The organism is Enterobacter sp. EC_64 (assembly GCF_019584165.1).
Classification (GTDB): domain Bacteria; phylum Pseudomonadota; class Gammaproteobacteria; order Enterobacterales; family Enterobacteriaceae; genus Enterobacter; species Enterobacter roggenkampii.
The window spans coordinates 113,422-219,372 of the sequence record NZ_VDAS01000004.1; the positions used below are offsets into that span (position 1 = coordinate 113,422).

The 105,951-nt window shown below is 57.4% G+C and carries 96 protein-coding genes, 1 tRNA gene and 1 other annotated feature (1 of these 98 only partly in view); of the genes, 53 read left to right on the forward strand and 44 right to left on the reverse strand.

Translation table 11 applies throughout. The features are described from left to right. Positions 1–29: the 3' portion of a LacI family DNA-binding transcriptional regulator gene (locus FHC52_RS04685; RefSeq protein ID WP_126288736.1), read on the forward strand. 1,042 nt of this gene lie to the left of the window's left edge; only the last 29 of its 1,071 coding nucleotides appear in the window; its start codon lies off the left edge, out of view; it ends in the stop codon at positions 27–29. A gap of 103 nt (positions 30–132) precedes the next feature. Further along, positions 133–3,222, forward strand: a complete 3,090-nt coding sequence (locus tag FHC52_RS04690; RefSeq protein WP_126288738.1) for a beta-galactosidase — start codon at positions 133–135, stop codon at positions 3,220–3,222. A 39-nt stretch (positions 3,223–3,261) separates the two neighbouring features. Here the strand turns inward: FHC52_RS04690 and FHC52_RS04695 are convergent, their stop codons facing one another. Beyond that, positions 3,262–4,089, reverse strand: a complete 828-nt coding sequence (locus FHC52_RS04695) for a nickel/cobalt efflux protein RcnA (protein ID WP_128299554.1) — start codon at positions 4,087–4,089, stop codon at positions 3,262–3,264. A gap of 132 nt (positions 4,090–4,221) precedes the next feature. Between FHC52_RS04695 and FHC52_RS04700 the strand changes: the two genes are divergently transcribed. Then, a complete protein-coding gene (locus FHC52_RS04700) occupies positions 4,222–4,494 on the forward strand; it encodes a metal-sensing transcriptional repressor (protein WP_008499280.1) in 273 nt (90 codons plus the stop codon). Here the strand turns inward: FHC52_RS04700 and FHC52_RS04705 are convergent. Continuing rightward, positions 4,487–6,052 carry an EAL domain-containing protein gene (locus FHC52_RS04705; protein ID WP_126288740.1) on the reverse strand — a complete coding sequence of 522 codons (1,566 nt, stop codon included), beginning with the start codon at positions 6,050–6,052 and terminating at the stop codon, positions 4,487–4,489. The two genes, FHC52_RS04700 and FHC52_RS04705, sit on opposite strands and share 8 nt — an antisense overlap. A 219-nt stretch (positions 6,053–6,271) precedes the next feature. Here FHC52_RS04705 and FHC52_RS04710 point away from each other — a divergent pair, with 219 nt between their 5' ends. Continuing rightward, entirely contained in the window at positions 6,272–6,532 is a 261-nt protein-coding gene (locus tag FHC52_RS04710) for a type B 50S ribosomal protein L31 (protein WP_006176933.1), read from the forward strand. A gap of 2 nt (positions 6,533–6,534) precedes the next feature. Further along, positions 6,535–6,675 carry a type B 50S ribosomal protein L36 gene (gene ykgO, locus FHC52_RS04715; RefSeq protein ID WP_003859006.1) on the forward strand — a complete coding sequence of 47 codons (141 nt, stop codon included), beginning with the start codon at positions 6,535–6,537 and terminating at the stop codon, positions 6,673–6,675. Here the strand turns inward: ykgO and FHC52_RS04720 are convergent. Next, the gene (locus FHC52_RS04720; RefSeq protein ID WP_126288742.1) at positions 6,672–7,382 is read right to left on the reverse strand and encodes a GNAT family N-acetyltransferase; all 711 of its coding nucleotides are present in this window, start codon (positions 7,380–7,382) and stop codon (positions 6,672–6,674) included. The genes ykgO and FHC52_RS04720 overlap by 4 nt on opposite strands. A 101-nt stretch (positions 7,383–7,483) precedes the next feature. On the opposite strand from FHC52_RS04720, the gene FHC52_RS04725 reads away from it, so the two are divergent. Then, positions 7,484–8,944, forward strand: a complete 1,461-nt coding sequence (locus FHC52_RS04725; RefSeq protein WP_220419930.1) for a PLP-dependent aminotransferase family protein — start codon at positions 7,484–7,486, stop codon at positions 8,942–8,944. Here the strand turns inward: FHC52_RS04725 and FHC52_RS04730 are convergent. From FHC52_RS04730 to acrA, 6 genes are all read right to left on the reverse strand, one after another. Continuing rightward, on the reverse strand, positions 8,916–9,383 hold the full coding sequence (locus FHC52_RS04730) for a YlaC family protein (RefSeq protein WP_008499285.1): 468 nt from the start codon (positions 9,381–9,383) through the stop codon (positions 8,916–8,918). The two genes, FHC52_RS04725 and FHC52_RS04730, sit on opposite strands and share 29 nt — an antisense overlap. A gap of 117 nt (positions 9,384–9,500) precedes the next feature. Next, positions 9,501–10,052, reverse strand: a complete 552-nt coding sequence (maa, locus tag FHC52_RS04735; RefSeq protein ID WP_008499286.1) for a maltose O-acetyltransferase — start codon at positions 10,050–10,052, stop codon at positions 9,501–9,503. A gap of 206 nt (positions 10,053–10,258) precedes the next feature. After that, entirely contained in the window at positions 10,259–10,477 is a 219-nt protein-coding gene (locus FHC52_RS04740) for an HHA domain-containing protein (RefSeq protein ID WP_008499287.1), read from the reverse strand. 27 nt (positions 10,478–10,504) lie between these two features. Beyond that, complete coding sequence (tomB, locus tag FHC52_RS04745) at positions 10,505–10,879, reverse strand: Hha toxicity modulator TomB (RefSeq protein WP_008499288.1); 375 nt, start codon at positions 10,877–10,879, stop codon at positions 10,505–10,507. A 509-nt stretch (positions 10,880–11,388) separates the two neighbouring features. Further along, positions 11,389–14,535, reverse strand: a complete 3,147-nt coding sequence (acrB, locus tag FHC52_RS04750) for a multidrug efflux RND transporter permease subunit AcrB (protein WP_008499289.1) — start codon at positions 14,533–14,535, stop codon at positions 11,389–11,391. A gap of 22 nt (positions 14,536–14,557) precedes the next feature. Then, entirely contained in the window at positions 14,558–15,751 is a 1,194-nt protein-coding gene (gene acrA / locus FHC52_RS04755; RefSeq protein ID WP_021241633.1) for a multidrug efflux RND transporter periplasmic adaptor subunit AcrA, read from the reverse strand. Between the two features lie 140 nt (positions 15,752–15,891). Here acrA and acrR point away from each other — a divergent pair, with 140 nt between their 5' ends. Further along, entirely contained in the window at positions 15,892–16,545 is a 654-nt protein-coding gene (gene acrR / locus FHC52_RS04760; protein WP_008499291.1) for a multidrug efflux transporter transcriptional repressor AcrR, read from the forward strand. A 113-nt stretch (positions 16,546–16,658) separates the two neighbouring features. Continuing rightward, on the forward strand, positions 16,659–20,006 hold the full coding sequence (gene mscK / locus FHC52_RS04765; RefSeq protein WP_126288746.1) for a mechanosensitive channel MscK: 3,348 nt from the start codon (positions 16,659–16,661) through the stop codon (positions 20,004–20,006). Here the strand turns inward: mscK and rsmS are convergent. Both rsmS and priC read right to left on the reverse strand, forming a co-directional pair. Beyond that, positions 20,003–20,185 (reverse strand): pleiotropic regulatory protein RsmS, encoded by a 183-nt coding sequence (gene rsmS / locus FHC52_RS04770; RefSeq protein ID WP_063620991.1) that lies wholly within the window; start codon positions 20,183–20,185, stop codon positions 20,003–20,005. The two genes, mscK and rsmS, sit on opposite strands and share 4 nt — an antisense overlap. A 14-nt stretch (positions 20,186–20,199) precedes the next feature. Next, positions 20,200–20,727, reverse strand: a complete 528-nt coding sequence (priC, locus tag FHC52_RS04775; protein WP_126288748.1) for a primosomal replication protein N'' — start codon at positions 20,725–20,727, stop codon at positions 20,200–20,202. A 50-nt stretch (positions 20,728–20,777) separates the two neighbouring features. On the opposite strand from priC, the gene FHC52_RS04780 reads away from it, so the two are divergent. From FHC52_RS04780 to FHC52_RS04820, 9 genes are all read left to right on the forward strand, one after another. Continuing rightward, positions 20,778–21,155 carry a DUF454 family protein gene (locus tag FHC52_RS04780; protein ID WP_013095896.1) on the forward strand — a complete coding sequence of 126 codons (378 nt, stop codon included), beginning with the start codon at positions 20,778–20,780 and terminating at the stop codon, positions 21,153–21,155. A 151-nt stretch (positions 21,156–21,306) separates the two neighbouring features. Beyond that, positions 21,307–21,858, forward strand: coding sequence for an adenine phosphoribosyltransferase (apt, locus tag FHC52_RS04785; RefSeq protein WP_000127359.1), 552 nt, complete (start codon positions 21,307–21,309; stop codon positions 21,856–21,858). Positions 21,859–21,946: 88 nt separating this feature from the next. After that, on the forward strand, positions 21,947–23,875 hold the full coding sequence (gene dnaX / locus FHC52_RS04790; RefSeq protein ID WP_045407956.1) for a DNA polymerase III subunit gamma/tau: 1,929 nt from the start codon (positions 21,947–21,949) through the stop codon (positions 23,873–23,875). Beyond that, positions 23,205–23,269 (forward strand) — a sequence feature (DnaX frameshifting element). Its footprint overlaps the gene before it by 65 nt. A gap of 54 nt (positions 23,876–23,929) precedes the next feature. Continuing rightward, positions 23,930–24,262, forward strand: coding sequence for a YbaB/EbfC family nucleoid-associated protein (locus FHC52_RS04795; protein WP_003858972.1), 333 nt, complete (start codon positions 23,930–23,932; stop codon positions 24,260–24,262). Beyond that, complete coding sequence (gene recR / locus FHC52_RS04800) at positions 24,262–24,867, forward strand: recombination mediator RecR (RefSeq protein WP_008499298.1); 606 nt, start codon at positions 24,262–24,264, stop codon at positions 24,865–24,867. Before FHC52_RS04795 ends, recR begins: the two co-directional genes overlap by 1 nt. A gap of 110 nt (positions 24,868–24,977) precedes the next feature. After that, the gene (htpG, locus tag FHC52_RS04805) at positions 24,978–26,852 is read left to right on the forward strand and encodes a molecular chaperone HtpG (RefSeq protein WP_126306095.1); all 1,875 of its coding nucleotides are present in this window, start codon (positions 24,978–24,980) and stop codon (positions 26,850–26,852) included. Positions 26,853–27,047: 195 nt separating this feature from the next. Then, positions 27,048–27,692 carry an adenylate kinase gene (gene adk / locus FHC52_RS04810; RefSeq protein ID WP_006809841.1) on the forward strand — a complete coding sequence of 215 codons (645 nt, stop codon included), beginning with the start codon at positions 27,048–27,050 and terminating at the stop codon, positions 27,690–27,692. 124 nt (positions 27,693–27,816) lie between these two features. Next, the gene (hemH, locus tag FHC52_RS04815) at positions 27,817–28,779 is read left to right on the forward strand and encodes a ferrochelatase (protein WP_023343508.1); all 963 of its coding nucleotides are present in this window, start codon (positions 27,817–27,819) and stop codon (positions 28,777–28,779) included. 62 nt (positions 28,780–28,841) lie between these two features. Next, positions 28,842–30,146 carry an inosine/guanosine kinase gene (locus FHC52_RS04820; RefSeq protein WP_021241626.1) on the forward strand — a complete coding sequence of 435 codons (1,305 nt, stop codon included), beginning with the start codon at positions 28,842–28,844 and terminating at the stop codon, positions 30,144–30,146. Between the two features lie 93 nt (positions 30,147–30,239). Here the strand turns inward: FHC52_RS04820 and ybaL are convergent, their stop codons facing one another. Further along, positions 30,240–31,916, reverse strand: coding sequence for a YbaL family putative K(+) efflux transporter (gene ybaL / locus FHC52_RS04825; RefSeq protein ID WP_008499303.1), 1,677 nt, complete (start codon positions 31,914–31,916; stop codon positions 30,240–30,242). Positions 31,917–32,148: 232 nt separating this feature from the next. Continuing rightward, positions 32,149–33,357, reverse strand: coding sequence for an MFS transporter (locus tag FHC52_RS04830; protein ID WP_045407951.1), 1,209 nt, complete (start codon positions 33,355–33,357; stop codon positions 32,149–32,151). A 169-nt stretch (positions 33,358–33,526) separates the two neighbouring features. Here FHC52_RS04830 and ushA point away from each other — a divergent pair, with 169 nt between their 5' ends. Then, on the forward strand, positions 33,527–35,179 hold the full coding sequence (ushA, locus tag FHC52_RS04835) for a bifunctional UDP-sugar hydrolase/5'-nucleotidase UshA (protein ID WP_220419931.1): 1,653 nt from the start codon (positions 33,527–33,529) through the stop codon (positions 35,177–35,179). Between the two features lie 90 nt (positions 35,180–35,269). On the opposite strand, the gene ybaK is transcribed toward ushA, so the two are convergent. From ybaK to copA, 3 genes are all read right to left on the reverse strand, one after another. Continuing rightward, positions 35,270–35,749 carry a Cys-tRNA(Pro)/Cys-tRNA(Cys) deacylase YbaK gene (ybaK, locus tag FHC52_RS04840; protein WP_008499307.1) on the reverse strand — a complete coding sequence of 160 codons (480 nt, stop codon included), beginning with the start codon at positions 35,747–35,749 and terminating at the stop codon, positions 35,270–35,272. A 198-nt stretch (positions 35,750–35,947) separates the two neighbouring features. Further along, positions 35,948–36,742 (reverse strand): TraB/GumN family protein, encoded by a 795-nt coding sequence (locus FHC52_RS04845; protein ID WP_126288752.1) that lies wholly within the window; start codon positions 36,740–36,742, stop codon positions 35,948–35,950. Positions 36,743–36,792: 50 nt separating this feature from the next. Beyond that, positions 36,793–39,291 carry a copper-exporting P-type ATPase CopA gene (copA, locus tag FHC52_RS04850; RefSeq protein WP_220419932.1) on the reverse strand — a complete coding sequence of 833 codons (2,499 nt, stop codon included), beginning with the start codon at positions 39,289–39,291 and terminating at the stop codon, positions 36,793–36,795. Positions 39,292–39,399: 108 nt separating this feature from the next. Here copA and cueR point away from each other — a divergent pair, with 108 nt between their 5' ends. Next, positions 39,400–39,810, forward strand: a complete 411-nt coding sequence (gene cueR / locus FHC52_RS04855) for a Cu(I)-responsive transcriptional regulator (RefSeq protein WP_021241620.1) — start codon at positions 39,400–39,402, stop codon at positions 39,808–39,810. On the opposite strand, the gene FHC52_RS04860 is transcribed toward cueR, so the two are convergent. Genes FHC52_RS04860 through FHC52_RS04870 form a run of 3 tightly spaced genes read right to left on the reverse strand, consistent with a single transcriptional unit; the run spans position 39,807 to position 42,066 of the window. Then, positions 39,807–40,259 carry an NfeD family protein gene (locus tag FHC52_RS04860; RefSeq protein ID WP_032656590.1) on the reverse strand — a complete coding sequence of 151 codons (453 nt, stop codon included), beginning with the start codon at positions 40,257–40,259 and terminating at the stop codon, positions 39,807–39,809. The two genes, cueR and FHC52_RS04860, sit on opposite strands and share 4 nt — an antisense overlap. Then, positions 40,256–41,170, reverse strand: coding sequence for an SPFH domain-containing protein (locus FHC52_RS04865; protein WP_008499312.1), 915 nt, complete (start codon positions 41,168–41,170; stop codon positions 40,256–40,258). Before FHC52_RS04865 ends, FHC52_RS04860 begins: the two co-directional genes overlap by 4 nt. Positions 41,171–41,214: 44 nt before the next feature. After that, positions 41,215–42,066 carry a hypothetical protein gene (locus FHC52_RS04870; RefSeq protein WP_032656592.1) on the reverse strand — a complete coding sequence of 284 codons (852 nt, stop codon included), beginning with the start codon at positions 42,064–42,066 and terminating at the stop codon, positions 41,215–41,217. Between the two features lie 143 nt (positions 42,067–42,209). Here FHC52_RS04870 and fetA point away from each other — a divergent pair, with 143 nt between their 5' ends. Further along, positions 42,210–42,881, forward strand: coding sequence for an iron efflux ABC transporter ATP-binding subunit FetA (gene fetA / locus FHC52_RS04875; RefSeq protein ID WP_032656594.1), 672 nt, complete (start codon positions 42,210–42,212; stop codon positions 42,879–42,881). Next, positions 42,874–43,656 (forward strand): iron efflux ABC transporter permease subunit FetB, encoded by a 783-nt coding sequence (gene fetB, locus FHC52_RS04880; protein ID WP_023293126.1) that lies wholly within the window; start codon positions 42,874–42,876, stop codon positions 43,654–43,656. The genes fetA and fetB overlap by 8 nt, the downstream gene beginning before the upstream one ends. A gap of 49 nt (positions 43,657–43,705) precedes the next feature. Here fetB and FHC52_RS04885 read toward each other — a convergent pair whose 3' ends face one another. Genes FHC52_RS04885 through tesA form a run of 3 tightly spaced genes read right to left on the reverse strand, consistent with a single transcriptional unit; the run spans position 43,706 to position 46,044 of the window. Continuing rightward, positions 43,706–44,560, reverse strand: a complete 855-nt coding sequence (locus tag FHC52_RS04885; protein WP_023293125.1) for a co-chaperone YbbN — start codon at positions 44,558–44,560, stop codon at positions 43,706–43,708. A 58-nt stretch (positions 44,561–44,618) separates the two neighbouring features. Then, positions 44,619–45,389 carry an SDR family oxidoreductase gene (locus FHC52_RS04890; protein ID WP_220419933.1) on the reverse strand — a complete coding sequence of 257 codons (771 nt, stop codon included), beginning with the start codon at positions 45,387–45,389 and terminating at the stop codon, positions 44,619–44,621. Between the two features lie 28 nt (positions 45,390–45,417). Next, complete coding sequence (tesA, locus tag FHC52_RS04895; RefSeq protein ID WP_122008371.1) at positions 45,418–46,044, reverse strand: multifunctional acyl-CoA thioesterase I/protease I/lysophospholipase L1; 627 nt, start codon at positions 46,042–46,044, stop codon at positions 45,418–45,420. Between tesA and ybbA the strand changes: the two genes are divergently transcribed. The 3 genes from ybbA (at position 46,012) to FHC52_RS04910 (ending at position 50,438) form a co-directional block, all read left to right on the forward strand. After that, positions 46,012–46,698 carry a putative ABC transporter ATP-binding protein YbbA gene (gene ybbA, locus FHC52_RS04900; RefSeq protein WP_008499319.1) on the forward strand — a complete coding sequence of 229 codons (687 nt, stop codon included), beginning with the start codon at positions 46,012–46,014 and terminating at the stop codon, positions 46,696–46,698. The two genes, tesA and ybbA, sit on opposite strands and share 33 nt — an antisense overlap. After that, entirely contained in the window at positions 46,695–49,109 is a 2,415-nt protein-coding gene (gene ybbP, locus FHC52_RS04905) for a putative ABC transporter permease subunit YbbP (protein ID WP_220419934.1), read from the forward strand. Before ybbA ends, ybbP begins: the two co-directional genes overlap by 4 nt. A gap of 183 nt (positions 49,110–49,292) precedes the next feature. Further along, positions 49,293–50,438, forward strand: a complete 1,146-nt coding sequence (locus FHC52_RS04910) for a porin (RefSeq protein WP_008499321.1) — start codon at positions 49,293–49,295, stop codon at positions 50,436–50,438. An 87-nt stretch (positions 50,439–50,525) separates the two neighbouring features. Here FHC52_RS04910 and mnmH read toward each other — a convergent pair whose 3' ends face one another. The 6 genes from mnmH to ppiB all read right to left on the reverse strand — a co-directional run bounded on the left by mnmH (position 50,526) and on the right by ppiB (position 54,992). Next, positions 50,526–51,596 (reverse strand): tRNA 2-selenouridine(34) synthase MnmH, encoded by a 1,071-nt coding sequence (gene mnmH / locus FHC52_RS04915; protein WP_220419935.1) that lies wholly within the window; start codon positions 51,594–51,596, stop codon positions 50,526–50,528. A gap of 85 nt (positions 51,597–51,681) precedes the next feature. Beyond that, on the reverse strand, positions 51,682–52,749 hold the full coding sequence (gene purK / locus FHC52_RS04920) for a 5-(carboxyamino)imidazole ribonucleotide synthase (protein WP_220419936.1): 1,068 nt from the start codon (positions 52,747–52,749) through the stop codon (positions 51,682–51,684). Continuing rightward, complete coding sequence (gene purE / locus FHC52_RS04925) at positions 52,746–53,255, reverse strand: 5-(carboxyamino)imidazole ribonucleotide mutase (protein ID WP_023616863.1); 510 nt, start codon at positions 53,253–53,255, stop codon at positions 52,746–52,748. Before purE ends, purK begins: the two co-directional genes overlap by 4 nt. A 171-nt stretch (positions 53,256–53,426) precedes the next feature. Further along, positions 53,427–53,636, reverse strand: coding sequence for a YdgH/BhsA/McbA-like domain containing protein (locus tag FHC52_RS04930; protein WP_008499325.1), 210 nt, complete (start codon positions 53,634–53,636; stop codon positions 53,427–53,429). A gap of 135 nt (positions 53,637–53,771) precedes the next feature. Further along, on the reverse strand, positions 53,772–54,494 hold the full coding sequence (gene lpxH, locus FHC52_RS04935) for a UDP-2,3-diacylglucosamine diphosphatase (RefSeq protein WP_220419937.1): 723 nt from the start codon (positions 54,492–54,494) through the stop codon (positions 53,772–53,774). Between the two features lie 3 nt (positions 54,495–54,497). Then, complete coding sequence (gene ppiB, locus FHC52_RS04940; protein WP_008499327.1) at positions 54,498–54,992, reverse strand: peptidylprolyl isomerase B; 495 nt, start codon at positions 54,990–54,992, stop codon at positions 54,498–54,500. A 174-nt stretch (positions 54,993–55,166) separates the two neighbouring features. On the opposite strand from ppiB, the gene cysS reads away from it, so the two are divergent. After that, positions 55,167–56,552 carry a cysteine--tRNA ligase gene (gene cysS / locus FHC52_RS04945; protein WP_023293119.1) on the forward strand — a complete coding sequence of 462 codons (1,386 nt, stop codon included), beginning with the start codon at positions 55,167–55,169 and terminating at the stop codon, positions 56,550–56,552. Positions 56,553–56,639: 87 nt separating this feature from the next. Here the strand turns inward: cysS and FHC52_RS04950 are convergent, their stop codons facing one another. From FHC52_RS04950 to folD, 5 genes are all read right to left on the reverse strand, one after another. Continuing rightward, positions 56,640–57,161, reverse strand: coding sequence for a metal-dependent hydrolase (locus FHC52_RS04950; protein WP_220419938.1), 522 nt, complete (start codon positions 57,159–57,161; stop codon positions 56,640–56,642). 73 nt (positions 57,162–57,234) lie between these two features. After that, positions 57,235–58,251: a Mal regulon transcriptional regulator MalI gene (malI, locus tag FHC52_RS04955; protein WP_021241606.1), complete on the reverse strand. Its 1,017-nt coding sequence runs from the start codon at positions 58,249–58,251 to the stop codon at positions 57,235–57,237. 83 nt (positions 58,252–58,334) lie between these two features. Then, positions 58,335–59,834, reverse strand: a complete 1,500-nt coding sequence (locus tag FHC52_RS04960; RefSeq protein WP_008499331.1) for a PTS transporter subunit EIIC — start codon at positions 59,832–59,834, stop codon at positions 58,335–58,337. 283 nt (positions 59,835–60,117) lie between these two features. Beyond that, complete coding sequence (ybcJ, locus tag FHC52_RS04965) at positions 60,118–60,330, reverse strand: ribosome-associated protein YbcJ (RefSeq protein ID WP_004143016.1); 213 nt, start codon at positions 60,328–60,330, stop codon at positions 60,118–60,120. Between the two features lies 1 nt (position 60,331). Then, entirely contained in the window at positions 60,332–61,198 is an 867-nt protein-coding gene (folD, locus tag FHC52_RS04970; protein WP_008499332.1) for a bifunctional methylenetetrahydrofolate dehydrogenase/methenyltetrahydrofolate cyclohydrolase FolD, read from the reverse strand. Positions 61,199–61,507: 309 nt separating this feature from the next. On the opposite strand from folD, the gene fimA reads away from it, so the two are divergent. From fimA to sfmF, 6 genes are all read left to right on the forward strand, one after another. Further along, entirely contained in the window at positions 61,508–62,071 is a 564-nt protein-coding gene (fimA, locus tag FHC52_RS04975) for a type 1 fimbrial major subunit FimA (RefSeq protein WP_008499333.1), read from the forward strand. Between the two features lie 68 nt (positions 62,072–62,139). Next, positions 62,140–62,685 carry a type 1 fimbrial protein subunit FimI gene (gene fimI / locus FHC52_RS04980; RefSeq protein ID WP_008499334.1) on the forward strand — a complete coding sequence of 182 codons (546 nt, stop codon included), beginning with the start codon at positions 62,140–62,142 and terminating at the stop codon, positions 62,683–62,685. Positions 62,686–62,719: 34 nt separating this feature from the next. Beyond that, positions 62,720–63,412: a type 1 fimbria chaperone FimC gene (fimC, locus tag FHC52_RS04985; protein WP_058673597.1), complete on the forward strand. Its 693-nt coding sequence runs from the start codon at positions 62,720–62,722 to the stop codon at positions 63,410–63,412. A gap of 14 nt (positions 63,413–63,426) precedes the next feature. Further along, on the forward strand, positions 63,427–65,988 hold the full coding sequence (locus FHC52_RS04990) for a fimbrial biogenesis usher protein (RefSeq protein WP_126288592.1): 2,562 nt from the start codon (positions 63,427–63,429) through the stop codon (positions 65,986–65,988). Continuing rightward, on the forward strand, positions 65,981–66,988 hold the full coding sequence (gene fimH, locus FHC52_RS04995; RefSeq protein ID WP_126288590.1) for a type 1 fimbria D-mannose specific adhesin FimH: 1,008 nt from the start codon (positions 65,981–65,983) through the stop codon (positions 66,986–66,988). Before FHC52_RS04990 ends, fimH begins: the two co-directional genes overlap by 8 nt. A gap of 9 nt (positions 66,989–66,997) precedes the next feature. Then, on the forward strand, positions 66,998–67,519 hold the full coding sequence (gene sfmF, locus FHC52_RS05000) for a fimbria assembly protein (RefSeq protein WP_008499338.1): 522 nt from the start codon (positions 66,998–67,000) through the stop codon (positions 67,517–67,519). 51 nt (positions 67,520–67,570) lie between these two features. Here sfmF and fimZ read toward each other — a convergent pair whose 3' ends face one another. The 3 genes from fimZ to FHC52_RS05015 all read right to left on the reverse strand — a co-directional run bounded on the left by fimZ (position 67,571) and on the right by FHC52_RS05015 (position 70,455). Next, positions 67,571–68,203, reverse strand: coding sequence for a fimbria biosynthesis transcriptional regulator FimZ (gene fimZ, locus FHC52_RS05005; protein WP_220419939.1), 633 nt, complete (start codon positions 68,201–68,203; stop codon positions 67,571–67,573). Between the two features lie 800 nt (positions 68,204–69,003). Continuing rightward, complete coding sequence (locus FHC52_RS05010) at positions 69,004–69,732, reverse strand: response regulator transcription factor (RefSeq protein WP_008499340.1); 729 nt, start codon at positions 69,730–69,732, stop codon at positions 69,004–69,006. 24 nt (positions 69,733–69,756) lie between these two features. Continuing rightward, positions 69,757–70,455: an EAL domain-containing protein gene (locus tag FHC52_RS05015; protein ID WP_008499341.1), complete on the reverse strand. Its 699-nt coding sequence runs from the start codon at positions 70,453–70,455 to the stop codon at positions 69,757–69,759. A gap of 278 nt (positions 70,456–70,733) precedes the next feature. On the opposite strand from FHC52_RS05015, the gene FHC52_RS05020 reads away from it, so the two are divergent. From FHC52_RS05020 to FHC52_RS05080, 13 genes are all read left to right on the forward strand, one after another. Further along, a tRNA-Arg gene (locus tag FHC52_RS05020) sits at positions 70,734–70,810 on the forward strand. Between the two features lie 102 nt (positions 70,811–70,912). After that, positions 70,913–71,743 (forward strand): CPBP family intramembrane glutamic endopeptidase, encoded by an 831-nt coding sequence (locus FHC52_RS05025; RefSeq protein WP_032656056.1) that lies wholly within the window; start codon positions 70,913–70,915, stop codon positions 71,741–71,743. A 358-nt stretch (positions 71,744–72,101) separates the two neighbouring features. Further along, positions 72,102–73,118 (forward strand): iron ABC transporter substrate-binding protein, encoded by a 1,017-nt coding sequence (locus FHC52_RS05030; protein ID WP_126288588.1) that lies wholly within the window; start codon positions 72,102–72,104, stop codon positions 73,116–73,118. A gap of 24 nt (positions 73,119–73,142) precedes the next feature. Continuing rightward, positions 73,143–74,717: an iron ABC transporter permease gene (locus FHC52_RS05035; RefSeq protein ID WP_063436268.1), complete on the forward strand. Its 1,575-nt coding sequence runs from the start codon at positions 73,143–73,145 to the stop codon at positions 74,715–74,717. A gap of 1 nt (position 74,718) precedes the next feature. Then, positions 74,719–75,750 carry an ABC transporter ATP-binding protein gene (locus FHC52_RS05040; RefSeq protein WP_023343527.1) on the forward strand — a complete coding sequence of 344 codons (1,032 nt, stop codon included), beginning with the start codon at positions 74,719–74,721 and terminating at the stop codon, positions 75,748–75,750. 149 nt (positions 75,751–75,899) lie between these two features. Then, positions 75,900–76,175 carry a DUF1471 family periplasmic protein YahO gene (gene yahO / locus FHC52_RS05045; protein ID WP_021241596.1) on the forward strand — a complete coding sequence of 92 codons (276 nt, stop codon included), beginning with the start codon at positions 75,900–75,902 and terminating at the stop codon, positions 76,173–76,175. A 185-nt stretch (positions 76,176–76,360) separates the two neighbouring features. Next, positions 76,361–78,544, forward strand: a complete 2,184-nt coding sequence (locus FHC52_RS05050; RefSeq protein ID WP_126288586.1) for a TonB-dependent siderophore receptor — start codon at positions 76,361–76,363, stop codon at positions 78,542–78,544. Between the two features lie 126 nt (positions 78,545–78,670). Further along, complete coding sequence (locus FHC52_RS05055) at positions 78,671–80,644, forward strand: PhoX family phosphatase (RefSeq protein ID WP_128299248.1); 1,974 nt, start codon at positions 78,671–78,673, stop codon at positions 80,642–80,644. Between the two features lie 103 nt (positions 80,645–80,747). Continuing rightward, entirely contained in the window at positions 80,748–82,136 is a 1,389-nt protein-coding gene (gene pheP, locus FHC52_RS05060; protein WP_220419940.1) for a phenylalanine transporter, read from the forward strand. A 244-nt stretch (positions 82,137–82,380) separates the two neighbouring features. Continuing rightward, positions 82,381–83,616 (forward strand): MFS transporter, encoded by a 1,236-nt coding sequence (locus FHC52_RS05065; protein WP_126288581.1) that lies wholly within the window; start codon positions 82,381–82,383, stop codon positions 83,614–83,616. 15 nt (positions 83,617–83,631) lie between these two features. Beyond that, the gene (locus tag FHC52_RS05070) at positions 83,632–84,657 is read left to right on the forward strand and encodes a sugar phosphate isomerase/epimerase (RefSeq protein ID WP_126288579.1); all 1,026 of its coding nucleotides are present in this window, start codon (positions 83,632–83,634) and stop codon (positions 84,655–84,657) included. Next, the gene (locus FHC52_RS05075; protein ID WP_165557024.1) at positions 84,650–85,792 is read left to right on the forward strand and encodes a Gfo/Idh/MocA family protein; all 1,143 of its coding nucleotides are present in this window, start codon (positions 84,650–84,652) and stop codon (positions 85,790–85,792) included. Before FHC52_RS05070 ends, FHC52_RS05075 begins: the two co-directional genes overlap by 8 nt. A gap of 75 nt (positions 85,793–85,867) precedes the next feature. Further along, positions 85,868–86,839 (forward strand): LacI family DNA-binding transcriptional regulator, encoded by a 972-nt coding sequence (locus FHC52_RS05080; RefSeq protein WP_220419941.1) that lies wholly within the window; start codon positions 85,868–85,870, stop codon positions 86,837–86,839. Here the strand turns inward: FHC52_RS05080 and FHC52_RS05085 are convergent, their stop codons facing one another. Both FHC52_RS05085 and FHC52_RS05090 read right to left on the reverse strand, forming a co-directional pair. Then, positions 86,840–88,084 carry a mechanosensitive ion channel family protein gene (locus FHC52_RS05085; RefSeq protein ID WP_021241588.1) on the reverse strand — a complete coding sequence of 415 codons (1,245 nt, stop codon included), beginning with the start codon at positions 88,082–88,084 and terminating at the stop codon, positions 86,840–86,842. A 65-nt stretch (positions 88,085–88,149) separates the two neighbouring features. Continuing rightward, entirely contained in the window at positions 88,150–89,586 is a 1,437-nt protein-coding gene (locus FHC52_RS05090; protein ID WP_126288575.1) for an MFS transporter, read from the reverse strand. Between the two features lie 107 nt (positions 89,587–89,693). Between FHC52_RS05090 and FHC52_RS05095 the strand changes: the two genes are divergently transcribed. Then, positions 89,694–90,563 (forward strand): helix-turn-helix transcriptional regulator, encoded by an 870-nt coding sequence (locus FHC52_RS05095; RefSeq protein ID WP_008499383.1) that lies wholly within the window; start codon positions 89,694–89,696, stop codon positions 90,561–90,563. A gap of 149 nt (positions 90,564–90,712) precedes the next feature. Beyond that, a complete protein-coding gene (locus tag FHC52_RS05100; protein ID WP_032663988.1) occupies positions 90,713–91,315 on the forward strand; it encodes a hypothetical protein in 603 nt (200 codons plus the stop codon). A 27-nt stretch (positions 91,316–91,342) separates the two neighbouring features. On the opposite strand, the gene nfsB is transcribed toward FHC52_RS05100, so the two are convergent. From nfsB to FHC52_RS05115, 3 genes are all read right to left on the reverse strand, one after another. Next, a complete protein-coding gene (gene nfsB, locus FHC52_RS05105) occupies positions 91,343–91,996 on the reverse strand; it encodes an oxygen-insensitive NAD(P)H nitroreductase (RefSeq protein WP_021241586.1) in 654 nt (217 codons plus the stop codon). A 120-nt stretch (positions 91,997–92,116) separates the two neighbouring features. Further along, positions 92,117–92,485 (reverse strand): MmcQ/YjbR family DNA-binding protein, encoded by a 369-nt coding sequence (locus FHC52_RS05110; RefSeq protein WP_023293103.1) that lies wholly within the window; start codon positions 92,483–92,485, stop codon positions 92,117–92,119. Continuing rightward, entirely contained in the window at positions 92,475–93,065 is a 591-nt protein-coding gene (locus FHC52_RS05115; protein WP_008499387.1) for a TetR/AcrR family transcriptional regulator, read from the reverse strand. The genes FHC52_RS05110 and FHC52_RS05115 overlap by 11 nt, the downstream gene beginning before the upstream one ends. A gap of 190 nt (positions 93,066–93,255) precedes the next feature. Here FHC52_RS05115 and FHC52_RS05120 point away from each other — a divergent pair, with 190 nt between their 5' ends. Together FHC52_RS05120 and FHC52_RS05125 are read left to right on the forward strand one after the other, a co-directional pair. Next, positions 93,256–94,359, forward strand: a complete 1,104-nt coding sequence (locus FHC52_RS05120) for an MBL fold metallo-hydrolase (RefSeq protein WP_220419942.1) — start codon at positions 93,256–93,258, stop codon at positions 94,357–94,359. Between the two features lie 32 nt (positions 94,360–94,391). After that, entirely contained in the window at positions 94,392–94,733 is a 342-nt protein-coding gene (locus FHC52_RS05125; protein WP_010428317.1) for a RamA family antibiotic efflux transcriptional regulator, read from the forward strand. Positions 94,734–94,787: 54 nt separating this feature from the next. Here FHC52_RS05125 and FHC52_RS05130 read toward each other — a convergent pair whose 3' ends face one another. Further along, on the reverse strand, positions 94,788–95,036 hold the full coding sequence (locus FHC52_RS05130; protein WP_013097677.1) for a DUF1158 domain-containing protein: 249 nt from the start codon (positions 95,034–95,036) through the stop codon (positions 94,788–94,790). A 488-nt stretch (positions 95,037–95,524) separates the two neighbouring features. Here FHC52_RS05130 and FHC52_RS05135 point away from each other — a divergent pair, with 488 nt between their 5' ends. The 3 genes from FHC52_RS05135 (at position 95,525) to FHC52_RS05145 (ending at position 102,543) form a co-directional block, all read left to right on the forward strand. Then, entirely contained in the window at positions 95,525–98,233 is a 2,709-nt protein-coding gene (locus FHC52_RS05135) for a cation-transporting P-type ATPase (protein ID WP_220419943.1), read from the forward strand. 83 nt (positions 98,234–98,316) lie between these two features. Then, the gene (locus FHC52_RS05140) at positions 98,317–99,378 is read left to right on the forward strand and encodes an efflux RND transporter periplasmic adaptor subunit (RefSeq protein WP_126288567.1); all 1,062 of its coding nucleotides are present in this window, start codon (positions 98,317–98,319) and stop codon (positions 99,376–99,378) included. A gap of 9 nt (positions 99,379–99,387) precedes the next feature. Next, the gene (locus FHC52_RS05145; protein WP_126288565.1) at positions 99,388–102,543 is read left to right on the forward strand and encodes an efflux RND transporter permease subunit; all 3,156 of its coding nucleotides are present in this window, start codon (positions 99,388–99,390) and stop codon (positions 102,541–102,543) included. Here FHC52_RS05145 and FHC52_RS05150 read toward each other — a convergent pair. Then, positions 102,473–103,594 (reverse strand): YbdK family carboxylate-amine ligase, encoded by a 1,122-nt coding sequence (locus tag FHC52_RS05150; protein WP_021242649.1) that lies wholly within the window; start codon positions 103,592–103,594, stop codon positions 102,473–102,475. The two genes, FHC52_RS05145 and FHC52_RS05150, sit on opposite strands and share 71 nt — an antisense overlap. A gap of 104 nt (positions 103,595–103,698) precedes the next feature. Here FHC52_RS05150 and FHC52_RS05155 point away from each other — a divergent pair, with 104 nt between their 5' ends. Both FHC52_RS05155 and FHC52_RS05160 read left to right on the forward strand, forming a co-directional pair. Further along, on the forward strand, positions 103,699–104,589 hold the full coding sequence (locus tag FHC52_RS05155) for an oxidoreductase (protein WP_084833129.1): 891 nt from the start codon (positions 103,699–103,701) through the stop codon (positions 104,587–104,589). 173 nt (positions 104,590–104,762) lie between these two features. Continuing rightward, the gene (locus tag FHC52_RS05160; RefSeq protein WP_023326846.1) at positions 104,763–105,146 is read left to right on the forward strand and encodes a SecDF P1 head subdomain-containing protein; all 384 of its coding nucleotides are present in this window, start codon (positions 104,763–104,765) and stop codon (positions 105,144–105,146) included. Positions 105,147–105,327: 181 nt separating this feature from the next. Here FHC52_RS05160 and FHC52_RS05165 read toward each other — a convergent pair whose 3' ends face one another. Beyond that, complete coding sequence (locus FHC52_RS05165) at positions 105,328–105,720, reverse strand: hypothetical protein (RefSeq protein WP_126288562.1); 393 nt, start codon at positions 105,718–105,720, stop codon at positions 105,328–105,330. Between the last annotated feature and the right edge of the window lie 231 nt (positions 105,721–105,951).

Below are 105,951 nucleotides of genomic sequence, written 5' to 3' on the forward strand. Positions count from 1 at the left end.
TCCTGGCCGAGCAGCTTGTCCGCAAATAAGACTTTTGTGATCGGACTCGCTACCCTGCGATTGAATGCTTTACCGTCGCAGAATGCCAGGGCATGTTAACCAAAATTGTGAGCGCTTCGCAAAGAGGTTACTATGTCCAACACATCCTCGCTGACCCTCAGCGACATCCTGGCCCGTCGGGACTGGGAAAACCCCGGCGTTACCCAGTGGAACCGCCTGCCCGCACACGCGCCGTTAGACAGCTGGCGTAATGAATCTTCCGCCAGAGATGACGCTGGATCTATCAGCAGGCGCTCTCTTAACGGGATGTGGCGATTTAGCTATTTTTCTTCACCCGAGCAGGTTCCTGAGGCATGGGGCAGCGAAGATTGCGCGGATGCCGTCGCGATGCCCGTGCCGTCGAACTGGCAGATGCAGGGGTTCGACACGCCTATCTACACCAATGTCACCTATCCCATCCCCGTTAACCCACCTTTTGTGCCGCAGGAAAACCCGACAGGTTGTTACTCGCTCACATTTGACGTGGATGACGCCTGGCTTCAGCGCGGGCAAACCCGAATTATTTTTGATGGCGTGAACTCGGCGTTCCATCTGTGGTGTAACGGGCAGTGGATAGGCTATTCCCAGGACAGTCGATTGCCCGCCGAGTTTGACCTCTCGGCGGCATTACGCCCCGGGCAGAACCGCCTGGCGGTCATGGTCTTGCGCTGGTGCGACGGCAGCTATCTGGAAGATCAGGACATGTGGCGCATGAGCGGCATTTTCCGCGATGTCTCCCTGCTGCATAAGCCGGAGACGCACATTGCGGATTATCACGTGGTCACCGATCTGAATGCGGAGCTGGACCGCGCGGTGCTGAAAGTCGACGTCGCGCTGGCAGGCACTGACTACCCGGAATGCGAGGTGGCGATCACGCTGTGGCGCAACGGTGAACGCTGTGGCAGTACTACCCAACGGCCCGGATCTGCCATTGTGGACGAGCGCGGCAACTGGGCCGAGCGGTTAACGGCGGCGATCCCGGTTACAGCCCCCGCGTTATGGAGCGCAGAAACCCCGGAACTCTATCGTCTGACGATCGCGCTTTTGGATGCGCAGGGCAGCGTGCTGGAGACGGAAGCGTGCGATGTCGGCTTCCGCCGCGTTGACATCAGCAACGGCCTGCTGAAGCTCAACGGTAAACCGCTGCTGATCCGCGGGGTTAACCGGCACGAGCATCATCCGGAAAATGGCCAGGTGATGGACGAAGCGACGATGCGCCGCGATATCGAGATCATGAAGCAGCACAACTTCAACGCCGTGCGCTGCTCGCACTACCCGAACCATCCGCTGTGGTACCGGCTCTGCGATCGCTACGGGCTGTACGTCGTTGACGAGGCCAATATCGAAACCCATGGCATGGTGCCGATGAGCCGTCTTGCTGACGATCCGCGCTGGCTGCCCGCCATGAGCGAGCGCGTGACCCGCATGGTGCAGCGCGATCGTAATCATCCCTCAATTATCATCTGGTCGCTGGGCAATGAGTCCGGGCACGGTGCAAACCACGACGCACTGTACCGCTGGGTGAAATCCATGGATCCGACGCGTCCGGTGCAGTATGAAGGCGGCGGCGCGAACACTGCGGCGACCGATATTGTCTGTCCGATGTATGCCCGGGTCGATCAGGATCAACCCTTCCCGGCGGTGCCTAAATGGTCAATCAAGAAATGGATCGGCATGCCGGATGAAACGCGTCCGCTGATCCTCTGCGAATACGCCCACGCGATGGGAAACAGCTTCGGCGGATTCGCGAAATACTGGCAGGCGTTTCGCAGCCATCCTCGCCTGCAGGGGGGATTTGTCTGGGACTGGGTCGATCAGGCCCTGACGAAACAGGACGAAGAGGGCAATACGTTCTGGGCATACGGCGGGGACTTTGGCGATAAGCCAAACGACCGACAGTTCTGCCTCAACGGCCTGGTCTTCCCCGATCGTACGCCGCACCCGGCGCTGTTCGAGGCGCAGCGCGCGCAGCAGTTCTTCAGCTTTACGCGGGTCAGCACCTCTCCGCTGGTGATTGAGGTGCAAAGCGGGTACCTGTTCCGCCATACCGATAACGAAGTGCTGAGCTGGACGGTTGCCCGGGATGGGAAGGTTCTGGCTTCGGGCGAGGTGACGCTGGCGATAGCCCCTGAAGGTGTTCAGCGTCTGGAGATCGCTCTGCCGGAATTGAAAGCCGAGCCGGGGGAAGTCTGGCTGAATGTTGAAGTGCGCCAGCCGCGGGCAACGCCGTGGTCACCGGCTGACCATCGCTGCGCGTGGGAGCAGTGGCTGCTTCCGTCTCCGCTGTTTGTCGCACCGCCAGCCTCTGCGGGCGAGCCGCCGGTTTTAACGCAAAACGACCGCATCCTGGCGATCGCGCATGGTCAACAGCGCTGGCAATTCGATCGCGCAACCGGAAACCTGGCTCAATGGTGGCGAAATGGCGTGGAAACGCTGATGTCGCCTCTGACGGATAACGTCAGCCGTGCGCCGCTGGACAATGATATTGGGGTGAGTGAAGCGACGAAGATCGATCCGAATGCCTGGGTTGAGCGCTGGAAAGCGGCGGGCATGTACGATCTCACCTCGCGCGTTCTGTACTGTGAGGCAGCGCAGCACGCAGACGAGGTGGTGGTCAAAACCCAGCACGTCCTTGCGTATCGCGGCAACGCGCTGTTTCTGAGTCGTAAAACCTGGCGGGTGGACGATCGGGGAGTACTCCACGGCGATATTCAGGTGGATATTGCGTCTGATATCCCGGAACCCGCGCGCGTTGGCCTGAGCGTTCATCTCGCCGAAACGCCGGAAAACGTGTCCTGGCTGGGGCTGGGGCCGCATGAAAACTACCCGGACAGAAAGCTGGCGGCACAGCAGGGGCGCTGGACATTCCCCCTGGCGGAGATGCATACGCCGTATATCTTCCCGACGGAAAATGGTTTGCGCTGTGATACGCGGGAGCTGGCGCTGGGAACGCATCAGCTGAACGGCCGGTTCCATTTCTCGGTGAGCCGCTACGGCCAGCAGCAGCTGCGGGAGACAACCCATCACCATCTGCTGCGCGAAGAGCCGGGATGCTGGCTCAATCTCGATGCGTTCCATATGGGCGTGGGCGGCGACGACTCCTGGAGCCCCAGCGTCTCGCCGGAATTCCTCCTGCAGACACGCCAGCTTCGCTATACCTTCAGCTGGCAGCAGAACCCTTAACTGACCCTGGAGATGCGGCCACAGAGTGTGGCCGCAGGCTTACGCCAGAATGCCGCTCAGGCCATGCAGGCTCATATAAATCCCTACCACGGTAATCAGCGCAGCGGAGATCCACGGTGCTTTACGGGAGAATTCGCTAAACCCGGGCCAGCGTTTGGTCGCGTGCTTGAGGCTCAAGGCGGCAATCGCGCCGGAAGCGACAAGCGTTAACGCCAGACCAATGCTAAAGCTGAACACCAGCGTCGCGCCGAGGGCGAAATGCTTCAGCTGCAGGCAGATCAGCAGAACGGTAATGGACGCCGGGCAGGGGATAAGCCCGCCGGTCAGGCCAAACATCACGATCTGTCCGGTGGTGACGTTTTGGCCGCTGAAGCGCCGGTTAATATCCTGCGCGTGCGCGCGCTGGTGGGCGTCCTGCCACTCTGCTTCAACCAGCGGGTGTTCGTGGTGGTGATGTTCATGATGATGGTCATGGTCATGGTCATGGTGGTGGTGATGATCATGGTCGTGATGATGATCGTGTGGCTGGCTCTCTTTCCAGGTTCGCCACGCCATCCACAGGGCGATCGCAACGATCAATACCCCTGAGATCAGCTGGAACCAGGGTTCAGACGTATGCGCATCCCATCCCCGACCAAACCATAAACCCGCCATGGCGATAATCCAGACTACTGCCGTATGCGAAAGCGTGGCTGCCAGGCCGAGCAGGACCGCCTGTTTCAGCGTGCCGCGGATAGCCACGATAAAGGCGGCCATCATGGTTTTTGAGTGACCCGGCTCCAGGCCATGTAGTGCACCGAGCAGGATAGCGCTGGGAACAAACAGCCAGGCATTACCCTGCTGCAGAAGTGAGGCGAAATCGTTCATTGAAATTTCCGGAATGGAAGCGTGCGCAAATAGTACTCCCCCCCAGTAGTTTAATACTACCCCCCAGTAGAAAAATACTCAGGGGGAGTAGAGCGTGATATGCTCTAAAAGCCAAAACTGAGGGAGACAGAGATGTCACATACCGTTCGCGACAAGAAGATGTTACTGACTCGCCTGAAGAAAATTCAGGGGCAGAGCACCGCGCTCGAAAAAATGCTCAACAGCGAACACGAATGCGCCGAGGTGTTACAGCAGCTGGCGGCGATCCGTGGAGCGGTCAACGGCATGATGATGCAGGTGATTGAAGGGCACCTTACCGATCACGTGGTGAAAGAGCCCGAAGAGGCGCAGCGTGAAGCCGATCTTGGCGTAGTGCTGCAGGTGATGAAATCCTACCTTAAGTAGCGTGCGTGCCGAGGTTATTCTCTGCCCAAAGAATAAATTCCGTCTTTGGTAGCGCTTTGCTGTAGTACCAGCCCTGTCCGTACTGCACGCCGTGCTGGTGCAGCCAGGCGAGCTGCCCGGCGGTCTCGACGCCCTCCGCCACCATCGCCAGCTTCAGCGACTTCGCCATTTCAATAATGTGCGGCGTCACGTTTTTATACTCCAGCGCATCCACGAACGATTTATCAATTTTTAGCGTGTCGACATCCAGATCCTGCAGATAGCTCAGGCTGGAATAACCCGTACCAAAATCATCAATATAGACAGGGTGCCCCGAACGGCGGAATGCGGCGATAGCCGGCGCGCTGATTTTGGGATCGGCAAAGCCGCGCTCGGTGACCTCAAGGGCGATTTGGCCTGGGTGGACCTTCCATTTGTTCAGCAAGTGACTCAGCAGCGGCGGCAGCGTGCCGGAGGTCAAATCGGCGGGCGCGAGGTTGATGGAGATATGCTGATCGGGGTGAAGATGCAGCCAGCTGCCCATATCCTCGAACACCTTTTCGATAACGAGCTGCGTCAGCTGGGAGATAAGCCCGGTTTGTTCAGCAAGAGGGATAAAAATATCAGGCGAGAGGCTGCTTCCGTCCGGCTGCGGCCATCGCGTCAGCGCCTCTGCGCCGACAATTTTTCCGCTACAGAGCGCCACGATGGGCTGATAGTGAACCACAAAATCGCGGCTGTTAATGGCGTCGAGCAGGCGGTTGCGCGGCGACTGGATGCGACGCAGTATTCGCAGGACAAAGAGCGCGGCAAGCAGGCTTATCAGGATGCCGAAGGGCAGCCACAAAAGCAGCTGCCGGTGCCAGGTTTCAGCCAGCGGTTTGAGCGTAGCCCATGCAACGACGGTAAACCCCAGTTCAGGGACGGGCTTCATAACGTACATTGAACCGTCGTACTGTATGCTGGTCATCTCCTGACCCATGATCGTGTCACGGATATGCGGATCGAGCGTATTGCTGCTGGCAAAGATGCGGCGTGTGGTATTTCCTACCAGGGCAGCATCAATCGCTATCTCGCCGAAGGGGATCACATCCACAAGCGAGGCCGGATCGACCAGAACAAGATAGTGACCTTGCCCCAGTACGGCCATGTAGCGATGAAACCCCAGATCGTTTTGCGTGGTCAGCCATGCGCTGTAACCATCTTCGGTAACGCGCATCGGCGGGGGGAAAGGGGCGGCATGGCTGGTTTGTTCAAGAGAGGAGCAGAGTGGCCTGAGGTTGTCGATATAAATCACTTCCTGCACATATCGCCACGAGAAAGCGACCCGTCGCATCTCCCTTAACTGCGGGGGGCTGCACGGCACACCCTCAAAGGCCTGCAGATGATTGAGCGCTTCCTTCGCCTGATCCACGACCTTGTCGGTACGTATCAGCACGCGTGAGGCATAGTTATCCAGCGCATCGACAAATTTATCTTCCGCCTGACGATGAGCCAGCCAGATGCTCAGGCAAATGGGGACCAGCACGGAAAAGATAAGTATGCCAGTCACCAGACTGACCAGATGTCGGGTTTTCATGCTGTCGTTTCCTTCCTCGTATACCCGTTCCTGAGCACTGAGTTCCCTGCCTGAAGAGAAAGATTTTACCGCGAAATGATATAGTTATAGCACGTGGGGGGCGTGGTTTTCATTTTATCTCAGGTAAACCAGAAAATATCGTCAGAAGGAAGGGGTTGTTTTTTTAACCTGGCCTGGATATTATTTTGTTATGTTATAACAAAACACAAAGGATTTACGATGAAACCAAACATCCATCCAGCGTATCGCACCGTGGTTTTCCACGACACCAGCGCGAATGAATACTTCAAAGTCGGCTCAACCATTAAGACCGACCGCGAAATTGAACTCGACGGTGAAACGTATCCGTACATCACCATCGAGGTTTCTTCAAAATCGCACCCGTTTTATACCGGTAAGCAGAAAACGTTCTCCACGGACGGCAGCGCAGCGCGCTTCCGCAAGCGTTTTGGCGGTTTTCTCAATGCGAAGCGGGGCTAACCATGCAGGTACTTAACTCATTGCGCAGTGCAAAACAGCGTCACCCGGATTGCCAGATAGTCAAACGCAAGGGACGCCTGTACGTGATTTGCAAATCCAATCCGCGCTTTAAGGCGGTGCAGGGCCGTAAAAAAAGACGCTAAACGCGCGTTTCTCGCCAGCTTTCCAGGGATCTTTTCTGTTTGCCATCGGCAGTAAAATTGTCGGTGGCAAGCCAGCTTTCAAAGGCGTTTGCCAGCGCCGGCCACTCTTTGTCGAGAATCGAAAACCAGTCGGTATCCCGGTTATGACCTTTTATGACCAGCGCCTGACGAAAACGCCCCTCAAACTGAAAACCCAGACGCAGTGCCGCTTTGCGGGAAGGCTCGTTCAGACTATTGCACTTCCACTCATAACGCCGGTAGCCCAGGGTATCGAACACATACCGCATCAGCAGATATTGCGCCTCTGTTGACATGGCCGTGCGGCTTAAAAGAGGCGAGAAGTGAACGTGCCCCACCTCCACAACCCCGTTTTTAGGATCGATCCGCATCAGGGACAGCGTCCCGACCGGAGACCGGGTCTGGTTATCGATAACGGTAAAGTGTATGGGATCGGATAACTCGCTTACGCTCGCCACCCATTCGGCAAATTCCTCTGCGGTAGCGTCGGGTTCACGCAGCAGCCACGTCCAGCTGCGCGTATCTTCAGCGAGGGAATAGGCGGAAAACAGCGCGTTGGCATGCTCCACGCGCAGCGGTTCAAGCCGACAATAGCGTCCCTGAAGCACGACCCGGGACGGGTGCTGACGAGGCTGCCAGTCGCTAAGCGCTTCGCCTACGGGCTGTCCGAACTGATTGAATGTCTTCATCTTAATTTCCGTGACGTTGAAAAGAGTTCCAGACTAGTGAATTGCTGGTTCCTTAAAAAGAACCACTGCGCTATGTTTTGATGGTGCCACGAGGAGGTGAGATGAATATACCGGGTGATGAATTTTATACCTTGCTCAATGCTGCCCTGCAAAAACGTGGGGAAGAGACGCGCCAGCGCGCGCTTTATCTTGCTTTACGGGAGGCCATACTGTGCGGAAGGCTACTGTCCGGCAGCCAGCTTCCCGGTTCGCGAACGCTGGCTCAGCAGCTCTCCCTTTCCCGCAATACCGTCAATGCGGCGCTGGACCAGCTCACTCTGGAAGGGTATTTGCAGCGTAACCGCCAGGGAACGCGGGTGGCACAGCTCGCTCACCGCTCTGTCGCCCGGACATTGCCGGACCCTGCCATCAGGCTCGCCCGGCGGGTCGGCCTGCTGCCAGCGCCCGTGCCCCGGGACACGCCGGTGCTGGCGTTTACCCCGGGAACCCCGGCTATCAACTATTTTCCGCTACCGCTGTGGCGGCGATTGTACGATCGCGTGATGCGCGACGAGGGAAGTGCTCTGCTAGGGTATGGCGACCCGGCCGGTGAACCGTCGCTGCGGGCAGCGATTGCCCGACACCTCGCCCTGTCCCGCGGTATCGACTGCGACGCCAGCCAGATAGTGATAACGGAAGGGGCGCTTGAGGGGGTTAACCTGTGCACCATGCTGTTGAGTGAGCCTGGCGATGTCGCGTGGGTGGAAAACCCCGGCTATAGCGGGGCAAAGAGCGCGTTTGTTAAAACAGGCCTGACCATGACGGGAATCCCTGTTGATGACGAGGGAATGTGCTGGGAAGGACGGGATGCGCCTGCTCCCTCGCTGATTTTTACCTCGCCTTCGCACCAGTTCCCCTACGGAAGCGTGCTCAGCGCCCGGCGACGTCTGGCGCTGCTGGAACTGGCCCGGCAGCAGAACGCGTGGATCATTGAAGACGATTACGACAGCGAATTCCGTTATGCCGGTGAGCCTGTGCCCGCGATGCTGGGGATGGTCAACAACGCGCCCGTGGTTTATCTGGGAACGTTCAGTAAAACGCTGTTTCCGTCGCTCAGAATGGGGTTAATGGTCTTGCCGTCAGCGCTGGCGAAAGCGGCTCGCCCGGCCGTCGGCTCGCTGTTGCGGGGCGGGCATCGTGCCGAACAGCGTACGCTGGCGCTGTTCATTGAAGAAGGCCACTATGCCCGTCATCTTGCCGCCATGCGTCGGCTCTATCGTAAGCGATACCGCCAGCTGCGGGAGGTGCTGGGGGCAGAGCTTCACACGCCGCACCGTATACTGGCCGGTGAAGGCGGGATGCATCTGACGCTGGCGATAGACGATATTGACGACCAGAAGCTGGTGGCGCAGGCGAGGGCGTTTCAGCTGGCACCCGCTGCACTGAGCGGGTATTACCTGGAGGCGAAGCAGGGGCAAACCGGTCTGGTTTTAGGTTACGGCAACACCTCTGCTTCGCAGTTTGCGCCGGGGATCCGGCGTCTGCAGGCGTTAATTACGCAGCAGCAGGGCGCGAAAGGGTAAAGACATCATAGAAAGAGAGCTGGCCTTTGGTGGAGACCATTTTCTGCAGCTTCTCTTTTTGCGCTGTTTCAACGGCCGGAGAGTGCATGATGCTGTCGATCAGCTCCGTGGGCACGAAACGTGTGTTATACCATTCACCGTTGTAGCAGACCCGGAAATCGAGAACGTCGATATCTTCGTAACGGTAGCGCGGATTCACGTCGAAAAAGAAAAAGGCGTTAAAGACCACAAACAGCACAACCAGCAGCCAGACGGAGTCCACCAGCGTTTCGGACTTCAGCATCACAATCAGCGTCGCCAGCCAGGCGGCATACATGGCGACAAACAGTCCAGGATGTTTGCGAATAAAGCTAATGCTAAAGCGCGGGCGATTGTCGCGCTTTTCGCGGAGGTTAAGATCGTCGATGGTGGCGGTAAGCAGGCGCTGTATCTCGGTCATTTTTTGCCTTCATAAGAGTTGACAATACAGGGTGTCTGCCAATTTTAGGGGAGCCATCGGGCTGAAAAAAGTAACAGTCAGGCGCTAAAAGACCATAACAGTTGGCTCCCCGCTCCCTTATAAAGTTTTGATGATTTTTGCCGGATTGCCGCCCACGACGACGTTAGCCGGGACGTCTTTTGTTACCACGGCGCCGGAGGCCACCACCACATTATCACCGATCGTGACGCCGGGGTTAATGACCGCCCGGCCACCAATCCAGACATTATTCCCAATGTTAACCGGTTTCCCAAACTCCACGCCGCTGTTCCGTTCCTCTGCATCCAGCGGGTGGGTGGCCGTATAAATGTGCACACCCGGCGCGAGCATGCAGTTATCGCCGATGCGAACAGGGCAGACATCCAGCATCACGCAGTCGAAGTTCGCGTAAAAGTTTTTGCCCAGATAAATATTGTATCCGTAGTCGCAGCGGAAGCTTGGTTCTATATAAGCGCCTTCGCTTTGCCCCAGAAGTTCCGCCAGGATGTTCTGGCGTTCTGTTTTTTCATCGGGCGCGGTGTGGTTATAGCGGTAAACCAGATGGCGGGCCCGCAGTCGGTCGGCCCGTAACGTCTCATCGCCGGGGCGATAATGTTCACCGGCAATCATCTTCTGTTTTTCTACGCTCATAGGAAACCTCTCTGGAAATGATTACCGCAGGGTAATCGGAACAGGTCGAGAGGGGAACGTTCCCGAAAAGCCGATGTGACTGTCGTCACAACATTGTTGCTGATGAACACGTTTTACACGGAGACCTGGCCTGGGCACAGGGAACATAACGGGATAGGTAAAAAACTCAGAACGTGGCGTAGAACTCTACAGACACCCTTCAAAGATTAACGGACAAATTTCCATACAGAAGTAGGGATTTTGTCATACAACTTATTCATGGTCAGCTCAGCAAGACGATGGTCAGCGGCTGAATAAAATACGGCCAGTTCATTATCAGAAAGCTCGTATTTATTCTTTTCAATCACGCGTTCGAGGGTGTCAATTGACTGACAACGTCGTAAGCGCATCAAATAATCGATTTTAGTGAGTGGTTTATCAGACATAAATTCACCTTAGTAATTGTAATAATTTTAACAGGAAAGGCTAACCGGGTTAGCTCTGCTCACGTTGACGAAACAGCGGAATAGCCGGTTTCCCGATTTACGCCATTTTTGCAAATCCTGGGCGTTAATGCCGTAACTACTGAACAACATAAAGGTGTCGTCCAGGTATTCATCAATTTGCTCAATGAGCTTATTATCTTCATTGTACTTAATTTTATAATTAAGTGCGAAGGTTGCGATATGCTCTATCAGCTCATTCAACTGTAAATTGATGGCAGACGTTGGGTCGTTTACCCAGCCATGGTTGCTTTCATCAAGGTTGGCAAGGCAGTCATGGTACAAGGATTCGCAGAGAAATTTCAACTGCGCGATATCATGCCTTTTTGGCGAGTACTCGTCCATAGCGCATCCCCTTCTGAGTGATTTCTTACTCACCGAACATCATTGTCGGGATGGATACAACTGACTTAGCTACATGAGTGCTGTGTTCCTGATAACCTAACTATAAGCCACTCCTTCCTGGATTTCATCGCGCTATTACGAAAAATTACAAATAAAACCGTAGACTGCGAGCATGTACGCAATGTTCCACCCTGGACACCCCTTTTTTATCCAAATTAACGCGCTGTTTTATCGCTTCCTTACGTTTCATTGGCTTAGCAAAAATGGCGAGAAAAGTTCAGATTCGAACTTCACGTTGTCAGAACTTCTTATTAGGAATATTCCTAATAGCTTAAGCGGGGAAATGAAATTAAAAAAATCCTGAATTCACCGATTAAGTTATCAGTTAATTATGATATGTCTAATTAAGATGGCAGAAAATAAATTGAATCACAATAAGCGTAATTTATGATTTTTTCTGAAAATGAAAAAGGCCGCTAATGCGGCCTTTTTATCATGTGAAACCGGTATCAGTGAGGTTCTACCGAATGCGCGTGTTCAACATCTTCATTCTTACGGCTGAAGCGGCGGCGAACCACCACGAAGAACACCGGTACGAAGAAGATAGCGAGTACGGTTGCGGTGATCATACCCCCCATAACGCCCGTACCGACCGCGTTCTGCGCACCGGAGCCCGCACCGGAGCTGATAACCAGCGGCAGTACGCCGAGGATAAACGCCAGTGACGTCATCAGGATTGGGCGCAGACGCATACGAACAGCCTCAAGCGTCGCCTCAATAAGACCTTTGCCTTCTTTCTCCATCAGATCTTTGGCGAATTCAACGATAAGTATCGCGTTCTTCGCCGACAAGCCAATGGTTGTCAGCAGGCCTACCTGGAAGTACACGTCGTTGGTCAGTCCGCGGAACGTTGCCGCAAGCAGCGCACCGATAACCCCGAGCGGTACCACCAGCATAACGGAGAACGGAATTGACCAGCTCTCATACAGCGCTGCCAGACACAGGAAGACGACGATCAGTGAAATCGCGTACAGGGCAGGGGCCTGGTTACCGGACAGACGTTCCTGATAGGACATCCCGGTCCAGTCGTAGCCAACACCCGAAGGCAGTTTGCTCGCCAGCTCTTCCATCAGGTTCATGGCTTCACCGGTGCTTCGGCCCGGCGCAGCCTGACCCAGGATCTCCATTGATGGCAAACCGTTATAGCGTTCCAGACGCGGCGAACCGTATTCCCAGCGTGACGTTGAGAATGCCGAGAACGGTACCATCTGACCATTGCTGCCGCGCACGAACCAGCTGTTGATATCGTTTGGCAACATACGGTACTGCGCCTCGGACATCACGTACACTTTCTTCACGCGACCGCGGTCGATGAAGTCGTTAACGTAGCTACCGCCCCAGGCGGCGCCCAGCGTGGTATTGATGTCACTGATGGACACGCCCAGCGCCTGAGCTTTCTCCTGGTCGATGTCGATTTTGTACTGCGGCGTATCTTCCAGGCCGTTTGGACGCACGCCGACCAGCAGGTCAGGGTGCTTAGCCACTTCGCCAAACAGCTGGTTACGCGCCTGCGTCAGTTTTTCGTGACCCAGACCGCCCTGGTCAATCAGCTGGAAGTCGAAGCCGGTCGCGGTACCCAGTTCAACAATCGCCGGCAGGTTGAAGGCGAACACCATCGCATCTTTAATCTGCGAGAAGGTGCCCATCGCACGGCCGGTAATGGCTTCAACCTTGTTCTCTTTGCCCGGACGTTCAGACCAGTCTTTCAGAGAAACGAAGGCGATACCGGTGTTCTGACCACGACCCGCAAAGCCAAAGCCGTTAACCGCAAACACGGATTCAACGTTGTCTTTCTCTTTGGTGAGGTAGTAGTCCGTCACTTCGTCCAGCACTTTCTGGGTACGCTCTTGCGACGCACCCGCAGGAAGCTGTGCCATCGTCAGGAACACGCCCTGGTCTTCATCCGGCAGGAACGAGCTTGGCAGACGAACGAACAGAATCGCCATCCCCGCCACGATGATGATATAGAGCAGCAGGTAACGACCGGTGCTGCGCAGGATGTTGCCCACGCTGTCGGTGTAGTGATGCGTGCTCTTATCAAACATGCGGTTAAACCAGCCGAAGAACCCTTTATGCTCGCCATGACCGCCTTTCTGAATCGGCTTCAGCATGGTGGCACACAGCGCAGGGGTCAGGATCAATGCGACCAGTACCGACAGCGCCATCGCGGAAACGATGGTGATCGAGAACTGACGGTAAATCGCACCGGTAGAGCCGCCGAAGAAGGCCATCGGGATAAATACCGCAGACAGTACCATCGCGATACCCACCAGCGCGCCCTGGATCTGGCCCATTGATTTACGGGTAGCTTCCTTCGGCGGCAGACCTTCTTCCGCCATCACGCGCTCGACGTTCTCTACCACGACGATGGCGTCATCCACCAGCAGGCCGATGGCAAGCACCATCCCGAACATCGTCAGGGTGTTTATCGAGAAGCCAAAGGCCGCGAGGATGGCAAAGGTCCCCAGCAGAACGACCGGAACGGCGATGGTTGGGATCAGCGTCGCGCGGAAGTTTTGCAGGAACAGATACATGACCAGGAACACCAGGATGATCGCTTCTGCCAGCGTTTTAACCACTTCGTGAATCGAAATTTTAACGAATGGCGTGGTGTCGTACGGATAAACGATCTTCAGGCCTGACGGGAAGTACGGTTCCATTTTCTTCAGTTCTGCACGGATCGCCGTGGCGGTATCCAGGGCGTTCGCGCCTGTCGCCAGTTTGATACCCAGACCGGAAGCCGGTTTACCGTTGAACTTCGCGATGATGTCGTAGTTCTCGCCGCCCAGCTCGACTTTCGCCACGTCGCGCAGGCGAACCTGCGAGCCGTCCTGATTCACTTTCAGCAGAATTTTGCTGAACTCATCCGCGGAGGTCAGACGGGTTTGCGCGATGATCGAGGCGTTAAGCTGCTGGCCCTTCACCGGCGGCGTACCGCCTAACTGACCGGCTGCCACCTGGGCGTTCTGCGCTTTAATGGCGTTAATCACGTCAACCGGCGTCAGCTGGAAGTTGTTCAGCTTGTTCGGATCCATCCAGATACGCATTGCGTACTGAGAACCGAACAGCTGCACGTCACCCACACCGGACGTACGGCTGATGGCGTCCTTCATGTTGGCGCCCACGTAGTCGGAAATATCCTCCTGCGTCATGGTGCCGTTGGTGTTGATAACGCCGACAACCATCAGGAAGCTACTGGACGATTTCTCGACGCTCACGCCCTGCTGTTGTACTTCCTGCGGCAGCAGCGGCATCGCCAGCTGCAGTTTGTTCTGCACCTGAACCTGCGCAATGTCAGCATCCGTACCTGACTCGAAGGTCAGGGTGATCTGAACTGTACCGGTAGAGTCACTGTTTGAGGACATGTACATCAGGTTATCGATACCGTTCATGTTCTGTTCGATAACCTGAGTGACGGTGTCCTGCACCGTTTTTGCATCAGCTCCTGGGTAGGTTGCGGAAATTGTCACCGCCGGTGGCGCAATCGTTGGATATTGCGCGACAGGCAGCTTCAGGATCGCAAGTCCCCCGGCCAGCATGATGATAATGGCGATCACCCACGCAAATATGGGGCGATCGATAAAGAAATTAGGCATGTCTTAACGGCTCCTGTTTAAGTTAAGACTTGGTTTGTTCTGACTGGCCAGCGGCCGAAGCTTGTTGTTTATCGTCAGATTTCACTTCCTGTGCTTTAACCTGCGCGCCAGGACGAACTTTTTGCAAACCAGTAACAATCACGCGATCGCCATCTTTCAGACCTTCCGTCACCAGCCATTTATCCCCAATCGCCTGGGTGGCGGTGATATTGCGCATTTCGACTTTGTTATCAGCCCCAACAACCAGTGCGCTCGCATCGCCGCGTGGCGTACGGGTCACACCCTGCTGTGGAACCAGAAGGGCGGTTGGATTCGTTCCTTCTTCCAGACGTGCGCGAACGAACATACCTGGCAGCAGATTTTTGTCAGGGTTCGGGAAAATCGCACGTAAGGTGATGGAACCGGTGGTCTGGTCGACCGTCACGTCAGAGAATTCCAGCGTCCCTTCCTGCGGGAACTTGATACCGTCGTTGGTAATCAACTCCACTTTGGCTTTGCCGTTTTCCTGTTTCAGGGTGCCGTTAGCCAGCTCCTGTTTCAGGCGCAGGAAATCATTGCTGGACTGCGTGACGTCAACATAGATCGGATCGAGCTGCTGCACGGTTGCCAGCGCAGTGGTCTGACCGTTCTGTACCAGGGCCCCTTCCGTGACGGAAGATTTACCAATACGACCGCTGATAGGGGAGGTCACTTTGGTATAGGCCAGGTTAATACGCGCGGTTTCGACGGCCGCTTTGGCTGCCACCACGGCGGCGTTAGCCTGCTGGGCATCCGCCAGGGCGGTATCGTAATCCTGCTGACTGATGTACTTGGTACCGAGCAGTTTTTGATAGCGGTTCAGCGTCAGCTGGGCAATTTTGGCCGCAGCCTGTGCTTTTGCCAGGTCACCTTTGGCGCTTTCATAAGACGCCTGATAGGTTGCGGGATCAATCTGATACAGAGACTCACCGGCCTGCACATCACCGCCTTCGGTGAAGTTGCGTTTCAGGATAATGCCGCTAACCTGAGGACGCACTTCCGCAATGCGGTAAGCATTTGTACGGCCGGGTAATTCGGTGGTGATTTGTAGAGGTTCAGATTTGAGCGTCACAACGCCTACTTCTGGCGCCTGCTGAGCTCCTTGTTGAGCCGGTTTGTCGTCACATCCTGTTAGCGCTAAGCTGCCTGAAAGCATCAGAACGACCGCCAGAGGCGTTAACCCTCTGTTTTTGTTCATATGTAAACCTCGAGTGTCCGATTTCAAATTGATCAAGGGTCCTGAGTCTAAAACCCATTGCTGCGTTTATATTATCGTCATGCTATGGTACATACATTCACAAATGTATGTAAATCTGACTCCTGTAAATTCACTCACCTATGGCACGAAAAACTAAACAACAAGCGCTGGAAACCCGACAACATATTCTGGATGTGGCGATACGTTTGTTCTCGCAGCAAGGTGTTTCAGCAACCTCGCTGGCGCAAATTGCTCAGGCCGCCGGTGTGACGCGAGGAGCGATTTACTGGCATTTTAAAAACAAGTCAGATCTGTTCAGTGAAATCTGGGAGCTTTCAGAGTCCAGCATTAGCGATCTCGAGAGTGAGTATCGGGCAAAATTCCCAGACGATCCACTCTCAGTATTGAGAGAAATATTAGTATATATCCTTGAAGCAACGGTAGTTGAAGAACGTCGCAGATTAATGATGGAGATTATTTTTCATAAATGCGAGTTCGTGGGCGAGATGGCGGTCGTGCAGCAGGCGCAACGAAGCCTCAGTCTGGAAAGCTATGACCGTATTGAGCACAACCTGAACCTCTGTATGGAGGCAAAACTGCTACCTGCCAATCTGTTGACCCGTCGGGCGGCGATTCTGATGCGCAGCTACATTTCTGGTCTGATGGAAAACTGGCTTTTTGCACCGCAATCGTTTGATCTTAAAGCGGAAGCCCGCAGCTACGTGGCGATTTTACTGGAAATGCTACAGCTCAGCCCGACGCTGCGCAGCGACGCGCCTTCGCTAACGGCCTGACCCCTTTCCAGGATTTATCTCAGAGGCTTACGTTCGCGCTATTCTGCATCTGACGAGCGTGATATTCTTCACGCCGGACTATTTTCGGTCATCTTCTGACATCATTCACAACTATGCTGCCCATCAATCGCTCGCAACATCCTGTTTTTGCATTGCTCTTTGCGATGCTGTTTTTCTTCGCCACGGCGCCGCTGACCTGGGCCCGCGCCGATAACAGCAACGATATTCCCACGCGTGCTGACGTTCAGTCGCAGCTCGACACGCTGAACAAACAAAAAGAACTCTCTCCTCAGGAAAAACTGACGCAGCAGGATCTGACGGAAACGCTGGAGACGCTGGATAAAATTGAACGCGTTAAGGCTGAAACCGCACAGCTTCGTCAGAAGGTGGCGCAGGCCCCTGAAAACATGCGCAAAGCGACGGAGTCGCTGAATGCCCTGAGTGACGTTGATAACGACAACGAAACGCGCAAAACGCTCGCCACGCTCTCCTTACGCCAGCTGGAATCGCGCGTCGCCCAGTTGCTCGACGATCTGCAAACCGCGCAGTCCGATCTCGCGACCTACAACAGCCAGCTTGTCTCCCTGCAGACCCAGCCCGAGCGCGTGCAAAATGCGATGTACGCCGCGTCTCAGCAGCTGCAGCAGATCCGCAACCGCCTCAACGGCACAACGGTAGGAGAGGGCACGCTGCGCCCGACGCAGCAAACCCTGCTGCTGGTGCAGCAGACGTTGCTCAATGCGCAGATTGAACAGCAGCGTAAAAGCCTGGAAGGGAATACGGTGCTGCAGGACACCCTGCAGAAACAGCGCGATTACGTCACCGCGAACATTAATCGTCTGGAGCACCAGCTACAGCTGCTGCAGGAGGCGGTTAACAGCAAGCGTCTGACGCTGACGGAAAAAACCGCCCAGGAGGCCGTATCCCCTGACGAAACCGCCCGCATCCAGGCCAACCCGCTGGTGAAGCAGGAGCTCGAAGCCAACCACCAGCTTAGCCAGCGCCTGATACTGGCGACCGAAAACGGCAACTCGCTGGTTCAGCAAAATATCAAGGTGAAGAACTGGCTGGATCGCGCCCTGCAGGCAGAACGCAACATCAAAGAGCAGATCGCGGTCCTGAAAGGCAGCCTCCTGCTGTCGCGTATTCTCTACCAGCAGCAGCAGACGCTTCCGTCCGCCGATGAGCTGGAAGACATGACCAACCGCATTGCGGATTTACGTCTGGAGCAGTTTGACGTCAACCAGCAGCGCGATGCCCTTTTCCAGAGCGATACCTTTGTCGAAAAAATTGAAGAAGGGCACTCCAGCGACGTGAATCCGGAAGTGCACGACGCGCTGCTCCAGGTCGTGGATATGCGTCGCGAGCTGCTGGATCAGCTCAACAAACAGCTGGGCAACCAGCTGATGATGGCCATTAACCTGCAAATCAACCAGCAGCAGCTGGTGAGCGTCTCGAAAAGTCTGCAGGAGATCCTGACCCAGCAGATTTTCTGGGTAAACAGCAACAAGCCGATGGACTGGGACTGGGTTAAATCCTTCCCTGAGACGCTTAAAACGCAGATCAAGAGCATGAAAATCACCGTAAACTGGGAGAAAGCCTGGCCTGCGGTAATGATTGCTTTCCTGGCCGGTTTGCCGCTGCTGCTGATCGCAGGCCTGATTCGCTGGCGTCTGGGCTGGCTGAAAAAATACCAGGCGAAGCTGGCGTCCGAAGTGGGGCAACTGCGTAACGATAGCCAGCTCCATACGCCAAAAGCGATTCTGATCGACCTTATTCGCGCCCTGCCGGTGTGCCTGATTATTCTGGCCGTGGGTCTGATTCTGCTCACCATGCAGCTCAACGTCAGCGATCTGCTGTGGGCGTTCAGTAAAAAACTGGCGCTGTTCTGGCTGGTGTTTGGCCTGTGCTGGAAGGTGCTGGAAAAAGACGGCGTGGCGGTGCGTCATTTCAACATGCCTGCGCAGCTGACCAGTCACTGGCGTCGTCAGATTGTGCGCATCAGCCTGGCGCTGCTGCCGCTGCACTTCTGGTCGGTTGTCTCTGAGCTTTCCCCGCTGCATCTGATGGATGATGTGCTGGGCCAGCTGGTCATCCTGCTGAACCTGCTGCTGATTGCTATCCTGATGTGGCCGATGTGCCGCGACAGCTGGCGTGATAAAGAGTCCCACAATATCCGTCTGGCCACCGTGACCGTGCTGGCGATCATTCCGCTGGCGCTGATGGTGCTGACGGCAACGGGCTACTTCTATACCACGCTGCGCCTGTCCGGGCGCTGGATTGAAACGGTCTATCTGGTGATCGTCTGGAACCTGCTCTATCAGACCGTACTGCGCGGCCTGAGCGTGGCGGCTCGCCGCATTGCCTATCGCCGTGCCATCGCGCGTCGTCAGCATCAGGTGAAAGAGGGGGCCGAGGGCGCGGAGCCGCAGGAAGAGCCGACCATCGCGCTGGAGCAGGTTAACCAGCAGACGCTGCGCATCACCATGCTGGTGATGATCGCCCTGTTTGCCGTGATGTTCTGGGCGATCTGGTCCGATCTTATTACCGTTTTCGCCTATCTCGACAGTATTACCCTCTGGCAATACAACGGAACCGAAGCCGGCGCGGCGGTCATGAAAAGCGTGACCATGGGCAGCCTGCTGTTTGCGCTGGTGTCGTCGGTGGTCGCCTGGGCGCTGATCCGCAACCTGCCTGGCCTGCTCGAAGTGCTGCTCCTGTCACGTCTGAATCTTCGCCAGGGGGCGTCCTACGCCATCACCACGATCCTCAACTACGTCATCATTATTGTTGGAGCGATGACGGTCTTTGGTTCGCTTGGCGTCTCGTGGGATAAACTGCAGTGGCTGGCGGCCGCCCTCTCGGTCGGTCTTGGTTTTGGCCTGCAGGAGATCTTCGGTAACTTTGTCTCCGGCCTGATCATCCTCTTTGAACGTCCGGTACGTATCGGCGATACCGTCACCATCGGCACGTTCTCGGGAACGGTCAGCAAGATCCGTATTCGTGCGACCACCATCACCGACTTCGATCGCAAAGAGGTGATCATCCCGAACAAAGCGTTCGTGACCGAGCGTCTGATCAACTGGTCGCTCTCGGATACGGTGACACGCGTGGTGATCCGCCTGGGCGTGGCCTATGGATCGGATCTGGATAAGGTGAAAGAGGTGCTGCTGAAGGCGGCGTCTGAACATCCGAAAGTGATGCACGATCCGGCTCCGGCGGTCTTCTTCACCACCTTTGGGCCGAGTACGCTGGATCACGAGCTGCGTTTATACGTGCGTGAACTGCGTGACCGCAGCTACACGGTGGATGAGCTTAACCGCTCTATCGATCGTTTGTGTCGTGAAAACGATATTAATATCGCCTTCAACCAGCTTGAGGTTCACCTGCGTAACGAGAAAGGTGATGAGCATACGGAAGTGAAGCGCGACATTAAGGGCGACGACCCAACTCCGGCTTAATCTATTTTCCCTCTCCCCTCAGGGGAGAGGGCAGGGTGAGGGGTAAGTTTCCCCTCAAAATCCCGCCGTACAATCTCCAGTGCCTTAAGCACCGTCCCGGCGGGGATCTCATGATTCTCCAGCAGCATAATCAAATCGACGGCCAGCTTGACCTCATCGGGTGCATTTTCCAGTGACATGGGTGTGGCTCCTGTTAACGGGTCAAACGTTCTATGACGCGTTCAATTTCATCCAGCGCCTGACGGCAGCGGACGATGCGTCCTTCCAGCGCGCTAATCTCGCGCATCAATAGCTGCTGCTCTTCCAGCGTTTCGCTGTTGTTCAGGCGCACCTCGCGTTCGCGCTTCATCTCAAACAGTCGGCGTTCAAACTCCTGGTTCTCCAGCCGCTTGCGCTGCCATTTGCCGAGTCCCGGCGAGGCGCTGTCCCAGGCGCGCAGCGGCCAGGCGGCGATTTCGCGATGCAGCGCGGTGATCTGCTCGCTGAGATGCGCCCCAAGCCACGCCACCTGTTCCTGCTGTTCATGCTCAACCGCATGGCGAAGCTCGTCGAGGTTCGTCTGCGCTTCAGCCAGGTAATCCTGAATAACGGTGCTGCGGGTCCGAAAAAGCTGCCGGTCAAAGCGCGGTTTCAGCGTGGCGTGCCCCATCAGCGGCGTGGCCTGCTCCCGCAGGGCAATCAGCTGATTTTGCAGCCTCTCAAGAAGCAGTGCTGTTTTCAAGGCGCTCTCCAGTGGTAAAGTAGCCGTTCAGTTTGATAACGATTCGCATTATGCAGCGTACTATTTTAATCATCATTGGCTGGCTCGCGGTAGTGCTTGGCACGCTGGGTGTGGTTTTACCCTTGCTGCCGACCACGCCGTTTATCCTGCTGGCGGCCTGGTGCTTCGCCCGCTCGTCACCGCGTTTTCACCACTGGCTGCTCTATCGCTCATGGTTTGGCGGCTATCTGCGGCACTGGCAAAAACACCGGGCCATGCCGCCCGGCGCGAAGCCGCGCGCGATCGCGGTGATCCTCATCACCTTCGCCATTTCATTATGGCTGGTGAAAATGATGTGGGTGCGGATCCTGCTGCTGGTCATCCTGACCTGCCTGCTTATCTTCATGTGGCGGATCCCCGTGGTTGATGAAAAGCAACAAAAGCACTGAAGCCTTATCATGGCTGTTGCAATTATTGCGTACAGCCAGTAAATTCGACCGTTTTCGAGCACAGGCGCGCCTGGTTAAAGGTTAAACAATTGTTACCTTTGCCGACCCGTTGCGCGCCGTGAGTAACACTGTTTCATTTAGGCACAAACCGATGACCGCAACTGCACAGCAGCTTGAATATCTGAAAAACAGCATCAAAAGCATCCAGGACTATCCAAAGCCTGGCATTCTTTTCCGTGATGTCACCAGCTTGCTGGAAGACCCGAAAGCGTACGCGCTCAGCATTGAACTGCTGGTCGAGCGTTATAAAAACGCCGGGATCACCAAAGTAGTAGGTACCGAAGCCCGTGGCTTCCTGTTTGGCGCACCGGTTGCGCTGGCGATGGGCGTAGGTTTTGTGCCGGTGCGTAAGCCGCGCAAGCTGCCGCGTGAAACCATTGCAGAAAGCTACGAGCTGGAGTACGGCACCGATCAGCTGGAGATCCACGTTGACGCGATCAAGCCTGGCGACAAAGTGCTGGTGGTTGACGATCTGCTGGCGACCGGCGGCACCATTGAAGCGACCGTGAAGCTGATCCGCCGTCTGGGTGGGGAAGTGACCGACGCGGCCTTCATCATCAACCTGTTCGATCTCGGCGGTGAACAGCGCCTGGAAAAACAGGGTATTACCAGCTACAGCCTGGTGCCTTTCCCGGGTCACTAATCCCGGTTTTCACAACCTCGCTCAATGGGTGAGGTTGTGATAGCATTCCCCTCCATAAATTCACCTTCCAGCGTTGCAGAGCCTGCCCATGAGTTATCAGGTGTTAGCCCGTAAATGGCGACCACAAACCTTTGCTGACGTTGTCGGTCAGGAACATGTGCTGACGGCCCTGGCGAACGGCTTGTCGCTAGGTCGCATCCATCACGCCTATCTTTTTTCCGGCACCCGCGGCGTCGGTAAGACCTCTATTGCCCGTTTGCTGGCAAAAGGTCTCAACTGCGAAACCGGGATCACCGCCACGCCGTGCGGCGTGTGTGATAACTGTCGGGAGATCGAGCAGGGGCGTTTTGTCGATCTAATCGAGATCGATGCCGCTTCGCGCACCAAAGTGGAAGATACCCGCGACCTGCTCGACAACGTGCAGTACGCCCCGGCGCGCGGCCGCTTCAAGGTCTACCTGATCGATGAAGTGCACATGCTGTCGCGCCACAGCTTTAACGCCCTGCTGAAGACGCTGGAAGAGCCGCCCGCGCACGTGAAGTTCCTGCTGGCGACCACCGATCCGCAAAAGCTGCCGGTCACGATTTTATCGCGCTGCCTGCAGTTCCACCTGAAGGCGCTGGACGTTGAGCAGATCCGTGCGCAGCTTGAGCATATTCTTGATGAAGAGAAGATTGTCCACGAACCGCGCGCCCTGCAGCTGCTGGCCCGCGCGGCGGACGGCAGCCTGCGCGATGCGCTCAGTCTGACCGATCAGGCGATTGCCAGCGGTGACGGCAAACTCTCCACCGAGGCGGTCAGCACCATGCTCGGCACGCTGGATGACGATCAGGCGCTGTCGCTTATCGAAGCGATGATTGCCGCTAACGGCGAACGCGTGATGTCGCTGGTGAACGCGGCCGCTGCCCGCGGTATTGAGTGGGAAGGGCTGCTGGTTGAGATGCTCAGCCTGCTGCACCGGGTGGCAATGCTGCAGCTTTCTCCCTCCGCCATTGGTGCGGATATGGCCGCCATTGAACAGCGGATGCGTGAGCTTGCCCGCACCGTGCCGCCTGCCGACGTGCAGCTTTATTACCAGACGCTGCTGATTGGTCGCAAAGAGCTACCGTTTGCGCCGGATCCGCGGATGGGCGTTGAAATGACGCTGCTGCGCGCGCTGGCGTTCCACCCGCGCATGCCGCTGCCGGAGCCGGACGTGCCCCGACAGTCTTTCGCCCCGGTTGCGCCGACGGCGGTGATGTCACCGCAGCAGGTGCCGCCGCAGCCGACGCCGCCACCGCAGCAGAACGTACCGCTGTCGGATGCCACCAGTTCGGTGCTTGCCGCGCGCAGCCAGCTGCAGCGTGCGCAGGGAGTAACCAAACCAAAAAAGAGTGAACCGGCAGCGCCAGGAAGAGCGCGGCCGGTGAACAACGCCGCGCTTGAACGACTGGCCTCGGTAACGGAGCGCGTACAGTCGCGTCCGGCACCGTCCGCGCTCGAGCAGAAAGCCCCGGTGAAAGAAGAGGCTTACCGCTGGAAGGCAACCACTATCACCGAAACGGTGAAGGAAGAGGTTGCCACGCCGAAAGCGCTGAAAAAGGCGCTGGAGCATGAAAAAACGCCGGAGCTGGCCGCGAAGCTTGCCGAAGAGTCCATTGCGCGCGACGCCTGGGCCGCCGAGGTCAGCAAACTCCAGCTGCCGAAGCTGGTCGAGCAGGTCGCGCTGAATGCCTGGAAAGAGCAGGACGGCAATCAGGTGCGTCTGCACCTGCGTCCGGGCCAGCGGCACCTGAATTCCCCTGGCGCGCAAAAGGCGCTGGCCGAGGCGCTCGCCACATTACAGGGGGCGCCGGTTGAATTGACTATCATTGAAGATGATAATCCGGCAGTGAAAACGCCGTTGGAGTGGCGCCAGGCCATTTATGAAGAGAAGCTCGCGCAGGCGCGCGAGGCGATTATTGCGGATAACAACATTCAGACCCTGCGCCGGTTCTTCGACGCCGATCTGGATGAAGAGAGTATTCGCCCCATTTGATCGTGAGTCTGACTTACGGTTGTAATCCTTAAACGTGAAAGAAGAGAGAAGCCTATGTTTGGTGGAAAAGGCGGTCTGGGTGGCCTGATGAAGCAGGCTCAGCAGATGCAGGAAAAAATGCAGAAGATGCAGGAAGAGATCGCTCAGCTGGAAGTCACGGGTGAGTCCGGTGCCGGTCTGGTCAAGGTGACCATCAACGGTGCGCACAACTGCCGTCGCGTGGAAATCGACCCGAGCCTGCTCGAAGACGACAAAGAGATGCTGGAAGATCTGGTTGCAGCCGCGTTTAACGATGCCGCTCGCCGTATCGACGAAACCCAGAAAGAGAAAATGGCCTCCGTTTCCAGCGGCATGCAGCTGCCGCCTGGCTTCAAGATGCCGTTCTGATGCAAACCAGTCCGCTGCTCACGCAGTTAATGGAAGCACTGCGCTGTCTGCCGGGCGTTGGCCCGAAGTCGGCGCAGCGCATGGCGTTTACGCTATTGCAGCGCGACCGCAGCGGCGGGATGCGCCTGGCGCAGGCTCTGACCCGCGCCATGTCAGAAATTGGTCACTGTGCGGATTGCCGCACCTTTACCGAGCAGGACGTGTGTAACATCTGCACGAACCCGCGTCGTCAGGAAAACGGGCAGATTTGCGTGGTGGAGAGTCCGGCGGACATCTACGCCATCGAACAAACCGGGCAGTTTTCCGGGCGCTACTTCGTGCTGATGGGGCATCTGTCCCCGCTGGACGGCATCGGCCCGGACGATATCGGTCTTGACCGCCTTGAACAGCGTCTCGAGTCTGAAACCATCAAAGAGGTGATCCTCGCCACCAACCCCACGGTGGAAGGGGAGGCAACCGCCAACTACATCGCCGAACTGTGCTCGCAGTATGGCGTTGACGCCAGCCGCATCGCCCACGGCGTGCCGGTCGGCGGCGAGCTGGAGATGGTCGACGGCACCACGCTGTCGCACTCTCTGGCCGGACGTCACAAGATTATTTTCTGACCAAACGGAGGCTGCGCGAGCCGCCTCCGCTTGAAAATTTCCCCCCGTATCCCCATCTCTCCCTCAACGTTTTAAAACCCCATTAAATGGCATTGTTGAGGTCGACATAGATGAAAGGACAAGAAACCCGTGGTTTCCAGTCAGAAGTAAAACAGCTTCTGCACCTGATGATCCATTCCCTGTATTCCAACAAAGAAATTTTCCTGCGTGAGCTGATTTCCAACGCCTCGGATGCGGCGGACAAGCTGCGCTTCCGCGCGCTGTCTAACCCGGATCTGTACGAAGGCGACGGCGAGCTGCGCGTGCGCGTCTCGTTTAATAAAGAGAACCGCACCCTGACCATCGCCGATAACGGCATCGGGATGAACCGCGACGAGGTGATCGACCACCTCGGGACCATCGCGAAATCCGGCACCAAGGCGTTCCTGGAGTCCATGGGCTCTGACCAGGCGAAAGACAGCCAGCTGATCGGCCAGTTCGGCGTCGGTTTCTACTCGGCGTTCATCGTGGCGGACAAAGTCACCGTGCGCACCCGTGCGGCGGGCGACAGCGCCGAGAATGGCGTGCTGTGGGAATCCAAAGGGGAAGGCGAATACACCGTTGATGACATCACCAAAGCGGACCGCGGCACCGAAATCACCCTGCACCTGCGTGAAGGGGAAGATGATTTCCTGAACGACTGGCGCGTGCGCTCCATCATCAGCAAGTACTCCGATCACATCGCGCTGCCGGTAGAGATTGAAAAACAGGAAGAGAAAGACGGTGAAACCGTGGTTTCCTGGGAGAAAATCAACAAGGCGCAGGCGCTGTGGACGCGCAACAAGTCTGAGATTAAAGACGACGAGTACAACGAATTCTACAAGCACATCGCCCACGACTTTACCGACCCGCTGACCTGGAGCCACAACCGTGTGGAAGGTAAGCAGGAGTACACCAGCCTGCTGTACATCCCGGCGCAGGCGCCGTGGGACATGTGGAACCGCGATCACAAGCATGGCCTGAAGCTGTACGTGCAGCGCGTGTTCATCATGGACGACGCCGAGCAGTTCATGCCGAACTATCTGCGCTTTGTGCGCGGCCTGATCGATTCCAACGATCTGCCGCTGAACGTCTCCCGCGAAATTCTGCAGGACAGCACCGTCACCCGTAACCTGCGCAACGCCCTGACCAAACGTGCGCTGCAGATGCTGGAAAAACTGGCGAAAGACGATGCCGAAAAATATCAGACCTTCTGGAAACAGTTCGGTCTGGTGCTGAAAGAAGGCCCGGCTGAAGACATGGCAAACGTTGAAACCATCGCCAAACTGCTGCGCTTTGCTTCTACGCACACCGACTCCTCCGCGCAGACCGTGTCGCTGGAAGAGTACATCTCCCGCATGAAAGAAGGGCAGGAGAAGATCTACTACATCACCGCCGACAGCTACGCCGCGGCGAAGAGCAGCCCGCACCTGGAGCTGCTGCGTAAGAAAGGCATCGAAGTGCTGCTGCTTTCCGACCGCATCGACGAGTGGATGATGAACTACCTGACCGAGTTCGACGGGAAGGCGTTCCAGTCCGTTGCTAAAGCGGACGAATCCATCGACAAGCTGGCGGATGAAGTGGACGAAAGCGCGAAAGAAGCCGAGAAGGCGCTGGAGCCGTTCATTGAGCGCGTGAAAACCCTGCTGGGCGACCGCGTGAAAGAGGTGCGCTTCACGCATCGTCTGACCGACACTCCGGCCATTGTCACCACCGATGCCGACGAAATGAGCACCCAGATGGCGAAGCTGTTCGCCGCGGCGGGCCAGGCGGTACCGGAAGTGAAATATATCTTTGAGCTTAATCCGGATCATCCGCTGGTGAAACGCGCGGCGGATACCCAGGACGACGCCCGCTTTGCCGAGTGGGTTGAACTCCTGCTGGATCAGTCCCTGCTGGCCGAACGCGGCACGCTGGAAGATCCTAACCTCTTCATTAAACGTGTGAATGCGCTGCTGCTGGCGTAATTGACCACGCCTCTCCTGGTCTTCTCCCTCTCCCCGAGGGAGAGGGCCAGGGTGAGGGCACCAGACCGCACTATCCCAAATTATCTCCCCCCATTAACCGTTTCAGCCTTCCTGCCTTCCTTGAGCGATGCCCGTTCTGGTGGTATTGTTTAGCGCTTTTGAAAAATTGAAACGACTTTTGAGGGGATTTTCGCAATGCGTATTATTCTGCTTGGCGCTCCGGGCGCGGGTAAAGGAACTCAGGCTCAGTTCATCATGGAGAAATACGGTATTCCGCAAATCTCCACCGGTGATATGTTGCGCGCCGCTGTTAAATCTGGCTCCGAGCTGGGTAAACAGGCGAAAGACATCATGGACGCAGGCAAGCTGGTGACCGACGAGCTGGTAATTGCTCTGGTCAAAGAGCGCATTGCTCAGGAAGACTGCCGTAACGGTTTCCTGCTGGACGGCTTCCCACGTACCATTCCTCAGGCTGACGCCATGAAGGAAGCGGGCATCAACGTGGACTACGTTCTGGAGTTCGACGTACCGGACGAGCTGATCGTTGACCGCATCGTTGGCCGTCGCGTACACGCTGCCTCTGGCCGCGTTTACCACATCAAATTCAACCCGCCTAAGGTTGAAGGCAAAGACGACGTGACCGGCGAAGAGCTGACCACCCGTAAAGACGATCAGGAAGAGACCGTGCGCAAGCGCCTGGTGGAATACCATCAGATGACTGCGCCGCTGATCGGCTACTACACCAAAGAAGCGCAGGCGGGTAACACCAAATACGCCAAAGTTGACGGCACCAAAGCCGTGGCTGACGTGCGTGCTGAGCTGGAAAAAATCCTCGGCTAATCGCATCTCTCTCACCCGGGCCACCGGGTGAGAAAAATTCTCATCTTACCTATTACAGCAATGGGTTTCGTTTAAACGCATTTCCGCTACAATTGACAACCATTCAAATGGTTAAGAGGCGTGAATGAGTCAGGCGAAAACCGGCATCCTGCTTGCCAATCTGGGTACTCCAGAAGCACCTACATCAGACGCGGTAAAACGCTACCTGCGACAATTTTTAAGCGACACGCGCGTCGTGGATTTTCCGCGACTGCTGTGGTGGCCGCTGCTGCGTGGCGTCATTCTGCCGATCCGTTCTCCGCGCGTCGCCAAACTCTATCAGTCCGTCTGGATGGAAGAGGGCTCGCCGCTGATGGTCTACAGCCGTCGTCAGGAGAAGGCGCTGGCCGCCCGCCTGCCGGAGATGCCCGTTGCGCTCGGCATGAGCTACGGCAAACCGTCTCTGGAAAGCGCGGTGGACTCGCTGCTGGCGCAGGGCGTGGACCATATCGTGGTGCTGGCGCTCTACCCGCAGTACTCCTGCTCGACGGTGGCCGCCGTCTGGGACGAGCTGGCGCGCATTCTGGCGACCCGCCGCCGCATTCCGGGCGTGACCTTTATTCGCGACTACGCGGATAACGAGCTGTACATCAAGGCGCTCGCCAACAGCGCGCGCGCGTCGTTTGAAAAACACGGCGAGCCGGATCTGCTGCTGCTCTCCTATCACGGCATCCCGCAGCGTTTCGCCAATGAAGGGGATGATTACCCGCAGCGCTGCCGCGATACCACCCGCGAGCTGGTTTCCGCCCTCGGCCTGCCGCCGGAGAAGGTGATGATGACCTTCCAGTCGCGCTTCGGCCGCGAGCCGTGGCTGACGCCATACACCGATGAAACCCTCAAAATGCTGGGTGAGAAGGGCGTGAAGCACATTCAGGTGATGTCGCCGGGCTTCTCGGCAGACTGTCTGGAGACGCTGGAGGAGATCGCGGTGCAAAACCGGGAATTTTTCCTGGAGGCTGGCGGCGAAAAGTACGAGTACATTCCGGCGCTTAACGACTCCCCTGAGCATATCGACATGATGGTCTCGCTGGTAACGAACGGTCGCTGATCGCACTCCGGGCCGGGTTTGTGCTACCATTCCCGGCCCATATTCTTCGTACAGTTCAGACCATGAAATTTCCCGGTAAACGCAAATCCAAACACTACTTCCCCGTGGATGCCCGCGATCCGCTCCTGCAGCAAATCCAGCCAGAAAATGAAACCAGCGCGGCGTGGGTCGTCGGTATCGACCAGACGCTGGTAGACATTGAAGCGAAAGTGGATGATGCGTTTGTCGCCCGTTACGGTCTGAGCGCCGGTCACTCGCTGGTGATTGAAGATGACGTTGCCGAAGCGCTGTACCAGGAGCTGGTGCGCGAAAACCTGATTACCCATCAGTTCGCCGGCGGCACCATCGGCAACACCATGCACAACTACTCCGTGCTGGCGGACGACCGCTCTGTCCTGCTCGGCGTAATGTGCAGCAACATTGAAATCGGTGGCTACGCCTATCGCTACCTGTGCAACACCTCCAGCCGTACCGATCTGAACTATCTCCAGGGTGTCGACGGCCCGATTGGCCGCTGCTTTACGCTGATCGGTGAATCCGGCGAGCGGACCTTTGCCATCAGCCCGGGCCACATGAACAAGCTGCGCGCGGACAGCATTCCCGAAGAGGTGATCGCGGGCGCCTCGGCGCTGGTGCTGACCTCCTACCTGGTGCGCTGCAAGCCGGGCGAGCCGATGCCGGAAGCGACCATGAAGGCGATTGAGTACGCGAAGAAGTACGACGTGCCGGTCGTTCTGACGCTGGGCACCAAATTCGTGATTGCCGATAACCCGGAATGGTGGCAGGCGTTCCTGAAAGAGCACGTCTCGATTCTGGCGATGAACGAAGAAGAAGCCGAAGCGCTGACCGGTGAAAGCGATCCGCTGCTGGCGTCTGACAAAGCGCTGGACTGGGTGGATCTGGTGCTCTGCACCGCGGGTCCGGTTGGGCTGTATATGGCTGGCTTCACCGAAGAAGAGAGCAAACGCAAAACCCAGCATCCGCTGCTGCCCGGCGCGATTGCCGAGTTCAACCAGTACGAGTTCAGCCGCGGCATGCGTTTTAAAGACTGTGTTAATCCGCTGCGTATCTACTCGCACATCGCCCCGTATATGGGCGGGCCGGAGAAGATCATGAACACCAACGGCGCGGGCGACGGCGCGCTGGCCGCGCTGCTGCACGACATCACCGCTAACGCCTACCACAAAACCAACGTGCCAAATTCCAGCAAGCACAAGTTCAGCTGGCTGACCTATTCGTCGCTGGCGCAGGTATGCAAGTACGCCAACCGCGTAAGCTATCAGGTGCTGAACCAGCACTCACCGCGCTTAACGCGTGGCCTGCCGGAACGGGAAGACAGCCTCGAAGAGGCTTATTGGGACAGGTAAAAGCAAAACGGCAACCTGTGGTTGCCGTTTTTAGTGTTTGTTCCCTCTCCCTGTAGGAGAGGGCCAGGGTGAGGGCATCAGGACGCACCAAACTTACCCCGTCACCGCCTCTTCAACCGGCGGTTTTTCCAGCAGCGTCAGCATCGTATTCGCAATCTCGCGCTCGCCCATCACCACCTTATCCGCACCGCGCTCGGTAATGTAATCTACCTCGTCGTCGTAGTGCGCCCGGGCGATAATCTCAATGTTTGGACACTTCGCGCGCGCGGAGGCGACAATCTCACCCGCCTCATAGCCGTTGGGAATGGTCAGCAGCAGCCAGCGGGCGCAGTCCAGATGCGCCAGCTCCATGATCTCTTCGTTCGCCGCATTGCCCAGCACCGCACGAATACCGCGCTCGCGCAGCTCGTCAACGCGGGTGCGTGACGTTTCAATTACCACCAGCGGAATGCCCTGCGCCATCAGCTTCTCGCCAAGCAGGCTGCCGACGCGGCCAAAGCCGACCAGCAGGGCGTGATTGCAAATATCGACCGGGATCTGCTTCTCTTCTTCGATGGCCTCTTCCAGCGTCTGCTCTTCCAGCGTTTCGGTTTTATCGAGGTATTTTTCCAGCAGGGCAAACAGCACCGGGTTCAGCATAATTGACAGGATCGCCCCCGCCAGCACCAGGTTTTGTCCGGCCTGCGGCAGCAGGTTCAGGGCCATGCCCAGACCGGCCAGAATAAAGGCGAACTCGCCAATCTGCGCCAGGCTGGCGGCAATGGTCAGCGCCGTCCGCGGAGAGTGGCCGAACATCCGCACCAGGAAGAAGGCGGCGAGCGACTTACCAAAGATAATGATCGCCAGCGTGCCCAGCACGGCCAGCGGCTGCTGGATCAGAATAAGCGGGTCAAACAGCATCCCGACGGAGACGAAGAACAGCACGGCAAAGGCGTCGCGCAGCGGCAGGGTGTCGTGTGCGGCGCGGTGGCTCAGCTCGGATTCGTTCAGCACCATCCCGGCAAAGAACGCGCCCAGCGCGAAGGAGACGTCAAACAGCTCAACGGCGCCAAAGGCGATACCGAGCGCCAGCGCCAGCACGGAGAGGGTAAACAGCTCGCGGGATCCGGTCGCCGCGCTGCGGGACATGATCCACGGCACCAGACGGCGACCCACCAGCATCATGATGGCGATAAACGCCACCACCTTCCCGATGGTGATGCTCATATCCAGCGCCAGCGAGGCGAAGCCGATATTGTCTTTTTCCATCATGCCGGCGACGGCGGGCAGCAGCACCAGCGTCAGGACCATCACCAGATCTTCCACAATCAGCCAGCCTATTGCGATCTGTCCGCGCTGGCTGTCTATCAGCTGTCTCTCCTCAAGCGCGCGCAGCAGCACCACGGTACTGGCGGTTGAAAGACACAGCCCAAATACGATACCGGTCATCAGCGACCAGCCCAGCACGGCCGAAAGCGCCATCCCAAGCAGCGTCGCCACCCCTATCTGGGCGATCGCTCCCGGTATGGCAATCGACTTTACCGCCATCAAATCCTTCAGGGAGAAGTGCAGGCCGACGCCGAACATCAGCAGAATCACGCCCAATTCCGCCAGCTCAGGGGCCAGTTTGGTATCCGCAACAAAACCTGGCGTAAACGGTCCCGCCAGCACACCTGCCAGCAGATAGCCGACAAGAGGAGAAATACGCAGCTTATTGGCAATCATGCCGAGAATAAAAGCGAGCACAAGTCCACCAACAATGGTGGTGATAAGCGGTGTGGCGTGGTGCATTCCGTCTCCTTTCGTGGTGAGTGTTCCATTTTTGGCGTGAATACCAAAAAACCAGGTAATAGTTTATGACAATTTTTACCCTTATGTTTATGAATAATTGTTGAAGTTTGAATAAAACAGCAATATGCACGTAAAAAAGCGCATTTTGATAAATTCAGCGCGGGGATGAAGAGGAAACCCTTATGGTATAAGGGTATCAGGTAGCTAAAGCATAAGTTTAGCTACCCGTAATTCACGCTTTATGGCGGTTATCAGGCAGGAATATGGTCAACATGCCAAGAAGTGGCAGGAAAGCGCAGATTTTATAAACCAGGAAGATGCTGGTGTGATCCGCAACCATCCCTAACACCGCTGCACCCAGCCCGCCCATGCCGAAGGCGAAACCGAAAAACAGTCCGGAAACCATACCGATACGTCCAGGCAGCAGCTCCTGGGCATAAACCAGAATGGCGGAAAACGCGGAGGCGAGAATAAAACCAATAATCACGGTCAAAATCCCCGTCCATTCAAGGCTGGCGTACGGCAAAATGAGGGTAAAAGGCGCTACGCCGAGGATAGAGCCCCAAATGACATATTTACGGCCAATCTTATCGCCCACCGGCCCGCCAATTACCGTCCCTGCGGCCACCGCGAACAGGAAGGCAAACAGGTGGATCTGCGCGTTTTGTACCGATAATCCGAATTTTTGCATCAGATAAAAGGTGTAATAGCTGCTGATGCTCGCCATATAGAAGTATTTCGAGAAAATCAGCACCAGCAGGACGGCAACCGCGAGGATAACCTTATTGCGCGGCAGGGGGTTGATAACCTTCGCTTTAGGTTTTCCTTTATTCACCCGATGCTGAGCGGCATACCAGCGGCTAATCTGCGCCAGCACGATAATCGCCAGCAGCGCGGCCAGCACAAACCACGCCACGTTGCCCTTACCGTAAGGGGCAATAATAACCGCGGCCAGCAGCGGGCCGAGGGAACTGCCAAAGTTACCGCCCACCTGGAAAAGTGACTGCGCCAGGCCATGACGACCACCGGACGCCATGCGCGCCACGCGGGACGATTCCGGATGGAACACCGATGAACCGGTTCCCACCAGCGCGGCGGCAATCAGCACGGCTTCAAAACTCCCCGCCATGGCCAGCAGCACTAGCCCGCTTAGGGTAAAGCACATGCCTATGGGCAGCGACCACGGCATAGGATATTTATCCGTCCAGTAGCCCACCACCGGCTGCAGCAGCGAGGAAGCCAACTGGAAGGTCAGGGTGATCATCCCAATCTGCACGAAGGTGAGTGAAAACTCGGACTGCAGCAGCGGATAAATAGCCAGAATCAACGACTGGATCATGTCGTTGAGCAGGTGCGAGAGACTGATTGCGCCTAAGACTTTAAAGGAGGTGCGCGACGCTGGCGCGCCCGGAACGGGCTGGGTTGAGTCACTGATTGCCATAGAGAGAAGTACCACGTCTTGAGTTATTAGCGATGCAGGGTGTAATTATTATCCGACTAACATACCCGCCCGGGACATTTGAAGAAAGTCGCAATTCTGAAAACTTATTTGTCTATTCTTATTAGTCACTGTAATTTCTGCCTTTGTCTATTGGTCAGGGAGAGAGAAGATGAAGTTAATGAAGCGGGGCGTCGCGCTGGCGCTCATCGCGGCGTGGGGTCTGGTAAGCCTGCCCGTGCAGGCGTATGAAAAAGACAAAACCTATAAAATCACCATTCTGCATACCAACGATCACCACGGTCATTTCTGGCGCAGTGAATACGGCGAATATGGCCTGTCGGCGCAAAAAACGCTGGTGGACGGCATTCGTAAAGAGGTGGCAGCCCAGGGCGGCAGCGTGCTGCTGCTGTCGGGAGGCGATATCAATACCGGCGTGCCGGAATCCGATTTACAGGACGCCGAGCCCGATTTCCGCGGCATGAACCTGATTGGCTACGACGCGATGGCCGTCGGTAATCATGAGTTTGATAATCCGCTGAGCGTCCTGCGTCAGCAGGAGAAGTGGGCCAAATTCCCGTTCCTCTCCGCCAACATTTACCAGAAAAGCACCGGCGAATGCCTGTTCAAGCCGTGGGCGCTGTTTAAGCGTCAGGATCTGAAGATCGCGGTCATCGGCTTAACCACCGACGACACGGCGAAAATTGGCAACCCTGAGTTCTTTACCGATATCGAATTCCGCAAACCGGCAGACGAAGCGAAGCTGGTGATTCAGGAGCTGCAGCAAAACGAAAAGCCGGACGTGATTATTGCCACCACGCACATGGGGCACTACGACAACGGTGAGCACGGCTCCAATGCGCCGGGCGACGTGGAGATGGCGCGCAGCCTGCCGGCGGGCTCGCTGGCGATGATTGTGGGTGGTCACTCACAGGATCCGGTCTGCATGGCATCCGAGAATAAAAAGCAGGTGGACTACGTGCCGGGCACGCCGTGTGCGCCAGACCGTCAGAACGGTATCTGGATTGTGCAGGCGCACGAGTGGGGGAAATACGTAGGCCGGGCGGACTTCGAGTTCCGTAACGGCGAGATGAAGCTGGTGCACTATCAGCTCATTCCGGTCAACCTGAAGAAGAAGGTCACCTACCCGGACGGGAAAAGCGAGCGCGTACTTTACACCCCAGAGATTCCAGAAAACCAGCAGATGATCTCCCTGCTGACGCCGTTCCAGAACAAAGGCAAGGCGCAGTTGGATGTGAAAATCGGTACGCTGAACGGTCGTCTGGAGGGGGACCGCAGCAAAGTTCGCTTCGTGCAGACCAACATGGGCCACCTGGTGCTGGCGGCGCAAATGGCGCGCACCGGGGCTGATTTTGGCGTGATGAGCGGTGGCGGCATTCGTGATTCCATCGAAGGTGGTAACATCACCTATAAAGACGTTCTGAAGGTGCAGCCGTTCGGTAACGTGGTGGTTTATGCCGACATGAGCGGGAAAGAGGTTGTTGAGTACCTGACCGCCGTGGCGCAGATGAAGCCGGATTCCGGGGCCTATCCGCAGTTTGCCAACGTGAGCTTCGTAGCGAAAGACGGCAAGCTTAACGACCTGAAGATCAAAGGCGAACCGGTTGACCCGGCGAAAACGTACCGTCTGGCGACGTTAAGCTTTAACGCCACCGGCGGCGACGGCTATCCGCATATTGATAATAAACCGGGCTACGTGAACACCGGCTTTATCGATGCAGAAGTGCTGAAGCAGTATATCGAGCAGAATTCGCCGATTGACGTGAATGCGTATGAGCCGAAAGGCGAGGTGAGCTGGCAGTAGTGCGGTTGTGTTGCCCGGTGGCGCTGCGCTTACCGGGCCTACGGGTGCAAAATGTAGGCCGGGTAAGGCGTAGCCGCCACCCGGCTTTTTTTACTCCCTGCGCGCAATATCCGCAAACTTCGCGTCCAGCATTTTTGCCAGGTCGCCCGCGGCCAGCTCAATATCCAGCCCGCGCTTGCCGCCGGAAATATAGATGGTCTCAAATTCCTGTGAAGGGGCATCGATCAGCGTCGGCAGGCGTTTTTTCTGCCCGAGCGGGCTGATGCCGCCCACCAGGTAGCCCGTGGTGCGCTGCGCCACCATCGGATCCGCCATATCCACCTTCTTCGCCCCCAGCGCTTTGGCGACCTTCTTCAGATCCAGCTGTCCCGCCACGGGAGTCACCGCCACGGCGAGATGCTTCATATCGCCATTCACCGCCACCAGCAGCGTTTTATAGACCTGGTCCGCGTTCAGCCCCAGCTTACGCACCACTTCATCACCAAAGTTGGTTTCATTCGGATCGTGATCGTAGGTGTGGATCCGGAAAGAAATGTTGTTTTTTTCAAGTAATTTAACGGCGGGAGTCATAGCTATCCTTCTTACGACAGACAATTCATGCAGCCAGCATACGCCTGACGTTTGTCTAAAAAATAGCACCATCTTGCGCAATAGTGTTGGCAGTGATGGTCACTTTGAGCGACAATCGGCTCAGCCGAAGGTCACTTCGGTATAATAAAAACGATGAAATTCCTCTTTGACGGGCCAATAGAGATATTGGCCATTTTTTTATTTCAGCAACGACGGCAAATTCCCTTCGCCGTATAAATGTAACGCCCCAACCGCCACCACGTATTCCCCCGCAGGCAGAGCATACAGCGTCTCTCGCCAGGCTTTGTTACGCGCATTCATCAGCACATCATACAGCGATTCACTGAACGTCGACGGTAGCGCCAGCCTGCCGTCCGCAGGCGGCGCATCCAGCCACCAGCCAATCATGGTCTGCAGCAGGCGTGCGTTGGTGTGCCAGTGGGTGAGGGTATCATCCAGCAGCATCAGACCGTCGTCGGGAAGCTCTCGCAGGAGCGCAATCTGGCTGTCCGTACCTTCCAGTTCGATGATCGGCATACGGCGCGCCCGCGCCACGTTCAGCAGCTGGTAATCAATGCCGTAATCACCCCGCAGCCCCAGACGCTGGGCCTGCGTGGCCTGTAATACCATTGCGATTTGCCACAGCGGCAGGGTGTCAATCATGGAGAGCGATACGCCGGTTTCCTCGGCGACGCGCGTCAGTTCCGCGAGCTGGGCCTCATTCAGACGTTCCGCCAGCGGGAGATCGCTTTCAAGCCCGGCAAACGGTGACTCATGGCCCGAGATGTCCGCCTCGACGACCAGCGCGTCGGCGCGCTTCAGGCGCTTTATCAGACCGGGCGGCAGAGGTGACATACCCTGCGTGCCCATATGGATACTGCCGACCAGGTGCAGGTGTTGCCCGCCGGGAAGCGAGATATCCAGACCGGGCCAGGCGTAACGGCGAGGGAAAAGGGCGCGAAACGATGTTTTTATACGATGAAACAGACCCATACGCGCTCCATAAACGGAAAGGTTCATGCTAGCGCGTACGGGTACAAGGTTCAATCCTTCGGTTTAAAGCGCAACAGCCGGTTGGCGTTGCTGACCACGGTGATGGAGGAGAGCGCCATCGCCGCACCCGCGACCACCGGATTAAGCAGCGTGCCGGTCAGCGGCCACAAAATGCCGGCAGCAATCGGGATACCGAGCGAGTTGTAGATAAACGCCCCCAGCAGGTTCTGCTTCATGTTGCGCAGCGTGGCTTTCGAAATGGCCAGCGCATCGGCCACGCCCATCAGGCTGTGGCGCATCAGCGTAATGGCGGCGGTTTCGATGGCCACGTCGCTGCCGCCGCCCATCGCGATCCCCACATCCGCCTGGGCCAGCGCCGGGGCATCGTTGATGCCGTCGCCGACCATTGCCACCTGACGGCCCTGACGTTGCAGGTTTTTAATGGCGTCCGCTTTGCCGTCCGGCAGTACGCCCGCAATCACCTCATCAATACCGGCTTCTTTCGCGATGGCGTTGGCGGTGGTCGGGTTATCCCCGGTCAGCATCACCAGACGGTAGCCCGCACGGTGCAGGCGCTGTAAGGCGTCCACGCTGTCCTGGCGAAGCGGATCGCGCACGGCCAGCAGCGCGGCAGCTTTGCCGTCCACCGCCAGCAGAACCGGGGTAGCGCCCTGAGACGCCTGCGCCTTCAGCTCGTTTTCCAGCGCAGCGGTATCAATACCGTTTTCATTGAGCAGCGCCTGGTTGCCCAGCAGCAGCGCATGGCCTTCTGCCTCACCGCTCACGCCGAGCCCGCGCAGGGTGCGGAAGTTGCTCACCTGCGGCAGGGCAGACGCATTGGCTTTATCGAGAATAGCGCGCGCCAGCGGATGGCTTGAGCCTTGCTCCATCGCGGCGGCGAGACGCAGCGCCTCCTCTTCGGCAATGCCTGCGGTCGTGACGGCGACCACCTGCGGTTTACCTTCCGTCAGCGTGCCGGTTTTATCAAACACCAGCGTGTCGAGGGTGCTGGCCCGCTGCAGCGCGTCCGCGTCCCGCACCAGTACGCCAAATTCGGCCGCGCGCCCTACGCCGGAGATAATCGACATCGGCGTCGCCAGTCCAAGGGCGCAAGGACAGGCGATAATCAGCACCGTGGTGGCGATCACCAGGGTATACACAATCTGCGGCGCGGGGCCGAAGAAGTACCAGATCGCCGCGCTTAGCAGGGCAATGCCGACCACCACCGGCACAAAAATGGCCGAGATTTTGTCAGCAAGCTGGCCAATCTCCGGCTTGCTGCTCTGCGCCTGGCGTACCATGCGGATAATACGCGACAGCGTGGTGTGGCTGCCGACGGCGCTGGCGGTGAACAGCACGCTGCCGTCCTGCACGACCGTACCGGCATGCACGGCGTCGCCGTCGGATTTCTGCTGGGGGATCGGTTCCCCGGTCAGCATCGCTTCATCCAGCCAGGCTTCGCCCTGGGTTATCTTACCGTCAACGGGAACGCGGTCGCCGGTGGTCAGACGCAGCGTCATGCCGGGCTGAACCTCGGCCAATGGAACGCTCTTTTCCCCCTCGTCCGTGACCACGCGGGCCGTCGGCGGGGTTAAATCAAGCAATCTTTCCAGCGCTTTCGAGGAACGCTGACGGGCGCGGGCTTCCAGCATATGGCCTAAGTTGATCAGGCCGATAATCATCGCGCTCGCTTCATAATAGAGATGCCGCGCTTCCATCGGGAACCACTGGGGCCAGACGTTCACGCTCATGGAATAGAGCCACGCCGCGCCGGTCCCGAGGGCGACCAGGGTATCCATCGTCGCGGTGCGGTTTTTCAGGCTCTTCCAGGCGCTGGTATAGAAATGCCCGCCTGCAAACACCATCACCGCAAGGGTAATCAGACCAATCACCAGCCACAGCGTGCGGTTGTCGTCGGTAACCATCATGTTGTCGCCGAGCATGCCCCACACCATCACCGGAATACCCACCAGCAGGGCGACAATCGCCTGCCAGCGGAAGCGCTTCATGGTGGCGATAGCCGTTTCCTGCTGGCGCTCGCGGCGTTTGGCATCATCTTCGATGGCCTTCGCGCCGTAGCCCGCTTTTTCAACGGCCTGCACTAATTCTGCGGCGGAGGCGCTGCCCATCACCAGCGCAGTACGCTCCGCAAGATTCACCCGTGCCTGCGCGACGCCCGGTACCGCCTGCAGGGCGTTTTGTACCCGGGAGACGCAGCTGGCGCAGCTCATGCCGTTGATCAGCAGCTGTTGGCTGTCATCAATATCATCCGCTGCCGGAAGCTCAGGAGTGGCCGCTGTCAGTGCTTCCGACGGGGATGATGACTCTGCCAGCGGTTTAGCCTTTGGGTGGCTTAACTCCGCCCCGTAACCGGCCTGTTTAATGGTATCAATCAGCGCGTCGGCGCTGGCGCTGCCGGTCACGGCGGCATGGTCGATATTCACTTCAGCGCTTTCCACATCAGGACGCTGTTCCAGGCTTTCTTTAACGCGTTTGACGCAGTGGCCGCAGGAGAGGCCGTCCAGCGTCAGGTCGATAGTGTGAGACATAACAAAACTCCCGTATAATATATTGGTCAGTTGTTGACCGGAGTAACGCTTTTCGCTAACTGTTATGAAGGTTAAACCTTCCATCAAGGGGAAGGTCAAGGGGGAAATGTGAATATCAGTGACGTGGCAAAAAAAACCGGCTTAACCAGCAAAGCGATCCGCTTTTATGAAGAGAAGGGGCTGGTAACGCCGCCGCTGCGCAGTGAAAACGGCTACCGCAGCTACACCCAGCTGCATCTGGATGAGCTGACGCTGCTGCGCCAGGCAAGACAGGTCGGGTTTAATCTGGAAGAGTGCGGCGAGCTGGTTAACCTGTTCAACGATCCGAAGCGTCACAGCGCGGACGTGAAAAAACGCACCCTGGAAAAGGTAGCCGAAATTGAACGCCACATCGTCGAACTGCAGGCGATGCGCGAACAGCTGCTGCAGCTCGCGGACTCCTGTCCGGGGGATGACAGCGCCGACTGCCCGATTATTGATAATCTTGCCGGCTGCTGCCACCGCAAAACCCACGCTTAACAGGCTTTTACCCGCAGGGTAATGCCTTCCACCGCAATGACTTCAACCCGCGTGCCGGCGCTGAGGTCATCGTCGGCCACCACCGGCCACGAGCTGTCGCCTACGCGCATGTGCCCGCGTCCGTTCACCAGCGCGGTGTCGAGGGTAAAACGCTTGCCGACAATCTGCTGTCCGCGCTGGTTAAGGTGGGCGTCCACCGGTTTCTGCTCCTTAACCCGTCGGTTGAGCCAGCGCCACCACAGCCACGCGGCCACCAGCGTCAGCGCGGCAAACAGCGCCCCCTGCCACGCCCAGTCCAGGGGAAGGATCCAGACCAGAAGACCGGTAATGACGGCGGCCACACCGCTCCAGAGCAGGTAGCCGTTGCCGCCCAGCATCTCCGCTGCCAGCAATAAGCCACCGAGACTTAGCCAGAAGGCATGAGGATGTGCAACGATGAGCTCAATCATTTTTTACGCTCGTTTCCGCTGTCCTTAATAAGTTCGGCGATCCCCGCGATAGAGCCCATCAGGCTGCTGGCATCCAGCGGCATCATCACCACTTTGCTGTTGTTCGCCGAGCCGATCTCTTTCAGCGCGTCGGTATATTTTTGCGCAACGAAGTAGTTCACGGCCTGAATATCACCGGCGGCAATTGCCTCGGACACCATCTGGGTCGCGCGGGCTTCTGCTTCGGCGGAACGTTCACGCGCTTCCGCCTGTAAGAACGCGGACTGACGGTCGCCTTCCGCTTTCAGGATCTGCGACTGTTTTTCCCCTTCCGCTTTGAGGATCTCCGCCTGGCGTACCCCTTCGGCTTCCAGAATGTAGGCGCGCTTGGTTCGCTCAGCTTTCATCTGGGCGTTCATGGAGGCAATCAGCTCCGCCGGCGGGCGCACGTCGCGGATCTCGATGCGGGTGACTTTGATCCCCCACGGGTTGGTGGCCTCATCGACAATGTGCAGCAGGCGGGTGTTAATGCTGTCGCGCTGGGAAAGCATCTCGTCCAGCTCCATCGAGCCGAGTACGGTACGGATGTTGGTCATTGTCAGGTTGACGATCGCCAGCTCCAGGTTGCTGACCTCATAGGCCGCTTTTGGCGCATCAATCACCTGAATAAAACAGACGGCGTCGATGGTGACGTTGGCGTTATCCTTGGAGATCACTTCCTGGGACGGAATGTCCAGAACCTGCTCCATCATGTTGATCTTGCGGCCTATCCTGTCCATGAACGGGACAATCAGGCTTAAGCCGGGCTGGAGCGTGTTGGTGTAACGGCCGAAACGCTCGACGGTCCACTGATAACCCTGAGGGACAATTTTGACGCCAGCGCCCACGATAACCAGCGCAACGAAAATAAGGACGGGAACAACGATAAGCATAAAAACCTCCTGTTTTGCATGCCGTGATGAGTGAAAGTGTGTATTTATTGCTCGTAAGTATAGGTAAAGTCAGAGATGAAGCCATCACCCGCTTCGGCAATGGCTTTGGATAATCCCTGGTAGTAATGCTCCAGCCCCCGCGCTTCGATACGCTGGATCTGTTCGCGAAGGGGGGCGCAGAACAGAACGGCATTTCCCGCCTCAACGCGTTTGTTATTCGGTGGAAGGTCGCCCGCGATGGCTTTAAACCAGGTTCTGATGCCCTGCTTTAAATTATGCGGCGCTTTTGCCAGGTTATCCATGCCCGTCAGGATCTGCAGAGTAGGGAACTCATCGGCCTGCACGGCGGTTTTCATGCGCGCAAAGAACTGGCTGAACAGCTCGAACGATCCCAGATCGGTGACGCGGGGCTTGGTGGTTTTACCGTTTTTATTGCCGATTTTACCTGCCGCTGACGCCGTGGCCGGAACCGCGTTCACCTTTTCCAGCTCCAGTCCGAACAGCAAATTGCAGTGCGCGCGGCGCGCTTTCAGCGGGTAGGACATCAGGACGTCAATGAACCGGGTGGCTTTCACATCCGCAAGATTGTGGTTGATAAGCCACTGGGTGCGCGAAAATTCCGCCGGAGAGACGAACCAGTCCGGCACCTCATTGAAGCGTTTTGATTTGCCTTTACCGTCAAATTCAAGGAAGTGTGTCCCGTTGTCGAAGGCAAAATAGCAATTTTTGAAGCTGCCGATCGTGGTGTTCACGATGAGCGCCTTCTTAACAAAATCGACCACCTCTTCACCCATCACAAAACGCGTGCGTTCCGACGATTTGATGACGTCCATTAATGTTTCGACATCAGGAACACCAGGCTTCAGGGAGGGAAACTCATAAAAAATATGTGCCATGCTGCATACTTCCTGTAGTGATGGTGGTGACAATTTACAAACAAAAAGCTTAACACTTGCTTCAGCGTGAGGCTATTCGCGCTGCGCGGGCGAAAGGATTATGCTACAGACGGTTATGACAAAAAGCGGTCAACGGAAGCGCAATGAACGATAAAAAAAACGAATTACTTCTCAGGGATGTCGGATTTCGAGTCGGGGAAAACACAATCCTGCAGCACGTCGGGTTTCGCCTGTCGCCGGGCGAGTTTAAATTAATCACGGGTCCCTCAGGCTGTGGGAAAAGCACGCTGCTGAAGATTGTGGCGTCACTCCTCAGCCCGACGGAGGGAGCCATTCTGTTTGAAGGCGAAGATATCGCCTCGCTTTCCCCGGAAAGCTATCGCCAGCAGGTCTCGTACTGCGTGCAAACGCCCGTGCTTTTTGGCGATACGGTCTATGACAACCTGATTTTTCCGTGGCAAATCCGCAATAAAACGCCGGAGCCGGAAAAGTTTATCCACGATCTGGCCCGCTTTGGGCTGGCGCAGGAGACGCTGAGCAAATCCATCAACGCGCTGTCGGGCGGCGAAAAGCAGCGGGTCTCGCTGATCCGCAACCTGCAGTTTTTACCGAAGGTGTTGTTGCTGGACGAAATCACCAGCGCGCTCGATGACGTCAACAAGCGCAACGTTAACGAGATTATTCATCGTTACGCCCGGGAGCAGAACATTGCCGTGCTGTGGGTGACGCACGACGCTAGCGAAATAACCCATGCGGATGACGTAATCACGCTCCAGCCGCACGGCGGGAAAATGCAGGAGGCAAACCGTGGGTGAGCATAACATTACGAACGAATCGCTGGCCTTTTCGATGGTGCTGGTGCTGATTGCGATTGTGGTCAGCTACCGGGAAAAGCTGGGGCTGGAAAAAGATATCGTGTGGAGTATCTGCCGCGCGGTGATTCAGCTCATCATCGTCGGCTATGTGCTGAAGTATATCTTCAACGTTAACCACGCGGTGCTGACGCTGCTGATGGTGCTGTTTATCTGCTTTAACGCGGCGTGGAATGCGCAAAAGCGCAGTAAATACATTGATAAGGCGTTTGTCTCATCGTTTATTGCGATTACCACCGGAACGGCGCTCACGCTGGCGGTGCTGGTGCTCTCCGGCTCGATTGAGTTTACGCCGATGCAGGTCATCCCTATCTCGGGGATGATCGCGGGGAACGCGATGGTGGCCGTTGGGCTCTGTTATAACAACCTCGGCCAGCGTTTCAGCAGCGAACAGCAGCAGCTGCAGGAGAAACTAAGCCTGGGGGCAACGCCAAAGGTGGCCTCGGCGCGGCTGATTCGCGAGAGCATTCGTTCATCGCTGATTCCAACGGTAGATTCCGCCAAAACGGTGGGGCTGGTGAGCCTGCCGGGCATGATGTCGGGGCTGATTTTTGCCGGTATCGATCCGGTAAAAGCGATTAAGTATCAGATCATGGTGACGTTTATGCTGCTTTCCACGGCAAGCCTGTCCACCATCATTGCCTGCTACCTGACCTATCGGAAGTTCTACAACGCGCGCCACCAGCTGGTGGTGACGCAGTTGAAAAAGACGGGGTAACATCGTCTTTGTAGGCCCGGTAAGGCGAAGCCGCCACCGGGCTTTTTTATCAATACAACAGCGCGTAAAGCTGACGACGATACTTCGACGCCAGCGCGTCGCCGGTGCCCAGTGCGGCCAGGATCTCCTGGAACATCTTGCGCGCCTGACCGTCTGCGGCGGCTAAATCTTTTTGCAGATGGCTGAAGAGCAGCTCAAGCGCCTCTTCGTTACGCCCCACCTGATGCAGCTGCAGCGCAAGCTGGCTTGCCAGCGCGGCATCCGCCGGGTTGTCGGCAACCTGCTGCTGCAGCTGTTGAATTTCCGGGGTATCCGCCGCCTGCTTCAGCAGCTCAATCTGTGCAACCAGCCCCTGATAGCGGGTGTCCTGATCCTGCAGCGGAACCGTCTTAAGTACGGCCTCCGCGTCCTCTGAGCGGTGCAGGGCGATCTGCGTCTCCGCCAGCAGCAGGCCAATCTGGCTGTTCTGTTTTGACAGCTGCCACGCCTCTTTCAGCAGCGGCAGCGCCTCGTCGTATTTGCCTTCCTGCATCAGCGCCATGCCTTCCTGCGCTTTCAGCTCTTCTTCGCGCGGCAGCACCTTATCCAGCAGGGCGCGGATAGCCTCTTCCGGCTGCGGCCCCTGGAAGCCATCAACAGGCTGGCCGTTCTGGAACAGATAGACGGTAGGAATGGCGCGCAGACCAAACTGAGACGCGACCATCGGCTCGGCGTCACAGTCCAGCTTCGCGAGAATGAACTGGCCGTTGTACTGGGCGGCAAGGCTTTCCAGCACCGGCGTCAGCTGTAGACAGTGTTGGCTACGTTCAGACCAGAAGTAGAACAGGACCGGTTTGGTCATCGACTGTTCAAGAGTCTGTTGCAGGTTAGCTTCTGTGATATTGACGATATTCTGTACGGACATGCGGCTTTCTCTTTTGTCGGTTTGTTCTTTACATGGGGATGCGCGTCGTCGCTTCAACTCAACCGTGTAAAATTTTGTCCATTATCCGGCCCGGCAGCAGGCGTTTTAACCAGCCGACGGCGTGGGTGACCAGCGTCACCGGATAGCGCATTTTGGGATGTTCACTCTCAAAAGCATGGCGCACTTTGGCCACCACCGCCTCGGGCCCGAGGGTAAAACGTGCGGCGATGCCGGGGTTCTCGACCGGTTTATCCGCCTGCGTCTGGTTAACGTTTTCGGTAAAGCGGGTGCGGATCGGGCCGGGTTCAATCAGGCTGACCTTAATGCCGCTGTGGCGTAGCTCCATGCGCAGGGCGTCGGACCAGGCCTCCAGCGCATATTTACTGGCGGCGTAGGCGCCGCGGCCCGGGGTGGAAATCAGCCCCATCACCGACGACGTCATCACGATGCGCCCTTCACCGTGCGGCAGCATCGCGGGGAGCAGACGCATGGTGAGCTGATGTACGCCGAAAAAGTTGGTCGAAAACTGCTTCTCCAGCGTTTCGCGGGAGAGGGTATCCAGCGGGCCATACACGCCGTAACCGGCATTATTAAACAGGCCGTAAAGACGATTACCGGTCAGGGCGATCACCTCATCGGCGGCGTGGTCAACGCTCTCCGGCGAGTCCATATCCAGCAGCACGCCGGTAAAGCCCAGCCCGTTCATGCGTTCGACATCGTCGGGTTTGCGACAGGCCGCCAGAACCCGAACCCCCTGGCGCTTCAATTCGAGCGCGCTTTCCAGACCGATTCCACTGGAACATCCTGTAATTAAGACCGATTTTTGCATAACTTTACCTGTCAGGATCTCCGCTTAATCAGGAGTCATGTTTAACTAAAGGAGCCAGCCGCGTTGCCATCCAGTCGGCAATAAACGGCTGCGCATCGCGATTGGGGTGGATCCCGTCGTCTTGCATCCACTGGGGTTTGAGATAGACCTCTTCCATGAAAAATGGCAGCAGCGGAATATCAAACTCTTTGGCAAGCTTGGGATAGATCGCGCTAAAGGCCTCATTATACCGACGACCGTAGTTGGCGGGCAGGCGAATTTGCATCAGCAGCGGCTGGGCGTTTGCCGCCTTGATCTCCTGCAAAATGGTGCGCAGCGTATCCTCCGTTTGCTGTGGCTGGAAACCGCGCAGGCCATCATTACCGCCGAGCTCAACCAGCACCCAGCGCGGCTGATGCTGTTTGAGCAGCGCAGGCAGGCGCGATAAACCTTGCTGTGAGGTATCGCCGCTGATGCTGGCGTTGATTACAGGCGTTTTGCTCTGCCATTTGTCATTGAGCAGAGCGGGCCAGGCCGCGCCAGCCGCCATGCGATAGCCTGCGCTCAGGCTGTCGCCGAGAACCAGTAACGTGTCCGCTGCCGCCGCGCGGAAGGTCATCAGAATCAAAAACAGGAAGGGCAAATGCCAGCGGAAAACAGTGTTGAAGTTCATCATCTTAAGAAGTCCGTCGGTCAGGGGGAACACGAGCTTTCCATCCTTACTGGAGTTGAACTCGTTGTCAAACGCGCTGAAACCATCGCGCTGATTGGCGAATCCGGTTCCGGTAAGTCCACGCTGCTGGCGATTTTAGCCGGTCTGGACGACGGCAGCAGCGGCGAGGTCCACCTTGTCGGGCAGCCGCTGCATCAGCTTGATGAAGAGGCGCGGGCCGCGCTGCGCGCGCGTCACGTTGGTTTTGTCTTTCAGTCCTTTATGCTGATCCCAACCCTGAATGCCCTGGAAAACGTCGAGCTCCCGGCGCTGTTGCGCGGTGAAAACAGCCGTGAAAGCCGCGCTCATGCGAAGGCGCTGCTGGAACAGCTCGGTCTGGGGAAACGTCTCGACCATCTTCCCGCCCAGCTTTCCGGCGGTGAGCAGCAGCGCGTGGCGCTGGCCCGCGCGTTTAACGGCCGCCCTGAGGTACTCTTTGCCGATGAGCCTACCGGCAATCTTGACCGTAAAACCGGCGACAGGATTGCCGACCTGCTGTTTTCGCTCAACCGCGAGCACGGCACTACGCTTATCCTCGTGACCCACGATCCGCAGCTCGCGGCGCGCTGCGACCGTCGCCTGCGGCTGGTGAACGGTGTTCTGCAGGAGGAAGCATGATTACCCGCTGGTTCTGGCGCGAGTGGCGCTCGCCCTCGCTGCTGATTGTCTGGCTGGCGCTCAGCCTGGCGGTGGCCTGCGTGCTGGCGCTCGGCAGCGTCAGCGACCGCATGGAAAAAGGGCTCAGCCAGCAGAGCCGGGAGTTTATGGCGGGGGACAGGGCGCTGGAAAGCTCCCGCCCCGTGCCGCCGGGCTGGATTGAAGCAGCGCGCAAAGAAGGGCTGAAGGTGGGAGAGCAGCTCACCTTCCAGACCATGACCTTCGCGGGCGACATGCCGCAGCTGGCGAGCGTCAAGGCCGTCGATGATATCTACCCGATGTACGGTGACTTACAGACCAGTCCGCCGGGGTTAAAGCCGACGCCCGGTACGGTGCTGCTGGCATCGCGTCTGATGGCGCTACTGAACCTGAAACCCGGCGACAGTATCGACGTCGGTGACGCTACCCTCAGGATTGCCGGGGAAGTGGTGCAGGAGCCCGACGGCGGTTTTAACCCGTTCCAGCTTGCGCCGCGCCTGCTGATGAACACCGCGGATGTCGCAGCCACCCATGCGGTACAGCCGGGCAGCCGCGTTACCTGGCGCTATAAGTTTGGCGGCACGCCCGCCCAGCTTGACGCGTATGAAAAATGGCTTCTGCCGCAGCTCAAACCGGAACACCGCTGGTACGGGCTGGAGCAGGACGAGGGGGCGCTCGGTAAATCTCTGGAGCGCTCTCAGCAGTTCCTGCTGCTGTCGGCCCTGTTGACCCTGCTGCTGGCGGTGGCGGCGGTGGCCGTCGCGATGGGGCACTACTGCCGCAGCCGCTACGACCTGGTGGCGATCCTCAAAACCCTCGGGGCGGGCCGGGCGCAGCTGCGCAAGCTCATTGTCGGCCAGTGGCTGATGCTGCTGGTCCTGTCGGCGCTGACCGGCGGAATAATGGGGCTGCTGTTTGAAAAACTGCTGATGGTGATGCTGAAACCGGTGCTTCCGGCCGCCTTGCCGCCGGCCAGCCTCTGGCCGTGGCTGTGGGCGATGGGCGCGATGACGGTGATCTCGGTGCTGGTGGGGCTTCGGCCCTACCGCCTGCTGCTCGCCACGCAGCCGCTGCGCGTGCTTCGCAACGATGTGGTGGCGAACGTCTGGCCGCTGAAGTTCTACCTTCCGGTGATTATTGCGGTGGCGGTGGGGCTGCTGGCGTGGCTGATGGGCGGCAGCACGCTGCTGTGGGCGGTGCTGGCCGGGGCGGTTGTGCTGGCGCTGCTGTGCGGCGTGCTGGGCTGGATACTGCTCAACCTCCTGAAAAGGGTGACGGTAAAATCCCTGCCCGTGCGCCTGGCGGTCAACCGTCTGCTGCACCAGCCCTGGTCTACGCTCAGCCAGCTGTCGGCGTTCTCGCTGTCGTTTATGCTGCTGGCGCTGCTGCTGGTGCTGCGCGGCGATCTGCTCGACCGCTGGCAGCAGCAGCTTCCGCCGGAAAGCCCGAACTATTTCCTGATCAATATCGCCCCTGAGCAGGTTACGCCGCTGAAGGGCTTCCTGTCGGAGCATCACATCATCCCCGAATCGTTCTATCCCATCGTTCGCGCGCGTCTGACGCAGATCAACGGCCAGCCAACGGAGGGGAATAAGGACGAGTCGCTTAACCGCGAGCTGAATCTGACATGGCAGGATAAACGCCCTGATCACAACCCGATAACCGCCGGCACCTGGCCGCCAAAAGCGGGGGAGGTGTCGATGGAGGAGGGGCTGGCGACGCGCCTGAACGTGAAGCTGGGAGACAGCGTGACCTTCACCGGCGATACCCAGGATTTCACCGCGAAAGTCACCAGCCTGCGTAAAGTGGACTGGGAAAGCCTGCGGCCCAACTTCTTCTTTATTTTCCCGCCGGGGGCGCTGGACGGGCAGCCACAGAGCTGGCTGACCAGCTTCCGCTGGGAAAACGGCAACGGCATGCTGACCCAGCTCAACCGGGAGTTTCCGACGGTCAGCCTGCTGGATATCGGCGCGATCCTCAAACAGGTGGGGCAGGTGCTGGAGCAGGTGAGCCGCGCGCTGGAGGTCATGGTGGTGCTGGTGACGATCTGCGGCGTGCTGTTGCTGCTGGCCCAGGTGCAGGTGGGCATGCGCCAGCGCCATCAGGAGCTGGTGGTTTACCGCACGCTGGGGGCGGGTAAGCGGCTGCTGCGAATGACGCTCTGGAGCGAGTTTGCGCTGCTGGGGCTGGTGGCCGGTCTGGTGGCCGCCATTGGCGCAGAGACGGCGCTGGCGGTGCTGCAGACAAAGGTCTTCGACTTCCCGTGGGAGCCTGACTGGCGTCTTTGGTTGACTCTGCCTCTGTGCGGCGCGGGGCTGCTTTCTCTCTGCGGAGGCTGGCTCGGCACGCGGCTGCTAAAGGGCAAAGCCCTGTTCCGTCAGTTTGTGAGTTGATTTAGTGTGGTGATAATTACGCACCGGATTTTTATGCCGGTGCGTAGTATTTAAATAGCACAAAGTGATAATACCCACTCATTTAGTAGCACAAAACATTAAAAACCCGTCCACACAGCCCGATTATTTCCAGTTAATATTCACCCGCTAAATATTTAGCAGCGTGTCTATTAAGGAAAAATAATGACTATAAAAAAATCAGCGCTGGCGGCAACGATTGGCGCGGCAGTGGCATTAACGACCTTCGCTTCTCAGGCGGAAATCACCGTTCTTAAGCAGGATCCTCAGGCGGGTAACCCGCTGAGCCGCCTGAACTTCACCGTTGGCGGCAGCATTCGTCCTCAGTTCCAGAACATGACCGGCGACGACGGTAAAAACAGCTACAAGCGTAACGGCTTTGACGGCGGCACCCGCTTCCGTTTCGCAGCAGATTACTACCTGTTTGATGACATCAGCTGGATCAGCTACTACGAGCTGGGTGTGAATATTCCTGCGCAGTTTAACTGGGATCACCACTACGCCGAAGGCGCACACGACACCACGCGTCGTATGCTCTATACCGGTCTGAAGAGCGACACCTGGGGTACGCTGACCTTCGGTCAACAGAACAGCGTTTACTATGATGTGGTTGGCGCGAAAACCGATATCTGGGACTACGACATGATCGCTCAGGCACCGGGTAACGGGATCAACGGCGATTACGACGGCTCTTACCGTTCACGCCAGATGCTGAAATATAAGAAAACCGTGGGCGATGCGGACATTTACGCATCCTACCTGTTTGAAGACAGCGAATACCTGCCGGGCAACGGCCTGCGCTACAAGCGTAAAGGCGGCGGCTCGCTGGGTCTGGATTACCACCTGACCACCGATCTGACCTGGGGCGCCGCGTGGAACTACACCCGCGCCGACATGCGTAACCCGGACAACGGCGACAGCAAAACCTACGACCAGAATATCCTCGGTACCGCGCTGAGCTGGACCCCGGACAACTGGACCTTCTCCGCAGGCGGCGGCTGGTATCAGAACTTCCTGACCACCAAAAAAGTGTCTGTTAACGACTACTTTGCGGGCGACGCGTGGGGTATTGAGTACTTCGCAGGGTACAAATTCCCAGTCGGTCAGTACGCGGTGAAATCCATCCAGCCTTACTTCATGGGTGACCGCATTGAGTACGTGAACGGCCGTAACTACCAGCGCATCGACAACGGCGTGGGGATCAGCTTCCAGCTGGATTACGGTTTCCGCGTGGATTACGAACACGTGTTCACCTCCAGCACCGACAACCTGGGCGACATGAACCTGGTGCGTCTGCGTTACGACTTCTAAGCCGTCTGTTCCCCGGTGGCGCTGCGCTTACCGGGGCCACAACAGTACGCGTAGGCCGGGTAAGGCGTAGCCGCCACCCGGCTTTTTTCAGCGATCAAGCCACTCAGCAATTTCTTCGTACGTCCCGCGATACACAATCTTTTCCGCCTTTTTCTCCAGCTGATAGCCGTACATCGGGTCGTAATAATCGTTCAGGAGCGGTACAAGCCAGCTGAAGTGCGCGTCAGTGCGGCCAGAGCGTTGCTGTTCCAGCAGCGCGGAGTCTAACAGCGCGGTAAATTCCGCAAAGCGCTGCAGCCCAAGACGGCGGCGTATGGCGAACAGGCCGTGATGCAGGTACTCGCTGTATTCTTTCCAGCCCGCTTCCTCGCCGTAGGCGGCAGAAAAGTCCGCCCACATATGGTCGAAATACTCTTCGCGCAGGCGTTCAAGACGAATGTCAAACGGATCCTCGACCACGACGATAGGGGCTTCAACCATGCGGTCGCGCAGGCACTCCGGCAGGTGGTTGGAGCCAATCATCCGGCCTTCATCTTCCAGTACCCAGCGCGCGGCGTCTTTTTTCAATAGCTCAACCGCAAGGTGATTTTCAAAGCTGGCCTGGGAAAGCTGCGGCGTGAGCGTGCGGCCAAATGACGAGCCGCGATGGTGCGCGAGCCCTTCCAGATCGATACCCTGTGCATGCTGCTTCACCAGCAGGGTTTTACCGTTCCCGGTACAGCCGCCGATAAGCACCATCGGCTTTTGCGACTGCTCAATGGTCACCTGAATCGCCGTCTGGCGCAGGGCCTTATAGCCGCCGCGGATCAGCGGGTAGTCGACGCCCGCCTCTTTAAGCCAGGCCTGCGAGATATGCGAGCGCTGGCCGCCGCGCGCGCAGCAGAGAAAGCCCTCAGGATGGGCAAGGCTGGCTTCGCGCCAGGCGTTGATGCGGGCGTCACGCGTGTCGCCGCTCACCAGGCGATGGCCGAGCGCCAGCGCGGCGTCCGGTCCCTGACGTTTATAACAGGTGCCGACGGCGGCGCGCTCGTCATCGTTCATTAAAGGCAGGTTGACTGCCGCTGGCATCGCGCCCTGGGCAAATTCGATCGGCGCGCGAACGTCGATTAAAGGGGTATCGGACGCGAGGATCGCGCGATAGTCCGTTCCATCGTTCATGGTTATTCCAGAAGAAAGCTAAGCAGCAATGGGCGGGAATTGTACGCCGGGGAAAGAGGAGGTCAACTCCCCGGCGGAGGGAGAACTATTTAAGCTTAGATTGTGCCCAGACAATACCGCTCGCGTATTCCGGCGGCAGGAGCGGGATCATGGCTTCCAGCGTGGCGCTCAGACGGCCCGTGTCGCTGTCGTTCAGGTTCAGATGGCCGACTTTACGACCCTCGCGGACCTCTTTGTCATACCAGTGCAAATGCACCAGCGGCAGCTTCAGCCAGTCGTAGTTCAGATCGGTGCCGATCAGGTTGATCATCACCGACGGGCTGTTCACCACCGGCTGCGGCAGCGGCAGGTCGGTAATGGCGCGCAGGTGCAGCTCGAACTGGCTGATGGAGGCGCCGTTTTGCGTCCAGTGGCCGCTGTTGTGCACGCGCGGCGCAAGTTCATTGATCAGCAGACCGGACGGGGTGATAAAGCACTCCATCGCCATGACGCCGACATAACCGAGTTCGTGCATGATGGCAGAGAGCATCTCTTCCGCCTGCGCCTGCTGGTCGGCATTGGCGTGCGGGAAGGCGACGCTGGTGCGCAGAATGCCGTCCTGATGCAGGTTATGCGTCAGCGGATAAAACACCGTGCGGCCGTCATGCCCGCGTGCGCCAACCAGCGAGACTTCACCGCTGAAGTTAATGCCCTGCTCAACGATGCACTCGCCGTAGCAATCATCCGGCAGCTCGGCGGTGTCGCCTGCACGCAGGCGCCACTGGCCGCGGCCGTCGTAGCCACCCACGCGGCGCTTCACGATCGCCAGCTCGCCCAGCATGGCGAAGACGTCGTTCCACTCGCTTTTATCAGACAGGAGCTGCCACGGCGCGGTCGCGAGGCCGAGCTTGTCGAACAGCAGCTTTTGCGTCAGGCGGTCGGCAACGATCGGGAACACGTCGCGGTTAACGAAGGCGTTATGACGCGCCAGCTCGCGGGTCAGAGCGGTCTCCGGCCAGCGTTCAATCTCGGCGGTGATCACGCTCTGGTGGAATGGGACGGCTTCTGGCTCGGCGTCCAGCCCGACGGGCCAGACGGCAATACCCAGCGGCTCACCGGCCTGACGCAGCATGCGGCCTAACTGGCCGTTACCAAGGACGCAAACCTGCTTCATGCCGCACCCCGCGGGTCCGGGTTGTCCAGCACTTCGTCGGTCTGGGCTTTACGCCACGCCGCCAGACGCTGATGTAAGTCTTTATCGTGCGTCGCCAGGATCTGCGCGGCCAGCAGGGCGGCGTTTGCGGCACCCGCTTTGCCAATCGCCAGCGTGCCGACAGGAATACCGCGCGGCATCTGAACGATGGAGTAGAGGCTGTCCACACCGCTTAACGCGGCGCTCTGAACCGGTACGCCCAGAACCGGCACCAGGGTTTTGGCGGCAATCATGCCCGGCAGATGTGCTGCGCCGCCCGCACCGGCGATGATCACCTCATAACCGTTCTCTTCGGCGCTTTCGGCGAAGCTGAACAGTTTGTCCGGCGTACGGTGTGCAGAGACCACTTCAACGTGGTGCGGAACATTCAGTATGTCAAAGATTTCGGCGGCGAACTGCATGGTAGCCCAGTCGCTTTTGGACCCCATCACGATGGCGACACGCGCCGGATTATTGCGGGAAGACATGCGTCTTAAAACTCCTGTGGTGCGAAACACACTGCTTTCGAGGGCACAGAGAATAGCATGTTATACGGGCAAGGAAAACGGTTGCGCGGTTAAATCTTGAGCCGTTGTTGCCATCAATTCATAACAAAACAGACCGCATTCTGGCGGTCTGTTTTCGTTGAGGGGCAATCATTATTTCGTCAGTTCTGCGGTCATATACACGCGATTATCGACCTTCGCGCTGGTGATTTTATAAGACGCACCCTGTTCAGCAGCCTGTGCAGCGATTTTCGCTTCTGCGCGGTCAAGGGTAGAGGCGGTTGCGCTCACGCTCTGCGCGAAAGAACCGAAAGAAACCAGGGAGAGAGCCGCAACTGCAACGAAAGTTTTGATGGATTTCATGGTCGTATTCCTTAAGTGTTTTGTCTGGGATAGGGCGTGTTGCCCTGATGTGATAAATAATAGGCCGACCACGGGCGGATTAAAATCGAAACAATTTGCCGATATTGTTCAAAAAAATAGAATGATGTGGAGGGGTTAAAACGGAAACGCGATCAGCTCCACGCCCTCAGGCGAGACTTTGACCATGGAACCTTCGGTGTGCCAGGCACCCAATACCACGCGGTGTGCGGGCTGGCCGTTGGCGATGAGGGAATGCACGTCAGGACGATGGGTATGACCGTGGATCAGCCACTGAACCTCATGCTTTTCCATTACCCTCACGACCGCCTGCGGATTGACGTCCATGATGGTCATGGATTTGCTGCTGTTGGCGGCTTTACTGCCTGCGCGCATTCTGGCGGCGATGCGGTTGCGGATAAACAGCGGCAGGGCAAGGAACACCTTCTGGATCCACGGGGTGTGGACTTTGGCGCGAAACGCCAGGTAGCCGGTATCGTCGGTGCAGAGCGTGTCGCCGTGCATGATCAGCACCTTGCGGCCGTAGAGATCGAGCACCTGTTCTTCCGGCAGCAGCGTCATGCCGCTTTCACGGGCGTAGCGCTTGCCGATCAGGAAATCACGGTTGCCGTGAATGAAGCAGCAGGGGACGCCGGAATCGACCAGCGCGTGAATGGCGGCGGCTATTTCACGGTGCAGCGGGTTAGGATCGTCGTCGCCAATCCAGGCTTCAAAGAGGTCGCCCAGGATGTACAGCGCATCAGCGCTTTTCGCTTCACCGCGTAAAAAACGCAGAAAACCGGCGGTTATCGCCGGTTCTTCTGTTTGCAGATGAAGATCCGCAATAAAGAGTGTCGCCACCAATTACTCGCTGACGGTCACGCTGGTAATCACAACGTCTTCTTTTGGAACGTCCTGGTGCATACCGCTGCGGCCAGTAGAGACGGCTTTGATCTTGTCAACCACGTCCATACCTTCAACCACTTCTGCGAATACGCAGTAGCCCCAACCCTGCAGGCTTTCGCCGGAGAAGTTCAGGAAGTCGTTGTCCGCCACGTTAATGAAGAACTGTGCAGTAGCGGAGTGAGGTGCCTGAGTACGTGCCATCGCCAGCGTGCCGCGGGTGTTTTTCAGGCCGTTGTTCGCTTCGTTCTTGATCGGCTCTTTAGTGGCTTTCTGGTTCATGCCAGGTTCGAAACCGCCGCCCTGGATCATGAAACCGTTGATCACGCGGTGGAAAATGGTGTTGTTGTAGAAACCTTCGCGGCAGTAGTCCAGGAAGTTTTTAACTGTTTCAGGCGCTTTGTCATCAAAGGTTTTGATTACGATATCGCCATGATTAGTGTGGAAAGTAACCATTTTTGCATCCTGTTCCGTTATTGTGGTACGTCGACCCGCCTTCGGGTCATCTATAGGGGCTTGTTATAGCATAACCACAGGATGCGATCACCTTGCATTGTGTGCTGCTTCGGGTTTGAATTACGGGTAGAATAGCCGGTTTTCAACCACACACGTGTTTACATGGAATCTTCGATGTTAAAAATCTTTAATACAATGACGCGCCAAAAAGAGGAATTTAAACCTATCCATGCCGGGGAAGTCGGCATGTACGTGTGTGGTATTACGGTTTACGATCTCTGTCACATTGGCCATGGCCGTACCTTTGTCGCCTTCGACGTGGTGTCACGCTACCTGCGTTTTCTGGGGTACAAGCTGAAATACGTGCGCAACATCACCGACATCGACGATAAGATCATCAAGCGCGCGAATGAAAACGGCGAAAGCTTTGTCGCGCTGGTGGATCGCATGATCGCTGAGATGCACAAAGACTTCGACGCCCTGAATATTCTGCGTCCGGACAGCGAGCCGCGCGCGACCCACCATATTCACGAAATCATCGACATCACCGAGAAGCTGATCGCCCGCGGACATGCGTACGTTGCCGACAACGGCGACGTGATGTTCTCCGTGCCGACGGACCCAACCTACGGTGCGCTTTCCCGTCAGGATCTGGACCAGCTCCAGGCCGGTGCCCGCGTTGACGTGGTTGACGTGAAGCGTAACCCGATGGACTTCGTGCTGTGGAAGATGTCCAAAGAGGGTGAACCAAGCTGGCCATCCCCGTGGGGCGACGGCCGTCCGGGCTGGCACATTGAGTGTTCGGCGATGAACTGCAAGCAGCTGGGCAAGCACTTCGACATTCACGGCGGCGGTTCAGACCTGATGTTCCCGCACCACGAAAACGAAATCGCGCAGTCCACCTGCGCCCACGGCGGCGAGTATGTGAACTACTGGATGCACTCCGGGATGGTAATGGTTGACCGCGAGAAGATGTCGAAATCGCTGGGTAACTTCTTTACCGTGCGCGACGTGCTGAAGTATTACGACGCGGAAACCGTGCGCTACTTCCTGATGTCTGGCCACTATCGCAGCCAGCTGAACTACAGCGAAGAGAACCTGAAGCAGGCGCGCTCGGCGCTGGAGCGTCTGTACACCGCGCTGCGCGGAACCGACAAGTCTGTTCCGGCGGCAGGCGGCGAAGCGTTCGAAGCGCGCTTCGTTGAGGTGATGAACGACGACTTCAACACCCCGGAAGCCTACTCCGTGCTGTTCGACATGGCGCGCGAAGTGAACCGCCTGAAGTCCGAGGATATGGCGGCCGCGAATGCGCTGGCGTCCCATCTGCGTAAGCTCTCTGCCGTGCTCGGCCTGCTGGAGCAGGAGCCGGACGCGTTCCTGCAGAGCGGTGCGCAGGCGGACGACGGTGAAGTGGCGGAAATTGAAGCGTTGATCAAGGCGCGTCTGGAAGCGCGTCAGGCGAAAGACTGGGCGGCGGCCGATGCGGCGCGTAACCGTCTGACCGAGATGGGCATCATCCTGGAGGACGGACCGCAGGGAACGACCTGGCGCCGTAAGTAAGTCTGTAACGCCCGGTGACGCTTACGCTTGCCGGGCCAACAGGCAAAAGTAGGCCGGGTAAGGCGCAGCCGCCACCCGGCTTTTTTTTTACCTTCTTTTCCACCACAACATTCCCATCAGCACCACCCCCGGCAGCCACACCCACAGCAGTTCTGAAATAATCACCTGATGCCCGTACGGCGTGGTATAGCGTGAGAGCGCAAACGGCGCGACCTTAATCACCTGCCACGGCGCAAAGAAGCGTTCATCCGACCACAGCCACAGCCAGCCGACGCCTTTCCCGCCTGTGGTAATCGAATCCAGCAGGCTGTGCGACAGCAGTGACACGGTTAAAAACAGCCAGCATCGCGTCAGGCTGGCCCGGAACCATCGTCGTCCAGTCAGTACGCAAAGTATCGGCACCACGAAGGCAAACAGCAGGGAGTGGGTAAAGCCGCGATGGCCGAAAACGTTGCCGTACGCGACGCCGAACTTGAACGCCAGCACGTCGGCGTCCGGCAGCATGGCGAGGACAATACCGGCAAACAGCAGGCGGGGTGGGATAACTTTTGTCCCCAGGCCTAAGCCCAGGCAAAGCGGAACAGCAGCGTGCGTAATAACGGTAGGCATTGTGATTATCCATGGCAAATCATGGAAATATAGCAGTCATTCCGTGCTAAAAAACCTGTGCGAAATTCTGATTTTACGCCGACTCGCGTGCGATAAGCTGCCCGGAGAGCGTAATACGCTGGGTTTGCAGCGTCGGCTCCTTCAGCGTGCGAATAATCAGCCCGGCCGCCTGACGCCCCGTCTCTTCGCTGGCGGACGAGACGTAGGTAAACGAGGGTGAGGTGAGGTTAACGTGGAGCATATCTTCGAAACCGACCAGGGCGACCTGCTGCGTCAGAAACACATCTTTACCCACCGTACGCCCGACCTGATGAATACCGGAGATGGAGCCGATCATGGCATCCGGCGAGTGGCAGAGCAGGGCGGTGATGGTGTTGTTTTTTTCCAGCAGCTGGCGGGTGGCAAAACCCGCTGCCAGCGTGTCATCGCTGCAGGCCGGCGAGTATTCATCGCGCCAGACCAGCCCGTTTTGCGCCATCGCGCTGCGAAAGCCGAGCAGGCGCTGCTCGCGGATAAGGCAGCCTTCCCGTCCGCCTATGTAGGCGATATTACGATGACCGCGCTCGATAAGATAACGCACCGCCAGACTGGCCGCCTGCCGGTTATCGCGCATCACCAGATTGCATTTTTCATCCAGCAGTGACTGCGAGACCACCACCAGCGGCAGCGGGCAGTGGCGAATCTTTTCCGGCAGGGTGGCGGTGCGGGTATCCGAGGCCAGATAGATCACCCCGGCGACGCCCTGCTGCTTAAACGACAGCAGGCAGCGCTCAAGCTGGTCATGGTCGTTCTGGGGCTGACCGAGAAAAACCATATACCCCTGTTTTTCAAGATCCTGAACAATGCTCGCCATCACCTTGATGGAGAAGCTGTCGCTAAAGTCGCGAAGGATCAGGCCAATCAGGTTGGAGGTATTGGCGCGGAGGTTGGCAGCGGCAACGTTATGAACATAGCCCAGGGTATTGATGGCAGCGTTGACCTTCTCGATCGTTGCCTCTGAGATTTTCCCTTTCTGGCGCAGCACCAGCGAGACGGTGGAAACCGACACGCCCGCGTGCTTTGCAACATCAATAATGCTGACTTTCTTCAAAACCGCTCCCTGAAATTTACCGATTATCAGCCAGATAAAACACGCCTCCCAGCGTACAGGAGACGTGTCGTTCAGGCATCTTATTATTTGCCGATCATGGTGGACATGGTCTGGGCGATAAACTGTGCTCTGGCACCGAAAATCACCTGAATACCGTTGTCGCCGACAAACACCACGCCGCGCGCGCCGAGTCCGTTAAGACCGTCTTTATCTACCGCGTCGCTTTTTGCCACTTCCAGACGCAGGCGGGTGATACAGGCGCCGACGGAGTCAATGTTATGCGCGCCGCCCAGCAGGGTGATGATCTCGGTCGCGAGTTCAGAATCCGATTTTTCATCCGCATTGGCGGTTACTTCGGTGCGGCCCGGCGTTTTCACGTCGAAACGACGGATCACAAAGCGGAACGTGAAGTAATAAATCAGGCCCATTGGAATGCCGATGATAATGGCGCTCAGGAAGTGGGTCTGGTAGCCGTTAAACGACGGCAGGATCCCGAATGACAGATAGTCGATAAAGCCCGCAGAGAACGACTTGGCGATGTGCGCATGCAGCAGGTACATGGTCATGTAGGCCAGACCCGCCATGATGGCGTTAAAGACGTACAGAATCGGCGCCACGAAGATAAAGGTAAATTCGACCGGTTCGGTGATCCCCGTCAGGAAGCAGGTCAGCGCCGCGGAGAACAGAATACCGGCCGCGATTTTCTTATTCTTCGTATGGGCTTCGTGATACATCGCCAGGCACGCCGCAGGCAGCGCGAACAGCATCAGCGGGAATTCACCCTGCATGAACTTACCGGCGTTCTGGTAGGTGTCGCTGCTGAAGGATTTCACCCCTTCTTCCAGCATCTTGAACCAGATGGTCTGGTCGCCGTGGATCACCTGGCCTGCCTGGGTGGTGTAATCCCCAAACGAATACCAGAACGACGGATACCAGATATGGTGCAGACCGAGCGGGATCAGCGCGCGCTCCACCAGACCGAAGATAAAGGTCGAGGCCGCCTGATTATCGCCGTTAACGACCACGGAGAGGGCGTCGATACCGGCCTGGATATGCTGCCACACGTAAGGCAGCAGCAGCCCCATCAGGAACGAGAGGAACGCCGTTGCAATCGCCACGAAGCGCTTGCCGGAGAAGAAGCCAAGGAATTCCGGAAGCTGCATGGTGTGGAAGCGGTTATAGCACCAGGCCGCGAGAATACCGCAGATCAGGCCGCCGAAGACGCCCATCTGCAGCGTCGGAATGCCCACCACCATGGCGTATTTCCCGCCCTGGGAGGCCATTTCCGGCGTGATGCTCAGCACGGTGCTGATGGTGATATTGGTGACAAACACCGACACCGCCGCGGACAGCGCCGCAATGCCGGATTCTGACGCCAGGCCCACGGCAGAGCCAATGGCAAACAGCATCGGTAGGTTATCAAAGATAACCCCGCCCGCGTTCATCATCAGCGGCAGATGGAACTTATCGCCGAAGGCCAGCAGCAGGCCCGCAGCGGGAAGCAGTGAAATTGGCAGCATTAAGGCGCGACCAATCATCGATAACTTAGACAGCGATTTAACAAACCCTGATATCAGACTCATGCTGATTTCCCCCGAGTAGCGCTTTTTTTGGCGCTGTTATTGTAAGTAGAACGTTTTAGTAGAACGTTCTACTTATCGTGGGCAAAGCGTGAAAAACGCGCAACTGAATTTTCACTTTTCAACAGACGAAATACTGATTATTTGAAGTGGATCGATAAATAACCGTGATGGGTGTGAGGGGATAGAGATAGAAATTGCCGGGTGGCGGCTTCGCCTTACCCGGCCTACAAACGGAGACAGTACGTAGGCCCGGTAAGCGCAGCGCCACCGGGCATCAAACGGCTTACGCCGTCACGGTCACGCTCTGGCCTTCAAAGCTCACGGTCTGGCCCGCGACAATCTTGCAGCGCTTGCGGGTTTCCACCGCACCGTCCACTTTGACAAGCCCGTCGGCAATGGCAATTTTCGCCTGCGCGCCGCTTTCGCTCCAGCCTTCCAGCTTGAGCAGATCGCACAGCTCAACGTGCGGGTGTTTGCCTAATGAAAATGTGGCCATCTTACGCGTCCTCTACGTCGTGATATTCTTCGCATGCCTGCAGGGTATTCTGAATCAGCGTTGCGACGGTCATCGGGCCTACGCCGCCCGGTACGGGGGTAATGTAAGAGGCGCGCGCGGCGGCATCTTCATACACCACGTCGCCGACCACTTTGCCGTTTTCCAGACGGTTAATCCCGACGTCCACGACAATTGCACCCTCTTTAATCCACTCGCCCGGAATAAAGCCCGGCTTACCGACCGCGACGATCAGCAGATCGGCGTTCTCAACGTGGTGACGCAGGTTTTTGGTGAAGCGGTGGGTTACGGTGGTGGTGCAGCCGGCCAGCAGCAGCTCCATGCTCATCGGGCGGCCCACGATGTTGGACGCGCCGATGACCACGGCGTTCAGGCCGTAAGTATCGATGTTATAACGCTCCAGCAGCGTCACGATACCGCGCGGCGTGCACGGACGCAGGCGCGGCGCGCGCTGGCACAGGCGGCCAACGTTGTACGGATGGAAGCCGTCCACGTCTTTATCCGGTGCAATACGCTCCAGCACCTTCACGTTGTCGATACCGGCGGGCAGCGGCAGCTGAACCAGAATACCGTCGATCTCTTTATCGGCGTTCAGAGTGTCAATAAGTTCCAGCAGTTCTGCTTCGCTGGTGGTTTCCGGCAAATCGTAAGAGCGGGAGACGAACCCCACCTCTTCACACGCTTTGCGCTTGCTGCCGACATAAATCTGCGATGCCGGGTTACTGCCAACCAGCACAACGGCCAGCCCGGGGGCGCGTTTTCCGGCCGCTTTACGCGCCTTCACTTTTTCCGCGACCTCAGAGCGCACCTGCTGCGCAATCGTTTTACCGTCAATAATCTTTGCTGCCATCAGAGAGAAGATTCCGTCTGTAACGTTCGAAAGGGGGGATGCGTGTATTTTGTCAGAAGCGAGCCCCGCTGTCAGTCACCCTTTGCGCGTTTTTATCCGCAAGACGCAAAAACCCTTCTTAAGGGATGGTCATTTTCTTAGGCGGGATTAGGATGTGACCTGGTAAAATGGCAGCGTTTTGACATATTTAAAAATCACCTCCTGAGCTACTTTGTCTCCTCCGAAATAAGCTTTCAATTACTCAATTGAACGTATTTCTTATTCCCGATTTTTCGCGGGAAGGGTTATTTACATTTTAAAGGAATAGACATGAAACTCAGCAACATTGCTTCTACTGTTATTGCAACTTTGGCCCTGGTTGCGGGTGCCGCAAATGCAGCGGATCCTGCTGCGCCGGTTTCCGTAAATGGCGGTACCGTACATTTTAAAGGTGAGCTGGTTAATGCGGCTTGTTCAGTAAATACTGATTCTTCCGAGCAGACCGTTAATCTGGGTCAGTATCGTACCGCGAAATTCACCAAAGTGGGCGACACCACCTCTAATATTCCGTTCAACATTGAACTGAACGATTGCGATCCGCTGGTGGCCAAAACTGCCGCTGTTGCGTTCACCGGTCAGATCGACCCAACCGACAAAACCCTGCTGGCCGTCACCTCCGGCAGCAACGACAACACCGCGAAAGGCGTGGGTATCGAGATCCTCGACAGCAAATCCAGCGTTCTGACGCCAGACGGTGCGACCTTCTCTGCTGCGCAGACGCTGATCGAAGGGACGAACACCCTGAAGTTCACCGCGCGTTATAAATCCACGGCTGCGACTACCGAGCCAGGCCAGGCGAACGCTGACGCCACCTTCGTTATGAAATACGAATAATTCCTCCGCACAGGGATGTTCAGGCCTCAGGGACGAGGCCCGTCATACGCTATTGCCAGGAACAAAGGATGACAAGGACAGGAACACTACTGCTGTTAACCCTTGCGATGGCTTGCCCGGCATCGGCGCATACCGTGGTGATCGAAGGTGGCAAGGTTCATCTCAGAGGTGAACTGGTGAACGGCGGCTGCGCCGTGGCGCCCGACAGCCAGAATATGCGCATCGATATGGGGCAGTACCGAACCAATTCATTTTCCGGCGTGGGCAGTTTTTCCACGGTGAATGTGCCTTTCACCGTACGGCTGCTGGACTGCAGCGTTGATGTTTCGCGCACCGTGGGGATCCAGTTTCAGGGGGCCACACCCGCAGAAGATCCTCAGGTCTTTCTGGCGACATCGCGACCAGGTGAAACGCCTGTCAGCAGCGGCGTTGGGCTGGCGCTCTTTGACGAGCAGCAGCGTCAGATTATCCCAAACGCCACGGCCGTCAGCTGGCTGCCGATCGATACCCGCGAGCTGGCGTTCCATTTTAGCGCCCGCTATCGGGCTATTTCCGAACACCTCGAGCCAGGCAAAATTCAGTCGGATGTCTGGTTTACGTTGATTTATCCCTAACACCTGCGAACACATTATTAAAGGTACGGTTGTGATGAATACCCTAATTAGACCAGGACTTTTTTTATCGTTTATTTTAATGATGGTTTCTGCCTGCGCGAATGCATCCGGCGGTATTGCGCTGGGAGCCACCCGCGTTATTTACCCGGCCGACGCGAAGCAAACGTCGCTGGCGATCACCAACAGCAATAAACAGGAGCGCTATTTAATTAACGCGTGGATCGAAAATGCGAACGGGCAAAAAGAAAAAACGTTTGCCGTCACGCCGCCCCTGTTTGTTAGCGAGCCGGACAGTGAAAACACGCTGCGCATTATTTACGCCGGGCCTGCGCTGCCTGCCGACCGCGAATCGCTGTTTTACATGAACGTGAAAGCGATCCCGTCAGTGAACAAAGCCAAAACGGAAAATAATAACGTGCTGCAGCTGGCTATTCTCTCGCGCATCAAGCTGTTTGTGCGCCCGAACAACCTGGCAATGCAGCCGGAAGAGGCGCTTTCCCAGCTGCGGTTTGAGCGCGCGGGTAACCATCTCAAAGTCAGCAACGCGTCTCCGTATTACATCACCCTCGTCAATCTGAAGCTGGGCGGGAAGACGCTGGATAACCTGATGGTGGCGCCGAAAAGCGCGGCACAGCAGGTGCTGCCAGCCGGTGCCGGCGGCACGCTCTCCTGGCAGAGCGTGAATGACTACGGTGCCATCACGCCGGCGCGTAGCGTCAACCTGTGAGCAGAGTCAGGGCGATGAAAAACCATCAGGGACGTTACTGCCCGGTTGCACTGGCGCTGATGGCTGCGCTCTGGCCGCAGGCTGGCTGGAGCGAAAGCTATTTCAACCCGGCCTTCCTGTCCGACGACACCGCCAGCGTGGCGGATTTGTCGCGTTTTGAACAAGGACACCAGCAGGCACCCGGCGTTTATCGCGTGGATATCTGGCGTAACGATGAATTTATCGGGACTCAGGACGTGCGTTTTGAGCAGGCAGAGAACACGCCGCCGGTGGCGGGCGGGCTATCGCCGTGTATTACGCGCGCGATGCTGGACCGCTTTGGCGTCAACGTTGCGGCGTTTCCCGAGCTGGCTAAGGTTCAGGGTGAGGCGTGCGTCCCGTTGACCACGGCCATTCCCGGTAGCGAAACGGTATTCAACTTTGCCTCACAGCGCCTGAACGTTAGCCTGCCGCAGGTGGCATTGCAGAACAGCGCCCGGGGCTACATTCCGCCGGAACAGTGGGATGAAGGCATTCCCGCCGCGCTGCTGAACTACAGCTTTACGGGCAACCGGGGCAGCGAAGACGACAGCTATTACCTCAACCTGCAGAGCGGGCTGAACTATGGCGCCTGGCGTTTACGTAACAACGGCGCATGGCGATACACGCAGACCAACGGGCAGCGGCACAGCGAGTGGCAGAATATTGGCACCTGGGCGCAGCGCACCGTGATCCCGCTGAAAAGCGAACTGGTCCTGGGCGACAGCAATACCGGTAATGACGTCTTCGACAGCATGGGGTTCCGCGGCGGACGGCTCTTCTCGTCTGACAGCATGTACCCGGACAGCCTGCAGGGCTACGCGCCCACGGTGCGCGGGATCGCCCGGACGCCCGCCAAAGTGGTGGTGCGTCAGAATGGCTACGTGATCTATCAAAGCTATGTGCAGCCGGGCGCATTTGCGATTACCGATCTCAACCCCACCTCCTCAAGCGGTGACCTGGAAGTGACGGTAGAAGAGAAAGACGGTACCCAGCAGCGCTATACCGTGCCGTACTCCACCGTGCCGCTTCTGCAGCGTGAAGGGCGCTGGAAGTATGACCTCGTCGCGGGGGATTACCGCAGCGGTAACAGCGATCAGGATACGCCGTTCTTCACCCAGGGCACCCTGATTACCGGGCTTGCCAACGGCTTTACGCTCTACGGCGGGACGCAGCTGGCGTCACGCTATACCGCGGTCGCCGTCGGGGCCGGAAAAAACCTGGGCGACTGGGGCGCGGTTTCGCTCGATATCACTCACGCCCGCAGCCAGCTCGCGGACGACAGCAAGCATGAAGGACAGTCCCTGCGCTTCCTCTATGCGAAATCCCTTAACGGTTTCGGCACCAACTTTCAGCTGCTGGGCTACCGCTACTCCACAAAAGGGTTTTACACCCTGGACGATGTGGCATGGCGCTCCATGGAAGGCTATCAGTATGCCGACAGCCAGGACGATAACGATGTGCCGGACGTGCAGAGCTATCACAACCTGACGTGGAATAAAAAAGGCCGCTTCCAGCTTAACGTTTCTCAGTCGCTGGGGGATTACGGCTCGGTCTATATCTCCGGCAGCGAGCAGACCTACTGGGGTACTGACGAGTCGAACCTCTGGTACCAGCTGGGGTATGCGGGAGGCATGAAGGGAATCAACTACTCCGTTTCGTGGACGTGGAATAAATCCGTCGGGATCGACGGCACCGACCGGATCGCGTCGTTTAACGTCTCCGTGCCGTTCAGTATCTTTACCCGTCAGGGCTACCGCCGGGACAGCGCGATTGACCGTGCCTACGCCACGGCATCCGCCAGCCGGAACAGCGATGGCGACACGAGCTGGCAAACCGGCGTCAGCGGCACGCTGCTGGAGGACCGCAACCTGAACTACAGCGTGACTCAGGGACACACCAGCACCAACGGGTCAAGCGGAAGCGCCAGCGCCAACTGGCAGGCGACCTACGGCACGTTGGGCGTGGGTTACAACTACAGCGACGATCAGCACGATCTCAACTGGCAGCTCTCCGGCGGGGTCGTCGGTCATGCCGACGGCGTGACCTTCAGCCAGCCGCTGGGTGACACCAACGTGCTGATCAAAGCGCCGGGGGCATCCGGCGTCAGCGTGGAAAACCAGACCGGCGTGAGAACCGACTGGCGAGGCTATGCGGTGATGCCGTATGCCACCGTCTACCGCTACAACCGCGTGGCGCTGGATACCAACACCATGAGCAACAACACCGACATCGAAAACAACGTGAGCAGCGTGGTGCCGACCAAAGGCGCGCTGGTGCGCGCCAGCTTTGATACTCGCATTGGCGTGCGCGCCCTGCTGACGGTAACGCGCGGCAACCAGCCCGTGCCGTTCGGCGCGGTGGTCCGTGAGACCCGGAGCGGTGTCACCAGCATGGTGGGGGATGACGGGCAAATTTACCTGAGCGGGCTGCCGCTGGAAGGCGAGCTGCTGATCCAGTGGGGCGACGGGGCGCAGTCTCAGTGTCGCGCGCCTTACAGCTTGCCTGAAAAGAGCCTGCAACAGGCAATCACAATGAAGGGGATTCGCTGTGAATAAAACCCACATCTTAGGCTTGTCGCTTCTGGTGCTACTGCCTGCGGCAAGCGCATTCGCCACCGTGTGCGTCAATGAAAAAGGCGTGCCGACGGAAGTGCATTACGACCTGACGGACAAATTCAATAGCTCGAATAACCAGATTGGACAGGTCGTGACGCTCAGCGAGAAGTCGCAGTGGGTAGGGGTCAATGCCGTCTGCCCGAAGGGCACGGTCGGGAATACCACCAAGCGTAGCTATGTGACCGATTATCAGGTTACGGGAACGAGCGATGGCTATCAGTATCTGAAGCTGAACGACTATCTGGACGGGGCCATGAAAATCACGGACAGCTTTGCTGGCGTGTTTTATCCGCCAAAAAACTATATCCAGATGGGGAGCCACCCTAACGTCTCCAAAAACAGACCGTTTGGCGTTCAGGACTCCAGCCTTGTCTTCCGCCTTAAGGTAACCCGACGTTTTATTAATATGGTCGTGATCCCGCGCGCCACCATGTTCCGCGTTTACGTCACCACCACTTCCTCGGATCCGCTCACCACCCCGGTCTATACCATCAGCTACAGCGGTACCATTCAGGTGCCGCAAAGCTGCGCTATCAATGCCGGGAACGTGGTGGAGTTTGATTTCGGCGACATTGGTGCCTCCTTGTTCAGCAAGGCGGGCGTAGGTAACAAACCGGAGGGCGTCTCATCGCAAAGCAAAACCATTGCGATCAAATGCACCAACGTGGAGGCAAACGCCATGCTGACGATGCGCGTAGAGGCGGAGAAAGTCTCTGATAATGTGCTGGTGTCGGATAACCCGGACGTCGGGTTCATCATTGCCAACGAGAGCGGTGCGCCGCTAACGCCTAACAACCTGACAAGCAAAATTCCGTTCCGCCTCGATGACAGCGCGCAGGCAAAGGTGGGGATCCGCGTCTGGCCGGTGAGCGTGACGGGCAACAAGCCAGTGGAAGGGCGTTTCACCTCGCGCGGGTATTTGCGCGTGGATTACGACTAAGGAGCCGATATGCGAAACGGGATCCGTTTTCTCACCGTGGCGCTCTTTGCGCTTTGCACACAGGCTCAGGCGGACACCGCGTTGGGCGAAATTAACATTCGGCTCTACGGCAATATTGTCGATTTTACCTGCGTCGCGGAAGGCAGCGACAGCGACAAGACCGTCACGCTGGGCACTTGGCCCACGAAACAGCTCAGCACCACCGGGAGCCGCACGCAGCCCATGCCGTTTACGCTGAAGCTGACCGGCTGTCCGCCGGGTGCCGCGTCGATTACGTTTTCGGGTAAAGCCGACGGGAGCAATAACGGTTTGCTGGCGCTGAACGACGCCAGTACAGCGAGCCGTGTCGCGGTAGAGATCAGGGATGCGGATAAAACGCGTCTGGCTCTCCAGCAGGCCAGCCAGCCGGTCTCGGTTGATGCGCAGGGGAATGCAACATTGTCGTTTTATGCCAATTATATTGCCACTGCAGATAACCCTCAGCCCGGACGAGCCGATGCGGATGCCACCTTTATGATTAACTATAATTAGCACTGACCGCACTCCCTGCAGCTCAGATAAGCTGCAGGGAGTGAATTCAGGTTAAAGCAGCTCGTGCGCTTTGGCGTAATCAATTAATTCCACGATGCTTTGCACGCCCAGCTTGGAATAAATATTGGATTTATGCGCGCTAATGGTTTTGTTGCTTAATAGTAGCTGTTCAGCAATTTCCTTATTGGATAATCCATTCGCCAGATAGCGTAATACCGTGACCTCGCGATTTGATAATGGCATATCGACTGCCATCCCTTTCCCTGAGCCCAAATGGTTTATAAAGTTCAGCGTTTCCGATGGGAAAAAGGAATAGCCCATCAGGATCATTTCTACGGCGTTGTAGATCTCACCCAAGTCTTTTCGTTTACTGACGAAGCCATTTGCCCCGGCGCGAATGGCGCGACCCGCGTAAAATAACTCTGATTTAGATGAGAGGAGCAGAACCTTAATATCTTTGTTTAAGTTTCTGATTCTCTTAAGTAAAGCGAAAGCATCCGTGCCCGTGAGTTCAATGTCAAGGATCACCAGATCGATAGGGTGATTACGGATACAGTCAAGGACTTCATGGCTATCGCCAGACTTGAGCTTGACTGTGATATTCTTATTTTTCTGTAGCAGGACTTCTATCGACATTCTGACGATAGGATGTTCGTCCATAATGATAACGGATGCCGGTTTCATTTTTAATGCCTCAGATTGTTAAAAGCGTTATGCAGAGTTTGGTAAAACTCTCGAAATGCCGGAAGGATATAATGTGCAGATCCCTATACCGTAGTATTTCCCTGGAAAGAGCGAAAGCATCCTTGTTTACGTAATGAAAAGAACTATGCCTCAGCGCGGTCATCTCATTTGGCTGGTGTTGGCAAAAAGGTTTTTCTTATTCAGATTTGGTACGCTTCTTATTATACAGGGTAAGTTTTTTCCGAAAACCCTGTAAATTAGTCACAGGATATTGGTTTGTATTATCTTCTGGATCTGAATCGCTATTTTTTTAAATTTAGCGGAAATATCCTGTTATCCCATTTACCGCATATTTTCATCTTTATGTAATAACAAAAAATAACAGATATCTCTGTATGTTGATCAATTGTTAACAAAAATACGCATCATTTTGGGGGACTCGCCCGGTCTGATGAGGTGAACAATTGCCCTCGCAGGCCGTCAGACCTTCATCTGAAAGCGTGAAGGTTGACCTTCAGCTCCGCAACTCCTGCACAGGAGAACATGCTATCTGCTTCGCTTTTCCCTCCAGGGCGCAGTCGCTAAGCTGCTTGTTTTTACATCATTATCATCTTGTTAACGCTGTCTGCATTCACTTAACGGATGGAGGAAAGTGCTGCCGTTCGTTCAATTTGTGGCATTTCACAAGGTTCTCGCCCATAAATTAGGAATAGTTATAATTTCGACTTTATTGTTAAAAATTAACATTTTTGAAACACGAATGGTAAGTAAATTCTTAAAGCGCTTTAGGAAATAAGGGGTTAGGACGTCAGTGAAAACGTGCAGTCTGAGAGGTTATTAAGAAGATGCAACAATTCCTGTCGATGACTCAGTCCCAGCTTCACCAGGATGCAGCTAAGACGATAGATAATGCGGCTATAGGGACGATTCTGCATAAGGGCAATCTGACGTAACGTCTTGCCCCGGGAAAGTTCCTGCAGGATCGGCCATTCATTGCGGTTGAACCAGTCTTTGTCGGAGCCCTGTGGCGGGCGGGCATCCAGCAGGCTGTGCTGGAGTGCCGCGGCGTTCAGCTGGCGCTCAAGCACATGAAAGGGACCTGCCGCTTTGCAGAAAAGGCGGGTGTCGTAATTATCGGCCCGGACTAACAGCCAGGGCGTCAGGAACGGAGGAAACAGGCTATGCCTTCTCAACTGATCCAGTTTCTCCAGAAGCCCCGTTGACCGGCTTTCAATATCCACGACCAGACGGGCGGAGGGCCATTGCGTCTGTGCGACAAGGGCGTCGTCCAGCGTGGCGTAATCGCAGCAGCTGCTCAGGGGAAACTGCCCGTTGAGAAAACCGGTGCGCAGGAAATGATCCTCCGTCACCAGGAGAATAAAAGGGGCGTCTGTTTTGCGGGGCTGGCTGATGGACTGGCTCAAAAATTCGAGCCGGTCGAAAAAGGGGGGAGCAAAAGGTGAGCGCGTAAATCCCAGTGCATCACTTCCTGTACGCCGCCGCCGGTAACGGCGCACTGTCATTCGCATGGTCTCCCTCCTGGAAATGGCGTTTTAATCCTCCGGCCATGTCCAGGACGGCCAGTAATATCCCTGGCCGAAGTCTGCGCCTGCCTGCAGTGCCCAGGTACGATCGCGTTCAGTCTCAATACCTTCGATAAGCACTTTCCCGGCAAGCTGAAAGCAAAGGGAAACCAGTTGCCTCAGCGCAGGGGTGTCGCGTAAACGCCAGAATGCTTCCTTATCTATTTTGATGCCGCTTAACGGAAGTCGACAGGATAAAAACGACTGCACTAAGACATCATCAATGTCATCCAGCCAGATAGCGTGCCCCTGTCTGCTCAGCTGCTGCAGATTCTGAACCACGCGCTGCTTCTGCGCGACGGACAGCGCCAAAAAAGCCGCAAGGTCGACAAGCTCAATATTGAGCGGCACGCAGGGGAGTCTGATGAGCCGCTGGAAGGACGCAGGCTCTGTCAGGACGGTTATCGGCAGATTAATAAAAAGGTTATGACCGTGCGGCGTATTTTTTAACGCAGCAAGCTGCGCCTCAAGCAGCGTTAGCGACCAGCCAGCGGACCGATCGCAAAAAAAATCCTCACTGTGCCGCGTATCGGCCAGGACGCTAAGGACCTCGACGCCAACCTGACGCAAAGAGGCGAGGGCGACGATAGGCTCAAGCTTAATGCCGACGATGTCCTGAGAGAGGTACTGTAACCGGGGGGGCGTATCGATCAGGTTTTGCGCTGTCACTCCATTGTCCTGTTGTCTGTCAGCCTCCAGGCGGCCGGGATACCTGGCTCTAGTGTGACGAGCTGACGTTCAGGAAAACAGCAGGCGTTACTTAAATGCAACTAAGCCTTTTCGCAGCGCTAAATTTTACGGTAAAACAGGGAGGAATGTTGAGAAAATAGCCGTATTTACAATCGGCTAGCGGTAATTGGCCCTGAAAACGGAAAAGGCATTGACTCACCTGCCATTGACCGTATAATTCTTCGCGTTTCACCGCCGCGAAGTACACGCTTCTCAGTGCGCCCTTAGCTCAGTTGGATAGAGCAACGGCCTTCTAAGCCGTAGGTCGTAGGTTCGAATCCTACAGGGCGTGCCATTTCATTTCATAGAGTTACGCCTCACTCACATCCTCCTGATTTCCGTTGTGGGACATATTTGGGACATCGACCCTAAAATTTATCGGTCATGAAGGACATTTATGTGGTATCTACTCGCAATTTCGCTTGCCGCACTTTCCCTTAATAAAAGCCTGGCTTACCTGCTGCTGGGATTAACGGCATTTCTCGGCTGGAAACAGAGCATTCTTGACGCCCCGGCGCTGCTGGTTATTGCGTCAATCGTTATTGGCTGGTCTGTTGTTGAATGGCTACGTAATAAGGATGATAAATACACTTATCTGATTGAAGGCCTGTGCGTGGTCATCGCCGTTGCCCTGGTTATGCATGTGCTCCCGGGCTTCCATAATCCCAAAGTGCTGGATGCTGTCGTCGTTGGTCCGCAAAGCATACCGTTCAGTATGTACTTTAATATGGACAAGGCGGTGGTACCGTTCTTTTTAATTACGTGCATGCCAACGCTATTCGTAGCAAAACCCCTCTATAAAATTGGCAAGCTCGGTTGGGTAATATTGGTACTTGCGGTACCCGCGCTGTTACTTCTGGCTGTGGCGTTGGGCGGGCTGAGAATTGAGCCACATGCGCCAGAATGGTTCGCGCAATTTGCCCTTGCGAATATTTTCTTCGTCTCTTTGGCCGAGGAAGCCCTGTTCAGAGGCTACCTGCAGCAGCGCTTGTCCCGGATCGTTCATCCTGTTGTCGCGTTGTTGATGGCCTCAGTCCTCTTTGGGCTGATGCATTATAGCGGCGGTTTACTGCTGATTATTTTTGCCAGCCTCTCCGGCATTATTTACGGCCTGGCGTGGATGTGGAGCGGCAGGCTCTGGGTTGCAACGTTATTCCATTTTGGGCTGAACTGCGTGCATTTATTGTTCTTCACCTATCCTGTGTATGCCCCTCATGCGGCTATGTGAGGCTTTTTAAATGAGTAGCCAAATAAATTTAGCTACCTCCGGATAAGCATAAAAAGCCCCCGCACTATCGGGGCTTTTTTATATCTGCCGGGCGCGCGAATAACAGATTTACCTTCGCGCCATAATGAATAGAAGGCTAATGAAATTCGTTGTTGGCAGGCTTAAGGTTTTCTTAATCTAGAAATTATCTCGCATTAAAATTTGGATTTTTATCATTACAAAATCGGCTAAAAAGAAATTTTACACTTTTACGCGTAAACTGGATTGATACTAATTATCATTAGCGTTGTTGTATGTTTTAATCCTGTCCCACAAAGCTATGAGTGGTTACTCCCGTTGGTCTATTAAGGATATGTTCATGAATTCTCGCCTGCTGTCCTGCTTCTCGCTTGCCTTGTTGTCCTCATCCCTTTTCCTTTCCACACAGTCGGTTGCCGCCGATAACAACGAAGGTATCGTTATTTATAACGCGCAGCATGAAAACCTGGTGAAGTCGTGGGTTGACGGTTTTACCAAAGAAACCGGGATTAAAGTCACTTTGCGTAATGGTGATGACAGCGAGCTGGGTAACCAGCTGGTGCAGGAAGGCAGCGCATCGCCGGCAGACGTATTCCTGACGGAAAACTCGCCGTCCATGGTGCTGGTGGATAACGCCAACCTGTTCGCACCGCTGGATGCCGACACCCTGAAGCAGGTACCGGCAGAGTATCGTCCGGCGCATGGCCGCTGGATCGGCATTGCTGCCCGCAGCACGGTGTTCGTCTATAACCCGGCGAAACTGAGCGAACAGCAGCTGCCTAAATCGCTGATGGATCTGGCGAAACCCGAGTGGAAAGGCCGCTGGGCGGCATCACCGTCAGGCGCGGATTTCCAGGCTATCGTGAGCGCGATGCTGGCCCTGAAGGGCGAGAAGGCCACCCTGGAATGGCTCAAGGCGATGAAAGCCAACTTCGTGGCCTATAAAGGCAACAGCACGGTGATGAAAGCGGTCAATGCGGGTCAGATTGATGGCGGGGTGATTTACCACTACTACCGCTTTGTCGATCAGTCCAAAACCGGTGAAAACAGCAAAAACACCCAGCTCTACTACTTTAAGCACCAGGACCCGGGCGCGTTTGTGAGCCTCTCCGGCGGTGGCGTGCTGGCGTCCAGCAAGCACAAAGCGCAGGCGCAGGCCTTCATCAAATACATTACCGGCAAAGAAGGTCAGGAAAGCCTGCGTACCAACAACGCCTTTGAATACGCCGTGGGCGTGAACGCGGCCTCAAACCCGAAACTGGTCCCGCTGAAAGATCTTGATGCACCGAAAGTTGAACCTTCAACGCTCAACAGTAGAAAAGTTATCGAGCTGATGACGCAAGCCGGCCTGCTGTGATCCTGAGAGTGAAGTGAAGGTCTTATGTCTGGTCTAAGTCTCGACATCGGAAAAAACAGAGTGCAGGAGCCTGCCCGCAGGCGTCCTGCACTGCCGATGGTTGCGTTAGCTGTCTTGTTTTCATTACTGGCGCTTCTGCCTTTGGGTTTTATCATTGCCATTGGCATTGAGACGGGCTGGGAAACCATTAAGGCGCTGGTGTTTCGCCCGCGTGTGGCTGAGCTGCTCAGCAACACGCTGTGGCTGACGGCCCTGGCGGTTCCGCTGTGTATCGTGACGGGCGTGGCGATTGCCTGGCTCACAGAGCGCACGCAGCTTGCCGGACGGGGCATTTGGTCCGCGCTGGCGGTCGCCCCGCTGGCCATTCCCGCGTTTGTGCAAAGCTATGCCTGGGTGAGCGTGGTTCCGTCGATGCACGGGCTCTCCGCGGGCGTGTTTCTCTCCGTGCTTGCCTACTATCCCTTTATCTACATGCCGGTTGCGGCGGTGCTTCGCCGCCTTGACCCGACGCTCGAAGATGTCGCCGCGTCGCTCGGCACCCCGCCGTGGAAGGTCTTTTTCCGCGTGGTGCTACCCCAGCTCAAGCTGGCTATCTGCGGCGGCGCGCTGCTGGTGGCGCTGCACCTGCTGGCGGAATATGGTCTGTACGTGATGATCCGCTTTGATACCTTCACCACGGCCATTTATGACCAGTTTCAGTCTACCTTCAGCGGCCCGGCAGCAAACATGCTGGCGGGCGTGCTGGCTTTGTGCTGCCTCGCTATCCTGGTGCTGGAAGGCGTGACGCGTGGAAAAGCACGCTACGCGCGCATTGGCGCCGGGGCTGCGCGCGAGCAGAAACGCTGGCCGCTGAAGCCTGCGGCTGCCGCGCTGGGGCAGCTGTTTTTCATGGCGCTGATCGTCCTGGCGCTGGGCGTGCCGTTAGCTGTTCTGTGTCGCTGGATTTGGCTCGGTGGGGTGGAAAACTGGATGAGCGCCGATCTCTGGCACTCGCTGCGCCAGACGCTGATGCTCGGCGTGGGCGGCGCGCTGCTGACGACGACGTGCGTGATCCCCATTGCGTGGCTCGGTATCCGCTACCCGCACCGTATCTTCCGGATGCTGGAAGGGTGCATCTATATCACCAGTTCGCTGCCGGGCATTGTCACGGCGCTGGCGCTGGTCACCGTCACCATTCATTACGCACGTCCCATATACCAGACGGAAATTACCCTGTTCCTTGCCTATCTGCTGATGTTTATGCCCCGTGCGCTCATCAACCTGCGGGCGGGAATTGCGCAGGCGCCGGTTGAGCTGGAAAACGTGGCGCGCAGCCTTGGCAGCACGCCCGCGAAGGCGCTCTGGAGCGTCACGATGCGGCTGGCCGCGCCGGGGGCGGCGGCGGGGGCCGCGCTGGTGTTCCTCGGCGTCAGCAACGAGTTGACTGCCACGCTGTTACTCTCTCCCCTGGGCACGCGCACGCTCTCTACCGGATTCTGGGCGCTGACCAGCGAAATTGACTATGTCGCCGCCGCGCCTTACGCGATGCTGATGATCCTGATTTCCCTCCCGCTGACCGCCATTCTCTATATGCAGTCGAAGAAAATTGCAGGGCTATGACATGCTTGAATTAACCGCCATTTCTAAATCGTTTGCTGATGTGCAGGTGCTCGACAGCTTAAACCTGAGCGTTGCGCCGGGGAGCAGAACGGCCATTGTCGGGCCGTCGGGGTCAGGGAAAACCACGCTGCTGCGTATTCTTGCCGGGTTTGAGACGCCCGACACTGGACGTATTGTCATGCAGGGGAGGACGCTGTTTGATGAAAACCGTTTTGTCCCTGCCCACCAGCGCGGGATCGGCTTTGTGCCGCAGGAGGGCGCACTGTTCCCCCACCTCAACGTGGCAGATAACATTGCCTGGGGGCTGGACGGGACCCGCCACGAGAAGCGCCAGCGCGTTGAGGCGCTGATGGAGATGGTCTCGCTGGACAGGCAGCTCGCCACGCACTGGCCCCACGAGATTTCCGGCGGACAGCAGCAGCGCGTGGCGCTTGCTCGTGCGCTGGCCCAGCGTCCTTCACTGATGCTGCTGGATGAGCCGTTCTCGGCGCTGGATACCGGCCTGCGCGCGATGACGCGTAAGGCAACGGCCGATCTGCTGGCCGAAGCGGGCGTGGCCTCGATTCTGGTCACCCACGACCAGAACGAAGCATTGTCTTTTGCCACGCAGGTTGCCGTCATGCGTTCCGGACGTTTCACGCAGGTCGGGACGCCTTATGAGGTTTATACCCGTCCCGTTGACGAAGAGACGGCGCTGTTTCTTGGTGATGCGCTGATCCTGCCTGCGCAGCTCACCGCGGGCTACGCCCTCTGCGCGCTGGGTAAGGTGCCCACAGACAACCCGCTGGCGACAGGGCAGGGCAGAGTGATGCTGCGCCCGGAGCAGCTGAGCGTGACGGCATGCGCCTCACATGAAAGCCCGATCTCCATTCTTGATGTGGATTTTACCGGTCACCTGTCGACGCTCACCCTTGGGCTTACCGGACAGCCGCAGCCCGTCACCCTCAAGACCGTCAGCCAGCCTGGATGGAACCCGGGCACGGCGGTTCGCATTGATATTGCTGGCACCGCGCGTGTATTCGACTATTCTTAATATTCATTAATAATTTCATGCAATGGGTTGTTATAAAAGAATTTTCCAGAATATATGGCATTTCCTGAGATTCTCTACCATGCTCATAAAACCTCACCATCATGCGTGAGGTTTTTCGTAGTTGCTGCCTAATCTCAAGGAAAAAGGTTATGAAAAAGACGACTGCTATTTTGTTGGGAACGGCGTTACTGTTTACGACCAATGCTTTTGCTGCCCAACTGCTGACTAAAAATGAGTTCAAGAAAGTCGAGTCTCAGTATCAAAAAATCGGTACGGTAAGCACCTCAAATGAAGTATCGGTTGATGATGCAAAAAAAGAACTGATTGAGAAAGCCGATAAGCAAGGCGCGGATGTTCTGGTGCTCACCTCAGGTAACACCAACAATAAAATTCACGGTACGGCTAATATCTACAAGAAAAAATAACGTTACTGCAGCCACCCCATTTTGGGGTGGTTGTTCCTCATCCTGTCTCCCCACCTCTTCCTGTTGTTCGCGGTTACGCTTGCTAACGCACGGATAATGCGTATAGTTCTCATTTGCATTGCTATCAATACATTCTAAGGCCTGACAACGGGCTATTTTTGCGCGCACTTTCAAATGAGTTAACGATGAACAACACCAGAATACACAAAACGCTGCTGGCGCTCGCCGTTGGCGCGGTAACGCATTCCGCCTTCGCGGCGGACGATCAAAAAGAAGATACCCTCGTTGTGCACTCTGCACCGGTCAACGATTTCAAACCCGGTGGCGACCAGCTGGTACCGGCCTTCCTTGACGGACGGGTGGCGAACGGTGGGCGTATGGGGATGCTCGGTCAGCAGAACGCCATGGACGTGCCGTTCAACATCATCAGCTACACCTCGAAGCTGGTGGAAGATCAGCAGGCGAAAACCATTGCTGATGTGATCGCCAACGACGCGGGCGTACAGTTCGTTCAGGGGTACGGCAACAGCGCGGAGACCTACCGCATCCGTGGCCTGAAGTTCGACGGTGACGACATGACCTTTGGCGGTCTGTCCGGCGTGCTGCCGCGTCAGGTGGTGGATACGCAGATGGTTGAGCGCATTGAGATCTTCAAAGGGGCAAACGCCCTGATGAACGGCGCGGCGAGCTCGGGCGTGGGCGGGATGATCAACCTTGAGCCAAAACACGCGGGCGAACTCCCGCAGGCGAAAGTGGGCGTCGACTACACCTCGGACTCCCAGATTGGCACCACGCTGGATGCGGGCCGTCGCTACGGCGACAGCGACCAGTTTGGCGCGCGGGTGAACCTGGTCCACCGCGAAGGGGAAACCGGCATACCGAACGACCGCCGCCGCACCACGCTGCTCTCCACCGGTCTGGATTACAAAGGCGACCGTTTCCGCACCTCGCTGGATCTGGGTTATCAGAAGAAAACCTTCCACGGCAGCCCGACCAGCGTCAATATTTCGGCGGTGGATTTCGTGCCCGAGCCGCCGAAAAACGATCGTAACTTCTCGCAGAAGTGGGCCTACAGCGATATCGAAAACGAGTTCGGGATGTGGCGCAGCGAGTACGACATTACCGATAACTGGACGGCCTATACCGGGCTTGGCGCGCAGCACGCGCATGAAGAAGGGATCTACAGCGCGCCGAAGCTGGTGGACAAGAGCGGCAAGGCGACGGTCAGCCGTCTGGATACCAACCGCATCAGCGATTCCGTCAGCGGCATGGCGGGCATTCGCGGTAACTTCACTACCGGCTTCGTCTCACACAAGGTGAACGTCGGGTACTCCGCGATGACTAAAAACGAAAAAATCGCGTGGAAAATGTCGGCGGCGAAGGATAACCCGACCACCAACATCTACCACAACACCGGCGTCGATATGCCGGACAGCACTAACTTCAACGGCTCCGGCGGCAAATACAGCGATCCGCTGACCAGCGGGCGCACCCGCACCCAGGGCTGGCTGTTGAGCGATACCCTGGGCGTGCTGGACGACAAACTGCTGTTCACCGCTGGCGCGCGCCATCAGAAAGTGGTCGTTCGCGGGTATAACAAAATTACTGGCGCAGAGAACGACGCGGACGGTTTCGACGGCAGCCGCTGGATGCCAACCTACGGCGTGGTTTACAAACCGTGGGAAGAAATTTCCCTTTACGCCAACCACACCGAAGCGCTGCAGCCGGGCAAAACCGCACCTAATACCGCGACCAACTACGGCCAGAGCACCGGTATCGTTCACTCTAAGCAGAACGAAGTGGGCGTGAAGGCGGACTTTGGCCGCGTGGGCGGATCGCTTGCGCTGTTTGAGATCAAGATGCCGTCGGCGATCCTCGACAGCAACAATCACTATGGCCTGGATGCCGAGCAGCGTAACCGCGGCGTGGAGCTAAACGTCTTCGGCGAGCCGATGCTCGGGATGCGCCTCAACGCCAGCGCCACCTGGCTGCAGGCGGAGCTGACCAAAACCAAAAACGGCGTAAATCAGGGCAACGATGCCATTGGTGTCCCGAACTTCTACGCCGTGCTGGGGGCAGAGTATGACATCAAGCCGATTGATGGCCTGACGGCGACCGCCCGCGTCAACCACTCTGGCGCGCAGTACGCCGATCTTGCCAACACCAAAAAGATCGACAGCTACACCACGCTGGATCTGGGGATGCGCTATCGCTTCGCGGTGAACCACAATGCAAACCAGATGACGGTGCGCGCGGGCATCGACAACGTGACCAATGAAAACTACTGGGCCAGCGTGGACGATGCCGGCACCTACATCACGCAGGGCGAGCCGCGTACCTTTAAGGTCTCGGTTGGCTACGAGTTCTAAGCGTTCCACCTCGTTATCCGGGGCAGGGACGCCCCACACCTCCGCCGTTGTGTTATAAAATTGTAATAAAAGCTTCTTAGACTGGTCGCCGACTCCTTACCTCTTGGCCAATGACAGGAAGCCGCTATGGGCAGACCCCTCAAATCCGTTTTTAAAAAAGAACATCGCGACGACATCGCTAACCGCAGCGCGAACCCGGTATTCTCCGAGGTTGCAGAGGTGTTCCTCTCCCGCCGTCGTTTTCTCCAGATGGGCGCCGTGGCGGGCGCTGCCGTTTCATTCCCCTTTCTGATCAAACCCGAAAATGCGATTGCCGCGGTATCAAAGCCTTCTGCACTGGCAAAAGCGGTTTCCCTGGGCTTTACCAGCATCGACGTCTCCACGGAAGATACGGTGAGGGTGCCGGAAGGCTATATCGCCCGCCCGTTCTATCGCTGGGGTGACCCGACGGGGATCAAAAACAACATGCCGGCCTTTAAGCCGGATGCCAGCAACACCGCGGACGAACAGGCTGCGCAGGCGGGCATGCATCATGACGGCATGGCGTGGTTTAGCCTGCCGCAGGGGGAGCAAAACCCGGAGCATGGCCTGCTGGCAATGAACCATGAATACATCGACAACGGGATGCTGTTTACCGACGGTACGGCGAACTGGAACCTCGACAAGGCCCGCAAGGGGCAGAACGCGATGGGCGTGTCGGTGGTGGAAGTGAAAAAATCGGGCAGCGACTGGCAGGTGGTTCGCCCGTCTTCGTATGCCCGCCGCATTACCGTCAATACGCCGATGCAGCTTACCGGCCCGGCGCGGCATCAGGACTTAATGAAAACCGCCGCCGACCCGCAGGGGGAGCGCGTGCTGGGCACCATGCAGAACTGCGCCAACGGCCACACGCCGTGGGGCACCTATCTCACCTGCGAGGAAAACTGGTCGGATATTTTTGTCAAAAAAAGCGATCTCAACCCGCTGGAAAAACGCTACGGGATCAGCGACAGCGATGAATCCTACCGCTGGAACGAGGTGGACGAGCGGTTCAGCGTTGATAAAACCCCTAACGAACCTAACCGCTTCGGCTGGGTCGTGGAGATCGATCCCTACAACCCGACCTCCACGCCGCGCAAGCACACCGCCCTGGGCCGCTTCAAGCATGAGGGGGCGGCCGTCACGCTTGCCGCCGATAACCGCGTGGTGGTCTATATGGGGGACGACCAGAAGTTCGAGTACATCTATAAGTTTGTCTCGGACAAAAAATACGATCCCGCTAACCGTGAAGCCAATATGCAGCTGCTGACGTCCGGCACGCTGTACGTTGCCCGCTTCAACGAAGACGGGAGCGGCGACTGGCTGCCGCTGATCTTCGGGCAAAAGGGTCTGGATAAGAGCAACGGGTTTGAAAACCAGGGCGATCTGCTGATTAAAACCCGCCTGGCGGCAGATGCGGTGGGGGCAACGAAGATGGATCGCCCCGAGTGGATAGCGGTCGACCCGCACGCCAGCGGCAGCGTCTACTGTACGCTCACCAACAACAGCGATCGCGGGAAGGAGGGTAAGGCACCGGTTGATGCCGCCAACCCGCGCGCTAATAACGTGTTTGGTCATATTATGCACTGGCACGAAGAGGGGGCCGATCCTGCTGCCGCTCGCTTTAAGTGGGATATTCTGGTGATGGGCGGGCGGACCGACAGCGACGATCCGAAGGCTAAAGGTTCCATGCAGGGGGCGGCCTTCGGCAGCCCCGATGGCCTGTCGTTCGATCATCAGGGCGTGCTGTGGATCCAGACCGACGTCTCTTCCAGCACCATCAATAAGAAAGCCTACGAGGGGATGGGCAATAACCAGATGGTGGCCACCATTCCGGGCACCAACGAGTACCGCCGTTTCCTGACCGGACCGCGCGGGTGTGAAATTACCGGGATTGCGTTTACGCCGGATAACCGGACGCTGTTCATCAACATTCAGCATCCGGGGGAGGGCGGGGATGATATCACCGACCCTGCTAACCCTCGCGCTGTTTCCAACTGGCCAGACGCGAACCCGAACGGACGCCCGCGTTCCTCAACGGTGGTCATCGTCAAAGCGGACGGCGGGATCATCGGCTCATAACCTTGCATCGCCGGGGGCATGCCGTGCCCCCGGCGTTAAACTTGCTACCGCCAGCATGAAGTGTTAAAACGTGCCCCTTCTAAAAAAGAGACAGGGGTAGGACGTGAAAGACGCGTCATCCGCTTCAGGCCATGGTAGCGCTGAAGCCTCGTCGGATCAGAATCCGACGCTGCAACGTGGTTTGCAAAATCGACATATTCAGTTAATTGCCCTTGGCGGCGCAATCGGTACCGGGCTCTTTCTCGGCATCGGCCCCGCTATTCAGATGGCCGGTCCGGCGGTGCTGCTGGGTTACGGTATCGCCGGGATTATCGCCTTCCTGATCATGCGCCAGCTTGGCGAGATGGTCGTTGAAGAGCCGGTGTCAGGCTCCTTCGCGCATTTTGCCTATAAATACTGGGGTCCGTTCGCAGGCTTCCTCTCCGGCTGGAACTACTGGGTGATGTTCGTGCTGGTCGGGATGGCGGAGCTGACCGCCGCAGGCATCTATATGCAGTACTGGCTGCCGGATGTCCCGACGTGGATCTGGGCGGCGGCCTTCTTCATCATCATTAACGCCGTTAACCTCGTCAACGTCCGCCTGTATGGCGAAACCGAGTTCTGGTTTGCGCTGATCAAGGTGCTGGCGATTATCGGCATGATCGGCTTCGGCCTGTGGCTGCTGTTCTCTGGTCACGGCGGCGAGCGCGCCACGATCGATAACCTCTGGCAGCACGGCGGCTTCCTGGCGACCGGCTGGAAAGGGCTGATCCTCTCGCTGGCAGTGATCATGTTCTCCTTCGGCGGGCTGGAGCTGATTGGCATCACCGCCGCGGAAGCGCATGACCCGCACAAAAGCATTCCGAAAGCGGTTAACCAGGTGGTGTACCGTATCCTGCTGTTCTACATCGGCTCGCTGGTGGTGCTGCTGGCGCTCTACCCGTGGGTAGAAGTGAAATCCGACAGCAGCCCGTTCGTGATGATTTTCCACGATCTGAACAGCAACGTGGTGGCTTCTGCGCTGAACTTCGTCATTCTGGTGGCGTCGCTGTCGGTCTATAACAGCGGCGTTTACTCCAACAGCCGCATGCTGTTTGGTCTCTCCGTGCAGGGTAACGCGCCGAAATTCCTCACCCGCGTCAGCCGTCGCGGCGTGCCGGTGAACTCGCTGTTCCTTTCCGGCGCGATTACGTCTCTGGTAGTGCTAATTAACTACCTGCTGCCGAAACAGGCCTTCGGCCTGCTGATGGCGCTGGTTGTCGCCACGCTGCTGCTGAACTGGATCATGATCTGCCTCGCGCACCTGCGATTCCGCGCCGCGATGCGCTGCAAGGGGCGCGAAACGCAGTTCAAGGCGCTGCTTTACCCGGCGGGGAACTACCTCTGTATCGCGTTCCTGGGGCTGATTCTGGTGCTGATGTGCACCATGGATGAGATGCGCCTCTCGGCGATGCTGCTGCCGGTGTGGGTGGTGTTCCTGTTTATCGCATTTAAGCTCTCACGTAAAAAGTAGCCCGTTTTTCTCCCTCTCCCTGTGGGAGAGGGCCGGAGTGAGGGCAACAGACCGCACCAAACCAGACCGCACCTGCCTTCACGCCCGGTGGCGCTGCGCTTACCGGGCCTACAAAACACTGCTTCATCTTTATCGTGACCCCCCTCCCAAATCTGTTTCGATCCACAGGATCTTTATTTTGTAATCGATTACTTTTTATTTGAATCATTTTGTAATCGATTACTTTTTCCGGGTGAGGCTTATTATGGTGTCAACTGAAAGTAGTGAAAAGACGATAGCGCAGCATCGGCTGCTGGTGCCGCGGCTGTCGCTGATGATGTTTCTGCAGTTTTTTATCTGGGGTAGCTGGTCGGTTACGCTCGGCCTGGTGATGACCCAGCACAACATGTCTCTGCTGATTGGCGATGCGTTCTCCGCCGGGCCTATCGCCTCCATTCTCTCGCCGTTCGTGCTCGGCATGCTGGTGGACCGCTTCTTCGCCTCGCAGAAGGTGATGGCGGTGATGCACCTGGCGGGCGCGGCGATCCTCTGGTTCGTGCCGGGGGCGCTGATTGCCGAGAACGGCGCGCTGCTGATTGGCCTGCTGTTTGGCTACATGCTCTGCTACATGCCGACGCTGGCGCTGACCAACAATATCGCGTTTCACAGCCTGGCAAACGTGGATAAAACCTTCCCGGTGGTGCGCGTGTTCGGCACCATCGGCTGGATCGCGGCGGGCATTTTCATCGGCGTCACCGGCGTGGCGTCCAGCGTTACCATCTTTCAGGTGGCGGCGGCCAGCTCCGTGCTGCTGGCGCTTTACAGCCTGACGCTGCCGCACACGCCTGCTCCGGCGAAAGGCCTGCCGGTGAAGGTACGCGATCTTTTCTGCGCGGATGCCTTTGCGCTGCTCAAAACCCGCCACTTTTTCGTCTTCTCCGTCTGCGCGATGCTGATCTCCGTCCCGCTCGGCACCTATTACGCCTACACCGCCTCGTATCTGGCGGATGCGGGAATTGCCGACGTCAGCACCGCCATGTCCTTCGGGCAGATGTCCGAGATCGTCTTCATGCTGGTTATTCCGCTGCTGTTCCGCCGTCTGGGCGTGAAGGTCATGCTGCTGATCGGCATGCTGGCGTGGTTTGTGCGTTACGCCATGTTCGCACTGGGCGTCAGCGAGGAGGGGCGCATTCTGCTGTATCTCGGCATCCTGCTGCACGGCGTCTGCTACGATTTCTTCTTTGTCGTCGGCTTTATCTACACCGACCGCGTGGCGGGCGAAAAGGTGAAAGGCCAGGCCCAGAGCATGATCGTGATGTTCACCTACGGCATCGGCATGCTGCTCGGCTCGCAGATTTCCGGCGCGCTCTATAACCGCCTGGTGGCAGGGCAGACCGTGCCGCAGGCGTGGGTGACATTCTGGTGGATCCCGGCGGTAGCGGCCGCGGCGATCGCGCTGATTTTCCTTCTCACGTTTAAGTATGACGATGACAAGGCGTAACGTTCAGGAGGTGGTATGAGGACGATGAAAGGACCCGGCATTTTTTTGTCGCAGTTTATTGGCGCAGAAGCGCCGTTTAATTCGCTCGACGGGCTGGCTGAATGGGCGGCAGGTAAAGGTTATAAGGCGGTGCAGATCCCCTGCAACCATCCGCACATCTTTGACGTCGAGAAAGCCGCAGAGAGCCAGGCCTACTGCGACGACATCGCCGCTAAGCTGGCCGCGCACGGGCTGGTTATCAGCGAACTGTCGACCCATCTGGAAGGGCAGCTCGTGGCGGTGAACCCCGCCTACAGCGACGCGTTTGACCACTTTGCGCCCGCTTCCGTGCGCGGTAACGATGCTGCGCGTCGGGCGTGGGCCACGGAGAAGCTGAAGCAGGGGGCGGTCGCCTCGGCAAGATTAGGTCTGAAAGCACACGCCACCTTCTCCGGCTCGCTGGCGTGGCCGTTTTTCTATCCGTGGCCGCCGCATAACGAGCAGCGCTTTCAGGAGGCGTTCCAGGCGCTGGCGACCCGCTGGCGGCCGATTCTGGATACCTTCGACGAGCAGGGGGTGGACGTCTGCTTTGAACTGCATCCGGGGGAAGATCTGCACGACGGCGTCACCTTCGAGCGTTTTCTTGCGCTGGTGGACAACCATCCGCGCTGCAACATTCTCTACGATCCAAGCCATATGCTGCTCCAGCAGATGGACTATCTGGCCTTTATCGATATCTTCCACGCGCGCATTAAAGCGTTCCACGTCAAGGATGCGGAGTTCCGCCCCAGCGGGCGCAGCGGCGTCTACGGCGGCTACCAGCCGTGGATCAACCGCGCCGGACGCTTTCGCTCGCCCGGTGACGGGCAAATCGACTTTAAGGGCATCTTCAGCAAGCTGACCCAGTACGACTATGACGGCTGGGCGGTGCTGGAGTGGGAGTGCTGCCTGAAGGATGGCGATACCGGCGCGAGTGAGGGCAGCGAATTTATCCGCCGCCACATCATTCCGGTTGCCGGGCGCGCGTTTGACGATTTCGCCGCAGGGGGCAGCCATGATTAACGTCGGGATCGTCGGCAGCGGGTTTATTGGCCCGGCACATATCGAGGCGCTCAGGCGCCTTGGGTTTGTTCAGGTGGTCGCGCTGTGCGACGGCTCGCTCGTTAAGGCGCAGGAAAAGGCGGGCCTGCTAAACGTACCGCACGCGTACGGCAGCGTTGAGGAGCTGCTCGCGCACCCTGATTTGCACGTGGTGCACAACTGCACGCCGAACTACCTGCACGCGGAGATTAACCGCCAGATCCTGCGCGCGGGCAAGCATGTGTTTTCCGAAAAGCCGCTGTGCATGACGCCGGACGAGGCGCGCGAGCTGGTGGCGCTGGCAGAGCTGGCGGGCGTGGTGCATGGCGTGAGCTTTGTCTATCGTCAGTTTGCGATGGTGCGCCAGGCGGCGAGCATGATGCGCGCAAGCAGCCTCGGGCGGATTTTTGCCTCACACGGCAGCTACCTACAGGACTGGATGCTGCTGGAAACCGACTACAACTGGCGGGTGGATGCCGCGCTCGGCGGCGCATCGCGCGCGGTGGCGGATATCGGCTCCCACTGGTGCGACACGGTGCAGTTCGTTACCGGGCGGCGCATTATCGAGGTGATGGCTGATTTATCCATCGTCTGGCCGACGCGCAGGGCCAGCAAGGTCGGGAATCAAACCTTCTCCCACGACGAGCAGGCGGAGTATGTAGACAAACCGGTCACGACCGAAGACTTCGGCTCGGTGCTGTTCCGCTTTGACGACGGCAGCAAGGGCTGCTTTAGCATCTCGCAGGTGAGCGCCGGGCGTAAAAACCGCCTGACGTTTGAGATCAACGGCAGCGAGCGCTCGCTGGCGTGGGACCAGGAGGTGCCGCAGCAGCTGTGGATCGGCCATCGCGCGCAGGCCAACCAGACGCTCACCGACGATCCGGGGCTGATGAACCCTGACGTGGCCGACAGCGCCCACTTCCCCGGCGGACATATCGAAGGCTGGCCGGACGCCTTCAAAAATATGATGGCGCAGTTCTACCGCGCCGTGCAGGCGGGCGCGATGCCGGATACGCCGCAGTTTGCGACGTTTCACGATGGCGCAAACGTGATGTATATCATTGATGCCATTGTGAAAAGCCATCAGCAGCAGCGCTGGGTGCGCGTGGAACAATAACGCGTTGCCCGGTTCGCCGGGCAATAAATTTATGGTAGCCTGCACAAAACGCTAACCGCAGGATGTGTCGTCGCTATGTCAATTCAGAAAATCGCTCAGCTGGCCGGGGTCTCCGTGGCGACGGTCTCCCGCGTGCTGAATAACAGCGACACCGTGAAGGCGAAAAACCGCGAGCGCGTTCTGCGGGCGATTCAGGAGAGCAACTACCAGCCAAACCTGCTCGCCCGTCAGCTGCGCACCGCTCGCAGCTATATGATCCTGGTGATGGTGTCCAACATTGCCAACCCGTTCTGCGCCGAAGTGGTGAAGGGCATCGAAGCCGAGGCGGAGAAAAACGGCTACCGCATTCTGCTGTGCAACTCCGGCTCGGACATCGAGCGCTCCCGCTCGGGCTTAAGCCTGCTCTCCGGCAAAATCGTCGACGGCATTATCACCATGGACGCCTTCTCGAAGCTGCCGGAACTTGCCGCGCTGATTGGTTCTGCACCGTGGGTGCAGTGCGCCGAATATGCCGATGCGGGCGCGGTCTCCTGCGTCGGCATCAATGATGTGGACGCTTCACAGCATGCCGTCAGCCAGCTGGCCGACGGCGGCCGCAAGCGTATCGCGATGATCAACCACGATCTCAGCTACAAATATGCCCGCCTGCGCGAACGCGGCTACAAGAGCGTGATCCACCTGCGCGATCTGGACTATCAGGCGGTGGAGTATGCCAGCGATCTCAGCTCCGGGGCGGGCATGGCGGCGATGCAAAACCTGTTAAAAGATAATCCGCCGGATGCGGTATTTGCCGTTTCCGATACGCTGGCGGCGGGCGCGCTGCGCGCCATTCTGCAGGCAGGTCTTCGGGTGCCGGAGGATATTGCCGTGGTCGGCTTTGACGGTACGGAGCTGGCGGACATGATTTCACTTACCACCATCGAACAGCCGTCGCGGGATATCGGGCGCAAGGCGGTCGATCTGCTCTTAAATAAGATCGACAACCCGGACGCGCCCACGGAAAGGGTGATGATGGACTGGCGCTTTATTTCCCGCGCCAGCACCTGATTATTGCGCGATGACGCCAGCCAGGGAGCGAATATCGTTCCCGGTTGGCGACTGGTGAATGCGCAGACCAAATTCATCCACCACCGCGAAAATATGGTCGAAGATGTCGGCCTGAATCTCCTCATATTCTGCCCAGACCACCGTGTTGGTGAAGGCATATATTTCAATCGGCAAGCCATTCGCGTCAGGCGCGAGCTGACGCACCATCAGCGTCATATCTTTACGAATGCGCGGGTGGTTGCGCAGATATTCGTTCAGGTAGGCGCGGAAGGTGCCGATATTGGTCATCTTGCGCAGGTTTAATACCGATTCCCCTTCACCGTTTTTCTGATTCCAGAGGCTAATTTCCTCATGGCGCGCGGCCAGATAAGGCTTCAGCAGTTTCGCCTGAATGAGTTTCTGCTGCTCCTGCTCGTCGAGAAAATGAATGCTGGTGGTATCAATGTTCAGGCTGCGCTTAATGCGTCGCCCGCCGGAGGCCGACATGCCGCTCCAGTTGATAAAGGCGTCGGAGACCAGCGCCCACGTCGGAATGGTTGTAATCGTATTATCGAAATTGCGCACTTTCACGGTGGTCAGGCCGATATCCGTCACCGTGCCGTTGGCACCGTATTTCGGCATCTCCAGCCAGTCGCCGAGCTTGAGCATATCGTTGGCGGAAAGTTGGATACCCGCTACAAGTCCAAGTATCGGGTCTTTAAACACCAGCATCAGCACGGCGGCCATGGCGCCCAGACCGCTGATCAGAATCGCCGGGGACTGGCCAATCAGCAGGGAGATAATCAATATCCCCACCAGGATGGCGCTCACCAGCTTGATGCCCTGGAAAATCCCCTTCAGCGGCAGCTGCGACGCGGTGGCCATTTTCTGCGACAGATTGAAAATCACGTCCAGCAGCGAGAAGAAGGAGAGCAGGGCATAGACCATCACCCACAGCTTCGCGCAGGTGGTGAGTATTTCCGCCGCTTCGCTGCCTTTTTGCAGCCACAGTACCGCCTGGACGTTGACGATTATCCCCTGTAGGGTAAAGGCCAGACGGTGAAATAATTTATTCTGGGTGATGATCTGCAGCCATAAATGGCTGCTGGCCTGCGCGCGCTTTTCGAATGCGCGAAGTACCCCTTTGTGCAGAATAAAATGAACGATGATGGCGGTAAGAAAAATAATACCAAAGATAATCACTAAAGAGGTGGTGTGATTAATTTCAATGCCTAACTCTTCAACCTGAGCAATCAATTCCTGCATAACGTCTCCTGTATTTTTGCAGCCCCATAATGGCGGCTGCGGATCTATTATGCAAATTCACGAACTTATTTGGCGGCCTGACAGATCTTCGCCACCGGCAGGCACAGGCTATGGCGGATACGCAGCGTCGCCAGAGCAAGTACCACCATCATAGCTGTTTCCACCATCAGGAAGACGTTCACCGCCTGGGTGTAATCCCCGTGATGGTTTTGAAGCGCGTGCAGCAAAATGGCGCCAAAAATGGCCGGGCCAAGGCCCAGCGCGGCCTGCTGCAGGGTGCTTAAAATAGCGCTCGCGGCTCCCGCGTCGTCAGGCTGAATGTCGCGCATCCCGATGCGATAGAAGCTGTTCACGATCAGCGCCTGCCCGTAGCCCACCAGTCCGGTCGCGGGTGCCAGCGTCAGGGTGGTATTCTCCATGCCCCAAACGCGGAACGTGGCGATCAGCGCCAGCAGGCCGGAAATCTGGATCGCCAGCCCCGTCAGCAGGATTGTGCTGGTGCTGTAGCGGGCAATCAGCCGCGGCGCGAACCAGGCCGAAACAAAGTAGGTCACGCCAAGGGCGATAAAACTGTTCCCGGACTGCCACGGCGCCATCCCCAGACCGGTTTGCATGGTCAGCGCCATACAGAACATAAACCCGGACCAGGCGCTGAAAAAGAGCATCGCAATCAGGACGCCAAAGCGCACGCTACGAAGCGCAAGCAGGCGCGGCGGGATCAGCGGGTGGGCATTCTCACGCTCTTTTTTGCGCGCGTTCAGCGCCATCAGCCAGGCCAGCGGGACAAGGGCGAGCAGCATCGCCTTCAGCGGCCAGGACCAGTGCCACTGGGGGCCGAGCGCCATCGGGAACAGCAGGCAGCAAAGCATGACCGCCAGCAGCGCGGTACCCGGCCAGTCGATGCGTGACGGCGTCTCGCGACGGGTTTCCGGTACGAAGCGGCGGCTCAGCGCCAGCACCACCAGACAAATCGGCACGTTGATAAAGAAGGCGTTACGCCAGCCCAGCCCGGCGATGTCCGCCGATACCAGCCAGCCGCCGCCCATTTGTCCCACGATAAACGCAATCCCGCCGATGCCGCCGAACAGGCTGATGGCTTTGGCGTGGGCGGTGCCTTTCAGCGTGACGTGCAGCGTGGCAAGAATTTGCGGCACGATCAGTGCGGCCCCCGCGCCCTGAACGATGCGCGCGGCGAGCAGCTGTTCAATGTTCCCCGCCATTCCGCACAGCAGCGAGGCCAGGCCAAAGCTCGCCACACCCCACATGAACAGACGACGACGGCCAAAGTTATCCCCCAGCTTGCTGCCGAGCGCGAGGCAGACGGCAAAGGCCACGCCGTAGAGGGCGACGATCAGCTCCAGTTCAGTAGCGGTCGCATGCAGTGAATGGGTGATGGCGTCCAGCGCCACGTTAGTGATTGAGGTATCAATCATCGGCAGCATCTGGCCGGTTAACAGCAATATCAGGCCAGCGCGACCCGGTGAAACAACTGACGTATTCATGGTAACTCCATTGCGTCATTCAACAGATGGTCGTAGCATCTACCATCAGATAAACGGGTACCAGTTCTTGCTTATACTGGTACTGGCACTACCATGCAGGGGGATTTATGGCGCTGATGTCTGAACCGGTCGTTTCACGTCAGGATGACACCCGAAAACAGCTCGGGGCATTTTTACGCGCCCGGCGGGAAAGTCTCGATCCGCAGCGCTTAGGTTTGCCGCGCAGCGGTCGCCGCCGCACGCCGGGCCTGCGCCGGGAAGAGGTGGCGATGCTCGCTGATGTGGGCGTCACCTGGTACACCTGGCTTGAGCAGGGCAGGGACGTCAATCCGTCCAGTGCGGTGATGGCGGCCGTGGCAAAAGCGCTGCAATGTACCCCGACCGAGGCCCGACATCTGTTTGTGTTAGCAGGTTTACCGCCGGGTGAAGCGCCGCAGGCGGTCTGCTGCGAGGGCATTAGCGAAGGCACCCGACGCCTGCTGGATACGCTGATGCCGAAACCCGCCAGCATTCAGAAACCGAACTTCGATATCGTGGCGTGGAACGACAGCTTCGGGCATCTGATGGGTGTCGATTTCAATGACATCCCTCCCGAAGATCGCAACTGTATTTATCTGTTCCTCACGCATCCGGCGTGGCGCGCGCGCCTCGGCAGACGCGACGACGTGCTGCCCATCTTTGTCTCCTATTTCCGCGCGGCGATGGCCGAACACCGGGGCGATCCGCTTTGGGAGGCCAAGCTGGCGCGCTTCTTTGCAGTGTCCGAAGAGTTTAAAACCCTGTGGCACCAGCGCAACGACGTGCGCGGCGTGGAGAACCAGCTCAAGCTGTTTACCCATCCCGAGCTGGGGGATTTTACATTGCAGCAGATGTACTGGTATTCCGCGCCGCGAAACGGATCGCGGCTGCTGGTGTATCTGCCAGTGGATGAGGCGGGAGAGCGGGCGATGGCGTGGCTGGCGGCGCAGGGGAAATAATTTTTGCGAGGGGCTTTCAGGGAATAAGAGCCGTCTCTGCTAAGTGGAGAAGACTGGCGTAATGTGGGGGTTAACTTAAACCCATCACTGAATCGACATCATTTCGACGGGGTGTTAAGTCGTCTATACTCACGCCATGAGAAACCACCATGTCGCCACTGATGATTGATTTCGCAGATTTCAGCCAAAAATTAGGCCTTATCTCCCGAAACGTCGAACATACCGAAGCGTTTCTTGCGCGGGGTACGGTGGATTTTCATCTGCCCGGATTTATGCTGCCTGTGGGATATCGCTTGTTAAAATCGCGCTACGGCGATGAATACCGTCTCGTGACCACCGAGGACGGAAAACCCTATACGGCGTATGCGGTCAAGCTGACGTTTCATAAAGAAATTACGTTCCCCCACGGTGCTGCGACACAGGTCATGGTGTGGCGTACGCCACGCGCTGTCCATCAGCGGGTTATAAGTGGTTTACCACAATCCTTCTTTCAATGGGTGCTAAGCGAATACGACATTGTTGTGTCTGACAGCGAACAAACCGGCGACGGACAGCGGTTTTGGTTACGCATGATAGACTGGGCGTTCAGCATGAATTATCGGATAAGCGTGGCTGACGGTACGGTAGGAGAAGAGTGGCACTTAACGCCGGTGAGCTCATATGCCGAGCTGGAAGAGCGCTGGATTGCGTTTGCCTGGGGACACGATCGTGATGTGCACCCACATCGCAGGTTAGTCATCAGTAAAGCGTAACGGGCCGCACAGAGCGGCCCGTTTTGTTTAGCACTCAGTCACAATCGTGCTCAGCGGCAGGCGAGATTTCGGCAGCGTGGCGTTGAAATCTTCCACGCTGTGATGCCCAACCGGCACCACCACCAGGCTGGTGAAGCCTTTCTCTTTCAGGCCAAACTCTTCGTCGAGGATCGCGGCGTCGAAACCTTCAATCGGTACCGCGTCCAGGCCCAGCGCAGCCACGCCCAGCAGGAAGTTACCGACGTTCAGGTAAACCTGCTTCGCCATCCACTGGTCGTCATCTTTCAGATCCACGCGGTGCATGTCGGCAAAGTAGGTACGGCCCTTATGGTTTGCCGCTTTCGCTTCCGGGGTATTAAAGCGACCATCGGCCTCTTCCTGATCGACAACGCGCTCCAGCCAGGCGTCGTCCATCGCGGTTTTCGCGCAGAACACCACCACGTGAGAAGCATCCAGCATTTTGCGTTCGTTGAACACATAGGTGCCCGCCGCGGATTTCGCCACGCGCGCTTTTCCTTCCTCGGTGCTGGCGACAATAAAGTGCCACGGCTGGGAGTTGGTGCTGGACGGGCTGTACTGCAGCAGGGTTTTGATTTTTTCCGCTTCTTCAGCGGTCAGTTTTTTGCTTGCGTCGAACGCCTTGGTGGAGTGGCGTTTCAGCGCAACAGAAATGATATCCATAACAACTCCTGATGATGAAATTCGCCCGCGTGCGGGCGCGAAAGGTGAGCAGATTACAGCGGGACGCGGAAAAAGATAAGGGCAATTCGAGCGCTTAATCTGTTCGTCTCAGACGAACAATCAGACCGGCCGGATCCACTTCTGGTCTTTTTTCGGCAGTTTATCCACCACCAGATGCCAGGAATCATTGATGAGATCGGTAACCAGTTCCGGCGTCACGTCGTCCGTACCGTAAAGGGAAATCCAGTGCTTTTTGTTGAGGTGATAGCCCGGTTCAACGCCGCGATAAATCTGCTGATTTAACAGCGATTTTTCCGGGTCTGACTTCAGGCTAACGTGCGGCCGCCCGTGCGCGACGGCCACAATCATGAAAATTTTCCCGCCCACTTTAAACACGTCAAACTCCGGCCCAAACGGCCAGCAGTGTTCGGTGAACGGCAGCTCCAGCGCCACGCGTTTTGCGTGTTCCTGCAACGTTTTACTGTCCATCGCTCTCTTCCTGGGCAAGTCCGCGCCACATTACCTCAAAGCCGAGCGCTTTAAATTCAACGGCGCGGGACGGATCGCGGGTGGCAAATTCCATCGTGCTTTCGGCCAGCGATAAGAAAAGCGCATCGCCAAACGTTTTAAATTCATCAGACATAAACACCTGACGCACCGAGCGGCGGCAGAGCTCATGCAGCTCCGGGAACATCTCTTTCACCGCCTGTTCCGTTTCGGCGCTCAGCTTTTCACTGACGCCAATCTGGCGGATCGCCGCATGGGCAACGGGGTTACGAATACCCCAGTCCACATAGCTGTTCCAGATATTGCGGGTATGTTCTTTGGGCAGCGTAATGGTGCGATCGAGGTTCGCCAGCATGGTCTGGCAGAGATCCTGCTTCAGGTGCAGATAGAGGGCATTCAGCAGATCGTCTTTCGTAGCAAAGTAGCGGAACAGGGTGCCTTCGGCGACGCCCGCCTTACGGGCAATGAGCGCCGTTGAGGCGGCAATACCTGACTGTGCAAACGCCGTGGTTGCGGCGTCCAGTAAGGCCTGTTTTTTATCTTCACTCTTCGGACGTGCCACTAAATTTTTCCTCCTGTCAATTATAAAAACCCTGATTGAAACACGTGCTTTGACACGCTGCAACGCGGAATGTCAAAGATCGAAAACGTCTTGACGACTTTATCATCATATCTATAATGAGTGCTTACTCACTCATAATCAAGTTTACCCTGCGCACGCTATCGGATGGGGCGCGTTTTCGGGTCAGGATATGAAAAAACCTCTCTTCATCTGCGTGGTGTTAATCATGATTATTGCTTCAGCCGCGAGTTTACCGTTTGTTCTGAATGCCGGATTCGGCCAGCCGCCGCAGGGTGAACGGCTTACTGAAGTGGAGGCCTCTCCACAGTATCGCGAGGGGAAATTCCACAATACGCTGCCGACGCCGGGTTATAACGGTGACAAAAATATGCTGGTCGCGATGTGGGAGTTTCTGACCAAAAAAACCGAAAACGCCCGCCCGGCCCAGCCCCTGCCGCTGGTGAAAACCGATCTTGCGAGCCTGCCGCTGGAGCAGGACACCCTGGTGTGGCTTGGTCACTCCTCGTGGTATCTGCAGCTCGCGGGCAAACGCATCCTGATTGACCCGGTTCTTGGCAACTATGCCGCGCCGTTTTCGTTCCTCAATAAGGCCTTTGCCGGCGAGTATCCGTGGCGGGCAGAAATTATGCCGGCGATCGACCTGCTGATTATCTCGCACGATCACTACGATCATCTGGATTACGCCACCATCAGGGCGTTACTGCCGAAGGTGAAGCGGGTGGTGACGCCGCTGGGCGTCGGCTCCCACCTGCGTTACTGGGGGATGAAGCCCGAGATTATTGACGAACGCGACTGGAACCAGTCGGTGCGCATCAGCGATGCGTTGACGGTGCACGTTCTGCCGGCACGTCACTTCTCCGGCCGCGGCATCAAACGCGATCGCACCTTGTGGGGCAGCTTTATGTTCGTCACGCCAGAGCAGAAGGTTTACTACAGCGGGGATTCCGGTTACGGCCCGCACTTCAGGGCCATCGGTGAACAGTTTGGCGAAGTGGACGTCGCCATCATGGAAAACGGCCAGTACGACCAGGACTGGAAGTACATCCACATGCTGCCGGAGGAAACGGCGCAGGCCTCGGCGGATCTGAACGCGAAAGCCGTGGTGCCCGGGCATAACGGACGCTTCGTGCTGGCGAAACACACCTGGAACGATCCGCTGATCCAGCTGGCAAAAGCCAGCCAGGATAAAAATTATCGGTTGCTGACGCCGGAACTGGGCGAGCCCGTCCGGGTAAGCGACACCGCGCAAACCTTTCGTGCGTGGTGGGAATAATGTTTAAGCGAGAAGCAGAGGGGGACAGCAGTATGACCATTTCCGCTCAAGTCATCGACACTATCGTCGAATGGATCGACGACAATCTGCACCAGCCATTACGAATAGAAGAGATTGCCCGCCACGCGGGTTACTCGAAGTGGCACCTGCAGCGGTTGTTTATGCAGTACAAAGGGGAGAGTCTGGGGCGCTATATCCGTGAACGCAAGCTGCTGCTGGCGGCGCGCGATCTGCGTGAATCCGACGCCCGGGTGTACGACATCTGCCTGCGTTACGGGTTTGACTCGCAGCAGACGTTTACCCGCATCTTTACCCGCACGTTCAACCAGCCGCCTGGCGCGTACCGTAAAGAGAACCATAGCCAGACACATTAACCTGTCGCGTGTAGGCCGGGTAAGGCGTAGCCGCCACCCGGCCTTTTTATGGGCTCACGACGCCAGTGAAAACCAGCGTCGCCAGACGAAACGCAGCACAAAGAATTCAATCGCCCCGAGCAGTAAAAACCACACGCAGAACAGAATGGTATAGAGCTGGTTAAGATCGACCATGTGAAAGGTCTGAACCAGCTTCTGCGCCAGTACCAGCCCAAGCGAAGGCGCAGGGAGCAGCAGGCATGAAAGCAGTGCCAGCAATAAAATGCCGCCTGCGGTGAGCAGCGATTCTAGCGGGTGTTTCATCGTAATGTTAATCGTCAGTTAAAAATGTCATTGTCCGGCATCCCGGAACGTAAAGCAATATAAACCCGGCGCACGTTTACGGATAAAACGAATGCGCTATTCTGTGAATAATTAACAGAAAAAGATAAATATCCCAGACGCGATTAAATAATTATCGCGTAGTGTAAATAAACGTCCGCCTCAGGAAAATAATTTTACAAATGTATAGGTGCTATAACCAATTAACGTGGCAATAACAATGGCCGCGATAACGTATAACACCAGTCTGCGTCCGCGATAAATACCCCACATGGTTCCCCCTCGTTTAGTTTTGGTTTAGAAATATTTTGTAAAAATCAGATCATCGAAATAGTTTTAATCAGTTTTGAATAACCGAGAAGTCATTATATTGCGGTAGATCAATTTTACCCGCAAGACTTTAAAATGAATTTAGTTAAGCCCGAAAGGAATTCAGGCTTCTGTTCACCGGAAATTGAAGGAAAAATACGATGACTGAAAAAAAAGTGATTCCGAACGTGCCGCCTTCCGGCGGGCTGGCATACCAGCAGACCGTAGAGCAGGTGCTTGCACACGCGCAGAGCCAGGCCAGCGGTCTGGACCGTGCAGAGGCGCAGGCGCGTCTGCAAAAAACAGGGCCGAACGCGCTGCCGGAAAAAAAAGGGAAATCCGCCTGGCTGCGTTTCCTGGCCCATTTTAATGATGTGCTGATTTATGTCCTGCTGGCCGCCGCCGTATTAACGGCAGTAATGGGCCACTGGGTTGATACGCTGGTTATTATGGGCGTAGCGGTAATCAATGCCTTAATTGGTCATATTCAGGAAAGCAACGCGGAAAAATCCCTGAAGAGTATTCGTAATATGCTCGCCAGCGAGGCGCGCGTTATTCGTAACGGCAACCATGAAACAATTCCCACAACTGAAATAGTCCCGGGCGATATTATTGTATTACGCGCGGGGGATCGTATTCCGGCGGATATGCGTTTAATTGAAGCGCATAATTTACGCGTGGAAGAGGCGATTCTGACCGGTGAATCCACCGTGGTGGATAAACACGTTAATCCGCTGAGCGGCGAATTACCGCTGGTCGATCGCACCAACATGGTCTTCTCCGGAACGACCGTCAGCGCGGGCGGCGGTGTCGGTGTGGTCACCGCCACCGGTCAGGATACGGAACTCGGCCACATCAACCAGATGATGGCGGGGATCGAGAAGCACCGTACGCCGCTGCTGGTGCAGATGGACAAGCTGGGTAAGGCGATCTTTGCGATTATTCTGGCGATGATGGCCGCGCTGTTTGTCTTCAGCCTGGCGTTCCGCGAGATCCCGATGGGCGAGCTGCTGCTCTCCCTGATCAGCCTGGCGGTCGCCTCCGTACCGGAAGGTCTGCCGGCGATTATCTCCATCATCCTCTCCCTGGGCGTGCAGGCGATGGCGCGCAAGCGGGCGATTATCCGCAAGCTGCCGACGGTGGAAACGCTTGGCGCGATGACCGTGGTCTGCTCGGATAAAACCGGCACCCTGACCATGAACGAGATGACGGTCAAAGCCATCATCACCGCCGACGCCTGCTACCGCGTGGACGGCAACAGCTACGAGCCGGTGGGTAACCTCTACCTGGAAGGCAGCGACGAGCCGGTCCACATCCAGCCGGGCACTGTGCTGGAGCAGTACCTGCGCACCATCGACCTGTGTAACGACAGCCAGCTGATTCAGGACGAGCGCGGGCTGTGGGGCATTACCGGTGGGCCGACCGAGGGCGCGCTGAAGGTGCTGGCGGCGAAGGCCAACCTTGAGCCGGTCACGACCACGCTGGTTAACAAAATCCCGTTCGACTCGCAGTACAAGTACATGAGCACCCACTACCAGATTGGCGGTGAGGAGCAGATCCTGATCACCGGGGCGCCGGACGTCATTTTCGCCTTGTGCGCCGAGCAGCAGACCCGTCACGGTGCGGAAGCCTTCAACCGCGCGTACTGGGAAAGTGAGATGGAGCGCTATGCGCGTCAGGGGCTGCGCATGGTCGCCGCGGCGTTCAAGCCGGCGAACGGCGAGGAGGAACTGACGCACGATGACCTGAGCCACGGCCTGATCTTCCTCGGCATCGCCGGGATGATGGATCCGCCGCGCCCGGAAGCGATTGACGCGATTAACGCCTGCCAGCAGGCGGGGATCCGCGTGAAGATGATCACCGGCGATCACCCGCAGACGGCAATGAGCATCGGGCAGATGCTGGGGATCAGCAACAGCGAGCAGGCGGTCACCGGCTATGAGCTGGAGAAGATGGACGACGCCGCGCTGGCGGAAGCCGCGGTGAAGTATGACATCTTCGCCCGTACCAGCCCGGAGCATAAGCTGCGCCTGGTGAAAGCGCTGCAGGACAAAGGTGAAATTGTCGGCATGACCGGTGACGGCGTGAACGACGCCCCGGCGCTGCGTCAGGCAGACGTGGGCATTGCGATGGGCATTAAGGGCACGGAAGTGACCAAAGAGGCGGCGGACATGGTCCTGACGGACGATAACTTCGCCACCATTGCCAGCGCGGTGAAAGAGGGGCGTCGCGTTTACGACAACCTGAAGAAGACCATCCTGTTCATCATGCCGACCAACCTGGCGCAGGGGCTGCTGATTGTGATTGCGCTGCTGGCGGGGAACATCATTCCGCTGACGCCGGTGCTGATCCTGTGGATGAACATGGCGACCTCCGCCACGCTCTCCTTCGGCCTGGCCTTTGAAGCCGCCGAGCGCAACATCATGCGCCGTCCGCCGCGTCAGACCGGCCAGCACGTGATGGACGCCTACGCCGTCTGGCGCGTGGCCTTCGTCGGCACCATGATTGCCATCGCCGCCTTTGCGCTGGAAGCCTGGCTGGCCCCGCGCGGCCACAGCGCGGAGTTCATCCGCACCGTGCTGCTGCAGATGCTGGTCTGCGCCCAGTGGGTATACATGATTAACTGCCGCAACACCGAAGGGTTCTCCCTCAACCGCGGCCTGCTGGCGAACAAAGGGATCTGGCTGGTGACGGGCGTGCTGTTCCTGCTCCAGGCGGCGATTATCTACCTGCCGTTTATGCAGATGCTGTTCGGTACCGAAGCGCTGCCGCTGCGCTACTGGTTTGTGACCCTGGCCGTTGCAGGCGTGATGTTCTTCGTCGTCGAAATCGAGAAGCGACTGACCCGCAGGTTCCGTAAGGCTGCATAACGAAAACCTTACCCCTCACCCTAACCCTCTCCCCACAGGGGAGAGGGCCGGGGTGGGGGGAGAAACAACGCTGAGGTACTCCCATGAAATTCCCGGTCCTGTTAGCACTTCTTGTCAGTACCCTGCAACCCGCATTCGCCGCCATTCCCGTTCGCGTCGCCACCGTGGAGCAAACCGCCCACGCCGCCGAGCGCCAGATCCCGGGCCGCATCGAAGCCATTCACACCGTTGAGCTACGCGCACGCACGGAGGGCGCGATCGCCAAAATCCACTTCCGCGACGGGCAGTACGTGAAAAAAGGCGACGTGCTGTTTGAGCTGGACGACGCCGAGCCGCGCGCCGCCCTGCGCCTGGCGCAGGCCGAAGTGAAAAGCGCCGAAGCCACGCTGCGCCAGGCGCAGCAGCAGCTTTCCCGCTTTGAAAGTCTCGGCAGCAGCAACGCCATCAGCCGCCACGACGTGGACAACGCCCGCATGCAGCGCGACGTCGCCAGCGCCGCTCTCGAGCAGGCGAAGGCCCGGCTCGACGCCCGCCGCGTCACCCTGGGCTACACCCGCATCACCTCGCCGATTGACGGCCGCGTGGGGCACAGCAGCTTCCACGTGGGTAGCCTGGTCAACCCGGCGAGCGGCGTTTTGGTGGAGGTGGTGCAGCTTGACCCGATCCGCATCGCCTTTGCGCTGGAAGAGAGGGCGTTTGCGGCCAAAGCCGGACAGCATGCGGATATCAACGCCATGAAGCGTGCCTGGCAGGCGCTGATCGACAGCAACGGCCAGCGCGTCAGCGGCGAGCTGACGTCAGTGGATAACCGCGTTGACCCGCGCACCGCCAGCGTGATGCTGCGCGCCGAGTTTGCCAATCCGCGCCATCAGCTGCTGCCCGGCGGCAATGTGAACGTGTTTTTGCGCCCGGCAAGCGAGCAGCCGGTGCTGACCCTGCCTGCCGCAGCGGTCCAGCAGAACGGCGAAGGCTTCTTTGCCTGGGTGGTTAATGCCGACGGCAACGCCGAAATGCGCCTGCTGAACGTGGCCGGGCAGATCGGCCAGCAGTTTCAGATTGCCTCCGGCGTGAAGCCCGGTGAGCGAGCGATTACTGACGGCGCGCAGCGCGTGCAGCCAGGCGCTGCCGTCCAGATACTCAATTAAGGAGCCATCATGCTGACGTTTTTCATCAAACGCCCGCGCTTCGCGATGGTGATTGCGCTGGTCATCACCCTGCTGGGGGCCATCGCGCTGAGGATTATCCCGGTGGAGCAGTACCCGCAGATCGCGCCGCCGGTGGTGAACGTCTCTGCCAGCTGGCCGGGTGCCAGCTCGGCCGACGTGGCGGAGGCCATCGCCACGCCGCTGGAGACGCAGCTGAACGGCGTGGACCATATGCTCTACATGGAGTCCACCAGCTCGGACGAAGGCTCGTACAGCCTGAACATCACCTTTGCGGCGGGGACCGATCCGGACCTCGCCGCCATCGACGTGCAGAACCGCGTGGCGCAGGCCGTGGCGCAGCTGCCCACCGAGGCGCAGCAAAACGGCGTGCAGGTGCGCAAGCGCGCCACCAACCTGATGATGGGGGTAAGTCTTTACTCACCGAATAACACCCACACGCCGCTGTTCGTCAGCAACTATGCCAGCACCCAGGTGCGCGAGGCGCTGTCGCGTCTGCCCGGCGTGGGGCAGGTGCAGATGTTCGGCGCGCGCGACTACAGCATGCGCATCTGGCTGCGCCCGGACCGCATGAACGCCCTGAACGTCACCACCGATGACGTGGCGCAGGCGCTGCGCGAGCAGAACGTACAGGGCGCGGCCGGCCAGGTGGGCACCCCGCCGGTGTTTAACGGCCAGCAGCAGACCCTGACCATCAACGGGCTGGGGCGCTTAAGCCAGGCCGACGAGTTTGCCGACATCATTATTCGCGCCGGGGAGATGGGCCAGCTGGTGCGCCTGAAGGACGTCGCCACCATCGAGCTCGGCTCGCGCAGCTACAGCTCCGGCGCGCAGCTGAACGGGCACGACTCCGCCTATTTGGGTATCTACCCGACGCCGTCCGCCAACGCCCTGCACGTGGCCGACGCGGTGCGCGGGGAGCTGGAGCGCCTCTCGACGCGCTTCCCGGACGACCTGGTCTATGAGGTGAAATTCGACACCACCACCTTTGTCGCCGCCACCATTAAAGAGATCGGCGTCTCGCTGGCGCTCACGATGCTGGCGGTGGTGGTGGTCGTTTCCCTGTTCCTGCAAAGCTGGCGCGCGACGCTGATTGTCGCGTTCGCTATTCCGGTGTCGCTGGTGGGCACCTTTGCGGTGCTCTATACGCTCGGCTACTCCGCCAACACGCTGAGCCTGTTCGCCATCATTCTGGCGCTGACCATGGTGGTGGATGACGCCATCGTGGTGGTGGAGAGCGTCGAAACGCTGATGGCGGAAGGGCAGAGCCGCACGGCGGCGACCGCGCTGGCGCTGCGCCAGATTGCCGGGCCGGTGATTGCCACCACGCTGGTGCTGCTGGCGGTGTTTGTGCCGGTGGCGCTGCTGCCGGGGATTGTCGGCGAACTCTACCGCCAGTTCGCGGTGACGCTCTCCACCGCCGTGACGCTCTCAAGCCTGGTGGCGCTGACCCTGACGCCCGCGCTGTGCGCGATGCTGCTGCGTCCGCGTCCGGAGAAACCGGCGGCCATTTATCGCGCCTTCAACCGCGGGCTGGACGCCACGCGCACGCTTTACACCCGGATCGTGAGCGTGTTCAACCTCCGTCCGTGGCTGGCGCTGCTGGCCACCGCTGGCGCGGCGGCCGTCGTGCTGCTCAGCTTTACGTCGATGCCAAAAGGCTTCCTGCCGCAGGAGGATCAGGGCTACTTCTTCGCCAGCGTTCAGCTGCCGGAAGCGGCTTCGCTGGAGCGCACCGAAGCGGTGATGACCACCGCGCGGGAGCTGATCGCCCAAAATGCGGCGGTGGAAGACGTGATTCAGGTCTCCGGGTTTAACATCCTCAACGGCACCAGCGCCTCCAACGGCGGGTTTATCTCCATCATGCTCAAAGACTGGAGCGAGCGTCCGCCGCTGGATGAGGTGATGGGTACCCTGCAGCGCCAGCTGCTTGCCCTGCCGGAAGCGACCATCATGACCTTCGCGCCGCCGACGCTGCCGGGGCTGGGCAACGCCTCGGGCTTCGACCTGCGTATCCAGTCTCAGGCGGGGCAGAGCCCGGCGGAGCTGGAGCGCGTCACCCGCGAGGTGCTGATGAAAGCCAACCGGCACCCGCAGCTGAGCCGCGTGTTCACCACCTGGAGCAGCAACGTGCCGCAGTTGACGCTGACCGTTGACCGCGAGCGCGCCGCCCGCCTCGACGTGCCGGTATCGCGCATCTTCAGCAGCCTGCAAACCGCTTTTGGCGGCACCCGCGCCGGGGATTTCAGCATCAACAACCGCGTCTACCACGTGGTGATGCAGAACGAGATGCAGTGGCGCGAGCGCGCCGAGCAGATCGGCGAGCTGTTCGTGCGCAGCAACAGCGGCGAGCGGGTGCGCCTGAGCAACCTCGTCACCATCACGCCAACCGTCGGCGCGCCGTTCCTGCAGCAGTACAACCAGTTCCCGTCCGTGTCGGTGAGCGGCTCGGCAGCGGCTGGAGTGAGCAGCAGCACCGCCATGGCGGCGATGGGCGAGATTCTGGCGCAGAGCCTGCCAGCCGGCTACGACTACGCCTGGAGCGGCATGTCGTACCAGGAACAGCAGACCGGCAATCAGGCGATCTGGATCGTGCTGGCGGCGGTGGTGATGGCGTGGCTGTTCCTCGTCGCCCAGTACGAGAGCTGGACGCTCCCGGCAAGCGTGATGCTCTCGGTGCTGTTCGCGCTCGGCGGGGCGCTGGTCTGGCTGTGGCTGGCGGGCTACGCCAACGACGTGTACGTGCAGATTGGTCTGGTATTGCTGATCGCGTTAGCGGCCAAGAACGCGATTCTTATCGTCGAGTTCGCCCGCGCGCGGCGTATGGACGGAATGGCGATTGTCGATGCCGCGCGGGAAGGGGCCTCGCGCCGCTTCCGGGCGGTGATGATGACCGCCGTGTCGTTCATTATCGGCGTATTGCCGATGATGCTGGCGACCGGGGCGGGCGCCCAGAGCCGCCGCATCATCGGCACCACGGTCTTCAGCGGCATGCTGGTGGCAACCGTGGTGGGGATTCTGTTCATCCCGGCCCTGTTCGTGCTGTTCCAGCGCCTGCGGGAGTGGGGTCACGGCCTTACGGACTCGTCGCCCACAGCTCGCAGTGCTTCTGCACCAGAGAAATCAGCGAGCCGCCGTCGGCGATAAAGTCCCGCATGCGCTGCGCCTCGCTCTTGCCCTGCTTTAACAGCAGGGCAATTTCATTGATTGCGCTTGTCGCGCCGAGCTTCTCGGCCGACGGCGCCACCTGCTCCAGCAGCCAGGCGATATCTTCCGCCACGGTTTTGTGCTCGCCGGTGTGCACGTCCGTCAGGATCCCCTCCAGCCCGTAGCGACACGCCTGAAAACGGTTAAAACGGTAGAGCAGAAAATCCCGTTCCTGATGCTTATACGGCCGCGTGGTCAGCAGCCAGTGCGACGTGGCCTGAATCAGCCCGGCGATGTTAATCGCGTGGCCGAGCGTCAGCGGCGTATCCATCACCCGCACCTCCACGGTGCCAAAATGCGGGCTGGGGCGAATATCCCAGTGCAGATCTTTGATGCTGTCGATCATGCTGGTGGCGCTCAGGCGGCGGAACAGCCCTTCGAACTCCTGCCAGCTGTTGACCCACGGCATCTGTCCGTTATCCGGGAACCCTGAAAAGATGTTGAGCCGCGACGAGGAGAACTTCGTGTCCGTGCCCTGCATGTACGGCGAGGCTGCCGCCAGGGCGATAAAATGCGGCACGAAGCGCGACAGGCCGTGCAGCAGGTAAATGGCGTCATCCCCGGTCCGGCAGCCGACGTGCACGTGCTGGCCGAACACCGTCGCCTGCAAAATCAGGTAGCCAAAGCGCTCCAGCGTGACGTTATAGCGCTCGTCGTCGCACACCTCCTGGCGCTGCCACTTCTGGAACGGATGCGTCCCGCCGCCGCAGATCTGGATGTGCTGCTCCGCCGCCGCGCGCAGGATGCTCTGCTGCATCACCGAGAACTGTGCCGCCGCCTGGTCGATGGTCTGACACACGCCGGTGGCGATTTCGAGCATGCTTTCGGTGATGTCGTGTTTGACTTCACCGCCTTTGATGTCGTCTTTGACGGCGGCGATGAGCGCGGAGGAGTCCTGGCTGAGATCGTACCCCGGCGGGTTAACCACCTGCAGTTCGAGCTCGATGCCAAGGGTGAACGGTTCAGAGGATTTAAAATCGGGTAAAGGCATGGCGCACTCCGTTGTCTGTGAATGTTGAGTATAGACAACGGGTGTGGCGCGCTCGTCTCAGGGTGGTATAACTGATAGCAGGCTTAGCAAAAGGGGAGTGACTCATGTCTGACTATCCAACCATTGCGCTGATTGGTCCCGGTGCGATTGGCACCACCATTGCCGCGGTGTTGCATGACGCGGGCCGCACGCCGCTGCTCTGCGGACGCACCGCGCATCCGGAATTACGCCTGCGTCACGATGAGGGTGAAACGGTGGTGCCCGGTCCGGTATTCACCGATCCGACGGCCATCACGCGCCCCGTTGACCTCGTGTTTATCGCGGTAAAAACTACGCAAAATCCCGACAGCGCCGGGTGGCTGCGCGCCCTTTGCGATGAAAATACCGTGGCCTGCGCCCTGCAAAATGGCGTGGAGCAGAAGGCGCAGCTTGAGCCTTTGGTCAGTGGCGCAACGGTGCTGCCGTCGGTGGTCTGGTTCCCGGCGCAGCGCGAGCCGGATGCCTCCGTCTGGCTGCGCGCCAAACCGCGCCTGACGCTGCCGGACGTGCCGCAGGCACAGCGGGTAGTCGATGCGCTTCGCGGTACGCGCTGTGAAGTTGAACTCTCGCCTGATTTCCCCACCGTCGCCTGGCGCAAGCTGCTGCAAAACGCGGTCGCCGGGCTGATGGTGCTCGCTAACCGCCGCGCCGGGATGTTCAGGCGCGAGGATATCAGCGAGCTTGCGCTGGCCTACCTGCGCGAGGGGCTTACTGTCGCCCGCGCCGAGGGGGCGAAGCTGGCCGATGACGTGGCGCAGGAGATTCTGGCGAACTTTCAGCGCGCGCCTGAGGACCTCGGCACGTCGATTCTCGCTGACCGTCAGGCGGATCGCCCGATGGAGTGGGACATCCGCAACGGCGTGATCCAGCGCTACGGCCGCAAACACGGGATTGCGGTGCCCATCAGCGACGTGGTGGTGCCGCTGCTGGCGGCGGGGAGCGAGGGGCCGGGTTAACGGTTACTGTTTTTCCGTTCGGCAAAATAATGGGCAAGCGTGGCTGTGGGGCGAAAGAGGGGGAAGATGATAGATGTGAATATGAATGTCTGCTTTGTGCCAAAAGCAGACGTGGATAATGTTGAGATATGTTAATTTATGGGGAGCAGGTCAACAAATAAAAGGAGAAGAAGATGCAAATCAAATTTGGGGTGTTGTTACTCGTGGTGCTTGTGCCATTGACATCGACTGCAGCAAAAGGGAGTTTTATTTTTTCGGTCGGTAATGAGAAAACTTTGTTTGATTCTGGATGTGTAAAGACAATTGATTATGTAGAGAAGGATGAGATAGGTGCAGAGAATTTAGTCTTTAGATTTTCCGATGAATGTGGCAAAAGGTTGTCGGACATGACCCGACAGAATATCGGAAAGCATATGACCATCGCCTACGATGATAATAAAATTACTTCCGCTATGATTGCCTCGCGCCTGAGTACCAGTTTCAGAATATCCACAAAAGACATACCAAGAATAATGTTAATGCAAATACTTAACGATTATGATGGTGTTCGTGATTAACCAGAAAAAGCGGAAAATAATAATTTATTTGGCAATGTAAAAGTCATTCATAAAGACAATTTCCGCTCTACGCTCACAGCGGACATCGATCTTCGAGCCGATCCGCGCTGTGACAAGATCGGACTTTCTATGGCTATTATTTGTCAAAAAATTGAGCACAGGTCGCATCAGCACATCATATCTATAAGTCAATTTCTCTTTCTGCAACATAAATCACGCCTTTCACTTCATTTGGCAATATTTCATATTTCAATGGTGTTTTTGGTTTCGAAATTAATTTATATCCACCTTGTTCATAGTCGTAGCTGAACAATCCTTTACTTGACATCTCAATAAATGAGCGCAGATAGGAAGAACGTTGATTGTCATTTGAAAATGCAGGCAAATTGCCTTCTATGACATACACCTCTGACAAGGGTTCCAGTGAGTAAATATAATCAAGAATAAAATTAAAGTCCTCGACAGATGACTTGATCCTTTCAGGAATCGGCCCCTGACCTGCTGTTGCAAAATGCGCTAAGTACCCTTCCTGGCTGGATAAAAACCAGTCCAGATCATATTCAAAAAAAGTCATCGTCCATTTTCGTCATTTTTTACACCAAATATCTTTTTTCATTTCTCACAACGTAGAATCACATCGCCACTACCTGACCGGATGCGATGACCTATCCCCGGTTGATTATCACATGCTAGGGAAGGTGCGAACAAGTCCCTGATATGAGATCATGTTTGTCATCTGGAGCCATGGAACAGGGTTCATCATGAGTCATCAACTTACCTTCGCCGACAGTGAATTCAGCAGTAA

Excerpts from the sequence above, each read along its gene's own strand:
- FHC52_RS04690 (WP_126288738.1), top strand. The coding sequence starts at position 133 with ATGTCCAACACATCCTCGCTGACCCTCAGCGACATCCTGGCCCGTCGG.
- FHC52_RS04695 (WP_128299554.1), bottom strand. The coding sequence starts at position 4,089 with ATGAACGATTTCGCCTCACTTCTGCAGCAGGGTAATGCCTGGCTGTTT.
- FHC52_RS04700 (WP_008499280.1), top strand. The coding sequence starts at position 4,222 with ATGTCACATACCGTTCGCGACAAGAAGATGTTACTGACTCGCCTGAAG.
- FHC52_RS04705 (WP_126288740.1), bottom strand. The coding sequence starts at position 6,052 with ATGAAAACCCGACATCTGGTCAGTCTGGTGACTGGCATACTTATCTTT.
- FHC52_RS04710 (WP_006176933.1), top strand. The coding sequence starts at position 6,272 with ATGAAACCAAACATCCATCCAGCGTATCGCACCGTGGTTTTCCACGAC.
- ykgO (WP_003859006.1), top strand. The coding sequence starts at position 6,535 with ATGCAGGTACTTAACTCATTGCGCAGTGCAAAACAGCGTCACCCGGAT.
- FHC52_RS04720 (WP_126288742.1), bottom strand. The coding sequence starts at position 7,382 with ATGAAGACATTCAATCAGTTCGGACAGCCCGTAGGCGAAGCGCTTAGC.
- FHC52_RS04725 (WP_220419930.1), top strand. The coding sequence starts at position 7,484 with ATGAATATACCGGGTGATGAATTTTATACCTTGCTCAATGCTGCCCTG.
- FHC52_RS04730 (WP_008499285.1), bottom strand. The coding sequence starts at position 9,383 with ATGACCGAGATACAGCGCCTGCTTACCGCCACCATCGACGATCTTAAC.
- maa (WP_008499286.1), bottom strand. The coding sequence starts at position 10,052 with ATGAGCGTAGAAAAACAGAAGATGATTGCCGGTGAACATTATCGCCCC.
- FHC52_RS04740 (WP_008499287.1), bottom strand. The coding sequence starts at position 10,477 with ATGTCTGATAAACCACTCACTAAAATCGATTATTTGATGCGCTTACGA.
- tomB (WP_008499288.1), bottom strand. The coding sequence starts at position 10,879 with ATGGACGAGTACTCGCCAAAAAGGCATGATATCGCGCAGTTGAAATTT.
- acrB (WP_008499289.1), bottom strand. The coding sequence starts at position 14,535 with ATGCCTAATTTCTTTATCGATCGCCCCATATTTGCGTGGGTGATCGCC.
- acrA (WP_021241633.1), bottom strand. The coding sequence starts at position 15,751 with ATGAACAAAAACAGAGGGTTAACGCCTCTGGCGGTCGTTCTGATGCTT.
- acrR (WP_008499291.1), top strand. The coding sequence starts at position 15,892 with ATGGCACGAAAAACTAAACAACAAGCGCTGGAAACCCGACAACATATT.
- mscK (WP_126288746.1), top strand. The coding sequence starts at position 16,659 with ATGCTGCCCATCAATCGCTCGCAACATCCTGTTTTTGCATTGCTCTTT.
- rsmS (WP_063620991.1), bottom strand. The coding sequence starts at position 20,185 with ATGTCACTGGAAAATGCACCCGATGAGGTCAAGCTGGCCGTCGATTTG.
- FHC52_RS04780 (WP_013095896.1), top strand. The coding sequence starts at position 20,778 with ATGCAGCGTACTATTTTAATCATCATTGGCTGGCTCGCGGTAGTGCTT.
- apt (WP_000127359.1), top strand. The coding sequence starts at position 21,307 with ATGACCGCAACTGCACAGCAGCTTGAATATCTGAAAAACAGCATCAAA.
- dnaX (WP_045407956.1), top strand. The coding sequence starts at position 21,947 with ATGAGTTATCAGGTGTTAGCCCGTAAATGGCGACCACAAACCTTTGCT.
- FHC52_RS04795 (WP_003858972.1), top strand. The coding sequence starts at position 23,930 with ATGTTTGGTGGAAAAGGCGGTCTGGGTGGCCTGATGAAGCAGGCTCAG.
- recR (WP_008499298.1), top strand. The coding sequence starts at position 24,262 with ATGCAAACCAGTCCGCTGCTCACGCAGTTAATGGAAGCACTGCGCTGT.
- htpG (WP_126306095.1), top strand. The coding sequence starts at position 24,978 with ATGAAAGGACAAGAAACCCGTGGTTTCCAGTCAGAAGTAAAACAGCTT.
- adk (WP_006809841.1), top strand. The coding sequence starts at position 27,048 with ATGCGTATTATTCTGCTTGGCGCTCCGGGCGCGGGTAAAGGAACTCAG.
- hemH (WP_023343508.1), top strand. The coding sequence starts at position 27,817 with ATGAGTCAGGCGAAAACCGGCATCCTGCTTGCCAATCTGGGTACTCCA.
- FHC52_RS04820 (WP_021241626.1), top strand. The coding sequence starts at position 28,842 with ATGAAATTTCCCGGTAAACGCAAATCCAAACACTACTTCCCCGTGGAT.
- ybaL (WP_008499303.1), bottom strand. The coding sequence starts at position 31,916 with ATGCACCACGCCACACCGCTTATCACCACCATTGTTGGTGGACTTGTG.
- FHC52_RS04830 (WP_045407951.1), bottom strand. The coding sequence starts at position 33,357 with ATGGCAATCAGTGACTCAACCCAGCCCGTTCCGGGCGCGCCAGCGTCG.
- ushA (WP_220419931.1), top strand. The coding sequence starts at position 33,527 with ATGAAGTTAATGAAGCGGGGCGTCGCGCTGGCGCTCATCGCGGCGTGG.
- ybaK (WP_008499307.1), bottom strand. The coding sequence starts at position 35,749 with ATGACTCCCGCCGTTAAATTACTTGAAAAAAACAACATTTCTTTCCGG.
- FHC52_RS04845 (WP_126288752.1), bottom strand. The coding sequence starts at position 36,742 with ATGGGTCTGTTTCATCGTATAAAAACATCGTTTCGCGCCCTTTTCCCT.
- copA (WP_220419932.1), bottom strand. The coding sequence starts at position 39,291 with ATGTCTCACACTATCGACCTGACGCTGGACGGCCTCTCCTGCGGCCAC.
- FHC52_RS04860 (WP_032656590.1), bottom strand. The coding sequence starts at position 40,259 with ATGATTGAGCTCATCGTTGCACATCCTCATGCCTTCTGGCTAAGTCTC.
- FHC52_RS04865 (WP_008499312.1), bottom strand. The coding sequence starts at position 41,170 with ATGCTTATCGTTGTTCCCGTCCTTATTTTCGTTGCGCTGGTTATCGTG.
- FHC52_RS04870 (WP_032656592.1), bottom strand. The coding sequence starts at position 42,066 with ATGGCACATATTTTTTATGAGTTTCCCTCCCTGAAGCCTGGTGTTCCT.
- fetA (WP_032656594.1), top strand. The coding sequence starts at position 42,210 with ATGAACGATAAAAAAAACGAATTACTTCTCAGGGATGTCGGATTTCGA.
- FHC52_RS04885 (WP_023293125.1), bottom strand. The coding sequence starts at position 44,560 with ATGTCCGTACAGAATATCGTCAATATCACAGAAGCTAACCTGCAACAG.
- FHC52_RS04890 (WP_220419933.1), bottom strand. The coding sequence starts at position 45,389 with ATGCAAAAATCGGTCTTAATTACAGGATGTTCCAGTGGAATCGGTCTG.
- ybbA (WP_008499319.1), top strand. The coding sequence starts at position 46,012 with ATGCCAGCGGAAAACAGTGTTGAAGTTCATCATCTTAAGAAGTCCGTC.
- tesA (WP_122008371.1), bottom strand. The coding sequence starts at position 46,044 with ATGATGAACTTCAACACTGTTTTCCGCTGGCATTTGCCCTTCCTGTTT.
- ybbP (WP_220419934.1), top strand. The coding sequence starts at position 46,695 with ATGATTACCCGCTGGTTCTGGCGCGAGTGGCGCTCGCCCTCGCTGCTG.
- FHC52_RS04910 (WP_008499321.1), top strand. The coding sequence starts at position 49,293 with ATGACTATAAAAAAATCAGCGCTGGCGGCAACGATTGGCGCGGCAGTG.
- mnmH (WP_220419935.1), bottom strand. The coding sequence starts at position 51,596 with ATGAACGATGGAACGGACTATCGCGCGATCCTCGCGTCCGATACCCCT.
- purK (WP_220419936.1), bottom strand. The coding sequence starts at position 52,749 with ATGAAGCAGGTTTGCGTCCTTGGTAACGGCCAGTTAGGCCGCATGCTG.
- purE (WP_023616863.1), bottom strand. The coding sequence starts at position 53,255 with ATGTCTTCCCGCAATAATCCGGCGCGTGTCGCCATCGTGATGGGGTCC.
- FHC52_RS04930 (WP_008499325.1), bottom strand. The coding sequence starts at position 53,636 with ATGAAATCCATCAAAACTTTCGTTGCAGTTGCGGCTCTCTCCCTGGTT.
- ppiB (WP_008499327.1), bottom strand. The coding sequence starts at position 54,992 with ATGGTTACTTTCCACACTAATCATGGCGATATCGTAATCAAAACCTTT.
- cysS (WP_023293119.1), top strand. The coding sequence starts at position 55,167 with ATGTTAAAAATCTTTAATACAATGACGCGCCAAAAAGAGGAATTTAAA.
- FHC52_RS04950 (WP_220419938.1), bottom strand. The coding sequence starts at position 57,161 with ATGCCTACCGTTATTACGCACGCTGCTGTTCCGCTTTGCCTGGGCTTA.
- FHC52_RS04960 (WP_008499331.1), bottom strand. The coding sequence starts at position 59,834 with ATGAGTCTGATATCAGGGTTTGTTAAATCGCTGTCTAAGTTATCGATG.
- ybcJ (WP_004143016.1), bottom strand. The coding sequence starts at position 60,330 with ATGGCCACATTTTCATTAGGCAAACACCCGCACGTTGAGCTGTGCGAT.
- folD (WP_008499332.1), bottom strand. The coding sequence starts at position 61,198 with ATGGCAGCAAAGATTATTGACGGTAAAACGATTGCGCAGCAGGTGCGC.
- fimA (WP_008499333.1), top strand. The coding sequence starts at position 61,508 with ATGAAACTCAGCAACATTGCTTCTACTGTTATTGCAACTTTGGCCCTG.
- fimI (WP_008499334.1), top strand. The coding sequence starts at position 62,140 with ATGACAAGGACAGGAACACTACTGCTGTTAACCCTTGCGATGGCTTGC.
- fimC (WP_058673597.1), top strand. The coding sequence starts at position 62,720 with ATGAATACCCTAATTAGACCAGGACTTTTTTTATCGTTTATTTTAATG.
- FHC52_RS04990 (WP_126288592.1), top strand. The coding sequence starts at position 63,427 with ATGAAAAACCATCAGGGACGTTACTGCCCGGTTGCACTGGCGCTGATG.
- sfmF (WP_008499338.1), top strand. The coding sequence starts at position 66,998 with ATGCGAAACGGGATCCGTTTTCTCACCGTGGCGCTCTTTGCGCTTTGC.
- fimZ (WP_220419939.1), bottom strand. The coding sequence starts at position 68,203 with ATGAAACCGGCATCCGTTATCATTATGGACGAACATCCTATCGTCAGA.
- FHC52_RS05010 (WP_008499340.1), bottom strand. The coding sequence starts at position 69,732 with ATGCGAATGACAGTGCGCCGTTACCGGCGGCGGCGTACAGGAAGTGAT.
- FHC52_RS05025 (WP_032656056.1), top strand. The coding sequence starts at position 70,913 with ATGTGGTATCTACTCGCAATTTCGCTTGCCGCACTTTCCCTTAATAAA.
- FHC52_RS05030 (WP_126288588.1), top strand. The coding sequence starts at position 72,102 with ATGAATTCTCGCCTGCTGTCCTGCTTCTCGCTTGCCTTGTTGTCCTCA.
- FHC52_RS05035 (WP_063436268.1), top strand. The coding sequence starts at position 73,143 with ATGTCTGGTCTAAGTCTCGACATCGGAAAAAACAGAGTGCAGGAGCCT.
- FHC52_RS05040 (WP_023343527.1), top strand. The coding sequence starts at position 74,719 with ATGCTTGAATTAACCGCCATTTCTAAATCGTTTGCTGATGTGCAGGTG.
- yahO (WP_021241596.1), top strand. The coding sequence starts at position 75,900 with ATGAAAAAGACGACTGCTATTTTGTTGGGAACGGCGTTACTGTTTACG.
- FHC52_RS05050 (WP_126288586.1), top strand. The coding sequence starts at position 76,361 with ATGAACAACACCAGAATACACAAAACGCTGCTGGCGCTCGCCGTTGGC.
- FHC52_RS05055 (WP_128299248.1), top strand. The coding sequence starts at position 78,671 with ATGGGCAGACCCCTCAAATCCGTTTTTAAAAAAGAACATCGCGACGAC.
- FHC52_RS05065 (WP_126288581.1), top strand. The coding sequence starts at position 82,381 with ATGGTGTCAACTGAAAGTAGTGAAAAGACGATAGCGCAGCATCGGCTG.
- FHC52_RS05070 (WP_126288579.1), top strand. The coding sequence starts at position 83,632 with ATGAGGACGATGAAAGGACCCGGCATTTTTTTGTCGCAGTTTATTGGC.
- FHC52_RS05075 (WP_165557024.1), top strand. The coding sequence starts at position 84,650 with ATGATTAACGTCGGGATCGTCGGCAGCGGGTTTATTGGCCCGGCACAT.
- FHC52_RS05080 (WP_220419941.1), top strand. The coding sequence starts at position 85,868 with ATGTCAATTCAGAAAATCGCTCAGCTGGCCGGGGTCTCCGTGGCGACG.
- FHC52_RS05085 (WP_021241588.1), bottom strand. The coding sequence starts at position 88,084 with ATGCAGGAATTGATTGCTCAGGTTGAAGAGTTAGGCATTGAAATTAAT.
- FHC52_RS05090 (WP_126288575.1), bottom strand. The coding sequence starts at position 89,586 with ATGAATACGTCAGTTGTTTCACCGGGTCGCGCTGGCCTGATATTGCTG.
- FHC52_RS05095 (WP_008499383.1), top strand. The coding sequence starts at position 89,694 with ATGGCGCTGATGTCTGAACCGGTCGTTTCACGTCAGGATGACACCCGA.
- FHC52_RS05100 (WP_032663988.1), top strand. The coding sequence starts at position 90,713 with ATGTCGCCACTGATGATTGATTTCGCAGATTTCAGCCAAAAATTAGGC.
- nfsB (WP_021241586.1), bottom strand. The coding sequence starts at position 91,996 with ATGGATATCATTTCTGTTGCGCTGAAACGCCACTCCACCAAGGCGTTC.
- FHC52_RS05110 (WP_023293103.1), bottom strand. The coding sequence starts at position 92,485 with ATGGACAGTAAAACGTTGCAGGAACACGCAAAACGCGTGGCGCTGGAG.
- FHC52_RS05120 (WP_220419942.1), top strand. The coding sequence starts at position 93,256 with ATGAAAAAACCTCTCTTCATCTGCGTGGTGTTAATCATGATTATTGCT.
- FHC52_RS05125 (WP_010428317.1), top strand. The coding sequence starts at position 94,392 with ATGACCATTTCCGCTCAAGTCATCGACACTATCGTCGAATGGATCGAC.
- FHC52_RS05130 (WP_013097677.1), bottom strand. The coding sequence starts at position 95,036 with ATGAAACACCCGCTAGAATCGCTGCTCACCGCAGGCGGCATTTTATTG.
- FHC52_RS05135 (WP_220419943.1), top strand. The coding sequence starts at position 95,525 with ATGACTGAAAAAAAAGTGATTCCGAACGTGCCGCCTTCCGGCGGGCTG.
- FHC52_RS05140 (WP_126288567.1), top strand. The coding sequence starts at position 98,317 with ATGAAATTCCCGGTCCTGTTAGCACTTCTTGTCAGTACCCTGCAACCC.
- FHC52_RS05145 (WP_126288565.1), top strand. The coding sequence starts at position 99,388 with ATGCTGACGTTTTTCATCAAACGCCCGCGCTTCGCGATGGTGATTGCG.
- FHC52_RS05150 (WP_021242649.1), bottom strand. The coding sequence starts at position 103,594 with ATGCCTTTACCCGATTTTAAATCCTCTGAACCGTTCACCCTTGGCATC.
- FHC52_RS05155 (WP_084833129.1), top strand. The coding sequence starts at position 103,699 with ATGTCTGACTATCCAACCATTGCGCTGATTGGTCCCGGTGCGATTGGC.
- FHC52_RS05160 (WP_023326846.1), top strand. The coding sequence starts at position 104,763 with ATGCAAATCAAATTTGGGGTGTTGTTACTCGTGGTGCTTGTGCCATTG.
- FHC52_RS05165 (WP_126288562.1), bottom strand. The coding sequence starts at position 105,720 with ATGACTTTTTTTGAATATGATCTGGACTGGTTTTTATCCAGCCAGGAA.